The organism is Stenotrophomonas sp. NPDC047960, assembly GCF_043204395.1.
Lineage (GTDB): Bacteria > Pseudomonadota > Gammaproteobacteria > Xanthomonadales > Xanthomonadaceae > Stenotrophomonas.
Genome location: NZ_JBIDBX010000004.1, coordinates 1 through 114,096, shown reverse-complemented (window position 1 = coordinate 114,096; position 114,096 = coordinate 1). Strand labels below are relative to the sequence as shown.

The 114,096-nt window shown below is 66.2% G+C and carries 101 protein-coding genes and 4 tRNA genes (1 of these 105 only partly in view); 78 read left to right on the top strand and 27 right to left on the bottom strand.

Annotated features, from left to right (window positions below):
- From holA to ACGFZ3_RS10440, 5 genes are all read left to right on the top strand, one after another.
- Positions 1-905, top strand: partial view of a DNA polymerase III subunit delta gene (holA, locus tag ACGFZ3_RS10460; protein ID WP_392920217.1) — the 3' portion only. The gene continues 133 nt to the left of window position 1, outside the view; only the last 905 of its 1,038 coding nucleotides appear in the window; its start codon lies beyond the left edge, outside the window; its stop codon occupies positions 903-905.
- Between the two features lie 5 nt (positions 906-910).
- Positions 911-1,576, top strand: coding sequence for a nicotinate-nucleotide adenylyltransferase (gene nadD, locus ACGFZ3_RS10455; protein ID WP_392920966.1), 666 nt, complete (start codon positions 911-913; stop codon positions 1,574-1,576).
- Positions 1,577-1,634: 58 nt separating this feature from the next.
- Positions 1,635-2,069: a ribosome silencing factor gene (gene rsfS / locus ACGFZ3_RS10450; RefSeq protein ID WP_392920214.1), complete on the top strand. Its 435-nt coding sequence runs from the start codon at positions 1,635-1,637 to the stop codon at positions 2,067-2,069.
- A 65-nt stretch (positions 2,070-2,134) separates the two neighbouring features.
- The gene (rlmH, locus tag ACGFZ3_RS10445; protein WP_068853546.1) at positions 2,135-2,605 is read left to right on the top strand and encodes a 23S rRNA (pseudouridine(1915)-N(3))-methyltransferase RlmH; all 471 of its coding nucleotides are present in this window, start codon (positions 2,135-2,137) and stop codon (positions 2,603-2,605) included.
- A gap of 58 nt (positions 2,606-2,663) precedes the next feature.
- Positions 2,664-2,740 (top strand) — tRNA-Asn (locus ACGFZ3_RS10440).
- Between the two features lie 126 nt (positions 2,741-2,866).
- On the opposite strand, the gene ACGFZ3_RS10435 is transcribed toward ACGFZ3_RS10440, so the two are convergent.
- The 3 genes from ACGFZ3_RS10435 to ACGFZ3_RS10425 form a co-directional block, all read right to left on the bottom strand.
- Complete coding sequence (locus tag ACGFZ3_RS10435) at positions 2,867-5,680, bottom strand: TonB-dependent receptor (RefSeq protein WP_392920210.1); 2,814 nt, start codon at positions 5,678-5,680, stop codon at positions 2,867-2,869.
- Positions 5,681-5,861: 181 nt separating this feature from the next.
- Positions 5,862-6,518 carry an energy transducer TonB gene (locus ACGFZ3_RS10430; RefSeq protein ID WP_392920207.1) on the bottom strand — a complete coding sequence of 219 codons (657 nt, stop codon included), beginning with the start codon at positions 6,516-6,518 and terminating at the stop codon, positions 5,862-5,864.
- A 176-nt stretch (positions 6,519-6,694) separates the two neighbouring features.
- Positions 6,695-7,429, bottom strand: coding sequence for an SIMPL domain-containing protein (locus ACGFZ3_RS10425; protein WP_392920204.1), 735 nt, complete (start codon positions 7,427-7,429; stop codon positions 6,695-6,697).
- Between the two features lie 130 nt (positions 7,430-7,559).
- Here ACGFZ3_RS10425 and ACGFZ3_RS10420 point away from each other — a divergent pair, with 130 nt between their 5' ends.
- The 4 genes from ACGFZ3_RS10420 to tldD all read left to right on the top strand — a co-directional run bounded on the left by ACGFZ3_RS10420 (position 7,560) and on the right by tldD (position 15,022).
- Positions 7,560-8,141, top strand: a complete 582-nt coding sequence (locus ACGFZ3_RS10420) for a Maf-like protein (protein WP_392920201.1) — start codon at positions 7,560-7,562, stop codon at positions 8,139-8,141.
- On the top strand, positions 8,134-9,621 hold the full coding sequence (rng, locus tag ACGFZ3_RS10415; RefSeq protein ID WP_068853541.1) for a ribonuclease G: 1,488 nt from the start codon (positions 8,134-8,136) through the stop codon (positions 9,619-9,621). The genes ACGFZ3_RS10420 and rng overlap by 8 nt, the downstream gene beginning before the upstream one ends.
- A gap of 45 nt (positions 9,622-9,666) precedes the next feature.
- A complete protein-coding gene (locus ACGFZ3_RS10410) occupies positions 9,667-13,506 on the top strand; it encodes a YhdP family protein (protein WP_392920196.1) in 3,840 nt (1,279 codons plus the stop codon).
- Positions 13,507-13,576: 70 nt separating this feature from the next.
- On the top strand, positions 13,577-15,022 hold the full coding sequence (gene tldD / locus ACGFZ3_RS10405; RefSeq protein WP_392920963.1) for a metalloprotease TldD: 1,446 nt from the start codon (positions 13,577-13,579) through the stop codon (positions 15,020-15,022).
- 31 nt (positions 15,023-15,053) lie between these two features.
- Here the strand turns inward: tldD and yjgA are convergent, their stop codons facing one another.
- On the bottom strand, positions 15,054-15,647 hold the full coding sequence (gene yjgA / locus ACGFZ3_RS10400; RefSeq protein ID WP_392920193.1) for a ribosome biogenesis factor YjgA: 594 nt from the start codon (positions 15,645-15,647) through the stop codon (positions 15,054-15,056).
- A gap of 68 nt (positions 15,648-15,715) precedes the next feature.
- Here yjgA and pmbA point away from each other — a divergent pair, with 68 nt between their 5' ends.
- Both pmbA and ACGFZ3_RS10390 read left to right on the top strand, forming a co-directional pair.
- The gene (pmbA, locus tag ACGFZ3_RS10395) at positions 15,716-17,083 is read left to right on the top strand and encodes a metalloprotease PmbA (RefSeq protein WP_392920190.1); all 1,368 of its coding nucleotides are present in this window, start codon (positions 15,716-15,718) and stop codon (positions 17,081-17,083) included.
- Positions 17,084-17,158: 75 nt separating this feature from the next.
- On the top strand, positions 17,159-17,539 hold the full coding sequence (locus ACGFZ3_RS10390; RefSeq protein WP_392920187.1) for a DUF4870 domain-containing protein: 381 nt from the start codon (positions 17,159-17,161) through the stop codon (positions 17,537-17,539).
- 512 nt (positions 17,540-18,051) lie between these two features.
- Here the strand turns inward: ACGFZ3_RS10390 and ACGFZ3_RS10385 are convergent.
- The 5 genes from ACGFZ3_RS10385 to ACGFZ3_RS10365 are packed head-to-tail and all read right to left on the bottom strand — an operon-like array spanning position 18,052 to position 22,805.
- Positions 18,052-18,930 carry a polyprenyl synthetase family protein gene (locus tag ACGFZ3_RS10385; RefSeq protein WP_392920184.1) on the bottom strand — a complete coding sequence of 293 codons (879 nt, stop codon included), beginning with the start codon at positions 18,928-18,930 and terminating at the stop codon, positions 18,052-18,054.
- On the bottom strand, positions 18,920-19,180 hold the full coding sequence (locus ACGFZ3_RS10380) for an exodeoxyribonuclease VII small subunit (protein ID WP_392920181.1): 261 nt from the start codon (positions 19,178-19,180) through the stop codon (positions 18,920-18,922). The genes ACGFZ3_RS10385 and ACGFZ3_RS10380 overlap by 11 nt, the downstream gene beginning before the upstream one ends.
- A gap of 36 nt (positions 19,181-19,216) precedes the next feature.
- Positions 19,217-20,503 carry a tRNA lysidine(34) synthetase TilS gene (tilS, locus tag ACGFZ3_RS10375; protein WP_392920178.1) on the bottom strand — a complete coding sequence of 429 codons (1,287 nt, stop codon included), beginning with the start codon at positions 20,501-20,503 and terminating at the stop codon, positions 19,217-19,219.
- Positions 20,504-20,559: 56 nt separating this feature from the next.
- Positions 20,560-21,093: a WG repeat-containing protein gene (locus ACGFZ3_RS10370; RefSeq protein WP_392920175.1), complete on the bottom strand. Its 534-nt coding sequence runs from the start codon at positions 21,091-21,093 to the stop codon at positions 20,560-20,562.
- Positions 21,093-22,805 carry an alkaline phosphatase gene (locus ACGFZ3_RS10365; RefSeq protein ID WP_392920173.1) on the bottom strand — a complete coding sequence of 571 codons (1,713 nt, stop codon included), beginning with the start codon at positions 22,803-22,805 and terminating at the stop codon, positions 21,093-21,095. The genes ACGFZ3_RS10370 and ACGFZ3_RS10365 overlap by 1 nt, the downstream gene beginning before the upstream one ends.
- A gap of 150 nt (positions 22,806-22,955) precedes the next feature.
- Here ACGFZ3_RS10365 and ACGFZ3_RS10360 point away from each other — a divergent pair, with 150 nt between their 5' ends.
- From ACGFZ3_RS10360 to ACGFZ3_RS10330, 7 genes are all read left to right on the top strand, one after another.
- On the top strand, positions 22,956-24,284 hold the full coding sequence (locus ACGFZ3_RS10360; protein WP_392920170.1) for a dicarboxylate/amino acid:cation symporter: 1,329 nt from the start codon (positions 22,956-22,958) through the stop codon (positions 24,282-24,284).
- A 302-nt stretch (positions 24,285-24,586) separates the two neighbouring features.
- Positions 24,587-25,129, top strand: coding sequence for a hypothetical protein (locus tag ACGFZ3_RS10355; RefSeq protein ID WP_392920167.1), 543 nt, complete (start codon positions 24,587-24,589; stop codon positions 25,127-25,129).
- The gene (locus ACGFZ3_RS10350) at positions 25,126-25,764 is read left to right on the top strand and encodes a hypothetical protein (protein ID WP_392920164.1); all 639 of its coding nucleotides are present in this window, start codon (positions 25,126-25,128) and stop codon (positions 25,762-25,764) included. The genes ACGFZ3_RS10355 and ACGFZ3_RS10350 overlap by 4 nt, the downstream gene beginning before the upstream one ends.
- A 43-nt stretch (positions 25,765-25,807) precedes the next feature.
- Entirely contained in the window at positions 25,808-27,307 is a 1,500-nt protein-coding gene (locus tag ACGFZ3_RS10345) for an adhesin (RefSeq protein ID WP_392920161.1), read from the top strand.
- Between the two features lie 137 nt (positions 27,308-27,444).
- Positions 27,445-28,146 carry a C39 family peptidase gene (locus tag ACGFZ3_RS10340; RefSeq protein ID WP_392920158.1) on the top strand — a complete coding sequence of 234 codons (702 nt, stop codon included), beginning with the start codon at positions 27,445-27,447 and terminating at the stop codon, positions 28,144-28,146.
- A gap of 8 nt (positions 28,147-28,154) precedes the next feature.
- Positions 28,155-28,937, top strand: coding sequence for a hypothetical protein (locus ACGFZ3_RS10335; protein WP_392920155.1), 783 nt, complete (start codon positions 28,155-28,157; stop codon positions 28,935-28,937).
- A gap of 45 nt (positions 28,938-28,982) precedes the next feature.
- Positions 28,983-30,293, top strand: coding sequence for a transporter (locus ACGFZ3_RS10330; protein WP_392920152.1), 1,311 nt, complete (start codon positions 28,983-28,985; stop codon positions 30,291-30,293).
- A gap of 121 nt (positions 30,294-30,414) precedes the next feature.
- Here ACGFZ3_RS10330 and ACGFZ3_RS10325 read toward each other — a convergent pair whose 3' ends face one another.
- The 3 genes from ACGFZ3_RS10325 to ACGFZ3_RS10315 all read right to left on the bottom strand — a co-directional run bounded on the left by ACGFZ3_RS10325 (position 30,415) and on the right by ACGFZ3_RS10315 (position 33,440).
- A complete protein-coding gene (locus tag ACGFZ3_RS10325; RefSeq protein ID WP_392920149.1) occupies positions 30,415-31,752 on the bottom strand; it encodes a sigma-54 interaction domain-containing protein in 1,338 nt (445 codons plus the stop codon).
- A 243-nt stretch (positions 31,753-31,995) separates the two neighbouring features.
- Entirely contained in the window at positions 31,996-32,760 is a 765-nt protein-coding gene (locus ACGFZ3_RS10320; protein WP_392920961.1) for a C40 family peptidase, read from the bottom strand.
- A gap of 146 nt (positions 32,761-32,906) precedes the next feature.
- Positions 32,907-33,440 (bottom strand): C40 family peptidase, encoded by a 534-nt coding sequence (locus ACGFZ3_RS10315; RefSeq protein WP_392920146.1) that lies wholly within the window; start codon positions 33,438-33,440, stop codon positions 32,907-32,909.
- A gap of 116 nt (positions 33,441-33,556) precedes the next feature.
- Between ACGFZ3_RS10315 and ACGFZ3_RS10310 the strand changes: the two genes are divergently transcribed.
- The 7 genes from ACGFZ3_RS10310 to ACGFZ3_RS10280 all read left to right on the top strand — a co-directional run bounded on the left by ACGFZ3_RS10310 (position 33,557) and on the right by ACGFZ3_RS10280 (position 39,430).
- Complete coding sequence (locus ACGFZ3_RS10310; RefSeq protein ID WP_392920143.1) at positions 33,557-34,036, top strand: peptidylprolyl isomerase; 480 nt, start codon at positions 33,557-33,559, stop codon at positions 34,034-34,036.
- Positions 34,037-34,151: 115 nt separating this feature from the next.
- Positions 34,152-35,351, top strand: a complete 1,200-nt coding sequence (locus tag ACGFZ3_RS10305; protein WP_392920958.1) for a DUF418 domain-containing protein — start codon at positions 34,152-34,154, stop codon at positions 35,349-35,351.
- A 59-nt stretch (positions 35,352-35,410) separates the two neighbouring features.
- A complete protein-coding gene (gorA, locus tag ACGFZ3_RS10300) occupies positions 35,411-36,766 on the top strand; it encodes a glutathione-disulfide reductase (RefSeq protein WP_392920139.1) in 1,356 nt (451 codons plus the stop codon).
- A 63-nt stretch (positions 36,767-36,829) separates the two neighbouring features.
- A complete protein-coding gene (locus ACGFZ3_RS10295) occupies positions 36,830-37,750 on the top strand; it encodes a DMT family transporter (protein WP_392920136.1) in 921 nt (306 codons plus the stop codon).
- Between the two features lie 26 nt (positions 37,751-37,776).
- Positions 37,777-38,115 (top strand): MGMT family protein, encoded by a 339-nt coding sequence (locus ACGFZ3_RS10290; protein WP_392920955.1) that lies wholly within the window; start codon positions 37,777-37,779, stop codon positions 38,113-38,115.
- Positions 38,116-38,200: 85 nt separating this feature from the next.
- The gene (locus ACGFZ3_RS10285; RefSeq protein ID WP_392920133.1) at positions 38,201-38,872 is read left to right on the top strand and encodes a rhomboid family intramembrane serine protease; all 672 of its coding nucleotides are present in this window, start codon (positions 38,201-38,203) and stop codon (positions 38,870-38,872) included.
- 39 nt (positions 38,873-38,911) lie between these two features.
- Positions 38,912-39,430, top strand: a complete 519-nt coding sequence (locus tag ACGFZ3_RS10280; protein ID WP_392920130.1) for a DUF4166 domain-containing protein — start codon at positions 38,912-38,914, stop codon at positions 39,428-39,430.
- 49 nt (positions 39,431-39,479) lie between these two features.
- Here ACGFZ3_RS10280 and ACGFZ3_RS10275 read toward each other — a convergent pair whose 3' ends face one another.
- Together ACGFZ3_RS10275 and ACGFZ3_RS10270 are read right to left on the bottom strand one after the other, a co-directional pair.
- Positions 39,480-41,489 carry a M13 family metallopeptidase gene (locus tag ACGFZ3_RS10275; RefSeq protein ID WP_392920127.1) on the bottom strand — a complete coding sequence of 670 codons (2,010 nt, stop codon included), beginning with the start codon at positions 41,487-41,489 and terminating at the stop codon, positions 39,480-39,482.
- Positions 41,490-41,677: 188 nt separating this feature from the next.
- Positions 41,678-43,792, bottom strand: a complete 2,115-nt coding sequence (locus tag ACGFZ3_RS10270) for a M13 family metallopeptidase (protein ID WP_392920952.1) — start codon at positions 43,790-43,792, stop codon at positions 41,678-41,680.
- Positions 43,793-43,913: 121 nt separating this feature from the next.
- Here ACGFZ3_RS10270 and ACGFZ3_RS10265 point away from each other — a divergent pair, with 121 nt between their 5' ends.
- On the top strand, positions 43,914-45,509 hold the full coding sequence (locus ACGFZ3_RS10265) for a phytoene desaturase family protein (protein WP_392920124.1): 1,596 nt from the start codon (positions 43,914-43,916) through the stop codon (positions 45,507-45,509).
- Between the two features lie 72 nt (positions 45,510-45,581).
- On the opposite strand, the gene ACGFZ3_RS10260 is transcribed toward ACGFZ3_RS10265, so the two are convergent.
- Positions 45,582-47,612: an alpha/beta hydrolase family protein gene (locus ACGFZ3_RS10260; RefSeq protein WP_392920122.1), complete on the bottom strand. Its 2,031-nt coding sequence runs from the start codon at positions 47,610-47,612 to the stop codon at positions 45,582-45,584.
- Between the two features lie 94 nt (positions 47,613-47,706).
- Positions 47,707-50,682, bottom strand: coding sequence for a TonB-dependent receptor plug domain-containing protein (locus ACGFZ3_RS10255; RefSeq protein ID WP_392920119.1), 2,976 nt, complete (start codon positions 50,680-50,682; stop codon positions 47,707-47,709).
- Positions 50,683-51,152: 470 nt separating this feature from the next.
- Between ACGFZ3_RS10255 and apbC the strand changes: the two genes are divergently transcribed.
- Both apbC and dcd read left to right on the top strand, forming a co-directional pair.
- The gene (gene apbC, locus ACGFZ3_RS10250) at positions 51,153-52,010 is read left to right on the top strand and encodes an iron-sulfur cluster carrier protein ApbC (RefSeq protein WP_392920116.1); all 858 of its coding nucleotides are present in this window, start codon (positions 51,153-51,155) and stop codon (positions 52,008-52,010) included.
- Between the two features lie 39 nt (positions 52,011-52,049).
- Entirely contained in the window at positions 52,050-52,622 is a 573-nt protein-coding gene (gene dcd / locus ACGFZ3_RS10245; protein ID WP_070207643.1) for a dCTP deaminase, read from the top strand.
- A gap of 66 nt (positions 52,623-52,688) precedes the next feature.
- On the opposite strand, the gene ACGFZ3_RS10240 is transcribed toward dcd, so the two are convergent.
- Genes ACGFZ3_RS10240 through ACGFZ3_RS10230 form a run of 3 tightly spaced genes read right to left on the bottom strand, consistent with a single transcriptional unit; the run spans position 52,689 to position 53,963 of the window.
- Complete coding sequence (locus tag ACGFZ3_RS10240) at positions 52,689-52,856, bottom strand: LiaI-LiaF-like domain-containing protein (RefSeq protein ID WP_392920112.1); 168 nt, start codon at positions 52,854-52,856, stop codon at positions 52,689-52,691.
- Between the two features lie 16 nt (positions 52,857-52,872).
- Entirely contained in the window at positions 52,873-53,295 is a 423-nt protein-coding gene (locus ACGFZ3_RS10235) for an HIT domain-containing protein (protein WP_392920109.1), read from the bottom strand.
- Positions 53,292-53,963 (bottom strand): dienelactone hydrolase family protein, encoded by a 672-nt coding sequence (locus ACGFZ3_RS10230; protein ID WP_392920106.1) that lies wholly within the window; start codon positions 53,961-53,963, stop codon positions 53,292-53,294. The genes ACGFZ3_RS10235 and ACGFZ3_RS10230 overlap by 4 nt, the downstream gene beginning before the upstream one ends.
- A gap of 301 nt (positions 53,964-54,264) precedes the next feature.
- Between ACGFZ3_RS10230 and ACGFZ3_RS10225 the strand changes: the two genes are divergently transcribed.
- From ACGFZ3_RS10225 to ACGFZ3_RS10215, 3 genes are all read left to right on the top strand, one after another.
- Positions 54,265-55,026 carry a hypothetical protein gene (locus ACGFZ3_RS10225; protein ID WP_392920103.1) on the top strand — a complete coding sequence of 254 codons (762 nt, stop codon included), beginning with the start codon at positions 54,265-54,267 and terminating at the stop codon, positions 55,024-55,026.
- 628 nt (positions 55,027-55,654) lie between these two features.
- Positions 55,655-57,022: a 30S ribosomal protein S12 methylthiotransferase RimO gene (gene rimO / locus ACGFZ3_RS10220; RefSeq protein WP_392920100.1), complete on the top strand. Its 1,368-nt coding sequence runs from the start codon at positions 55,655-55,657 to the stop codon at positions 57,020-57,022.
- Entirely contained in the window at positions 57,019-57,846 is an 828-nt protein-coding gene (locus tag ACGFZ3_RS10215) for a DUF3025 domain-containing protein (protein WP_392920097.1), read from the top strand. Before rimO ends, ACGFZ3_RS10215 begins: the two co-directional genes overlap by 4 nt.
- Positions 57,847-58,068: 222 nt before the next feature.
- On the opposite strand, the gene greB is transcribed toward ACGFZ3_RS10215, so the two are convergent.
- Positions 58,069-58,575, bottom strand: coding sequence for a transcription elongation factor GreB (gene greB, locus ACGFZ3_RS10210; RefSeq protein WP_184126510.1), 507 nt, complete (start codon positions 58,573-58,575; stop codon positions 58,069-58,071).
- 2 nt (positions 58,576-58,577) lie between these two features.
- On the bottom strand, positions 58,578-60,083 hold the full coding sequence (locus ACGFZ3_RS10205) for a helicase HerA-like domain-containing protein (RefSeq protein ID WP_392920095.1): 1,506 nt from the start codon (positions 60,081-60,083) through the stop codon (positions 58,578-58,580).
- Between the two features lie 135 nt (positions 60,084-60,218).
- On the opposite strand from ACGFZ3_RS10205, the gene ACGFZ3_RS10200 reads away from it, so the two are divergent.
- Positions 60,219-61,829 (top strand): transglycosylase SLT domain-containing protein, encoded by a 1,611-nt coding sequence (locus ACGFZ3_RS10200; RefSeq protein ID WP_392920092.1) that lies wholly within the window; start codon positions 60,219-60,221, stop codon positions 61,827-61,829.
- Between the two features lie 15 nt (positions 61,830-61,844).
- Positions 61,845-62,207 (top strand): ribonuclease E inhibitor RraB, encoded by a 363-nt coding sequence (locus tag ACGFZ3_RS10195; RefSeq protein WP_392920089.1) that lies wholly within the window; start codon positions 61,845-61,847, stop codon positions 62,205-62,207.
- Positions 62,208-62,298: 91 nt separating this feature from the next.
- On the opposite strand, the gene asd is transcribed toward ACGFZ3_RS10195, so the two are convergent.
- Positions 62,299-63,141, bottom strand: a complete 843-nt coding sequence (gene asd / locus ACGFZ3_RS10190; protein WP_392920086.1) for an archaetidylserine decarboxylase — start codon at positions 63,139-63,141, stop codon at positions 62,299-62,301.
- Complete coding sequence (locus ACGFZ3_RS10185; protein WP_392920084.1) at positions 63,138-63,788, bottom strand: SCO family protein; 651 nt, start codon at positions 63,786-63,788, stop codon at positions 63,138-63,140. The genes asd and ACGFZ3_RS10185 overlap by 4 nt, the downstream gene beginning before the upstream one ends.
- Positions 63,789-63,917: 129 nt before the next feature.
- Between ACGFZ3_RS10185 and prmB the strand changes: the two genes are divergently transcribed.
- From prmB to ACGFZ3_RS10145, 8 genes are all read left to right on the top strand, one after another.
- Entirely contained in the window at positions 63,918-64,844 is a 927-nt protein-coding gene (gene prmB / locus ACGFZ3_RS10180; RefSeq protein ID WP_392920081.1) for a 50S ribosomal protein L3 N(5)-glutamine methyltransferase, read from the top strand.
- A complete protein-coding gene (locus ACGFZ3_RS10175; RefSeq protein WP_392920078.1) occupies positions 64,834-65,346 on the top strand; it encodes a hypothetical protein in 513 nt (170 codons plus the stop codon). Before prmB ends, ACGFZ3_RS10175 begins: the two co-directional genes overlap by 11 nt.
- Entirely contained in the window at positions 65,336-66,439 is a 1,104-nt protein-coding gene (aroC, locus tag ACGFZ3_RS10170) for a chorismate synthase (RefSeq protein ID WP_392920074.1), read from the top strand. The genes ACGFZ3_RS10175 and aroC overlap by 11 nt, the downstream gene beginning before the upstream one ends.
- Complete coding sequence (locus ACGFZ3_RS10165; RefSeq protein ID WP_392920071.1) at positions 66,432-67,457, top strand: 2-hydroxyacid dehydrogenase; 1,026 nt, start codon at positions 66,432-66,434, stop codon at positions 67,455-67,457. Before aroC ends, ACGFZ3_RS10165 begins: the two co-directional genes overlap by 8 nt.
- Before the next feature lie 126 nt (positions 67,458-67,583).
- Positions 67,584-68,609, top strand: coding sequence for an aspartate-semialdehyde dehydrogenase (locus tag ACGFZ3_RS10160; RefSeq protein ID WP_392920068.1), 1,026 nt, complete (start codon positions 67,584-67,586; stop codon positions 68,607-68,609).
- 51 nt (positions 68,610-68,660) lie between these two features.
- Entirely contained in the window at positions 68,661-70,559 is a 1,899-nt protein-coding gene (locus tag ACGFZ3_RS10155) for a FimV family protein (protein ID WP_392920065.1), read from the top strand.
- A gap of 43 nt (positions 70,560-70,602) precedes the next feature.
- On the top strand, positions 70,603-71,376 hold the full coding sequence (gene truA / locus ACGFZ3_RS10150) for a tRNA pseudouridine(38-40) synthase TruA (RefSeq protein ID WP_392920062.1): 774 nt from the start codon (positions 70,603-70,605) through the stop codon (positions 71,374-71,376).
- Entirely contained in the window at positions 71,373-72,029 is a 657-nt protein-coding gene (locus tag ACGFZ3_RS10145) for a phosphoribosylanthranilate isomerase (protein WP_145479878.1), read from the top strand. The genes truA and ACGFZ3_RS10145 overlap by 4 nt, the downstream gene beginning before the upstream one ends.
- Positions 72,030-72,212: 183 nt before the next feature.
- On the opposite strand, the gene ACGFZ3_RS10140 is transcribed toward ACGFZ3_RS10145, so the two are convergent.
- Complete coding sequence (locus ACGFZ3_RS10140) at positions 72,213-73,100, bottom strand: LysR family transcriptional regulator (RefSeq protein WP_392920058.1); 888 nt, start codon at positions 73,098-73,100, stop codon at positions 72,213-72,215.
- A gap of 104 nt (positions 73,101-73,204) precedes the next feature.
- On the opposite strand from ACGFZ3_RS10140, the gene trpB reads away from it, so the two are divergent.
- The 5 genes from trpB (at position 73,205) to glmM (ending at position 78,335) form a co-directional block, all read left to right on the top strand.
- Complete coding sequence (gene trpB, locus ACGFZ3_RS10135) at positions 73,205-74,422, top strand: tryptophan synthase subunit beta (RefSeq protein WP_392920949.1); 1,218 nt, start codon at positions 73,205-73,207, stop codon at positions 74,420-74,422.
- Positions 74,419-75,105 carry a hypothetical protein gene (locus ACGFZ3_RS10130; RefSeq protein WP_392920055.1) on the top strand — a complete coding sequence of 229 codons (687 nt, stop codon included), beginning with the start codon at positions 74,419-74,421 and terminating at the stop codon, positions 75,103-75,105. Before trpB ends, ACGFZ3_RS10130 begins: the two co-directional genes overlap by 4 nt.
- Position 75,106: 1 nt before the next feature.
- Positions 75,107-75,922 carry a tryptophan synthase subunit alpha gene (gene trpA, locus ACGFZ3_RS10125; RefSeq protein WP_392920052.1) on the top strand — a complete coding sequence of 272 codons (816 nt, stop codon included), beginning with the start codon at positions 75,107-75,109 and terminating at the stop codon, positions 75,920-75,922.
- A 167-nt stretch (positions 75,923-76,089) separates the two neighbouring features.
- Positions 76,090-76,968, top strand: coding sequence for an acetyl-CoA carboxylase, carboxyltransferase subunit beta (gene accD, locus ACGFZ3_RS10120; RefSeq protein WP_392920049.1), 879 nt, complete (start codon positions 76,090-76,092; stop codon positions 76,966-76,968).
- Positions 76,968-78,335, top strand: coding sequence for a phosphoglucosamine mutase (glmM, locus tag ACGFZ3_RS10115; RefSeq protein WP_392920046.1), 1,368 nt, complete (start codon positions 76,968-76,970; stop codon positions 78,333-78,335). Before accD ends, glmM begins: the two co-directional genes overlap by 1 nt.
- A gap of 59 nt (positions 78,336-78,394) precedes the next feature.
- On the opposite strand, the gene ACGFZ3_RS10110 is transcribed toward glmM, so the two are convergent.
- From ACGFZ3_RS10110 to ACGFZ3_RS10100, 3 genes are read right to left on the bottom strand one after another with little or no spacing between them, the layout of a single operon-like run.
- Positions 78,395-79,249: a polysaccharide deacetylase family protein gene (locus ACGFZ3_RS10110; RefSeq protein ID WP_392920043.1), complete on the bottom strand. Its 855-nt coding sequence runs from the start codon at positions 79,247-79,249 to the stop codon at positions 78,395-78,397.
- Positions 79,236-80,387, bottom strand: a complete 1,152-nt coding sequence (locus ACGFZ3_RS10105; protein ID WP_392920041.1) for a glycosyltransferase family 4 protein — start codon at positions 80,385-80,387, stop codon at positions 79,236-79,238. Before ACGFZ3_RS10105 ends, ACGFZ3_RS10110 begins: the two co-directional genes overlap by 14 nt.
- Positions 80,388-80,419: 32 nt before the next feature.
- Positions 80,420-82,285: a DUF3413 domain-containing protein gene (locus ACGFZ3_RS10100; RefSeq protein ID WP_392920037.1), complete on the bottom strand. Its 1,866-nt coding sequence runs from the start codon at positions 82,283-82,285 to the stop codon at positions 80,420-80,422.
- Between the two features lie 200 nt (positions 82,286-82,485).
- On the opposite strand from ACGFZ3_RS10100, the gene ACGFZ3_RS10095 reads away from it, so the two are divergent.
- The 32 genes from ACGFZ3_RS10095 to pnp form a co-directional block, all read left to right on the top strand.
- Complete coding sequence (locus tag ACGFZ3_RS10095; RefSeq protein WP_392920034.1) at positions 82,486-83,421, top strand: isopenicillin N synthase family dioxygenase; 936 nt, start codon at positions 82,486-82,488, stop codon at positions 83,419-83,421.
- Positions 83,422-83,961: 540 nt separating this feature from the next.
- Positions 83,962-84,717: a triose-phosphate isomerase gene (gene tpiA / locus ACGFZ3_RS10090; protein ID WP_392920031.1), complete on the top strand. Its 756-nt coding sequence runs from the start codon at positions 83,962-83,964 to the stop codon at positions 84,715-84,717.
- A 22-nt stretch (positions 84,718-84,739) separates the two neighbouring features.
- Positions 84,740-85,183, top strand: coding sequence for a preprotein translocase subunit SecG (secG, locus tag ACGFZ3_RS10085; protein WP_392920028.1), 444 nt, complete (start codon positions 84,740-84,742; stop codon positions 85,181-85,183).
- Between the two features lie 62 nt (positions 85,184-85,245).
- Positions 85,246-85,330: transfer RNA gene (locus ACGFZ3_RS10080), tRNA-Leu, on the top strand.
- A 112-nt stretch (positions 85,331-85,442) separates the two neighbouring features.
- Positions 85,443-85,799, top strand: coding sequence for an NADH-quinone oxidoreductase subunit A (locus ACGFZ3_RS10075; RefSeq protein WP_026069699.1), 357 nt, complete (start codon positions 85,443-85,445; stop codon positions 85,797-85,799).
- Positions 85,790-86,344: an NADH-quinone oxidoreductase subunit B family protein gene (locus tag ACGFZ3_RS10070; protein ID WP_017354657.1), complete on the top strand. Its 555-nt coding sequence runs from the start codon at positions 85,790-85,792 to the stop codon at positions 86,342-86,344. The genes ACGFZ3_RS10075 and ACGFZ3_RS10070 overlap by 10 nt, the downstream gene beginning before the upstream one ends.
- 32 nt (positions 86,345-86,376) lie before the next feature.
- Positions 86,377-87,126 (top strand): NADH-quinone oxidoreductase subunit C, encoded by a 750-nt coding sequence (locus tag ACGFZ3_RS10065; RefSeq protein WP_068853414.1) that lies wholly within the window; start codon positions 86,377-86,379, stop codon positions 87,124-87,126.
- Positions 87,123-88,430, top strand: a complete 1,308-nt coding sequence (locus ACGFZ3_RS10060; RefSeq protein ID WP_392920022.1) for an NADH-quinone oxidoreductase subunit D — start codon at positions 87,123-87,125, stop codon at positions 88,428-88,430. Before ACGFZ3_RS10065 ends, ACGFZ3_RS10060 begins: the two co-directional genes overlap by 4 nt.
- Before the next feature lie 94 nt (positions 88,431-88,524).
- Positions 88,525-89,052, top strand: a complete 528-nt coding sequence (gene nuoE, locus ACGFZ3_RS10055) for an NADH-quinone oxidoreductase subunit NuoE (protein WP_042614963.1) — start codon at positions 88,525-88,527, stop codon at positions 89,050-89,052.
- 3 nt (positions 89,053-89,055) lie between these two features.
- Positions 89,056-90,396 (top strand): NADH-quinone oxidoreductase subunit NuoF, encoded by a 1,341-nt coding sequence (nuoF, locus tag ACGFZ3_RS10050; RefSeq protein WP_392920017.1) that lies wholly within the window; start codon positions 89,056-89,058, stop codon positions 90,394-90,396.
- Positions 90,393-92,636: an NADH-quinone oxidoreductase subunit NuoG gene (nuoG, locus tag ACGFZ3_RS10045; RefSeq protein ID WP_392920014.1), complete on the top strand. Its 2,244-nt coding sequence runs from the start codon at positions 90,393-90,395 to the stop codon at positions 92,634-92,636. Before nuoF ends, nuoG begins: the two co-directional genes overlap by 4 nt.
- Positions 92,633-93,724, top strand: a complete 1,092-nt coding sequence (nuoH, locus tag ACGFZ3_RS10040; RefSeq protein ID WP_093532776.1) for an NADH-quinone oxidoreductase subunit NuoH — start codon at positions 92,633-92,635, stop codon at positions 93,722-93,724. Before nuoG ends, nuoH begins: the two co-directional genes overlap by 4 nt.
- 3 nt (positions 93,725-93,727) lie before the next feature.
- Positions 93,728-94,216, top strand: a complete 489-nt coding sequence (gene nuoI / locus ACGFZ3_RS10035) for an NADH-quinone oxidoreductase subunit NuoI (protein WP_068853404.1) — start codon at positions 93,728-93,730, stop codon at positions 94,214-94,216.
- Positions 94,217-94,222: 6 nt separating this feature from the next.
- Positions 94,223-94,882, top strand: coding sequence for an NADH-quinone oxidoreductase subunit J (locus ACGFZ3_RS10030; protein WP_176472628.1), 660 nt, complete (start codon positions 94,223-94,225; stop codon positions 94,880-94,882).
- Positions 94,879-95,184, top strand: coding sequence for an NADH-quinone oxidoreductase subunit NuoK (nuoK, locus tag ACGFZ3_RS10025; protein WP_068853402.1), 306 nt, complete (start codon positions 94,879-94,881; stop codon positions 95,182-95,184). Before ACGFZ3_RS10030 ends, nuoK begins: the two co-directional genes overlap by 4 nt.
- A 7-nt stretch (positions 95,185-95,191) precedes the next feature.
- A complete protein-coding gene (gene nuoL / locus ACGFZ3_RS10020) occupies positions 95,192-97,399 on the top strand; it encodes an NADH-quinone oxidoreductase subunit L (protein WP_392920007.1) in 2,208 nt (735 codons plus the stop codon).
- Positions 97,400-97,422: 23 nt separating this feature from the next.
- Positions 97,423-98,931: an NADH-quinone oxidoreductase subunit M gene (locus ACGFZ3_RS10015; RefSeq protein WP_068853397.1), complete on the top strand. Its 1,509-nt coding sequence runs from the start codon at positions 97,423-97,425 to the stop codon at positions 98,929-98,931.
- A gap of 15 nt (positions 98,932-98,946) precedes the next feature.
- Positions 98,947-100,407: an NADH-quinone oxidoreductase subunit NuoN gene (gene nuoN / locus ACGFZ3_RS10010; protein WP_068854715.1), complete on the top strand. Its 1,461-nt coding sequence runs from the start codon at positions 98,947-98,949 to the stop codon at positions 100,405-100,407.
- A gap of 109 nt (positions 100,408-100,516) precedes the next feature.
- Positions 100,517-100,593: transfer RNA gene (locus ACGFZ3_RS10005), tRNA-Met, on the top strand.
- 206 nt (positions 100,594-100,799) lie between these two features.
- Entirely contained in the window at positions 100,800-101,597 is a 798-nt protein-coding gene (locus ACGFZ3_RS10000) for an RHS repeat-associated core domain-containing protein (RefSeq protein WP_392920002.1), read from the top strand.
- Positions 101,594-102,502, top strand: coding sequence for an RHS repeat-associated core domain-containing protein (locus ACGFZ3_RS09995; RefSeq protein ID WP_392919999.1), 909 nt, complete (start codon positions 101,594-101,596; stop codon positions 102,500-102,502). Before ACGFZ3_RS10000 ends, ACGFZ3_RS09995 begins: the two co-directional genes overlap by 4 nt.
- Before the next feature lie 61 nt (positions 102,503-102,563).
- A complete protein-coding gene (locus ACGFZ3_RS09990) occupies positions 102,564-103,370 on the top strand; it encodes an RHS repeat-associated core domain-containing protein (protein ID WP_392919996.1) in 807 nt (268 codons plus the stop codon).
- 3 nt (positions 103,371-103,373) lie between these two features.
- Positions 103,374-104,186, top strand: coding sequence for an RHS repeat-associated core domain-containing protein (locus ACGFZ3_RS09985; protein ID WP_392919993.1), 813 nt, complete (start codon positions 103,374-103,376; stop codon positions 104,184-104,186).
- Positions 104,187-104,189: 3 nt separating this feature from the next.
- Positions 104,190-105,071, top strand: coding sequence for an RHS repeat-associated core domain-containing protein (locus tag ACGFZ3_RS09980; RefSeq protein WP_392919990.1), 882 nt, complete (start codon positions 104,190-104,192; stop codon positions 105,069-105,071).
- A gap of 103 nt (positions 105,072-105,174) precedes the next feature.
- Positions 105,175-105,251, top strand: a tRNA-Met gene (locus ACGFZ3_RS09975).
- A 394-nt stretch (positions 105,252-105,645) separates the two neighbouring features.
- On the top strand, positions 105,646-106,236 hold the full coding sequence (gene rimP / locus ACGFZ3_RS09970) for a ribosome maturation factor RimP (RefSeq protein ID WP_392919987.1): 591 nt from the start codon (positions 105,646-105,648) through the stop codon (positions 106,234-106,236).
- A 7-nt stretch (positions 106,237-106,243) separates the two neighbouring features.
- The gene (gene nusA / locus ACGFZ3_RS09965; RefSeq protein WP_339448850.1) at positions 106,244-107,755 is read left to right on the top strand and encodes a transcription termination factor NusA; all 1,512 of its coding nucleotides are present in this window, start codon (positions 106,244-106,246) and stop codon (positions 107,753-107,755) included.
- A 95-nt stretch (positions 107,756-107,850) separates the two neighbouring features.
- The gene (gene infB, locus ACGFZ3_RS09960) at positions 107,851-110,484 is read left to right on the top strand and encodes a translation initiation factor IF-2 (RefSeq protein WP_392919983.1); all 2,634 of its coding nucleotides are present in this window, start codon (positions 107,851-107,853) and stop codon (positions 110,482-110,484) included.
- A gap of 129 nt (positions 110,485-110,613) precedes the next feature.
- A complete protein-coding gene (rbfA, locus tag ACGFZ3_RS09955) occupies positions 110,614-111,012 on the top strand; it encodes a 30S ribosome-binding factor RbfA (RefSeq protein ID WP_392919980.1) in 399 nt (132 codons plus the stop codon).
- A 75-nt stretch (positions 111,013-111,087) separates the two neighbouring features.
- Positions 111,088-111,996: a tRNA pseudouridine(55) synthase TruB gene (truB, locus tag ACGFZ3_RS09950; protein WP_392919977.1), complete on the top strand. Its 909-nt coding sequence runs from the start codon at positions 111,088-111,090 to the stop codon at positions 111,994-111,996.
- A gap of 162 nt (positions 111,997-112,158) precedes the next feature.
- Positions 112,159-112,419, top strand: a complete 261-nt coding sequence (gene rpsO, locus ACGFZ3_RS09945) for a 30S ribosomal protein S15 (RefSeq protein WP_392919974.1) — start codon at positions 112,159-112,161, stop codon at positions 112,417-112,419.
- A gap of 150 nt (positions 112,420-112,569) precedes the next feature.
- Positions 112,570-114,096, top strand: a 1,527-nt coding sequence (pnp, locus tag ACGFZ3_RS09940; RefSeq protein ID WP_392919971.1) for a polyribonucleotide nucleotidyltransferase, incomplete at its 3' end; no start/stop codon positions are given.

The following is a 114,096-nucleotide window of genomic DNA, read 5'->3' as shown; positions in this document are numbered from 1 at the left end:
AGGGCATCAGCGAACGTGAAGTGTTCGACGCTGACGGGCGTGATTTCGACTGGAACCAGCTCGATGCCACCTTCAACGCGCCCAGTCTGTTCAGTGCGCGCCGGCTGGTGGAGCTGCGCCTGCCGACCGGCAAGCCGGGCAAGGAGGGCGGCGAGGTGATCAGCCAGTTCTGCGCCAACCCGGCGCCGGACGTGATCCTGCTGATCACCTGCAACGAATGGAGCAAGGCGCACCAGGGCAAGTGGGCCGAGGCGGTGAACCGTGTCGGCGTGCTGTCGGTGGCCTGGGCAATCAAGCCGCATGAACTGCCGGACTGGATCGAGCGTCGCCTGCGCCAGCAGGGCCTGCGCGCGGATCCGGCCGCCGTGCAGCGGCTGGCCGAGCGCGTGGAAGGCAATCTGCTGGCTGCCGCCCAGGAAATCGACAAGCTGGCGCTGCTGGCCAGCGGCCAGACCCTGGATGCAGACACGATGGAATCGCTGGTGGCCGACGCCGCCCGTTACGATGTATTCCGACTGCTGGAAGCCACTTTCTCCGGACAACCGGCGGCGGTGCTGCGCATGCTGGCCGGGCTGCGCGGCGAAGGCGAGGCCGTGGCTGCGCTGATGCCGATGGTGATCCGCGAGATGCTGTCCACCGCCGCGCTGGCCAGGGTGCAGGCGCGCGGTGGCAACCTGGCGGCAGAGATGAAGAGCCGTGGCATCTGGGAATCGCGCCAGGCGCCCTTCAAGCGGGCCCTGCAGCGCCACCCTGACGCCAAGCGCTGGGAGCGCTTCGTGGCCGAAGCCGGGCTGGTGGACCGCATGGCCAAGGGCCGCGCCGATGGCGATCCTTGGCTGGGCCTGGAACGCCTGCTGGTGGCAGTGGCAGAAGCACGCGCGGTACGCCTGCTGGCCCGCGCGTGAGCCCGATGGGCCTGCGCATCCATTACGGTGGGACCTTCGACCCGGTGCACCTGGGCCACCTGGCGATCGCGCGCGCGGCGCGCGACCAGCTGCAGGTGGCCGTGCGGCTGCTGCCGGCAGCCGATCCGCCACACCGGCCCGTGCCGGGCGCCAACGCTGCCCAACGCGCGGAGATGCTGGCGCTGGCGATCGGCGATGAGCCGGGCCTGTTGCTTGACCTGCGCGAGCTGGAGCGTGCCCGGCGACAGCCGGGAACCCCTTCCTACACCGTTGACACATTGCGCGAGCTGCGTGCCGAACTGGGTCCGCGCCAGCCGATCGCCTGGCTGGTGGGGGCCGACAGCCTACTGGGCCTGCCCGGCTGGCACCAGTGGGAGGACCTGTTCAGGCTGGCGCACTTCATCGTCGCCGACCGCCCGGGAAGCTCGCTGGAGCAGACGCTGCCGGCCCCGCTGCAGCGGGCGCTGGAGTCTCGGTGGGCTGAAAGCGACAAGGCGCTGTTCAGCGCCCCCGCGGGGCGCGTGCTGCGCCTGCACGCCCCGCTGCGCAGCGAATCGGCCACGGCCGTGCGTGAGCGGATCGCGGCGAAGGGGGACTGGCGGCAATTGCTGCCCGGTCCGGTGGCCGATTACGTCGCCGAGCACGGCCTGTACGGCCTCCGTACGGCGTGAATACGTTCAGCCCGTCCGCCCCGTATAATCGGAGCCACATTTATCGAGTTGCCCTGCTTTGAACAACCAAGCCCAGCCCCAGACCATCAAGGTCCAACTGCCGAACCCGGCCCCGTCCAATGAGCAGCTGCTTGATTGCGTGCGCAGGGCCACCGAAGAACTGAAGGCCAGGGATCTCGTCGAAATCGACGTGATCGGCAAGTCCAGCGTCGCCGATTACATGGTGATCGCGTCGGGCACTTCCAGCCGCCACGTGAAGTCGATCGCCGACGAAGTGGTGAAGTTCGCCAAGAACCTGGGGGTGATGCCGCTGGGGGTGGAAGGCGAGCGCGAAGCGGAATGGGTGCTGGTCGACCTGGGCGACGTCATCGTGCACGTGATGCTGCCGCGCGTGCGCGAGTTCTACGCGCTCGAGCGCCTGTGGACCGTCGGCGACCAGCCGCCGAGCCTGCTGGATGATGGCGACGACGAAGACGACTACGCCGCGCGCTGAAACCGGCGCGTGGGGTAACGACAACGGCGCCCGATGGCGCCGTTGTCATTTGAAGGAGCATGACGATGAAAGCCAGGCTGATCGCTACCGGTGAACGCGCGCCCAGCTGGGTGGCCCAGGGCTTTGCCGAATACCAGAAGCGGCTCTCGCACTGGTTGCCGTTCGAGCTGGTGGAAATCGAGCCGGGCCTGCGTGGCAAGGGGCGCGATGCGCGTCGCGCAACCGAGGACGAAGGCAAGCGGGTGATCGCCGCGCTGCCCAAGAACGCGTATGTGGTGGCGCTGGATGTACCGGGAAAGCAACTCAGCTCCGAGCAGCTGGCGCAGCGCCTGGAGCATTGGCGCGGCCAGGGCAGGGACCTGGCGTTCCTGATTGGCGGCCCGGAAGGGCATTCGCCCGAAGTATCGGCGCTGGCCGATGAGAAGTGGTCGATCGGCCCGCTCACCCTGCCGCACATGCTGGTGCGGCTGGTGGTGGCCGAGCAGCTGTACCGCGCAGCGGCAATGCTGGCCAACCACCCGTATCACCGCGCGTGAAGAAATTCCGCGCAGACGGGTTACAAGCCGCGAAAAACTGGTTACAATGCGCACCCCCGCCCGAATAGCTCAGCCGGTTAGAGCACTTGACTGTTAATCAGGGGGTCGTTGGTTCGAGTCCAACTTCGGGCGCCAAGTTTTGAGAAGCCTCGCAGCGATGCGAGGCTTTTTTTTGCGTGTCGCGCAGCCACGCAGGGCATGGCTCTACCGCAGAGAAAAGCCCGGGCGGTGCCCGGGCTTTTCGTTTCACAACGGCGTGGATCAGTTGAAGGTGTACTTTGCCCCCACCGTGAAGTAACGCCCGATCGCACCGCTGAAGTGCAGCGGGTTGTAGTTCACGCCACCGTAGGTGGTCGGGTCGAGCGGGGCGGTGCGGTCGAACACGTTCTGCACCGAAGCGTTCAGCTCGAACGCGTCGCTGATGTTCCAGCGGCCGGACAGGTCGAAGGTGGTGAACGAAGAGATCTTCTCCACCGGCGTGCCATCGGCATAGAACGCCAGGTAGTCGCCACCGCGGCGGTCCTTGTTCTCCAGGCTGCTGATGTAGTTGACCACGCCGCTGACGCTCCACACGTCCTGCTTCCAGGTGGTGCCGAAGTTGATGCGGTCTTCCGGCGTGCCGATGCAGTTGGTCACGTCGCAGTTGCCGTGCGTGCCCACGTAGTCGACCGTGTTGTCGCCTTCGGTGCGCTCGAACTTGAGCACGTGGCTCCACTGCAGGTCCATTTCCAGCTGGCCCGGGCCGAGGTCGAAGGTCTGGCGGATATCGGTATCGATACCGCGGACCCGCGACGAGTTGGCATTCACGTACGCGGTGTTGACCGCCAGGATGGTGCCGGTACCCGGGATGCCGTTGATCAGGTCGGTGTCGCGCAGCACGTCACCGGCCGCGATCGCATCGGCCGTGCTGCCCTGCGCGATTTCATTGGTGCGCTTGATTTCCCAGGCGTCCACGGTCAGCGAGGTGGTCGAGGTGGGCTGCAGCACGATACCGAACGAGTAGCTCTTGGACTCTTCCGGTTTCAGGGCCGGGTTCGGGCTGGTGATGATCGCCACCGAGCGCGCGCCGCAGTTGGTGGTCGCATCGTCCGGCGGGCTGACCGCGCAGCGCACCGGGTCGCGGGCGGTGGAGAACGCGGCCAGGCCACCGTCACCGTTTTCGGCCGGGTTCGGGGCACGGAAGCCTTCCGCATAGGAGCCACGCAAGGCGATCCAGTCGGCAGGGGTCCACTTGACGCCCAGCTTCGGCGTGGCCTTGCCCTCACCACTTTCGTACTTGTCGTAACGCAGCGCGCCGGACAGTTCCAGCTGTTCCAGCACCGGGGCCGAGAGTTCGACGTAACCGGCGTACACGTTCTGGGTACCGTCATAGGCCGAGTAACCCAGGCCGATGATGTCGCCGATGTCGGTGTAGGTCTGCGGGGTCAGGCTGTTGCTGGTCTTGCGCCACTCGGTGCCCATGGCCAGGCCGAGCGGGCCGCCCTTGAGGTCCATCAGGCTGCGCGACACGGTGAAGTCGAACATGTCCAGGCTGGACTTGGCGTTGGCCTGGATTTCCGGCGAGATGTAGTCGTACAGGGCCTGCGAGTTCTGCCCGGCGTTGTCACCGATGCGCCACACGCCACCGGCACAGTTCGGATCGCCCAGCGCGCACTGCACGGCGCTGTAGCGCAGGAAGCCGGTGCGCTTGTTGACCAGGTTGGTGCCCGAATGCAGGTAGGCGGTGTCGTAGCTCCAGTCGCCCCAGTTGCCCTTGGTGCCGACCAGGAAGCGGGTGAACTCATTGGTGTTGGTGGTCACGCGCGGACCGACGTCCCAGGCCGAGTAGCGCAGGCGCGCGGTCTCTCCGAGGATGTTGTCCGGATGGGCGGCGTTGAGTACCACGGCACCCGGACCGCTGCTGGCATTGACCGGGCCGCCGGGGTAGCCCCAGCTGCCGGACACGCCGGACGGGGTGTTGCTGAACACCGTTTCCTTCTTCGAGTAGCCGATCTCGGTGTAGATCTCGCCGCCGTCACCATAGGCGAAGCTGGCGCGACCGAACACGTTGACGTACTCCTCCTTCGGGCTCAGCGAACGGAACTGCTGGGCCGGATCCCACAGGCAGCCGTCCTGGGCGATCGATGCATCGGTCTGGCCAGGAATGGTGGTCAGGCCCTGGCAGCCGGGCAATGGCACCAGCAGTGCAGGGGTCGTGTTGGTGAACAGCGAACCGTTCGGGCCGGAGCCGCCGCCGGTGCGACCGTTGAGGTAGGCGCCGCCCAGGAATTGTGCGTCGGCCGGGTCGATGCCCCACTGGCGCAGGTCGCCGGTGCCGATCCAGTCGCGGTTCTTGCGGTCGCTGATCGCGATCGCGTCGGTCTTGCCCACGTCCAGGCTGAAGAACGCATTCCAGCCGTCTTCGGCGATGTCGCCGGTACCGGCGGTCAGGGTGGCCTTCTTCGCGTCGCCGTCGCTGTCGCCAGACAGGCCGTAGGAGCCGCGCAGGATCGCCCCTTCGAAGTCGCTGCGCAGGATGATGTTGACCACGCCGGCGATGGCATCGGAACCGTAAATGGCCGAGGCGCCGTCCTTGAGCACTTCCACGCGCTCGACCGCGTCCAGCGGAATGGTGCTGAGGTCGGTAAAGACCTTCTGGCCGTCATCGGCCAGGCCATAGGTGGCCATGCGGCGGCCGTTCAACAGCACCAGCGTGGACCCGGCGCCCAGGCCGCGCAGCGAGATGCCCGCGCCGCCGCCGGCAAAGCCGTTGCCGAAGGTCTTGGGAATGGAGCCTGCGCCATCGGAGGTGAGCGTCTGCAGGTACTCGGCCACGGTCGTCTTGCCGCTTCGGTCGATTTCCTGGCGCGTCACGACCTGCACGGGCGAGGGGGTTTCGGTGTTGGTGCGTGGGATGTTGGACCCGGTGACCGTGATGCGGTCCAGGTTGGTCGCCGCCTGGTCCTGTGCCATGGCCGAGGACGAGGCGAGGGCGCCCGCCAGCAGCAGCATGCTGCTGGCAAGGGCCGAAGAAATGGAGCGGGCAAGCGGGGTGCGACGGCTGCCGCGGTAACGTTGTTGGATCGGGTGTTTCACAGCTTCTCTCCTGACTGGAAAACCTGGGGTCTGGGCTGGGCGCCGTCAACGAATTGACGCGTCGGCGCCAATCTAGGTTTCCAACAGGTGACGTAACCGTGAAAAATTGCTTAATTCGCACGATAGGTGACGTCCGTCAAAAAGTGCGGGGCCCCGTCTCCGGGACCCCGCAGCGGTCACGTCATTGCGGAAGGGAGAAGCTCACCGGTATCAGGCCCACCGCAGGAACGGGCTGGCCGTTGACCTGGGCCGGCACAAAGCGCCAGTGGCGCAGCACCTGCTGCCGCGCAGCAGCGTCCAGCGCCCGCGAGCCGCTGCTGCGCTCGATGGAGACGTTGGCCGGCCTGCCTTCGGCGTCTACCTGCACCCGGAGCGTCACCGTGCCCTGCTCCCCGGCCCGGATGGCGGCAATGGGGTAGCCCGGCGGCGGCGCGCTGCGGTACTGCAGATGCACACCGTCGCCGGAGGCAGCCGGGGTCGGCTCGACCGGCGCCAGGGTCGGCAGCTGCGTGTCGCTGGCCGGCAGTGGCGGCACCGCCAGCACGTCGTCGGCGGTGGCGGTGGGCGGCGGCAACGGGGCCACGCGCGGGGCGCTGGTCGGCGCGCGTACCGGCACCGGTTCCTTTGGCTGGATCAGCGGCGGCGGCTCGGGTTGCGGCACCGGCGGGGCGATCAGCGTCACCACGGTCCGCTCGCGTGGCAGCGGGGCGGCCACATAGGCGGCGGGGATCAGCAGCAGCATCAGGGCGAGCAGGTGCAGGGCCAGCGCGGTGCTCCAGCCAAGCACGCGCGGGACGTCGATTTGCAGCGGGACCACCGGGGGATGCGTACGGACCATGCGCCACTCTCCTTGCCAGATGTGCGTGCGGGAACATCATCGTGCGGGGCCGGGGCCCCGGCAATGACAGCAATACCGGAGGCCGGCGCCGGCCGGAAGTCAGGGGTGCCGTGGGTGTTTGGCTTGCGGTCAGGAAAACAGCGGACCAACGGTCCGCTGCTACCCGGGGAGGCGATTTACCGGCCCAGGTCGAACACCACGTCCAGGTTGACCGACACGGTCGACTCGCCCGGCGAGACCGGGGTGGAAACATCGGCGGCCATCGGCGCTGCCGCCGCGCGCATCATCACCGGGCGGAAGTTGCCGCCGCCGCTTTCGGAGATGCTGATGATGCGGCGCACGCGCAGGCCCAGCGACTTGGCGTAGGTCTCGGCGCGGGACTGGGCCTTCTTCAGCGCGGCCAGGCGGGCTTCATCGTAGACCGGTTCGGGCTGGTCGATCTCGAACTGCGGGCCGTTGATCTGGTTGGCGCCCTGCGCTGCCAACGCATCGAGCACCTTGCCCAGCTTGGCGATGTCGCGGACCTTGAGGCTGACAGTGTTGCTGGCCTGGTAGCCGGTGATCTTCGGTGCCTCATTTTCGGCATACCGGTACTGCGGGCTGAGGTTGACCCCGCTGGTCTGCACGTCGCGCTCGCCAATGCCGGCGGCCTTGATCGCGGCCAGCACCTTGACCATCTGTTCGGCGTTCTGGCGCATGGCCGTGTTGCCGTCGGTGGCCTGGGTGACCACGCCGGCCGACAGCGTGGCCACGTCGGGCACGCGGCGGGCTTCGGCATTGGCCGAGATGTTGAGCAGGGTGCTGTCGGCGGGGACGGCGATGGCAGGCGGGGTCTGTGCGTGGGCGGTCATCGAGGTTCCCAGGGCAAGGGACAGGGCAAGCAGCAGCGGGGACAGGGTCGGGCGGCGCATATGCATCTCCATGTGAAGGCGTTGAGGTTGGTGTCGGAGCGATGAACGTCTGGTGAGGTTTATCGGGGTTGATGACGAATCGGAGGCGTTGCTCGCGATTCAGACAGGGCCCGCGGGTTATGCTTCCGCGATGCTTTATCTTGCCTCTCGTTCGCCCCGACGAACCCAACTGCTGGAGCGCCTGGACCGACCGTTCCGCGCGCTGGACCTGGACGTGCCCGAAGTACGGGCCGCCGGGGAAACCGCCCAGGACTACGTACAGCGCGTGGCCATCGACAAGGCCCGTGCCGGGCTGGCGTTGGTGGCCGACGACCCGGATGCGGTGGTGCTGGGCGCGGATACCGAGGTGGTGCTGGACGGAGAGGTGTTCGGCAAGCCGGTCGACGCCGCTGACGCCGCCACCATGCTCGGCCGGTTGTCCGGCCGCACCCACCAGGTGATGACCGCCGTGGCGCTGGTCGCCGACGGCGCCGAGCAGGTGGTGCTGGTGGTGTCGGAGGTGAGCTTCATCGTGCTGGACGAGGCGGTCATTGCCGCCTATGTCGCCAGCGGCGAGCCGATGGGCAAAGCCGGGGCCTACGCCATCCAGGGTGGGGCAGAGCGTTACATCCGCCACCTGGCGGGAAGCTATTCGGGTGTCATGGGCTTGCCCCTGCAACAGACCGAGCAGTTGCTGCAGGCGTTTGAATCGAAGGGAGTCGCCCGTGTCTGAAGAAATCCTGGTCAACGTAACGCCACGCGAGACCCGCGTGGCCGTCATCGAAAACGGCATGCTGCAGGAGCTGCACATCGAGCGCGGCTGGCGCCGCGGGGTGGTCGGCAACATCTACAAGGGCAAGGTGCAGCGCGTGATGCCCGGCATGCAGGCGGCGTTCGTCGAGGTCGGGCTGGAGCGCGCCGCGTTCCTGCACGCCAACGACGTGGTACGCCCGGCTCCGGTGGCCAGCCCCGATACGGAGGGCACCACGCTGCCGCCGCCGTCGTCGGTGCCGATCGTGGAGCTGCTGCGTGACGGCCAGGACATCGTGGTGCAGGTGGTCAAGGATCCGATCGGCACCAAGGGTGCGCGGTTGACCACCCAGATCAGCATTCCCTCGCGGTACATGGTGCTGCTGCCGCAGTCCAAGGTGGTCGGGGTGTCGGCGCGGATCGAGGACGAGGCCGAGCGCGCCCGGCTCAAGACGCTGGTTACCGAGCTCTCCGCCCAGCACGGCGGCTATGGTTACATCGTGCGTACCAACGCCGAAGGCCAGCCGGCCGAGGCCATTGCCGAAGATATCGCCTATCTGTCACGGGTCTGGAACGTGGTCGAGCGCCGTGGCCGCGAGGCCGCCCCGTGCAGCGTGATCTATGAAGACCTGAGCCTGCCGCTGCGGTCGGTGCGTGACCTGATCCGCAAGGACGTGGACAAGGTGAAGGTGGACTCCAAGGAGACCTTCACCCAGCTGCAGGCCTTCGTGGCCAAGTACATGCCGGTGCTGGCCGAGAAGCTGGAGCTGTACAGCGGCGACCGGCCCATCTTCGACATGTTCGGAGTGGAAGACGAGATCGGCCGCGCGCTGGACAAGCAGGTGCCGCTCAAGTCCGGCGGTTATCTGGTCATCGACCAGACCGAGGCGATGACCACCATTGACGTCAACACCGGCTCCTTCCTGGGTCAGCGCAACCTGGAGGAAACGGTGTTCCGCACCAACCTGGAGGCCGCGCAATCGGTGGCGCGCCAGCTGCGCCTGCGCAATCTGGGCGGGATCATCATCATCGACTTCATCGACATGGATGACGCCGAACACCGCCGGCAGGTGCTGCGTACGCTGGAAAAGGCACTGGCACGCGACCATGCCAAGACCACGGTCTACGAGTTCTCGCCGCTGGGTCTGGTTGAAATGACCCGCAAGCGCACCGTGGAAAGCCTGGAGCGCCAGCTGTCCGAGCCGTGCCCGGAATGCAGCGGGCGCGGTTCGATCAAGACCGCCGAAACGGTCACCTACGAAATCTTCCGTGAGATCACCCGGGCGGTGCGCCAGTTCGATGCCGCACGCCTGCTGGTGATCGCCTCGTCCAAGGTCGTGGCGCGCATCACCGATGAGGAATCCTCGGCGGTGGCCGAACTGGAGGAATTCCTCGGCAAGTCGATCCGGTTCCAGGCTGATGAGCAGTACCTGCAGGAGCAGTTCGATGTCGTGCTGCTGTGACCTGAGCCGGCCCGCGCAGTGGTGCGCCGGCGCCTGCGGGTACCGATGAGCGCGCCGCTGCGCCTGCGACTGCGAAGGATTCGCCGCCATGCTGTCTATGCCATGGCGATCGTATTGGTCTGTGTGGCGGTGCTGGTGGGCAGCGTCAGCCAGCTGCTGCCCCTGGCCGAACGGCACCCGGACAAGGTGGCCGGGTGGTTGAGTGCGCGTGCCGGGCAGCCGGTGCGTTTCGACCAGTTGCAGACGCGCTGGACCCGGCGTGGTCCGCTGCTGGCGCTGAAGGGGCTGCGCATCGGCGAGGGCGAGGGGCTGCGCATTGGCGAGGCTGAAGTGCAGGTCTCCATGTATTCGGGGCTGCTGCCGGGCCGTTCGCTGACCGAGCTGCGCCTGCGCGGCCTGTCGCTGGTGCTGCAGCGTGCGCCGGATGGCCGCTGGTCGGTACAGGGGCTACCGCAATCGAAGGCCGGCGGCGATCCGCTGGATACCTTGCGCCGGCTGGGTGAACTGCAGGTCGTCGGCGGCCGGCTGCGGGTGGATGCGCCGTCGCTGAACGTACAGACCGAGCTGCCGCGCATCGACCTGCGGCTGCGGGTGAATGGGCAGCGGCTGGCCGTGGGCGCGCGTGCCTGGGCCGATCTGGATGCCGCGCCGCTGACGGCCGTGGTGGATTTCGATCGCGCCGACGGCAACGGGCAGGCCTGGCTGGCGGCCGACCCGGCCGACTTCCGTGCGTGGGCGTCGCTGCTGCAGTTCGGCGGCGTAGCCCTGCAGCAGGGCACCGGCACGTTGAATGCCTGGGTGGACCTGCGTGACCGCCGCCCGGTGATGGTGACCGCCGATGCCGACCTGGCCGGCGTGCAGCTGCGCGGGGCGCGGCTGGCCGATGGTGGGCGCCCGCAGCTGCAGCTGGATTCCCTGCAGCTGCGGGCGCGCTGGCGCTGGGTCCAGGGCGGCTGGCGTGCCGATGCACCGCGCCTGCGGATCGGCATGGAAGGGCGCACCGAGAAGCTCGATGGGCTGTTGATTGCCGGCGGCCAGCACATGGCCCTGGCCGGCGACAACATCGATGCCACCGCGCTGCTGCGCGGGCTGGCGCTGACCGACCGGATCGATGCCGGGCTGCGCAACTGGCTGCACGACGCCGCGCCGCAGGTGCGCATGAGCCGCGTGCGGTTCGCCGGCGAGCGCGATGGCCCGCTGAGTTTTGAAGGTGAGCTGGAGGAGATCCAGTTCGCCGCCGCCGGGCGTGCCCCGGGCCTGAGTGGCGTGGGCGGCCATTTCGATGGTGATGCCAACGGCTTCCGGCTCGACCTGCAGCCGACCCGGATCATGCATTTCGATTGGCCTACCGGCTTCGGCGTGCGCCACGACGTGCGCCTGGCCGGCAGCATGGTGGGCTGGCGGGATGAAGGCGGCGGCTGGCGCATCGGCACCCCGGCGCTGCGTGTGCAGGGCACCGATTACGCGGCCGACGTGCGCGGCACGATGTGGTTCCAGGGCAACGGCACCCGTCCGTGGATGCAGCTGGCGGCCAAGCTCGATGATGTGCCGATGACCGCAGCCAAGCGCTTCTGGATCCATTCCAGAATGAGCAAAGCCGCTACCGACTGGCTGGACGCGGCGCTGGTGGGCGGTTACGTGCGCGGCGGCGTCGGGCTGGTCACCGGCGATCTCGAAGACTGGCCGTTCAGCAAAAACAACGGTCGCTTCGAGGCCACCGGCCGCATCGACAACGGCAACATCCGCTTCCAGCGTGATTGGCCGACCATGGACAAGGTCGAGGGCGATATCGCCTTTATCGGCCCGGGCTTCGAGCTGCACGGTCGGGGCGACCTGGCCGGGGTGGCGGTGGACCACTTCGACGCGGGCATCGCCGATTTCGGTGCCACCCAGCTGTACGTCAAGGCGGCCAGCCGCAGCGACGCCGGCGCGCTGCTGGCCATGCTCAAGCAGAGCCCGCTGCACAGGACCTACGCCGATTCGCTGGACAACCTCACGGCCAAGGGCCCGGCGTCGGTCACCTTCGACCTGCTGCAGCCCCTGCACCGCGGGGAGGGCGGCGGGCACCTGCAGGGCACGGTCGATCTGGACGGCGCCACGCTGTCGGACAAGCGCTTCGACCTGACCTTCGAGGCGATGCGCGGCCAGGCAAAATACAGCCAGGACGGGTTTGGTGCCGAGGCATTGGCGGTGCGCCACCTGGGCCAGGACGGCCAGCTCAGCCTGCGCGCCGGCGGTTACGCGCGCGATCCTCAGCATGCCTTCGAAGCCGAGCTGGGCGCTACGCTGGGTGCCGGGCAGCTGCTTGACCGGGCGCCGGAACTGGCCTGGCTCAAACCCTACATTGAAGGCACCTCGCGCTGGACCATCGGGGTGACCCTGCCGAAGGTGGTGCCCGGCGGCAGGACCGAAGCGCCGACCCTGCTCACGCTGCACTCGGACCTGGTCGGTACCCGGCTGGACCTGCCGGCGCCGCTGGACAAGCCGGCCGAGGTGCCGCTGGCCACCGCCGTGAAGGCGCAGCTGCCGATGGGCGCCGGGCGCGTGGACGTCGCCTTCGGCGAACGCCTGGCCCTGGCCGCACGCACCCACGACAACAAGACCGGCGTGCAGGTCACGCTGGGCAGCGCCAGCGTTGACCGCGACCCGCCCGCCAGCGGGCTGGTGGTCAATGGCCGCAGCGGCTCGCTGGACGCATTGGACTGGATCGCGCTGGCGCGTTCGCCCGGCGGCGCACCGGATGCCGACCCGATGCCGCTGCGCCAGGTGGACGTGCAGGTCGGGCAGCTGTTGCTGGCCGGCGGGGTGTTCCCGCAGACCCGCCTGCAGCTGCGCCCAAACCCGAGCGGAGTGGATGTGCGCTTGGACGGCCCCTCGCTGTCGGGCAACCTGAGCGTGCCCACCGCCGATGGTGCGGCCATCGTCGGCAAGCTGGAGCGGGTGCACTGGCAGTCGTTGCCGACCCCGGTGAAGGCGCCCGCCGACGGCGCACCGATCATCCTGCCGGCCGACGCCACGCTGCCGGCGCGGGTGCAGGCCAGTGCCAACGACACCAACCCGGCGAAGATCCCGCCGTTGTCACTGGACATCAACGACCTGCAGTTCGGCAAGGCCCGGCTCGGCCAGGCCATGCTGCGCACGCGTCCGTTTGGCAACGGGCTGAGCGTGGACCAGCTGCAGTTCCGTGCGCCCAAGCAGCAGATCGACATCCAGGGCCGCTGGCTGGGCATGGGCGAGGCCGCGCGCACCCGGTTCCAGGTCAAGGTCGACAGCGAGGACCTGGGCGGGCTGATGCAGAACCTGGACTACGGCGGCCAGCTGCGCGGCGGGCAGGGCCAGATCAGCCTGGATGCCGGCTGGCAGGGCGGGCCCTCCGACTTCCAGCTCGGTGCGCTGCAGGGCCAGATGCAGGTGCATGCACGCAACGGTCAGCTGCTGGAACTCGAGCCGGGCGCCGGCCGCGTGCTGGGCCTGCTCAGCGTGACCCAGCTGCCGCGCCGGTTGATGTTCGATTTCCGCGATTTCTTCTCCAAGGGCTTTGCCTTCAACCAGGTCGAGGGCACGCTGGCGTTCGCCGACGGCATGGCCACCACCGACAAGGTGCTGATCGAAGGCCCGGCCGCCAACATCAGCATCCGCGGCCGCACCGACCTGCGCCGCCAGCAGTTCGACCAGACCATCGACGTCAATCCGCGCGCCGGCAACCTGCTCACCGTGGTCGGCGCCGTCGCTGGCGGGCCGGTGGGCGCGGCGGTGGGCGCGGCCGCCAATGCGGTGCTGTCCAAGCCGCTGGGCGAGATTGGCGCCAAGACCTACCACGTGACCGGTCCCTGGGCCGAACCCAAGGTCGAAGTGATTGACCGCGACGACGTACCGCCACGTTGATCCCGGCTTTTACACCCACAATGTCCCGCGCATGGCTTGCGATATTGGCCCGCGCCCACAGATCAAGACCATGACCGACAACGCACTCACCCTTGCCCAAGACCGCCTGCTGCTGCCCGCCGGGCTGGACGCCGGCGGCCTGGAACGCACCTTCGGCACCCTGTTGGGGCCGGGTATCGATTTTGGCGACCTGTACTTCCAGCACGCCCGCCGCGAAAGCTGGAGCGTGGAAGACGGCATCGTGAAAGACGGCGCCCACTCCATCGAGCAGGGCGTGGGCGTACGCGCCATTGCCGGCGAGAAGACCGGCTTCGCCTATTCCGACGATATCCATGGCGATGCGCTGCTGGGCGCGGCGCGCTCGGCGCGCGCGATTTCCCGCGAGGGCGGCGCGCAGCCGGCGCGCTCTCTGGTGCGCGGTAATGCACGCGCGCTGTACCCCGCGCTGGATCCGATCGATGGCATGGGCAACGAGGCCAAGGTGGAGGTGCTCAAGCGCCTGGACCGCTTCCTGCGCGCCGCCGACCCGCGCGTGCAGCAGGTGATGGTGAGCCTGTCCGGCGGTGTGGATACTGTCCTGATCGCGCGCAGCGACGGCGTACTGGCCGGCGACATCCGCCCGCTGGTGCGGCTGAACGTGCAGGTGATCGTGGAGCAGGGCGGCCGTCGTGAATCCGGCTATTCCGGTGGCGGCGGTCGCTACAGCTACGCGGAACTGTTCGCCGAAGGACGTCCGGAAGCCTTCGCCCGTGAAGCGTTGCGTCAGGCCCTGGTCAACCTGGAAGCGATCCCGGCTCCGGCCGGCGTGATGACCGTAGTGCTCGGTCCGGGCTGGCCCGGCGTGCTGCTGCACGAGGCGGTCGGCCACGGTCTGGAAGGTGATTTCAACCGCAAGGGCACCAGCGTGTACGCCGGTCGCATCGGCGAGCGCGTGGCCGCTCCCGGTGTGACCATCGTCGACGATGGCACGCTGGACGGTCGCCGCGGCTCGCTCAACATCGATGACGAAGGCCACCCGACCCAGTGCACCACGCTGATCGAGGACGGCATCCTGGTCGGCTACATGCAGGATTCGCTCAATGCGCGCCTGATGGGCGTGGCACCGACCGGCAACGGCCGCCGGGAATCGTTCGCGCACATGACCATGCCGCGCATGACCAACACCTACATGCGTGCCGGCCAGCATGACCCGGAAGAAATGATCCGTTCGGTCAAGCGTGGCCTGTACGCGGTGAACTTCGGTGGCGGCCAGGTCGACATCACCAGCGGCAAGTACGTGTTCTCGGCCACCGAAGCCTACCTGATCGAAGACGGCAAGGTCACCGCGCCGGTGAAGGGCGCGACCCTGATCGGCAACGGACCGGAAACCATGCAGAAGGTGCGCATGATCGGCAACGACCTGGCCCTGGACGAGGGCGTGGGCGTGTGCGGCAAGGATGGCCAGAGCGTGCCGGTGGGCGTGGGCCAGCCGTCGCTGCTGATTGACGGCATCACCGTGGGCGGCACCCAGGCCTGATCGCCGGATGCGCCCGTTCTGCCCGCCTGGTTCAGTCCTCGGCGCTGTCGGCGTCGCCGATGTCGTCTTCGTCGGTGTCGGCCGCCGTGGCTTCCAGGCCCAGCGCGGCCGGCAGCAGCAGGTTGCGCAGCACCTGGTAGATTTCGCGGAAGGCGCGCGGCGGCTTGTTCTTCGCGCGCTCGGCCTGGGCATTGCGCACCAGCGTGCGCAGCTGCTGGCGGTCGGCCTGCGGATATTCGGCGAGCAGGGCGCTCAGCGCGGTGTCGCCGTCCTTGAGCAGGCGCTCGCGCCAGTCCTCGGCGCGGTGCAGCGCGGCCACTTCGCGGCGCGAGGTCTCGCTGTTGGCATCCAGCGCATCGCGGATCGCGTCCAGGGTGGCGTCTTCCTCGCGGCGCATGTGCTTGGCCAGGAAGGCCAGCTGGCGCTTGTGGGCGATATGGGCAGTGATCCGCTTGGCCTCGGCGATGTGCGGCAGCAGGTCTTCCGGCACCGGCACGCGGGCCAGCTGGGCCGGGGTCAGCGACACCAGTTTCTCGCCGAGGGCCAGGATGTCCAGCGCTTCGCGCCGGTTCTGGCTGCGGCTGATATCAAGGAATTCACCGGTTTCTTCGTCGCGTCCGCGCATCGTCTTCTTTCCACATCCAGAACTGTGCCCGGCGTTGCGCCAGGTACTCACCCGTACAGGATAAAGCATTGAACGTGATCTCCCCTGAAGCCCACGCCGCCGACGACAGCCTGCAGCGGCTGGAACAGCTGGCCGACATCTCCCAGCAGCTGCTGGCCCGGGCCCGAGCGCTGGGCGCCACCCAGGCCGAAGTCAGCTGCAGCGAGGAGCGGGGGCTGGATGTGAACGTGCGCCTGGGCGAGGTGGAAACGGTGGAATCCACCCGCGACCGTGGAATCGCGGTCACGGTCTACTTCGGCCAGCGAAAGGGCAGCGCCAGCACCGCCGACCTGCAGCCGGCCAGCCTGGAATCGACGGTGGCGCAGGCCTGCGCGATCGCCCGCCATACCGAGGACGACGAGGCGGCCGGCCTGGCCGACCCGGAACTGATGGCACGCGAGTTCCCGGACCTGGACAGCTGGCACCCGTGGGCGCTGCAGGCCGACCAGGCGGTGGATCTGGCGCTGGCGTGCGAAGCAGCCGGGCGCGAGGCCGACCCGCGCATCAGCAACTCCGATGGCGCCTCGGCGGCGACCGCCACCAGCCTGTCGGTCTATGCGAACTCGCACGGTTTCATCGGCCGTGACCGCAGCAGCCACCATTCGGTGGGCTGCGCATTGATTGCCGGTCAGGGCGATGGCATGCAGCGCGACGGCTGGTACAGCAGTGCGCTGGCCCGCGAAGACCTGGAAGACGCGGCGTCGATCGGTCGCCGCGCCGCCGAGCGCACCCTGGCACGCCTCAATCCGCGTTCGATGGCCACCGCGCAGATGCCGGTGCTGTATTCGCCGGAAGTGGCGCGTTCGCTGATCGGCCACTTGTTGGGGGCGGTCTCGGGCGGCGCGCTGTACCGCCGTGCGAGCTTCCTGCTCGACAGCGTGGGCACGCAGCTGTTCCCGGACTGGTTTGCGATCGAGGAGCGTCCGCTGCTGCGCCGCGGCCTGCGCTCGACCGCGTTCGATGGCGATGGCGTGGCCACCCGTGATTCGTCGCTGATCGAAGGCGGCGTGCTGCAGCGCTACGTGCTGGGCAGCTATTCGGCACGCAAGCTGGGCCTGGTGACCACGGGTAATGCCGGCGGCGTGCACAACCTGCGGGTACAGCCCAATGCGGGCGACCTGGCCTCGATGGCCCGGCAGATGGGCGAGGGCCTGCTGGTGACCGAGCTGATGGGGCAGGGCGTCAACGGGGTCACCGGCGATTATTCGCGCGGCGCCGGTGGCTTCCGGGTGGAGAACGGTGAAATCCAGTACCCGGTTGACGGAATCACCATCGCGGGCAACCTCAAGGAGATGTTCGCGGCGATCGAAGCGGTCGGCAGCGACATCGACCGTCGTTCGCACGTGCAGGTGGGTTCGATCCTGGTCGGGCGGATGACCGTTGCCGGTAACGATTGACGTATCCTATTCCAGCTGCCTGGGCAGGCGGGGAGCCTGCCATGCACCACCCATACACTGGACAAGGAGTTTCACGTGAGCGAATTCGAGAACGTCACCGCCCCGCCGCCGCCGACCAGCGCCGGCCCGGTTCCCAGCGACCAGCGCACCATGGCGCTTGCCGCGCACCTGCTGGGCATCTTCACCTGGTTCATCGGCCCGTTGATCATCTGGCTGATCAGCAAGGACGACGCCGGCAAGGGTTTCGTCACCGACCAGGCCAAGGAAGCGCTGAACTTCCAGATCACCATCACCCTGGCGATGATCATCTGCTTCATCCTGATGATCGTGATCATCGGCGGTCTGCTGGCGCCGCTGGTGGGCATCCTCAACATCGTGTTCTGCATCATTGCGGCGGTGAAGGCAAACAACGGTGAAGCCTACCGTTATCCGTTCGCCCTGCGCCTGATCAAGTAATTCCTGCGTTCGTGGGAATGCAGAAACGCCCGGCATTGCCGGGCGTTTTTTGTTTGGAGCAAAAGCAAAGGCAAAAGCCGTCGCCTGCGAACGTACATGTGCTGGGCAGGCGGGTGTGGGTTTGCGGGACACGCCGTGAACCCATCCATGGGGGCTCGTTCGCGCCATCCATGGCGCTCTACGGTCCCGCAAACCCACCCCCGCCTGCCCCCGACAGTGGGTCGGTTATTCAAGCAAAAGCGGAACGGCACCGTGCAGGCGCGCATCGCGCGTTGTCGTAGAGCCACGCCCTGCGTGGCTGCTTTTGATCGCCTGTGCGCACCAACCAACCGTCAGAGGGTCGGCGGGGGTGGGTTTGCGGGGGCTTTGCGAAACATGGATGTTTCGCAAGAGCCTCCACGGATGGATTCACGGCGCCCCCCGCAAACCCACACCCGCCGGCCCTGCGCAGTAACGTTCGCAGACCAAGGCTCTTGCCTGCAGCAGACGCGCACCGACCGAAGGCCGGTCCCTTAGTGATTGCGCTCTACAGCCAACCGCCCAAGCGCACGCAACGCATCAGCGCGTTCGTCATACCCGGCAAGGCTGTCGTGCATGCGCTCGCTGAGCGCCGCCAACTCGGCCTTTGCACCGTCCATCCCCAACAACGCCGGGAACGTGGACTTGGCCTGCGCCTGGTCCTTGCCCGCGGTCTTGCCGAGCTGTTCGGAGCTGGCTTCCACGTCCAGGATGTCATCGCGCACCTGGAACGCCAGGCCGAGGGCGTTGGCGAAATCGTCCAGCTGCAGCAGGTCAGCGTGCGGCGCATCACCACACAGTGCGCCCATGCGGACCGCCGCGCGGATCAGCGCGCCGGTCTTCAGGGCATGCATGTGCTGCAGGTCGGCCAGCGGCTGCGCGTGGCCCGTTGCATCGATGTCCAATGCCTGGCCGCCGCACATGCCGGCTGCCCCCGAGGCGTGGGTCAGTGCCTGCAGGCAGTGCACCCGCAGCAGCGCCGGCAACGCCGCATCGGCCAGCAGGCCGAACGCGCGCGTCTGCAGCGCATCGCCGGCCAGGATCGCCGTGGCTTCGTCGAAGGCGATGTGCGTGGTCGGGCGGCCGCGACGCAACGCGTCGTCGTCCATCGCCGGCAGGTCGTCGTGCACCAGCGAATAGGCGTGGATCAGTTCCACCGCCATCGCCGGTGCGTCCAGCGCGTGTTCGTCGGCGCCGAAGATCTGCCCGCTGGCGTACACCAGCAGCGGGCGCATGCGCTTGCCGCCGCCGAGCACGGCATGGCGCATCGCCTGGTGCAGGCGCTGGGGCGCCTGTTCGGGCGAGGGCAGGCTGGCGTCGAGCTGGCTTTCAATGCGGTCGCGCCAACGCGCGAACGTGGACTCAACCGTCATGGCTGGGCGGGTCGAACGGCTCGGCGGTTTCCGGGCGTGCCGGGTCGCTGAGCAGGCGCACGCGCAGCTCGGCCTGCTCCAGCGCCTGCTGGCACTGGCGGTACAGGCCGACGCCGCGCTCATAGGCGCTCAGCGACTGCTCCAGGCTCATGTCGCCGGTTTCCATCTTCTCCACCAGTTGCTCCAGTTCTTCCAGCGAATGCTCGAAGTGGGCGACCGGCGAGGTGTCAGTGGGGGACTTCTTGGCCATGCGGCAAGTGTGAGGCGCCAGCCCAAAGGGGTCAATTCATGCCGCGCCCGGCGTCCAGCGCAGGCGGGCGTGCTGTTCATCCAGCCACTGCTGCAACGGTGCGGCGATGACCTGGTCGCCGGCCGCCACCAGCGTATGCTCTGCATACAGCAACGGCACCTGGCGGCGCTGCCACGGTGGCAACCCGCTCTGCTGCAGCAGGTCTTTCAGGGCATGCGAGTGACTGCGGCCGCGCAGCTGGATGCGCTCGCCGCCCCGTCGTGCGCTGACCTGCACCGGTTCACCCAGCCGCTTGGCGCCGATCAGCGCCAGTTCGCCACCGTCGGGCAGCGCCAGCGGGCTGGATCCATCCCAATGCACGCTCCAGTCCAGCGGCAGCGCCAGCGCCATCGGCAGCAGGTACAGGTGCCCTCGCCAACGGCGGATGCGGACCCCCTGCCAGGCAAACTGCGCATCGGCATCGTGCGCGGCAGGAAGCAGTTCGCGTTCGATGGCCTGCACGCCGGCGGCTGGCAATGGCGGCTGCCCCGCGCTGCGTACCCACTGCCGCAACAGCCGCGCGCGGCGCTCGCGCGGCTGCCGTTGCAGCTTGGCGCAGTCGAGTACGCCGGGCGACACCGTGCAGCGCCGCAAGGCCTCGTGGTCGGAGGCCTCGAGCAGGCGCTGCGCCTGCGCGCTCAGCTCGGCGCTGCGCGCCAATGCCGCATCGGCCTGCGGCCAGCGTTGTTGCAGCAGCGGCAGCACGTGCAGGCGCAGGAAGTTGCGGTCGGCCGCATCGTTGGCATTGCTGGGATCTTCAATCCACTGCAGTGCGTGCGCCTGCGCATGGGCCAGCAGGTCGCGGCGCGGGATCTGCAGCAGTGGCCGCCAGATCGATCCGGCGGCAAACGGAGCATGCACGCGGATCGCCGCCAGGCCATCCACGCCGGAGCCACGCAGCGCCCGGAGCAGGAACGTTTCGGCCTGGTCATCGCGGTGGTGCGCCAACGCCAAGTGTTCACCTTCGCGCAGGACGCGGCCGAACGCTTCGCGCCGGACATGCCGTGCTGCAGCTTCCAGGCCCGCACCGCTGTCGCGCGGCACCGCTACCCGGACCACCTGCAGCGGAATCGACCAGGCCGCGCAGATCGCTTCGCAGTGCTCCGCCCACCGGTCGGCCTCGGGCTGCAGTCCGTGGTGCACGTGCACCGCATGCAGGCCGGCGGCACGCTGCGCGGGTGACTGCGCCAGCCAGTGCAGCAACACCGTTGAATCCAGTCCGCCACTGAAACCCACCAGCACGGGGGCGGGGAGGTCGGGGGCAGGGGGCAGCGCAGTAGGCATCGAATGGGAAATGTCAGGCAGAGGGCCAGTATCGGCCCTGGCAGCACCGGCCGCCATCATCCAGGCTCATCGCCCACGCGGCGGCCCTGGCGGTCGATGTGGAACCACTCGCCGCCTTCCATGGGAGTGTGTCCATCGCCATCCGGCGTGCCGCGCCGGCAGCCGTTGCAGACCTGGGCAGTTCCATCGGAAAACGGCCAGCCGAAATCGTAGGTGCCGGGTACTGCCTGGTCCAGCGTGGCATTGAAGTACGCGATGCGGTCGCCCACGCGGCCGCGCAGCAGGCCTTCTTCCACATGATCCGGGCCATTATCCCAGGTGATTACCGCCTGGGTGCGCCCCTGGCGGCTGACGTAGTGGAAGCTGTCCCCGGCGTACACCGCCACCAGCCCAAGGTTGTCGTACTCCAGCCGGGCACGCGCCGACGCGTCGAGCGTCAGCCGGCCCTGTTCCAGGCGGCAGCCGGCCAGCGGCTGCAACCCGTCTTCCTCGGTAAGCCGCTGGCAGGCCGGCGGCTCGGCAACCCCGACCGCCGGTCCCAGCAGCAGCGCGGCCAGCACGCCGGCCCGCGCAACGCGGCGCGCCCGCATCAGTTACCGGCGTCCTTGCGCTCGAATGCGGCCGGCACCGGCAGTTCCACCGGCACGCCCTTGGCGTCGCAGGTACCGGCTTCGCACAGGCGCTGGCGCAGGCGCGGAGTGGCCTGCACGATCATGTGGTAGATCGTGTTCTGTTCCATGGTGCCGCGTATCGCCCTGCTGCCAGGGCCACGGGCCCAGATGCCGACATCTTCGCCGCCGTGGCTTTCGCTCTTCATCGGCACCAGGGCTTCCTGCATGTAGTCAGGGTGCTCGGTATCCACGTGGGTCAGGTCCGGGCGGCCCTTGGCCGGATCGAAGCTGGTCGGGTTGTGCGGGTAGGCCTTGGGCCCCGCCGGCTGCTGGTTGGTGGCGCCGGCGTTGCCCGGGCCATTGGCGTAGCTGAGGGTGGTGTAGGGCAGGCCCAGGCCGTCACGGGCCAGGTCGAGCGCGCCGGCGCCGTCTTCGCCGCCCTTGTCCTTGACCTTGCCCAGGATCGGGTTGCCTCGCGCCGGGTAGCCCACGAAGTTGAGCGTGTGCGAGTGGTCGGCGGTGACGATGATCAGCGTGTCCTGGTCGGAGGTGGCCTCTGCCGCTGCACGGACCGCATCGGACAGCGCCACCGTGTCGCTGAGCGCCCGGTAGGCGTTGCCGCTGTGGTTGGCGTGGTCGATGCGCGCACCTTCCACCATCAGCACGTAACCTTCCTGGTGGCGCGACAGGTTGGCGATGGCGGCCTTGGTCAGTTCGGCCAGGCTGGGCTCGCCGGAGGGGTCGTCCTTGCGCTCGATCTCGTAGCGCATGTGGTCCGGCTCGAACAGGCCCAGCAGCGCCGGCGCGTTGGCGGCGGCCTGCAGCTGCTTCGCATTCCAGACATACGCGCCCTGCGGGTGGGCCTGCTTCCATTCGCCGACCAAGCTGCGGCCGTCCAGGCGCAGGCCGACCTTGTCGTCGTACTCCGGGTCGGTCTCTTCCACGGTGGTGAACTGGGCGCGGCCACCGCCGAGGGCGACCAGCGGGCCGCGCCCGTAGCGCGAGCTGCCCAGCAGCTGCTGGGCGATGTCCCTGCAGCCTGCCGCTTTCGCTGCTTCCGGGAGGTCGGCGTCGCTTTCCCAGTTGCGCTCGGGCGAATGGGCGTAGGTGGCGGCCGGGGTGGCATGGGTCAGGCGTGCGGTGGATACCACGCCGGTGGCCATGCCGGCGCTGTCGGCCAGCTGCAGCCAGGTCAGCAGACCCTTGCCCAGGCTGTCGGCGCAGTCGCTGCGGCTGCCCGCGCTGACCCCGATGGCGCCCATGTGGGTCTTCACGCCGGTGGTGATGGCGGTCATGGTGCCGGCCGAATCGGGGGTCTGCGAATCGGTGTTGTAGGTCTTGCTGAAGGCGGTGGCGGGGAAGCGCTCCCAGGAGAGCAGGTTCTCTTCGCCCGGGTTGCCGTTGCGCTGGCCCTCGTAGATGCGTGCGGCCGCCACGGTGGTCAGGCTCATGCCATCGCCCAGGAACAGGATCACGTTCTTTGCCCGGCCGTCCATCGCACCACTGCCGGCGGCCCGGGCGGCGCCGCTGCGGTACCACCACTGCGGGGTTTCACCGGCCGGGTGGGACACCGAAGGTACCTCGACCTGAACGGAGCCGGCATTGGCACGGGAGGTGGGGGTGGACGTGGCGCAGGCGCCAAGCATCAGGGTGGTGGCGACGGCCGCCACAAGAGGCGTGAAACGGGACATGGACGCGCGTATCTCAATGGTGAAACGGGCGTTCATTATGCAGAACGCCGCAAGGCACGCCGATGACACGCTGATTTGTTTCTGTGCGCCTCGTCCGCAGGCGCGGGTTGGGCTAAGGTGAGGGGCTGTCACTCTCTCCCTGGAATGCTCATGACGCTGGTGTCTGCCTGGCTGCGGATTCCGTTCTGGCAGCGCGTACTTGGCGGTTTCGTGCTGGGCGCGCTGGCTGGCTGGCTGCTTGGCCCCGCCGCCGAAACCTGGTTCGGCCCACTCGGCGACCTGTACGTCACGCTGATCAAGATGATCGCGGTGCCGCTGGTGTTCTTCGCGGTGATCAATGCCATTTCCTCGCTGCACGGGCAGAAATCCGTGGCCGCGCTGGGTGGGCGCACGTTCCTGTGGTTCATCATCACCGCCGCGCTGGCAGTGGGCATCGGCCTGGCCGTGGGCACCCTGATGCAGCCGGGGACCGGCAACCTCAGCCTGAGCATGGACCACGGCTACACGCCGCGCGAAGTGCCCAGCGTGGTCAAGGTGGTCATGGACGTGGTGCCGTCCAACGTTTTCTACGCGCTGACCGGCATCGGCACCAAGGTCAACGCGGCCGGTGAGACCGTGCTGGCGGCAGGCCGCGGTTCGATCCTGCCGGTGATCTTCTTCGCCGGCCTGCTCGGCTTTGCGATGGTCAAGCTGGGCGACAAGGTCGCCGAAGCGCGCAAGCTGACCGGGCAGATGAGCGACATCATGATCCAGGTCACCCGCTTCGTGCTGGAGATGACCCCGCTGGGTACGTTCGGCCTGATCGCCGGGCTGGTGGGCAGCTACGGCTTCGAAAAGCTGCTGCCGCTGGGCAGCTTCGTGCTGGCGCTCTACGTGGCCTGCGCGCTGCATATCGTGCTGGTGTACGGCAGCCTGCTGCTGGTGCATGGCCTGAACCCGTTGAAGTTCTTCCGGGGTGCCGCGCCGGGCATGCAGGTGGCCTTCGTCAGCTCCTCCAGCTTCGCAGCGATGCCGGCGGCAATGCGTTCGATCACCCATAACCTGGGGGTCAACAAGGACTACGCGTCCTTTGCCGTGCCGCTGGGCGCCAGCATCAAAATGGATGGCTGCGGTGCGATCTACCCGGCGTTGTGCGCGGTGTTCATCGCGCAGTACACCGGCGTACCCCTCTCCCCCGAGCAGTATGTGGTCGTGCTGATCGCCTCGGTGCTGGGCAGCTTCGGTACCGCTGGCGTGCCGGGCACGGCGGTGGTGATGGCCACGGTGGTGCTGAGCGCGGCCAACCTGCCACTTGAAACCATCGGCTACCTCTACGCGATCGACCGCATCCTGGACATGATGCGCACGATGACCAATGTCACCGGCCAGATGCTGGTGCCGGTGCTGGTGGCCAAGGAAACCGGCCTGCTCGACCGTGAGGTCTACGACAACCCGTCGACCAACGTGGGCGTGGACGAGGGCGAAGAGCGCAGCTCTTAGCACGATCGGCAAGGTCGTCATGCAGACGGGCCGGCTCCTGCCGGCCCGTCTGCATTTCATGACTGCGCGCTGTGACATCTGTATCGGAAGGTGTATCAACGCTGATACACCAAGGTGCGAGGCGAGCGTCATCCAGCGTCTTGGCGCATGCAGGCGCGCGTTCAGGATGGGTGAACCCCTGCAGGGGTGTAACACCCGCGTTGCAATGACAGCGGTCGGCGGCGGCGAAATGCCCGCAAACCGGGCGCTTCGAACTTGGCACGATTGCTGCTCCATCCCTCCGCAGGTAACGGGAGGTCGCAATGGACAGCGTTCGCGTACGAAGCAGGGCAACGGCGGTGACGGGTCTGCTGCTGGTGATGGTGCTGGCACCGGCGGCGACGCAGGCGTCAGGCGCACGGCAGGGAGTGAAGGCCCAGCCGGGTGAGATGGTGCTGCTGCGTGACGTATCCGCGCGGCCCGCGTACCGGCCAGCCCCTCCGGGCGTGGCGCTGATCGCTGATCCGTCCCCCAAGCGCGAGGTTGCTGGCGCCCTGGGCACGCCGGGCGGCATGGACGAACTGAGCGACGACGATTACGCCTCGCTGGGCTCCAATACCGGCATCGCTGCCGGCCACCAGCAGACTACCGTGGAGCGTGTCACCACGGGGACCATCAACAGCACCCTCGGCAAAGCCACCAGCAGCGGGGTGCTGTCGGGTAGTTCGCTTGGCCGCAGCATCGGTGGTCCGATGGGCGCGGTGGGCAACGCGACCCGCGGTATCGGCGACCAGGTGCGCGGTGCACTTGCGCAGTTCCCGCTCGGCCAGCCTGCAGGCGGCCCGTCCGGTGGGCCCGGCAAATGAAACGCGTCGCTGTCCTGCTCACATCGGGTCTGTTGTTCGCCCTGCCGCTGACGCTGTGCGCGCAGCAGGCTGACGACTACGCCGCCATGCTCGGCTACCTCAACCACACCCGTATCGATGGCAGTGCGCTGCGTGGCAGCGACGGTGCCATGGTGGTCAACATGGCCGCCGGCGACTTCAACCTGCAGGGCAACCTGCTGGGTATCGCCAGCGGCGAAACCGTAGAGATATCGGTCGACGCGCGCCAGCGCCACATCAACAACCGGGTGCGCGCCGACGGCGCACTGGACGCCAGCGCCAGCATCGGCGGCCTGGCATTCAACGGCGCCAGTGGCGTCGCCATGATCAATCAGGCCAGCGGTATCGGCAACGCGACGCTCAATGTCGTCACTGCCGCGCTGGCGCAACAGGGCATACGCGAGACGAACGATGAGGCCTTGGCCGCGTCGGGGGCACTCGCGTCAGCAGGGGGGCAGGGCACCGCACGCCGCGGTGGTTCCGCCGGACCCCGCAGCGTCGCCGTGGAGGACACCGCGCTGCAGGGATTCGACGGCGTTCTGCAACTCAACCAGATCGCGGGCTCCGGCAACACCACCGCCAACCAACTGGGCATCTCGGTGCAGTCCACCCCGTGAGTAGTTCCATCCACCCGATTGTCGTGAAGAGAGAGAGGGCACCATGAACACCATGAACAAGACGGTACTTGCACTGGCCATCGCAGTTGCGGCCACCGCATCTGCCTCCGCACAGGACAACCAGAACGCCAGCGCGTTCATCAACCACATCCACAATGTGTGGGAAACCCGCACCAATACCAACACGAACACCAACCTCAATACCGATGTTGATACCAACATCAATACCGATATCGACACCGATATCGATACCAATATCGATACCAACATCCGCAACGACTGGGACTCGCGTACCCGCGTACGCAACAACAGCACCACCAACACCAGCAGCGACACCAGCACCCGGACCACCACCAGGAGCTACAGTGACACCAGCGACGTGAACCACACGCGCAACGTCACCGTCAATGAAAACGTCCAGAAGAACAGCAACATCCAGGCCGACGAGCGCAAGGAAAAGAACAACCACGGCGTGGACGTGAACCTGGAATCGGACCTCCAGGTGGGTGCGGATGTGCAGTTCCGCGGCCGCCCGACCGTCTCGGGTGACCTGGAAGTGGACTCGGCTGCCATTGCGATCATCGACAACCGGCAGTCGATCACCGACAACGAGGGCGACAACCAGCTGCTGGAAAACAACGCGTCGATCAGCGAGAACGTGGCGCAGGACGCGTCGGGCAACCTCGGGTTCAACACCGCCGCAGGTGACAACAACGCCCAGGACAACGCCGCGTCGCTGTCTGCCGCTGATGCCTCGTTCACCTTCGGCATGTCCGACGCGCAGGTGTACGTGAACCAGTACGGCGCCGGCAACACCACCACCAACGAAGGCGTGGTCAACAACTCCAGCCTCAGTGGCAACGCGTTCCGTGGCGCCACCGGCAACATCGGCGTAAACAGCGCTGCTGGCAACAACAACGAGCAGAAGAACGCCCTGGCTGCGTCGGTGTCCACCGCCCGCATGGCGACGGCAAGCATCAGTTCGAACCAGGTCTCCACCGGCAACAGCGTGTCCAACGAGGGCTACGTGAAGGCCATGCGTGACACCACCGAGGTCACCCTGCGCGGCACGGTCCGTGGCGGTACGGCGGCCATCGGTGCGGGTGGCTACGCCGGTCGCGGCAACGCCTACCAGAAGGAGAACTTCTACCCGGATACCTGGTCCGGCGCGTCGCACACCGGTGGCAACCAGACCGGGCACATCGATCTGGATGCTGACGCCCAAGGCGCAACCGACAACCCGTACAACGAGGGTGCAGGTGGCATCGCGTTCGATACCGACGAGCGCGGCGTGCTCGCCTACGGCGAAGTCGGCTATGCCGATCTGCGTGCCAGCCTGAGCGGAACCGTCCAGAGCACCCGTTGGGTGGTGGAACGTGCCGAGAACAACGCCTCGCTGTCAGGTGATTCGTTCCGTAGTGCCAGCGGCAACATTGGCGTGAACGTTGCCGCCGGCACCGGCAACCTGCAGGCCAACAGCCTGGCCCTGGCCGTGGCCCAGCCGTCCACCGGCGGCAACCCGGGCGGTGGTGGCGGCGAGTAACCGTGTCCGTTTTCGCAGGCAACACGCGTTGAGCGCAACAAACCCGGCCATCCGCCAATGGCCGGGCTCCCCGGGAGCCCCTGTTCCATCCTCCCCCTTTGGGGCAGGGGCTCCTTCCTTCTTCCGGAGCCATGCCGATGTGGTCGAGCCGAGCCCTGTGCTGCGCGTTGTCGCTGTCGATCCTGCCGGCGGGCGCTCTGCGCGCCGGTGACGTGTCCTTCAGCGGGGTGCTGCCCAACGGCGCGGTGTACTCCCAGCGCGTGGAGAGCATGCAGGAGCGGCGCTTCCGCAACGTAGTGCGCCAACATACCGATTACAGCTGCGGCGCGGCCGCATTGGCCACGATCCTGCGTTATGCCTACCACCTGGACGCCGACGAAGGCACGGTGATCGAAGGAATGATGGGGGTCTCAGACCCGGAACTGGTCCACCAGCGCGGGTTTTCACTGTTGGACATCAAGCGATACGTGGAATCGATGGGCATGCGTGGACGTGGCTACCGCGTCAACGAAGAGCGCCTGCGCTCGCTGCGCGTGCCCGGGCTGGTGTTGATGGACGTGCGCGGCTTCCGCCACTTCGTGGTCCTCAAGCAGGTCCGCGGTGACGTGGTGGACGTGGCGGACCCGATCCTGGGCAACCGCAGCATCCCCGTCAACGAATTTCTCGAATCATGGCCGTCGCGCGCCGTGTTCGTCGTGATCGGTACCGATTTCGACAGGAACACCGTGTTGCTGCAGCCCGGCGAACAGCCCAGTGCGCGTTCGCTGTATGCACGGCAGGGCCCGATCACCGACGCGGAACTGGTGGATTTCGGGTTCACCCATGCCGATCTGTTCTAGGAGGCACCATGAACATCGCAAACTGGACGCACAGTGCATTGATCGTCGCAGCGCTCGGGATCGCCCCCGTACACGCCGCCGATGCACCCAAGGCGCAGGAGCAGGGACGCCCCGGCAAGGGATTGAGCGAAATACCCGACCCGGAACTGAAACTGATGCGTGGCCGCTACACCGTCAACGGCAATGCCGTGGCCTGGTTCGGCGTGACCATGGTTTCGCAATGGCAGGCTGGCAACCAGTCCGCACAGAGCGCGCTGACCCTGGGCATGGATTTCAGCCATGGCGGCAACACGCCCAAGGTGAGCTTCACGCCCAGCGTCACCGTCACCGCGGCCGACGCGCCGCTGCCGGAAACCCCGGGGCGCAGCGTGGATTCCAGCGGCCTGCAGAACGTGGCCGGGCTCACCCAGAGCATCCAGGTGGCCGGTGACAACAACGTGGCCAGCAACGCCACCCAGTTGAACGTGCGCGAAGGCACCGCACCCACCACCACCGAACAGAGCGCCCCCCAGGCCAGCGCGCAGCAGGGCGGCGTGAGCGCCGTGGCCCAGCAGGACGGCAACAGCGCCAGCGTGCAGCTGCAGATCCAGGGCGTGGGCCAGGTCCAGCAATGGATCCGCAACGGCAGTGTCGGCCAGAGCATCGCCGTGGCCAGCGATGGGCAATCGGCCAGCAACCGCATGCAGATCGACCTGGTGCGGCAGACGCTGGCCAATGGTGGATCGCTGAACCAGAACGTGGCCCAGGCGATGAACCTGGTACGCGGTGTAGGCATGGGGCCCGGCCAGTAACACCGGCCGGGTGGGGGGCACGACACCAGAACGCAGGGCAGGGAAATGCACACCTCGATCCGCATTACACCGCTGGCGCTGGCGGCGCTGGCACTGATCGCGCCAGCTGCAGCCAACGCGCAGGACGCACCGGCCACCTCGGCCGACGACGCCGACGTCAAGGCACTCATCCAACAGCTGGAAACGCTCAAGGCCAACTATGCCCAGGAAGTGCGCCGGTTGCGCGAACTGGACATGCAGGTACAGGCCATGCAGGCCCGCCTGAGCGGCAAGACCGCGCCGCTGGCCGGCGCCGCGCCACCCGAACCGCTGCCCGCGAGCACCCCCGCCGCACCGCCCACCGGTGACGGCTACGCCAGCACCGCCGCCGAAGCGCAGCAGGCCAAAGAGGCCTCGCGCCGCAGCGTCGACGACGTCAAACAACAGACTTCGACCCTGTTCACCCGGCGCTTCACCCTGGAAAACAGCCTGAGCTACGCCCGCTACGACCGCAAGCAACTCACCCTCAACGGCTTCCTCGCCCTCGACGCGATCTTCCTCGGCAACATCGCCATCGAAAACGTCGAGTCCGACACCCTCACCTACAACCTGGCCGCACGCTGGGGCCTCACCCCGCGCCTGGCCCTGAACCTGGACGTGCCCTACCTGGCCCGCAAGACCGTCTTCCAGAAGGGCGGCGCCGGCGGTTCGGCCGCTGCCATCGCCCAGGAAGAAACCACCGGCAACGGCCTCGGCGACATCAGCCTGAGCGCCAACTACAAACTGTTCGCCGAAAAAGGCCGCTGGCCCGAAACCGTGTTGACCGTGGGTGCCACCGCCCCCACCGGCCGCGAACCCTACGGCCTCAGCTGGAAAGTGCTCGAGCGCGACGACGACGACTTCATCCGCTTCGCCGTGCCCGAACAGCAGCCCACCGGCAACGGCGTCTGGCAGGCCAACGTCGGCCTCTCGGCGGTCAAGACCGCCGACCCGGCCATCCTGTTTGCCAACATCGGCTACATCCACTCGTTCGAAAACAGCTTCGACGACCTCGACGCCAACCCCGACACCGTCAACCCCGGTGACGTCAAACTCGGCGGGTCGTACTACTTCGGCGCCGGCGTGGCGTTCGCCTTCAACGAACGCACCAGCCTGAGCATCTCCTTCAGCGACAAGCTCAGCGCCCGCGCCTCCACCCGCTTCAAGGGCGGCCAGTGGGTCAAGATCGTCGGCAGCGATGCCAACGCGGCCACGCTCAACCTGGGCATCACCTACGCACTCAATCAGAACACCACGATCGTGAGTCTGCTGGGTATCGGCCTGACGCCGGATTCGCCGGACTTTACCTTGGCGTTCAAGGTGCCCTATATCCTGTAACGCGCGTATCGACCAACGGTCGATACCTACCGCGTTGCGCAATCGCGCGATGTCGGCTTCATGAGGGCCGGCCAACGGCCGGCCCCAAGCCCGTACGCTCGCAAACCAGGGCTTTTCGCTCTTAGCGCAACTCCGGCAGAGCGAGTTGATGCTTGCGGCACAAGCGGTACACGGTAACGCGAGACACCTGCATGGTGCGGGCACATGCGGTGATGTTGAACGCGTTATCGCGCAGGGCCTGCAGCAAGGCGTCGCGCTCGGCCGCCTGGCGTGCATCGTGCAGCAGCCGCTGCGGCATCTCCACCTGCGGTGGCAGCAGCTCCAGGTCGGCCACGTTGATCAGTTCGGCCTCGCTGACGATCGCCGCCCGCTGCACCCGGTTCAACAGCTCGCGCACGTTGCCCGGCCAGTTGAACCGCTGCATCGCCTGCGCCGCCTCCGTCGTGAAGCCGCGTGCACGCGTCACGTGCCGGCGGCGGAAACTGGCCAGGAAGTGCTCCGCCAGCAGCAGGATGTCGCTGCCCCGGTCACGCAGCGGCGGCATCGGCAAACGCAGCACATTGAGCCGGTAGAACAGATCGCGGCGGAACTGCCCGCGCTCTACCGCCTGCTCCAGGTCGATGTGCGTTGCCGCCACCACCCGTACATCCACTGCCAGCGGATGGTTGCTCCCCACCCGCTCGATCGTGCCTTCCTGCAGGACGCGCAACAGGTTCGTCTGCGCATCCAGCGGCAGGTCGCCGATCTCGTCAAGGAACACCGTACCCCCGCTGGCCGTTTCGAACAGGCCCAGCCGACGCGTCGCTGCACCGGTGAACGCCCCGCGCTCATGCCCGAACAGCTCCGATTGCACCAGCGCCGCCGGAATCGCCCCGCAGTTCACCGCCAGGAACGGCCGCGAATGGCGCGGCGACAGCGCATGCAGCGCCTGCGCCGCCAGTTCCTTGCCCGTTCCCGTTTCTCCCGTGATCAGCACCGGCAGTTCCACCGGCGCGAACTTGCGCAGGGCGGCCCGTGCAACCTGCAGCACCGCACTGTTGCCGACCAGCGCCTGCACGCCGGGCGACGAACGCGTCTCGTCGCCCTCTGCCAGACGCTGCAGCCGCTCGACCAGGCTGGACAGGTCCAGTGGCGCGGTAAACGTCTCCACGCAGCCGGCCAACAGCGACTGCAGCGGTGGCGGGGTGGGGTAGGGGCCAGGGGGCAGGATCGCCAGCACGCGCATGTGCCGGTGCTGTTCCAGCAGCGCCTGCAGGTGCTCAAGATGGCCAGGTACGGCCCCGCGCAGGTCCAGCACGCCGACCACCAGGTCGTTGCCGCGCATGCCGATGGCCACGCACGCATCGCTGGCCACCCCGCGCACCTGCCACCCTTCCGCCGCCAATGCGGCACGCTCGGCCGCGTGTGGTTGCCCAAACCAGATTACACACCGGGCTGGAAATTCAGGGACTGCCGCCATGCGTCACCTTTACTGGAAAGATCGCGGGCGGTGTCTGCGGGTCGGCGTGACCCCGGCGAGCCGCCCCACGCCGGAGTCAACAACCCCTGCCGAATCCGGCCGGGGCTGGTCGCACGCACTTGGATCTGCTCGAACGACAGTAGGAACAACGCGGGTTGCCTCCGTCAGCGGCCACCGGGTCCCCAAACGAAAAAGGCCGCTGCACGGGGCAGCGGCCTTCAGGCGGCGCGGTGGGAGGCCGGTTCAGAGTTCGACGCGGCGGGCCTGCATGAACTTGCCGCTCCAGTAGCCCGAAACCAGGCTGTCCACGCGGACGTCCTTGCCGGTGCTCGGGGCATGCAGGAAGCGGCCTTCCCCCACGTAGATGCCCACATGGTCGACCCGGCCCCTGCGGCCGAAGAACACCAGGTCACCGGCCGCCAGCGCGTTGCGGTCATTGATCAGCTCGGCTTCGCCGTCATGGGCCATTTCACGCGAAACGCGCGGCAGCTCGATGCCAAGCGCGGTCTTGAACACATAGCCGACCAGGCCGCTGCAGTCGAAACCGCTGTCCGGCGAGGTGCCGCCCCAACGGTACGGGGTGCCCAGCAGGGTCATGGCACGGCGCAGCAGCGACTGCACCTTGCCGTTGTCGGCGGCCCCACCCACCACGACGCCGTTGGCGCCGGAGCTGGCATCGTAGTTGGCCAGCAGGCGGCTGAGATCGCCGGCAAACATCGCCGAACGGTCCATGAGCGGAATGGTGTCGTTGGCCGCCAGGTGCGGAAGCAGAGCGGCGAGGGTGGCACTGGCAGCGGCATCGGCCTTGCTGCGGGCCGGCGCATCCGCCTTGGGCTTGGCGGCGGCGGGAATCTCGGGGGCGGCTGCGGTGGCAACCGGCGCGGCATCGACGGGGAGTGTCGGTGCCGTCTGCGCCCAGGCCGGAAGGCTGGCAACGCACAGGGCGAAAGCGAGAAGAGCGGGGCGGGCAGTGCGCCGGAAAGCGGCGGTCTGGCCTTGGCACGTCAGGTCGGCTGTCGTCACGCGGCGGTCACTGAATAAAAACGATGGGTGATGATGCCGTGTAAGACGTGTGATTTGGTACAAATTCCGTTAAATTTTCGTTCACATCATTGTGATGGGCGTCGCATTTTTAGACCTTCCCCCTGTTCATTTCAGTGAAGGACCCGTTTCGCCCCCGTGTAGTGCTGCTTCCAGTAGCTGCCGCCCAGCGAATCCAGCCGGACCGTTCCGCCCGTGCTGGGAGCATGCACGAAGCGCCCTTCACCCACATAGATGCCGACATGGAACACGTTGCCGCGGTCACCGAAGAACACCAGGTCGCCCGGTGCCAGCCGCTGCGGATCGATCTTCGGGCCCTGCACCGCCGCCAGGTCGCGCGAGGTCCGCGGCAGCTTCAGGTCGAGCATTTCCCGGTAGACGTAGGCTACAAGCCCACTGCAATCAAAGCCCGATTCGGGGGTGTTGCCGCCGTAGCGGTAGGGGGTGCCGACCAGCCCGATGGCGCGCATCAGCACCGCATTGGCCGCCTGGGGGTCCTTGGGCACCACCGTCGGCCAGACCTGGGTTGAGGCGGGCGGCGCACTGGGCCGGGGGGCCTTGCCACCGCCGCAGGCGGCCAGAAGGGCCAGCGTGAGCAGGGCGGCGACCCGGGCAACAGAGCGGTTCAAGCGCGGAACTGGCGTCATGTGCGTGATGTCCGGATAATGCGCGGCCTCAGAAGGCCGTCATGATGGCGGCGTACTTGGCGGGCGACAACCCGTCCCACCCGTCTGCCCTGGCAGCCTCAGCACAAGAGTTCCGCATGAAGATCGAAAAAGACCGCGTCGTCCGCTTCCATTACACCGTTGCCGAGCAGGGCCAGGAGCCGATCGAAAGCTCCAGGGACCGGGATCCGCTGGCGATCCTGATCGGCCACGGCAACATCATTCCGGGCCTGGAAGCGGCGATGCTCGACAAGGAAGCCGGCGCCACCTTCGACGTCGACGTCAAGGCAGCCGACGCCTACGGCGAGCGCAAGGAAGGCCTGACCCAGCGCGTGCCGAAGAAGCACTTCGGTGACACCCGCCTGGTGAAGGGGCAGCAGGTGGTGCTGCAGACCAACTTCGGCCCGCGCGCGGTGACCGTTGAGAAGGTCGGCATGAGCGTTGTCGATGTGGACCTCAACCACCCGATGGCCGGCAAGGATCTGCACTTCTCGGTGGAGATCGTCGACGTGCGTGAAGCCGCCGCCGAGGAACTCGAGCACGGCCACGTGCACGGTGACGGCGGCCACCAGCACTGAGTGCGGATGTCCCCGGCAGCCACGCAGGGCGTGGTGTTGCCGGGGTCATGCAGCCACGCAGGGCGTGGCTCTACCCGCCCTGCCAAGCGAGTCGCCCGTGAAGCCTGTTTCCCCCATGCTGCAGCCGGTGGCCGTCAGCGACCGCATCGAAGTCATCGACATCCTGCGCGGGGTCGCGCTGCTCGGCATCCTGCTGATGAACATGGAAGCGCTGAGCGGCCCGCTCGACCTGGCCTTCACCGGTATCGATCCGCATTGGCAGGGGCTGGACTACTGGGCCGACGCGGCCATCTACGTGCTGGTACAGGGCAAGTTCTTCACGTTGTTCTCGCTGCTGTTCGGCGCCGGCTTTGCGATCATGGCGCAGCGTGCCGAAGCGGCGCGCCGCGACTTCACCACCTTCTACCTTCGCCGCAGCGGTGGCCTGCTGCTGATCGGCCTGTGTCATGCGCTGCTGGTCTGGTCCGGCGACATCCTGGTGATCTACGCACTGGTGTCGCTGCCGCTGCTGGCCACGCGCGAAGCGCCGCAGCGCTGGCTGCCGGCGATGGGGGTGATCACCTACCTGTGTGCGGCGGCGATGATGTTGCTGCTGGGCGCGATGCTGGGCCTGGTCGGGCAGGTCGAGGGTGATGGCGGCAGCCTGGGCTCGGCCATCGCAGCGGGCCAGCAGACGGTTGAACTGCAACGCCAGGCCTACGGCCATGGCAGCTTCGGCCAGGCGGTGGCGCAACGGGCCAGTGATCTGGGCACGTCGCTGTCCGGGGCGCTGATCATCGGCCCGGAAGTGCTGGGCATGTTCCTGCTGGGCAGCTGGTTCGCGCGCAGTGGCGCGCTTGCCGAGCCGACGCGCTTCGAGCGCCTGTACCGCTGGCTGCGCCGCGGCGCGTTGCCGTCTGGACTGCTGTTGATGCTCATCAGCGCGAGCTGGGTGCCGTACCTGGCGCCAGGCACATTCACGCCCACCACCGGCGCGGCGTATGCATTGTCTTCGCTGGCCAGCCTGCTGATGTGCCTGGGTTACCTGGCCTGGGTCGTGCACTGGCGGCAACGCCTGCGCATGCTGGCGCCCATGGGGCGGATGGCGCTGACCCAGTACATCCTGCAGTCGCTGGTCTGTACCTGGTTGTTCTACGGCTACGGGTTGGGTGCGTTCGAGACGATGCCGCGCGTCTGGCAGATTCCGTTCGCGGTGGCGTTGTTCGCAGCACAGGTGCTGCTCAGCCATGCATGGCTGCGCCACTTCCGGTTCGGTCCGCTGGAATGGGTCTGGCGCGCAATGACCTATGGGCATTGGCCGGCGTTGCGCCGATGAAACGATTCAAGCCGCGTCGTCACGTCTGAATCGCGGCCTGGCGTGGCATGCTGACGCCCATGACAACGCAATACGACTACGATCTGATCGTGCTGGGCGGTGGCTCCGGCGGCTTGGCCGCAGCCTTCCGCGCGGCCCAGCATGGCAAGCGGGTGGCGATGCTGGAACCGGGCGAACTGGGCGGCACCTGCGTCAACGTGGGCTGCGTGCCGAAGAAGGCGATGTGGCTGGCAGCCGACCTTTCCGGGCGCATCGGGCTGGCCGCGGCGATGGGCTTCGATGTGCCGGCGCGAGCGGCGCTGGACTGGAAGGAGCTGGTGGTGCATCGCCAGGCCTACATCGCCAATATCCATGCCAGCTACCTCAAGCGCCTCAACGACAACAACGTGGTGCGCGTGCCGCGCAGGGGCCGGCTGCTGGATGCGCACACGGTGGAGTGCAGCGATGGCATCCGCATCAGCGCCGAACATGTGCTGCTGGCCACCGGTGCGTACCCACAACGGCCCGACATTCCCGGCGCGGAGCTTGGTTCGGTGTCGGACGACTTCTTCAACCTGTGCGGTGCCCCCGGTCGCGTAGCGATCGTGGGCGGCGGCTACATCGCCGTGGAACTGGCCGGCCTGCTGCAGGCGCTCGGCAGCCGGGTAACGCTGCTGGTGCGGGGCGAGCGGCTGCTGGAGCGCTTCGATGCCGAACTCACCGCGCAGCTGGCCGAGAACCTGCGCCATCAGGGCGTGCAGCTGTACTTCAACTACCGGCTACGGGAATTGCGGCGCGATGGCGATGACCTCGTCGCGTACGGTCACGACGGTCCGACCGAGCCGCGCTTCGACCAGGTGTTTTTCGCCACCGGCCGGCGCGGCAACAGCGCCGGGCTGGGCCTGGAGGCGCTCGGTATCGGGATTGGCGGGAAAGGGGAGGTCGAGGTCGATGATTGGCAGACCACCGCGGTGCCCAGCGTGCACGCGGTGGGCGACATCGCTGGCAAGGTCGGCCTGACCCCGGTGGCGATCGCCGCTGCGCGCAGATTGATGGACCGCCTGTTCGGCGGCCAGCCGCAGGCGAAGATGGATTACCGGAACATTGCCAGTGTGGTGTTCTCCCACCCTGCGTTGGGCGCGGTGGGCATGAGTGAGGAAGAAGCACGTGCCTGCCACGGCGATGTGCGCGTATACCGCAGCAACTTCCGGCCGATGCTGCAGGCGCTGGCCGACGGTACGCAGCGCAGCGTTTTCAAACTGGTGTGTGTGGGCGAAGATGAGCGCGTAGTGGGGGTGCACCTGCTGGGCGAGTCGGCCGACGAAATCCTGCAGGGTTTCGCGGTAGCGGTGAAGATGGGCGTCACCAAGGCCCAGCTCGACGAGACTGTCGCCATCCATCCCACATCGTCGGAAGAGGTGGTGTTGATGCGCTGAGGCGTATCACCCCCACCTTGGCAGCTGCCGGCCGTTGCTTGGTAGGCATCAGCGGATGCGACAATGCGTGGGATGTCGCACGCCCTTCCCACTTCCTCCCCGCGCCTTGCCACCTCCGGCATCCTGCTCGCCGCTGTCGGCGCGGTCGCCGCCTCGGGCAAGGCCGTGATCGTCAAGCTCGCGTATCGCCATGGCGTGGATGCCACCACGCTGCTGGCGCTGCGCATGCTGATGGCGTTGCCGCTGTTCGCCGTGCTTGCGGTGTGGTCGGCGCGCCGCGCCACCGCGCTGTCCTGGGCCGACCGTGGCCGGGTGGCGTGGCTGGGCTTCACCGGCTATTACCTTTCCAGCCTGCTCGACTTCCAGGGACTGCAATACATCAGTGTGACTCTGGAACGGCTGATCCTGTACCTCAATCCCACGCTGGTGCTGCTGATCAGCCTGGTGCTGCTGAAGAAGCGGCCCGGGCGCTGGCAGGTGGCGGCGCTCGTGCTGAGCTATCTCGGCGTGCTGCTCGCCTTCGGCCACGACCTGCAGCTGGAAGGCGGGCGCATCGTGCTGGGCAGCGCGCTGGTGTTCGCCAGTGCGCTCAGCTACGCGCTGTACCTGTTCGGCAGCGGCCAGGTGGTGGCGCGGATAGGCGCGATCCGGCTCACTGCCTATGCCAGCTGCGTGGCCTGCGTGCTGTGCGTGCTGCACTTCGCGGTGCTGCACCCGCTGCCGGTGCTGTTCCAGCAACCGGGGCCGGTGTACTGGCTGTCGCTGGTCAATGCGACGGTCTGCACCGTGCTGCCGGTGCTGGCGATCATGCTGGCAGTGAAGCGGATCGGCTCGTCGCTGGCCGCGCAGGTAGGTATGCTCGGGCCGGTATCCACCATCGTGATGAGTCTATGGCTGCTCGACGAACCCATGGGCCCCTGGCAGGTCCTGGGGACGGCGCTGGTACTGGTCGGCGTGCTGCTGGTCAGCCGCGTGCGCGCGTGAAGAAACCCGCGTCGCCGGCCGACGCGGTGGACGCTGCCGCCCAGGCGCGCGCGCGCATCCTGGCGGTGATCCGGGCCATCCCGCGCGGGCAGGTGATGGGGTACGGCCAGGTGGCCGCCCGGGCCGGGCTGCCGGGACGGGCGCGACTCACCGCCCGGGTGCTGGGCATGAACGATGATCCGGACCTGCCCTGGCACCGGGTGCTGCGCTCGGACGGGCGCATCGCGATGCCGGAAGGCTCGCGTGGCTGGCGCGAGCAGAACCAGCGGCTGCGCGCCGAAGGGGTGCTGATGGAGCGGGGACGGGTCAAGCACATGCCGCGCGGGGACGATGATCTGGACGCTGTCTTGTGGGGGCCCGTGTAGAGCATCGGAAGCCGGCCAACGGCCGGGGCTACCACGCCGTGCCGTAGGCGCGGCTATGATGGGCGCGGTTCCAAAGGATGCCCCCATGTTTCCGCGACTGCCCACTGTCACCAAAGCACTGTTGATTGCCAATATCGTGCTGTTCCTGCTGCAGCAGCCGTTCCTGCTCGGCAACGGCACGTTCGAGCCGTTCATGCTGCAACCGCTGCGCAGTGGCTTCGACCCGTTCTCGCCCGGCGGCAACTTCCAGCCGTGGCAGCTGCTGACCTATGGGTTCCTGCACGGCAGCTTCGGGCACCTGTTCTTCAACATGCTGGCGCTCTTCATGTTCGGTGCGCCGCTGGAGCAGACCTGGGGCGAGAAGCGCTTCCTGACCTATTACCTGGTGTGCGTGGCCGGTGCCGGCCTGTGCCAGCTGGCCGTAGGCGCGATGATCGCCGACCCGGCCACGGTGCTGGGCGCATCCGGTGGCGTGTTCGGCCTGTTGCTGGCCTACGGCATGCTGTTCCCCAACCAGCGCGTGATGCTGTTGTTCCCGCCCATTCCGATGAAGGCGCGCACCTTCGTGATCGTGTTCGGCGTAATGGAACTGGTGCTCGGCGCCACCGGCTGGCAACCGGGCGTGGCCCACTTCGCCCACCTGGGTGGCATGCTGTTCGGCTGGCTGCTGATCCGCTATTGGCGGGGGCAGCCCCCATTCAACCGGCGCCCGCCGGGTGGCCCGAAACGGCCCAACCACCTGCGCAGCGTGAAGTAACTGAGAGAGGATCGCGCCGCCGTCAGCCTGTACCGGCGAGTGCTGGGCAGCGCGTTCGATGCGCTGCCTGCGCAGGTGCAGGCGCTGCACGATACGTCCGGTCCGCACCGCTGGAGCGGCAGGGCGCAGGTCCGTCGTGGCACCGGGCGGTTGTCACGCCTGGTTGCGGCGGTGATCGGCTTTCCGAAGGCGCACACCGATGTGCCGGTCACCGTGACCTTCACGCCGGACCGCGGCATCGAGCGCTGGACGCGTGATTTTGGCGGACGCCGGTTTACCTCATGGCAAAGACGCGGGGCAGGGCGCAACGATGCGCTGCTGGTCGAGCGCTTTGGGTTGATCGAGGTCGCGTTGGCGCTGGTGGTGGCGGACGATCGGTTGATGCTGGTGCCACGCCGCTGGTCGTGCCTGGGCGTGCCGCTGCCGAACGCGTTGTTGCCCAGGGGCACCACCTTCGAGACCGAAGTGGATGGCCGGTTTGTGTTCAACGTGGAGATCGCCGCACCTGGGGTGGGGTTGATCGTTGCGTATCGCGGATCCCTGCAACCGGCGGGGTAAAAAAAGGGCGCCCATGGGGCGCCCTTCTTTCAATCCATCATCGCCCCGCTCAGCGCCAGACCTTGATCTGGTCGGCGTCCACGCGCTGCATCGGCTGGCCCGGCTTGCAGCTGAAGGTGGCACCGAAGGCAGGCAGGTTGGACAGCGGCACGTTGGTGCGCCACTTGCCCGGGGCCAGCGTGTCGGCGGTCAGCCTCTGCGCGGCTTCGCTTGGCGACAGCTGCTGTGGCCACAGCGCGGCCCAGGCACGGAAGAAGCCCTGCTGCGTCGCCGGCTTGGCGTCCGGTTCGGCCGACTTGTAAGCCGCCCACGCCAGTTCCACGCCTGCCAGGTCGGCCAGGTTCTCTTCGCGGGTCAGCTCGCCGTTGACCTTGGCACCCTTGACGCCGGGGAAGTCGAGGCTGCTGTATTGCGCGGCCACGCGGTTGCCCAGCAGGTTCCAGGCGGTCTTGTCGGCCGGGGTCCACCAGCTGCGCAGCTCGCCCTTGGAATCCACCAGCGACCCCTTGGCATCGATCGCACGGGTCAGTTCGTGGGCGACCAGCGCACCGTAGCTGCCGTACCGGTCTGCGGTATCGGCCTTGGCGTTGAACACCGGGCCCTGCAGCACGGCGGCGGTGACGATCAGGCGGTTCTGCGCGATGTCATAGGCCAGCGCCGGCTGCTGCGGCAGCACGTCCCAGCGCCGGTCGGCGTTGCCCTTGCCGATACGCTTCATTTCCTCGCGGTGGCGCCAGGTGGAGGCGATCAGCATGTTGCCGCCGAAGCTGCCACGGCCCATAGGCTGCACGCTGTAGTCCAGGTCGCGCAGGGGTGTGCCGATCTCGATCTTCAGCGCAGCCAGCTTGGCCTGGGCTTCGGTCTTGGCGTCCGGGCTCAACCAGCCGCTGGCCTTGACCGCCTCGATCTGGGTCTCGCGGATCTTGTCGACGATCACGGCGGCCTGGCGGCGGTCATCGGCCGAGAGGTAACGCGCGGCGTACTCGCGGCCGACCATCGGGCCGGCGGCCACGTTCATGGCATTGAGCACCTGTTCCCAGCGTGCCGGGGCGATGGTTTCACCACGGATCACGCGGCCACGGAACTCAAACTCCGCATCGCGGTAGGCCTTGGACAGGTAGGGGGCCATGGCATCGCCCACGCGCCAGCGCAGGTACGCCTTCCACTGGTCCGGTTTGATCCGGGTGACCATGCCGTCAAGGGCCTTGAACAGCTCCGGGTCGGACAGCGAGACCAGGTCGTCGTTGACGCCCTGTGCCTTCAGGAAGGCATCCAGCTGCAGATTGCGGTAACGGCTGTTGAGTTCCTTGGTGGAAATCGGCGCGTAGTTGTTGAAGGGATTGTTGATGCCTGCCAGCGACTGCGCATTGCGCGCCAGTTCGGTTTCCAGCGCGATCACCGCCTGCGACTCGGCGTCCAGTTTGTCGGCCGCAGTGCCGGTCAAGGTCAGGATCTGCTTGACGTAGGTGCGGTAGCGGCCCATCAGCGCCACGGTGTCGGCGTCGGTGCGGGTGTAGAAGGCCGGGTCGGGCAGGCCCATCCCACCCTGCATGAAGTAGCCGATGTGACGATCCAGCGCCTTCAGGTCCACGTCCGGGGCGAAGTTGAAGGCCACCGGGATGCCGACCTGGTGCAGCGCGGCAATCGAGGCCGGCACATCCTTGGCCTTCTTGATGGCGTTGATGCGGGTCAGCAGTGGCGCGATCGGGGCGCTGCCGTCTGCTTCCACGGCCGCTTCATCCAGGCCGCTGGCCCAGAAGTCGCCCAGCAGCTTCTGCACGTTGCCCTGCGGTGCCTTCATCGCGCCGTCCAGCAGCTCGCGCTGCTGCACGCGGGTGCGCTCGGCAAGCTGGCCGATGGCGGTGGTGGCACCGGTCTGCGGCACCGGGTTGGACTTCAGCCAGCTGGCGTTGGTGGCGTCGTAGAAGTCGCTGCACTGCGCGCTCACGGCGGGCGCACGGCCGGCGGCCTTTTTCTTCGGGGCGGCGGAGGCGTCGGTGACGACCAGGGTGGCCAGGCCCAGGCCGAGGGCGATGGCAAGCGGACGAAGGTTGGGCATGCGAAGCAAATCCAGAAGGATTGAAGACCGGCGCACTATAGCAAGACCGTATGGGAACACGGCATTCACCAGCGCCCCGGGTAGCACCGGCCGTTGGGAGGCAACCGGTAAAAAAGGCCGGCAGCCAATCAAACAAAAAGGCCCGGGACAATCCCGGGCCTTCGTGCGTCACGCCAAGGCGTGAACGATTACCAGATCACGACCTGCTTGTCGCCGGCGCGCACCATCGGCGACCCGGGCTTGCATTCGAACGCGGCCGCGAAGCTCGGCAGGTTCGACGGGGCACCCATGGCCCGGAACGCTGCCGGGGCGTGCGGGTCGGTGGCCAAGCGGACCTTGGCGTTTTCCGGGGTGTACTTGGTGCGCCACACGGTGGCCCAGTTGAAGAAGAAGCGCTGGTCGCGGCTGAAGCCATCCACCTTCGGGTCTTCCTTGCCGGCGCTGGCCTTCTGCAGGGCGTCGTAGGCGGTGGCCAGGCCGCCCAGGTCGGCGATGTTCTCGCCCAAGGTGAGCTTGCCGTTGACCGCCTGGTCGCCGACCTTGTAGCCGTCGAACTGGTTCACCAGCTTGCCGGTCAGCCCGCTGAAGTTCTTGGTGTCCGCATCGGTCCACCAGTTCTCGAAGTTGCCGGTCGGCCCGAAGCGGCTGCCCTGGTCGTCGTAACCGTGGGTCATTTCGTGGCCGATCACCGCACCGATGCCGCCGTAGTTCAGCGCGTCGTCGGCCTTCGGGTCGAAGAACGGCGGCTGCAGGATGGCCGCCGGGAACACGATCTCGTTCTGCAGCGGGTTGTAGTAGGCGTTGACCGTCTGCGGGGTCATGCCCCACTCGGTCTTGTCCACCGGCTTGCCGATCTTGCTCAGCGCGAACTTGTAGTTGAATTCGTTGGCCGCGCGCACGTTGCCGAAGTAGCTGTCACGGCCGGTGCTCAGGCCGCTCCAGTCGCGCCACTTGTCCGGGTAGCCGATCTTCGGGGTGAAGGTCTCCCACTTGGCGATCGCCTTGGCCTTGGTCTCATCGCTCATCCAGGTCAGGCCCTGGATACGCTCCTTGAGCGCCGCGGCCAGGTTCTTGACGAGTTCTTCCATCTTGGCCTTCGACTCGGGCGAGAAGGCGACCTTGACGTACAGCTGGCCGAAGGCTTCGCCGGCATCGTTTTCGATGGTGCCCAGCACGCGCTTCCAGCGCGGCTTCATTTCCTTCTGGCCGTTGAGGGTTTTGCCGTAGAACGCGTAGTTTTCCTGGGCGAAGGTGTCAGCCAGGAACGGCGATGCCGCATCCACGGTGTGGAAGCGCAGGTACGAACGCCACACCGACGGGTCGGTGTCGCCCAGCGCCTTGCTCACTTCCTGATGGAAGCTGGGGATGGCCAGCGAGAACTTCTCCGGTGCGGCAATGCCCTGCGCTTCGAAGAACCTGCTCCAGCTGAAGTTCGGGGTCAGCTTGTCGGCATCGGCCACGGTGACCGGGTTGTAGTACAGCGAGACATCGCGCGAGAGCTGTTCGCTGGACTTGGAGGCCTTGGCCAGGCGGGTTTCGAACTTGACCACGTCCGCCGCCTGCTTGGCGGCGTCGGCAGCGGCCACGCCGGACAGTTCCAGTACCTTGGCCACGTGCGCCTGGTAGGCCTTGAGCTTGTCGGCGTTCTTGGCGTCGGTGTAATAGGTGGTGTCCGGCAGGCCCAGGCCGCCCTGGCTGGCGTAGGCCATGTTCATGCTGGAGTTCTTGAAGTCCGCTTCCGGACCGAACCCGAACAGCACGTTCTGGCCCTTGGCGGCAGTGGTACGCAGGTAGTTGGCAATGGCGTCCTTGTCCTGCAGGCCGTCGATGGCGGCGAGATCGGCCTTGATCGGCTCGATGCCCTGCGCATTGATCTTGGCTTCGTCCATGCCGGTGGCCCAGAAGTCACCGACGATCTTCTCGATGCCGGTCGGGTTCTTCACCGCCGCGACCTGTTCGGCCAGCTGGTGCTGCACGGCGACCGAGCGCTCGTCCAGGATGGTGAAGGCACCCCAGCTGGTGCGGTCGCCCGGGATTTCATTGGCGGCCAGCCACTTGCTGTTCACGTAATCGCCGAAGGCGGTGCAGGCATCCAGGCTCTTGTCCAGGTCGGACGGGTGGAAGGCGTTGTAGGCCGGCAGCTTGGCTTCGTCGAGCTTGAACTCGGTGGCAGCCGGGGCGGCAGTGTTCGGGGTGGCGGTGGAGGCCGCGCTGTCCGTAGCCGGGGTTTCATTCTTGCCGCAGCCGACAAGCGCGGCAGTGACGGCCAGGGTCAGCAGAACAATCTTGGGAGTACGAGAGATCACTGGTAAGGCCTCCAGGCCGAAGAATCTTTCAGGAAGGCCCCCTTGGTGGGGCCGTGGGCCAGACGATACGCCGCTGGCCCGGCCTGCAAGGGTGTCGAAGGTCATGTATACAGGCTGCATGGGCACTTCAACGACGCGTACGTGGGATGCGGTCATCATCGGTGGCGGGCACAACGGCCTGGTCTGCGCGGCCTACCTGGCCCGAGCCGGGCAGCGGGTGCTGGTGCTGGAACGGCGGTCGGTGGTCGGCGGGGCGGCGGTGACCGAGGAGTTCCATCCCGGTTTCCGCAATTCGGTGGCTTCCTATACGGTGTCGCTGCTGCAGCCGCGCATCATCCAGGCGTTGGCGCTGGCCGAGCACGGGCTGCAGGTGGTGCCGCGGCGGATCAACAACTTCCTGCCGCTGGAAGGAGATTACCTGTTGGCCGGTGCCGGGCTGACCCGTTCGGAGGTGGCGCGCTTTTCCGCACGCGATGCCGAGCGCCTGCCGGCCTTCGAGCAGCGCCTGGAGGCTTTCGCCGATGTGCTGCGCGATCTCTCGCTGCAGGCGCCGCCGAACGTGGGCGAAGGGCATTGGCTGACCCAGCTGCCGGCACTCTGGCAGGCGGGCCAGCTGGGACGGCGGCTGCATGGGCTGGCGCCGGCGCTGCGCCAGGAACTGCTGGACCTGTTCACCATCTCGGCCTCGGAATACCTGGACCGCTGGTTCGAGAGCGAGCCGATCAAGGCCCTGTACGGGTTCGACGGCATCGTGGGCAACTACGCCAGCCCGGAAGCGCCAGGTTCGGCCTACGTTCTGCTTCACCACGCCTTTGGCGAGAGCAATGGAGTGAAGGGTGCCTGGGGCCACGCCATCGGTGGCATGGGCGCCATCACCCAGGCGATGGCGCGCTCGGCCATCGCCGCAGGGGCTGACATCCGTACCGACAGCGGTGTGCGCAGGGTCGTCGTCGAGCAGGGGCGCGCGGTAGGGGTGGAAACGCTGCAGGGCGATGTCATCCGCGCCCGCAGGGTGGTGGCCAACGTCAATCCCAAGCTGTTGTACGAACAGCTGCTGGCGCCTGATGAAGTGCCATTGGCCACCCGCGAGCGCATGACGAACTGGCGCTGTGGCTCCGGCACGTTCCGCATGAACGTCGCGCTGTCCGGCCTGCCCTCGTTTTCCGTGCTGCCTGGGGCAGGGGACCACCTCACGGCCGGCATCATCATGGCGCCCACGCTGGCCTACATGGAACGCGCTTACAACGATGCGCGCCAGCACGGCTGGTCACGCGAACCGATCGTGGAAATGCTGATCCCCAGCACGCTGGACGACTCGCTGGCGCCGCCCGGCCGGCATGTGGCCAGCCTGTTCTGCCAGCACGTGGCGCCGGTGCTGTCCGGTGGGCGCAGCTGGGACGACCACCGCGATGAAGTGGCCGATCTGATGATCGCAACGGTCGAGAAGCACGCGCCGGGATTCAGCGCACTGGTGCTGGGCCGGCAGGTGCTGAGTCCGTTGGACCTGGAGCGTACCTTCGGGCTGATCGGTGGCGACATCTTCCACGGCGCGCTCAGCCTCAACCAGCTGTTCAGCGCCCGGCCGATGCTGGGCCAGGCCGACTATCGGGGTGCATTGCCGGGCCTGTACCTGTGCGGTTCGGGTACGCACCCTGGCGGTGGCGTCACCGGCGCGCCCGGGCACAATGCGGCGCAGGTCATCCTGCACGGGTAAAAAAAGGCCACCCGAAGGTGGCCGATAATCATGGGAGCAGCCCACCGGAGGTGGGGTGCCCTCCAGCGGCGGTTACAGGCCGCCGCCACCACACCCCTTGCCCAGGTAATCATCGATCAGCCGCAGCTGGTCGCCCATGATCGCGCGCGTCCAGGCCGGGCCGTGCGCGTAGTCGGCGATGGCGTGGTATTCCACCGGCTGGCCGGAGTTCTTTGCCTTGGCCACGAACCATTCGGACTGTTCGATCGGCACGGTGCGGTCGCGGTCGCCGTGGTAGACCATCAGCGGGATTTTCATCTCGCCGGCCTTGTCCAGCGGGTTCAGGCCGTCCACCGTCTTGGCCTGGGCCTGGCGGAAGAACGGGTTGGTGTAGAACCGCGACCAGATCTTCTTGATGTCCGACACGCCGGCACCGGCAATGGCGCACTTGTACAGCCCGTTGGGGCGTACCGAGGCGGCGAATGCCGAATAGCCGCCGTAGGAGAAGCCGAACATGGCGATGTGGCCGGGCTGGGCGATCTTCTGGTCGATCATCCACTTGGCGCCATCATCCTTGTCATCCTGCATCTTCTGGCCCCACTCGGCATCGCCGGCCATCCACAGCTTGCGGCTCCAGTCGGCCGAGCCGCGGAACTGCGGGCGCAGCACCGCCATGCAGCGCGATGCCATCAGTGGCACCCACATGGAACCGTCGAAGTCCATGCCATCGCGCGCCCACGGGCCGCCGTGCGGGTGGACGACAGCCTTCCACGGACCGGCGCCGCACAGTTCGGTGTTCGGCGTGGTCAGGAAAGCGGGGATGTCCAGGCCGTCACGGGCCTTGTAATAGACCAGCCTGGTCGTGCCCAGCGCGGCCGGGTCGATCTGCGGGTACGACTTGGCCAACTCGGTCAGCTGGCCGTTGTTGAACAGGTAGTAGGTGGGCGGGTCGGACGGGCCCGACACCACCACCAGGAACGTCTTGAGGTTGGCGCTGTAGTCCAGCAGGCGGATGGATCTGCCGCCATCAAGCTGGGTGGTGGCGCGCTGGCCGGTAGCCGGATCGACCAGGGTGACCTCGCTGGCCTGGATGCCCAGGGCCTGGCGCAGCCCCTGTTCGAGTGCCTTGAAGGTCGGGTCCGTCCACTGGATCTCGTTTTCGCGCGGCCCGCTGTAGCCCACGCCGAGCAGCGCGCCGAACGGGACGCCCTCGACGTTCCTGTAGCGGTTCATTACCACGTTGCCGGCATTGAAGAACTTGTGCTCGAACAGCACTTCCTTCTGCTTGCGCGCGGCGATGTCGTATTCGTAGATGACCGTCTTGTCGCGGCCCACGTTGCTCTGGATGAAGGCAATGTTCGGGTCGTCGGCGAAACCCACCACCTGGGTGATGTCCCGATCCTTCACGTGCGAGCGGAAGTGTTCCTCCCATGAATTGGTGGCCGGGTTGCGGAATTCGGTAGCAATGTATGCGCCGGTGCCATCCACGTCCTGGCGCAGGCGCGCGCGCAGTTCGCTGTTGAGGTCGGTGACATAACCGGCCACGCGCTCTTCGGTTTTCTGTATGCGCTGGGAGGTGAAGCTGCGCAGGTTGACCTTGTACACGTCACCGGAATTGCTGCCCGAGCCGTTGACCACCAGGATGTGGTCCGGGTCGCTGGGCAGGGTATCGAGCACGGTGGAGTTGGACAGGGCCTGCTCCAGTTCTTCATTGCGGCTGGTGGCGCGCGCCGGGCTGATCGGCTCCTTCCACTGCTTGCCTTCGATGTCGGTGATGAAGAACTTGCTGATGAAGGTCTTGTTGACCCGGTCGGTACGCAGGTCGTACGGCTGCCACAGGGTGACGGCCAGCAGGCCGTTCTTGATGAAACTCACGCTCTGGAACTTCATGCGGCCGGCACCGATGACGGTGGGCGCCTTGTCCAGGGCGTTGGTTTCCCAGACCACGATGACGCGCTCTTCGCCGTTGGCGCGCAGGCCGGCGATGTGCTTGCCATCGGGCGAGAGCGAAAGGCTGGAAATGGCCGGGAAGGCGGCCATCTGCTCGATGGTCGGTGCCACCGGCTTGGCGTGCAGCAGCGAGGAAGCACTGGCCAGGGCGGCCAGCAGAAGAATCCGTTTCATTGATGACCTCTGTTCATGGAGCGGGCCGACCAGCGGTTTAGCTGGGCCGGAAACGAGACCGCCGCCCCGAAGGGCGGCGGCTCGCGAAGCGGAATCAGAACGAGTAGGTGACGTTTGCGAAGTACTGGCGGCCCCAGTAATCGAAGCCGCTGTACAGCAACGCGTTGCCGACGGTGTTGTACACACCCTGGGAAATGGTCGGCGGTTCCTTGTCCGCCAGGTTGCGCACGCCGACGGTGGCCGACCACTTGTCTGCTTCGTACTGCACCGAGAACGACTGCAGGAAGTAGTTCGGGGTGTAGATCTTGTACGGCGAGGTGTCCGGCTCGAACAGACCCGGGTTGCGTTCTTCGTAGTAGGCGTAGCTGTCCATCTTGTCGGTCCAGTCGATACCGTAGCGGACCTGCCATTCCTTCCACTTGTACGCCAGGTCCATCGTGGCGGTGTTCTTCGGGCTGCGCAGCATGCCCGCGTAGTTCACCAGCGGATCGTCCGGGAAGATCTTGCTGGACTGTTCGATGTAGTGGGTGAACTGGGTGGTGGTGCGGAATTCACCCGGGCCGATGTCGCGGACATAGCGCAGAGTGAAGTCCAGGCCGCGCACCTTGTCGGTGGAGACGTTGATGAAGCCGTTGGTGACCGTCAGCGCGTTGGTCAGCGGGTTGCGGTCGACCAGGCGGCACAGGCCGTTGCCGGCGCTGAAGTCGGCGGTGGAGCTGCCGTAGCACGCTGCCAGGATGCCGGCGCCGCCTGCGTCCTGCACGCCGTTTTCGACCTTGATGTCGAAGTAATCGACAGCGAAGGACAGATCACCGAAGCCATTGCCGAACTCGGGCTGCAGCACCATGCCCAGAGTCTTGGCCGTGGAGGTTTCCGCCTTCAGGCCGGTGTCCGCACCCCCCTGGGTGATCACGGTGACGCCAGAGGTGGCGGTGAAGTCCGGCGGCAGCCCGAGCGAGGCGCAGTTCTGGTAACGCAGCGACGACGGGTCGCGGTCACCATACTCGTTGCAGGGATCGGAGGTGCTGCCCAGGAAGCCGGTGGTGCCACCCAGGAACTGTTCGTACAGCGCCGGGGCGCGGTAGGACGTGCCGTAGGACGCGCGGAACGAGAGCCACTTCACCGGGGTCCAGAGGCCACCGATCTTATAGGTCTCATCCGAGCCGTAGGACTTGTAATCGGTGTAACGGCCGGACAGGTTGACCGTCAGTTCTTCGGCAGCGGTGACGCCCGACAGCAGCGGCAGTTCCAGTTCGCCGTAGGCTTCGAACACCGAGTCGCTGCCGCGGGTCGGGGCGGCCGAGGTCAGGTTGAACAGGTCGCCGTCGATCGAGTACTGCGACGGACTGTCGTCGATCTTCGCCTTGCGGTATTCCACGCCGAATGCACCGGCTGCGGTGCCCTGCGGCATGTCGAACAACGGGCCGTTGACGTTGAAGTTGACCGTGTCTTCCTTGTACTTGGTGTTACCGGTGACCGGCACGAACACCCAGTTTTTCCAGTCGGAGGGCAGGTTGCCACCAATGGTGTTGGTGTTCAGCGGCGGGGCCGCAATGCAGCCGTTGGACGGGTCAACGCACGAGTAGCCACCGGCGCCGTTGGACACCACGTTCAGGCTCTGTGCCAGGCGGCTGGTCAGGAAGCTCTGGAAGGTGTAATCGGCATCGTTGTCCGAGTGCATGACGTTGAAGTCGTACTTCCACTCCGAGCCCAGGTTGCCACGCAGGCCGGCATTGAAGCGGTAGTAGTCGACGTTCTGCTTGCTCTGGTCATTGCCGAAGCCGATGAAGGCGCGCACGCCCATCGGCTGGCCGTTGGTCAGGTTGGTCGCCGGGCCGGCCACGCTGTCGCGGAGGTTGGCCGGGATCAGCGGGTTGCCCACCGCGTAGTCCAGTGACAGCTGGCGGTAGCCGGTCTGGGTGGACTTGCGCTTGTTGCCGAGGAACTCGTAATACAGCTCGGCATCACCCAGCACGCCGATGTCCACGCCGCCCTGGAAGAACAGGGTGTGGGTCTTGGCCGGCGAGATCAGCGACTGGTTCAGCATCGCATCGTCGAAGGTATCGCGGGTATAAGTGTCCACGCCTTCATAGCCGACCAGGCCGGTGGTGATGGCCGCATTCGGGCGCCAGCGGTTGAAGCGCGTGCCGGCACCGCCCGGGGCGGCAACGCCGGTACGGGTGTTGGTGGCGATGGTGTTGATGGTGACGCCACCGGCATCGAGCGTGTAGCACTTGGACTTGCCGGTCAGCGGGTCGATGAAGTCGCCGCTGCCCCAGTAGTCGCCTGCGTCGATGTCGCGGTACTTGTCGGTGGCGCAACGGGTCCAGTCGCGGTCGCGCAGGTTCAGGTCGTTGCGGGTGTAGTACTCATACGAACCGGAGAAGTGCGAACGCTCGCCGGTGGTGCCGAACATGATCGAATAACGGCGCTGGTCACCGCCGCCGCCGTCGGTGGCGTTGTGCTGGGCTTCGAACGAAACGCCGTCGACCTTGGTCTTGGTGATGATATTGATGACGCCGGCCACCGCGTCGGAGCCGTAAATCGACGACGCGCCGTCCTTCAGGATTTCGATCCGGTCCACGATCGAGTTCGGCAGCACGTTGAGGTCGGCCGAGCCGACTGCACCACGCGAGCCGGCCGGCGCCACGCGGCGGCCGTTCAGCAGGATCAGGGTACGGGTCGGACCGAGGCCGCGCAGGCCGAGGGTGTTGGCACCCGGGCCGCCGTCGGTGACGTAGCCGCCATACGCGTTGTTGATCTGCGACGAGCCGGCAGTGACCGCGTTGCTCTGCAGGACGTCCGTAGTCGAGTTGAAGCCGGCCAGCACCGATTCCTGGCGGGTGACGACCTGTACCGGCGACACCGAGTTGAACGTGTCCTTGCTGATGCGCGAACCGGTGACGGTCACGGTGTCGAAGTTCGTGGTGGTCTTGGCTTTGGCGGCTTCTTCGGCCGTCTGGGTCGACGAGTTGTCCTGTGCGAACACCGGTGCCGACGCCGCGAACACCATCGCGGTGGCCAGGGCGAAGCTCAGCGGATTCCGGCTGAGCGACTTGCGATTCATCATCTTTGGATCCCCTTGGAACGATCGATTGCGTCAAACACCGGTGACATGGACCAGCAGGCGTCTCCGTGTGCCCTCGGATCAGGTCTTGGCAGTGACTGCCCCCCTGTTCACCAGCTTCGCGAGCTGATGATTCGAGGTTAACACGGCCTTAACGCGCCCTGTCAACTGTTCATCAAGAGGTCATAAAGACAAGATAGGCACAGGGGAACTTTCGTTCTCATTGTCCTTTCAAGTTATTGAAAAGTAACAACATTACAATGGTTTATGATGAAACCATTGCATCCGTACTGTGACGGATGCACGGTTCATTTTTTGGCCGCACCGCACCATGGAATCCGTTCCTGGCTTCGGGGTGACGTCAAAGTCGGTTCCGGGACAGCGCCAGGACAGGGCAGGACAACGGCCTGGCAGTACAGGGACGCCCTGTATAGTGGCGGGCTGTCCCATTCGGCTTTTCCGGAGTTCCTGCAGTGAGTGCCAGCCCCTCTCGACGTCCCCACGCCAGCCAGGTGCAGAAGGGCCTGACCCTTCATCCGCGCGTCCGCAACGTCATTGCGGTCGGGTCAGGCAAGGGCGGGGTGGGCAAATCCACCACGGCGGTGAACCTGGCCGTGGCGCTGGCCCGCCTGGGCGCGCGGGTGGGGCTGCTGGATGCCGACATCTACGGCCCCAGCGTGCCGATGATGCTGGGCCTGAGCGGCCGCCCGGAAAGCCCGGACAACAAGTCGATCGAGCCGCTGCGCGCGTTCGGCGTGGAAACCATGTCGATCGGCTACCTGATCGAGGACGAGACGCCGATGATCTGGCGCGGTCCGATGGCGACCTCGGCCATGACCCAGTTCTTCAACGACACCCTCTGGGACGACCTGGACTACCTGCTGATCGACCTGCCGCCGGGCACCGGCGACATCCAGCTGACCCTGACCCAGAAGATTCCGCTGGCCGGCGCGGTCATCGTGACCACCCCGCAGGACATCGCCACGCTGGATGCGAAGAAGGCACTGAAGATGTTCGAAAAGGTCGAGGTGCCGGTGCTGGGCATCGTCGAGAACATGGCGGTGCATACCTGCAGCAACTGCGGTCACATCGAACACCTGTTCGGTGATGGCGGAGGCGAACGCATGGCCGCGCAGTACGGCGTGCCCCTGCTGGGCTCGCTGCCGCTGGATATCGGCATCCGCGAACAGGGCGATGCCGGCACTCCAATCACTGCCGCCGCGCCGGACTCGCCGGCCGCCCAGGCTTACCTGCGTGCCGCCGAACGGCTGGTGGAGGAAGTGGCCAAGCGCCCGCGCGCCAGCATTCCGATCCTGTCTTCGCTGCTTTGATCGTTTTAGAATCGTCCATTCCCGCTTCCAGGACCCCCCATGAGCATCAAGAGTGACCGCTGGATCCGCCGCATGTCCGAGCAGCACGGCATGATCGAGCCGTTCGAAGCCGGCCAGGTCAAGCAGGCCAACGGCCAGCGCATCGTCAGCTATGGCACGTCCAGCTACGGCTACGACGTGCGATGCTCGCGCGAGTTCAAGGTGTTCACCAACATCAACTCCACCATCGTCGATCCCAAGCACTTCGACCCGGGCAGCTTCGTGGACATCGTGGGCGACGAGTGCATCATCCCGCCCAACAGCTTCGCGCTGGCGCGCACCGTGGAGTACTTCCGCATTCCGCGCGACACCCTGGTGGTGTGCCTGGGCAAGAGCACCTACGCGCGCTGCGGCATCATCGTCAACGTGACCCCGCTGGAGCCGGAATGGGAAGGCCACGTGACCCTGGAATTCAGCAATACCACGCCGCTGCCGGCGCGCATCTACGCCAACGAAGGCGTGGCCCAGATGCTGTTCTTCCAGGCTGACAGTGACGACGTCTGCGAGACCTCGTACAAGGACCGCGGCGGCAAGTACCAGGGCCAGACCGGCGTCACCCTGCCGCGGACCTGAAGCGGTCGGCTGCTCTTGGCGGGCAATAAAAAAGCGCGGATCGCTCCGCGCTTTTTTTTGGGGGGCCTATTTCCCGCGTCCGAACAACAACCCGATTCCCACTGCCACCAGGATCACCGGCCACCAGGTAAGGATCAGGCGACCCATGTTCATGTTGGTCCAGCCCAGGTTGCTGGCGAGCAGGAACAGGCCGACGAGGATCAGGACGATGGCGGCGACGAGGTTGGAGCGCATCAGGGGCAGGGTCCGCTTAGGGCTGGGGCGAATATCCTAGCCGTTCCTTCCACATCGCGACACGCTCCTGCAGCACGGCCTCATCGAACGGATGGGCCTGGCCGTGGCCCCACACCGGTGCCGGCCACGCCGGATCGCCGACATGCCGGCCAACGACATGGAAGTGCAGCTGCGGCACGATGTTGCCCAGCGTGGCGAAGTTGATCTTCTGGACCCCGTCTGTGCCCTTGAGCGCCTTGCAGCATCGATTCAATTCGGTGCGCAGCTGGTCCTGCTGGTGGCCGTCAAGCTCCAGCCATTCAGTGATGCCGGTCACGCGCGGCACCAGCACCAGCCAGGGGAAACGTTCGTCGTTCATCAACCGCACTTGCGACAGCGGGCCTTGGTCCACCAGCACACTGTTGGCGGCCAGGCGTGAATCCAGTTCAAAATCGCTCATCCAAGATGCTCCGAAAAGAAGTCCAGGGTGCGTGTCAGCGCCAATGCGGCGCTGTCCGGATCATACGCATGTCCGACGCTCCGGTTAAAGGCATGGTCGGCCGGATACACGAAGGTCTGCATCTTGGGCAGCTTCTCGCGGTGGGCCGCGATGGCTTCCGGCGGGATGCTCTTGTCCTGCGCCCCGAAGTGGAACATGACCGGTGCCTTGGGCGTCTCATCCAGGAACTGCACGTTGCGCGCGCCGTAGTAGCTCACCGAGGGCAGGCCCAGGCGCAATGCCGAGAGCAGGGCGATGCTGCCACCCCAGCAGTAGCCCACCGTGCCGACCTTGCCGGCCGGCGCCAGCCGGGAGGCGGCCGCGCGGACCACTTCCAGCGCCTTCTCCACCCCCAGTGCATTGACGTGTTCCAACCCCTGCTTCACCCCGTCCGGATCGTAGGGCAGGGCATCGGTTTCGGCCCCGGTGCCGTCGATCAGGTCGAAGAAGGAGGGCGCCAGCACGTCGTAACCCTCTGCGGCGAAGCCTTCGGCCACCTCGCGGATGTGCGCGTTGGTACCGAAGATCTCCTGGATGACCACCAGGCCCCCGCGCGGCTTGGCGTCCGGCCTGGCCTGCCAGGCACGGACAGGACCGTAATGCGTATCAAGCGTGACCCACTCACCCATTGCCAGACTCCTGTTGGTTCAGGGCAGCATTATCCTCGCGGCGGGGGTTATCGGGGTGTCAGTAATTGGCGGGGCTTCAAGGCGCAGTTGCCCGACATGGGACCAAGGCCAATGCCGATGACCTCAAGTCGCTGCGTGCCGAAATATGAAGTTCTTCGGCGCGGGTTCGCGCAACACGTGGATTTTCGCTTTGTCTCCCAGGATTTTTGCATGTGCGGTCTTGCTGTTGGCGATCCCCACCGTGGTCATGCGTATACGGTCCGCTCCTTCTCCCGATGGCCACGTTCGCGAGAGGAGCTCTGTGGAAGGCCCGCCCGTCACCCTTGGCCTATCCGATTCAGTTGTCTTGCAGGCCGCCCGCCAACATTGGGTCCTCGACGAAACGGTCAAAACTGAACTGGGTGGAAGGGCGTTCCGTGTGAACCGTACAAGCCCGCTGAGGCCAGCAGGAGACGCGCTGGAGTTCGTCCAGTCACTTTTACCTGCATCGGATGCGGGAGACGCAGTGGCAACGTTCAGCATCTTTCTCGCTGTTCTCGATTGCCGCCGGGCGCTCGGCGGACCACCTCGTGCATCTTCGGACAATGGCGACGTCCTGCGACGGATGACCGAGTGCACCGCCCTGTTTGAAACGCCGTCGTGGATGACACGCGACTGGCTGACGCTTGCTGCAGACCAGGGAAGCATTGAGGCAATGCTCAACTATCCAAACGATCCTGCCTACGTTCTTGGCGACAACGACGCTGTCGCGTACCAGGCGCCGGAGCGGGTCGCTGAGTGGCGGCAACGCGCCCGGGGGTATCTCGAGACTGCGTCCCGTGCTGGAAGCCAGGACGCAATGCTGGAGCTGTCGAGTGCGTACGGCGCTGGTGTGTACGTCGACAAGGATGCCTGCCTTCAGCATGCCTACGCTCTTGTCGCGCAGAGGATGTATCCGATACCCGGGTTGGATCATCTGATTGGCTCCTACGAACGCGAGCTCACACCGGCACAAAAGGTGCGTTCCAGGGAGATTGCTCGCGACCTTTATCGAACCTGTTGTGAGGGAGGAAAACTGAAATGAAGTGGAAGATTGTGACGGCAGGAGTCGTGGTCGTGGCCGGGCTTGGATGGGGGCTATGCGTCGCCACTGCAGATGGCTCACGACTTCTCGGTACCGTGGAATGTAACAACTGCGGTTTGGGCAGGCCTGCGCCGGACGTAGGGACGAAAGCATTCCTCCTGCACTATGAGTCTCAATTGCGTCTCAGTATTGGCCCGCTTACCGACTATGTGCCGCGCACGGGGGACGTTCTGGTCGTCTGTAATGCGCAAGGGTGTGTGGACTATCGCAGGACTGTCTCAGGCTACGTTGGTGAGAATTTCAGGCCGCAAGAGACCACGCCCTCGACAGGTGGAGGAGGCATCGGCAGCGGAAATGGAAATCCCGGGGCCGGCCGGGGCGACGGCGGTGGACCGGTTGCAGGTGGCGGAGGCGGGTCCGGTTCCGGCTCCGTGACGGTGGGGAAGCCCGATCAGGTGAGGCCGCCGACCAACGAGGACTGAAATAGAACCTGATAACGCATTCAGGTTGTCATCCCGTCGCAGGAATTCTGTCCCTCAGCCCAACGCCGGTATACTTGCCGCCGTTTCCGGCCCCAGGTCCCCGCGCCATTCCGGCGTGGGCCCAGGCCATCAGAGTCCCGCGATCCATGTCCCAGCTGAACCCCAAAGTCGGCTTCGTCAGCCTTGGCTGCCCGAAGGCCCTCGTCGATTCCGAGCGCATCCTCACCCAGCTGCGGGCAGAGGGTTACGACATCGTTCCTTCCTACGATTCGGCCGACGTGGTGGTGGTCAACACCTGCGGTTTCATCGATTCTGCGGTGACCGAGTCGCTGGACGCGATCGGCGAGGCGATGAACGCCAACGGCAAGGTGATCGTCACCGGCTGCCTGGGCAAGCGCCCGGAAGAGATCCGCAAGGCGTATCCGGACGTGCTGGCGGTGTCCGGCCCGCAGGACTACACCAGCGTGATGGAGGCGGTGCACGCCGCGCTGCCGCCCAAGCATGACCCGTTCGTGGACCTGGTCCCGGACTACGGGATCAAGCTGACCCCGCGCCACTACGCCTACCTGAAGATTTCCGAAGGCTGCAACCACCATTGCAGCTTCTGCATCATTCCCTCGATGCGCGGCAAGCTGGTCTCGCGCCCGGTCGATGAGGTGCTGCGTGAAGCCGAGCGGCTGGTGCGTGGCGGCGTGAAGGAACTGCTGGTGGTGTCGCAGGACACCTCGGCCTATGGCGTGGACGTCAAGTACGCCGAGCGCATGTGGCGCGACAAGGCCTACCAGACCCGCATGAAATCGCTGTGCGAAGGCTTGTCCGAGCTCGATGCCTGGACCCGCATGCACTACGTGTACCCGTACCCGCATGTGGACGACGTGGTCCCGCTGATGGCCGAGAACCGGATCCTGCCGTACCTGGACATTCCGTTCCAGCACGCCAGCCCGCGCATCCTCAAGCTGATGAAGCGGCCCGGGGCGGTCGACAAGACCCTGGAGCGCGTGCAGCGCTGGCGGCAGCTGTGCCCGGACATCACCGTGCGCTCGACCTTCATCGTCGGCTTCCCGGGCGAGACCGAGGCCGAGTTCGAGGAGCTGCTGTCGTTCCTGGATGAGGCGCAGCTGGATCGCGTGGGCGCGTTCGCCTACTCGCCGGTGACCGGCGCCACCGCCAACGACCTGCCCGGCGCGGTGCCCGAAGAAGTGAAGCAGGAGCGCCTGGCCCGCTTCATGGCCCGCCAGGCCGAAATTTCCGCTGCACGCCTGGAAGCCAAGATCGGCACGGTGCAGCAGTGCCTGGTCGATGCGATCGAAGACGGCATCGCCGTGGCCCGTTCCAAGGCCGATGCGCCGGAGATCGACGGCCTGGTGCATATCCAGAACGCCGATGAAGCCAGGCTGCGCGTGGGCCAGTTCGTGGACGTGGAAATCACCGAGAGCGACGACCACGACCTCTACGGCGACGCGTTGATCGACGAGAGCGCGGCAAAGAAGCTGCTCGACCTCAAGGTGCTGTGACCGGCGCGGCCGCCCCCGGGGCGGTCGGCCGCCGGCGTTTCATCGCGCCGGCGCGCGCGGGCGTGGATCGTGCGTGCTTCGCCCATCCGCTGTTTGCTGCGTTCGGCGCCTACCAGGACCTGATGGGTGCTGCAGAGTGGCCGGATATCGGTGCGCTGGACCAACGCCTGCGCGTGCCGGGCAAACAGCTGGTCGAACAGAACGATGCCCTGCTGGCCGATGGCCTGCACTACGAGCAGCGCATCGCACGCGGGCAGATCGCCACGCGCCCGTGCAACTGGCATGACCTGTTCAATGCGCTGGTGTGGGCGCGTTACCCGGCATTGAAGAGCGTGCTCAATGCACGCCAGTGCCAGGACATCAAGCGCAACCCGCGCGGGCAGCGCACGCGCGCGCAGGCCGCGTTGACCCAGTTCGACGAAACCGGTGTGATCGTGCGGGTGCGCGATGCGTCGTTGTTGCAGGCATGGGATCGGCACGACTGGAGTGCGCTGTTTGTCGAAGGCGCAACGCACTGGCGCAACGGCAGCATCGCCGTGTCTGCCGTGTTCGGTCACGCGTTGATGGAGCAGGCGTTGCTGCCGTCGCGATTGCTGGTGGGGAAGTGTTTGGTGGTGCAGGGCGCGGATGACACGCAGGCGCTGGAGCAGGTAGCGCAGGCGATCGCGCGTGCCGACGTGCTCAATGATCCTTTGGAGCTGCGCCCGCTGCCCTTGATGGGCATTCCAGGCTGGCAGGGCGATCAGGGAGAGGCGTTTTACCAGCAGGTGGAGTATTTCCGCCCAGCAAGGGCGGGCAGGGAGTATCCGGCCCCCGCCCGGTAACCCATTGCAATCAACGTCAAATGCCCTCTACGCCGACGTTCATGCCATCACCGAACGCGGCGCGGTTCACTGCAGTCGATTGGGATGCGACCCTACCGCGCATGCCCGGTCGGCGCGTGCGATGCGATGCACGCTGCGCACGCTCTGGTAGGGTTGGTTCCCAAAAAACCGCCGATAGTGGTTCAACGCCCGGTAACGCGTTGCAACGAACGGCGTAATGTCTCACCCGACCGGATACTCCACTGCCAGGATCGCAAACCCCGTCCGCCCGCTCGGCAACTCCACCTCGAACTCATCATCCACGCGCTTCTTCAGCAACGCGCGCGCCAACGGCGAATCGATGCTGATCCACCCGGCGCCCGCATCGGTCTCGTCCGGCCCCACGATGCGATACCGGCTGACATCGCCGCTGTCGACGTTCTCCAGCTCCACCCACGCGCCAAAAAACACCGCCTGCGGGTCGGTCGGCACGGTATCCACCACCCGCAGCGACTCCAGCCGTTTGGTCAGGTAACGCACGCGCCGGTCAATCTCGCCCAGCTGCTTCTTTCGGTAGGTGTACTCGGCATTCTCCGAGCGATCGCCTTCCGCCGCGGCCGCGGCCAACGCCTTGACCACTTCCGGCCGGCGCACGCGCCACAGCTCATCCAGCTCGCTCTTCAAGCGCTGGTGGCCCTGTGCGGTGATCAGGGCCGTGCTCTTTTCCGCAGGCGGACGCCAACGCGACATCGTCAGCGCTTGCCGCCGAAAATGCCGCCCAGGATGCCGCGCACGATCTGGTTGCCCAGCTTGGTGCCCACGGTGCGGGTGGTCTGCTTGGCCATCGTTTCGATCATGCCCTGGCGGCGCCGGGTGCCGAAGATCGCATCCTTGATCGACTGGCCGAAGCCGCCTTCCTGCTGCTCATCCTGCTCGCGGGTACGCGCCTTGGGCGCGTCGGGCTGTTCCACCGCCTTGGCCGCGCGCTGGGCCAGCAGCTCCGCTGCCGATTCGCGGTTCACTGCGGTGTCGTAGCGGCTGCCGACCGGGCTGCCGGCACGCACCTGCGCGCGTTCGGCCTCCGTGATCGCGCCCATCCGGCAACGCGGCGGGGCGATCTGGGTCTGCTGCACGGGCGAGGGAATGCCCTTGTCCTGCAGCGTGGACACCAGCGCGTCGCCGGTGCCCAGCTGGGAGAGGGCTGCCGCCACGTCCAGTTTCGGGTTGGGTACGAAGGTTTCGGCGGCGATCCTCACCGCCTTCTGGTCGCGCGGGGTGAACGCACGCAGCGCGTGCTGCACCCGGTTGCCGAGCTGGCCCAGGATGTTGGCTGGTACGTCGTCGGGGAACTGCGAGCAGAAGTACACGCCCACGCCCTTGGAGCGGATCAGCCGCACCACCTGCTCGATGCGCTGCACCAGCGCGGCCGGCGCGTCGTCGAACAGCAGGTGCGCCTCGTCGAAGATGAAGACCAGCTTGGGCTTGTCCAGGTCACCCACCTCGGGCAGCGTTTCGAACAGCTCCGACAGCAGCCACAACAGGAAGGTCGAGTACAGGCGCGGCTTGAGCACCAGCTGGTCGGCTGCCAGGATGCCGATCACGCCACGGCCGTCGTGATTGACCCGCATCAGGTCCGCCAGCTCCAGCGCCGGCTCGCCAAAGAAGGATTCGCCGCCGTCCTGCGACAGCCGCAGCAGCGAGCGCTGGATGGCCGCCACGGTCTGCGCGCTGACCAGCCCGTACTCGGTGGAGATGTCCTTGCGTTCGTCGGCCACCAGGCCGAGCAGGGCGCGCAGGTCGTCCAGGTCGAGCAGCAGCAGGCCGCGGTCGTCGGCCAGCTTGAACACGATATCCAGCACCCCGGACTGGGTGTCGTTGAGCTCCAGGATGCGCGCCAGCAGGGTCGGGCCCATTTCGCTCACGGTGGTGCGCACCGGGTGACCCAGCTTGCCGTACAGGTCCCAGAAGATCGCAGGGCTGCCGGCCGGCGCGTAGTCGGCAATACCGATGTCCTTCGCGCGCTGCAAGAGGGCCTCCACACCGGTGCCGGGCACGGCGAGGCCGGAGACGTCGCCCTTCACGTCGGCGAGAAACACCGGCACGCCGATGCGCGAGAAGCCTTCGGCCAGGGTCATCAGGGTCACGGTCTTGCCCGTGCCGGTCGCGCCGGCCACGAGGCCATGGCGGTTGCCCAGTTTCGGTTGCAGGGTGACGGGGACATCGTCGGTGATGCCTTTGCCGAGCAGGATCGGATCCATGGTCAACTCGCTCTGTGGACGGGCTATGTGAATGGGCAGGATTCTAAACGTCGCCGGGTATCGGCCACCTGACCGGGTTGCTCCGATACGAGTGGCGCGGCTACTCTGCCCTGTCTTTCGCCCACAGTGCCAAAAATGCCCGTTCCTGTCCTGCTTTCCCGTGGTTGGCCGTTGTTGGCACTCGCTTCCCTCCTGTCGTTCGTGCCCGAGGCCCATGCCCAGCGGGTCTCTGCCCGCGACAAGGTCAAGATCGAGGCCCTGGAGCAGCGCATGGCTGCGGCCGAGAAGCGCTATGCCGATGCGCTGGTGCTGGTCAACAACGCCGACCCCAAGGGCAAGAATGAAGGCGATGCCGCGCTGGAGGACATGGAGGACGTGATCAGCGCCTGCGTGGCCCAGAAGGGCTGCCAGGTCAGCAACCTGCTGGTGACCTACAAGCGCCTGCTCAAGAACAACGCTGACGCGCGCGATGGCGATGACAGCGACGCGATCGTCGTCGACGGCGGCCTGCTCGAAGCCGACCCGGACCACGTGGGCCCGCTGACCGCCGACGTGCCCGAAGCCGCGCGCGCGGCCGCGCTGCTCAACGACAAGCGCCATGCCTTCGACAACATGGTCGAATACAACCCGGCCGTGCAGGCCGGCATCCGCCGTTGGCTGACCGACATGCGCCCGGCGTTGATGAACACCTACGAGAACTACCAGACCCTGCGCGCGGTGATGTGGCCGGAGTGGGAGAAGCGCGGCCTGCCCGAGGCGCTGCTGTTCGGGATCATGGCCAAGGAATCCAACGGCCGCGTGCACGCCTCTTCGCGCGCCGGCGCCGCCGGGCTGATGCAGTTCATGCCGGCCACCGGCCGTCGCTTCGGGCTGGGCCCGGACGGTACCGGCTTCGACACCCGCTTCGACGCGCGCAGCGCCGCTGAGGCCAGTGCCAGCTACCTCAACGAGCGCATGCGCGAGCTCAACAACAACGTGGAACTGTCGCTGGCCGGCTACAACGGTGGCGAAGGCCGTGCCGGGCGGGTGTATCGACAGAACGTGGGGCAGAGCTTCTGGGTGGACAACGTCTACAACCAGTTCCCGGCCGAAACCAAGGATTACGTGCCGATGGTGATCGCCGCGGCGTGGATCTTCCTGCACCCCCAGCAGTACGGCGTGGACTTCCCCAAGGTCAGTGCGCAGCCGGCCACGATCCGCCTGGCCAAGTCCACCACCATCTATGAGCTGACCATCTGCCTGGGCAGCACCGGCACCCGCGACGGCTACATGCGCGCGCTGCGCAACCTCAACCCGCGTTATGAAGCCGACGGCTGGATTCCGGCCGGCACGCTCATCAACGCCACCACCCGCATTGCCGGGCTGTACAACCGTTACTGCGTCAGCGGCCCGCGCGCGGACCTGGCGCGTACGTTGATCACCGCCGATCTCAATGCGGCCATCGTGCGCCCGACCGTGGCCAGCTACACCGGCAACGTCGCAGTGGGCAGCGTAGTGCCGGTGGCCGGCCTGCAGGCCAGTACGCCGGTGGCGACGGCGCCGGCTGCACCGGTGGCAGTGCCGGCGCCCAAGCCGAAGGCCAAGCCGGTGCGCAGCCACAAGGTGGGCAAGGGCGAGACCCTGGGCCGGATCGCCGACAAATTCGATTGCGATGTGCGTGAGCTGGCGAAGGCCAATGGGCTCAAGGCGCCTGCGTATGCACTGCGCCAGGGCCAGTCGATCAGGCTGCAGGGCTGCGGTAAATAACTACGGGAAACACTGATGGATATCACCGCAATCAACGAGATGTTCGCCAACATCCGGGAAAACACCGACTGGGACCTCAACGGTCCGCTGGTGTGGGGGTACTTCTTCGTCAACACCACGCCGGAGCCGCTGCACGGGCTGGCCAGGGTGCTGGAAGGGGAAGGCTACACCGTGGTCGAAGTGTTCGAGCCGGAGCTGGAAGAAGGCGAAGCGGCGTACCACGTCCTGCACGTGGAGCGGGTGGAGACCCACAGCGAAGCGTCGCTGGACAAGCGCAACCACGAGCTCCAGGCGCTGGCCGAAGCCAACGGGGTCGAGGATTACGACGGGATGGATGTAGGGCCCGTCGAGTTCGCGCACGATCCGGGCAACGCCTGACGACAGAACGCCCCGTGGATGCGGGGCGTTTCTTTATTGCGCCTTTACGTGCGCAGGCTCATGGCTTTGACACGCCATGCGTGTCCGCTCTTCAACGAAGGGTGGCCAATGCCTGGCCGAGCTGGACGGCATGTTCGGCCTCCAGGTGCGGGGCGAAATCGGCCACGCCCGGCGGCAGCAGCACGATCACCGTCGAGCCGTAATTGAAGCGTGCCATTTCGGCGAAACGCTCCAGGGTGATGCCCTTGCCGCGGTAATCCTTGCGGGTGATGGTGTCGCCATAGGCCGGAATCTCTTCGCCGCCCCACACGGTTTCCACGCCCGACACCAGCAGCGCGCCTACCATCACCTGCACCATCGGGCCGAAGTCGGTATCGAAGTGGCAGACCAGCCGCTCGTTGCGGGCGAACAGACCCGGGACCTTGTTCACTGCCGCCGGACCCACGCTGAACAGACGGCCGGGCACGTGCACGGTTTCGCGCAGGGTGCCGGTCCACGGCATGTGCACGCGGTGGTAGTCCTTCGGCGACAGGTACACGGTAGCGAACAGGCCGTGGTGGAACACCTCGGCATCGGACGCATCGCCCAACAGCTCGGCGGCAGTGAACGACTGGCCCTTGGCCTGGAAGATGCGGCCGTCCTCAATGGCGCCCAGCTGGCTGATCCGGCCGTCGGCCGGCATTACCAGGGTGCGGGCACCAGCGTCGGGCACGCGCGCGCCGGGCTTCAACGCGCGGGTGAAGAACTGGTTGAAGGTGGGGTAGCTGCGCGGGTCCGGGTTGGCGGCCTCGGCCAGGTTCACCCCGAATTTCTCGGTCACCGTGTCGATCAGCCAGCGCGAGATCCGCGGGTTGCTGGAATACGCCAGGCGCCGCGCCATCGACGACAGCAGGCGGTGGGGCAGGGCGTAGCTCAGCGTGGTCGTCAGGCTCATGGGGCGGATTTCTCGGTCAACAGGTTCAGGTCGCGGGCAATGGCCTGCGGGTTGAAAGGGGGGCGGATCAGGCCGGCCAGCTTGCCGTCCGGGTCCAGCACGGCCAGGCTGGCCGAGTGTTCCAGGGTGTAATCCTGGGGGTTCTCATCGAAGTCCTTGCCCGGCACCTTCTGGAACACGAAGCCCAGCGCGGTGGCGAAGCGCTCCAGCGAGGGCACGTCGGCGGTGGCGGCCAGGGTGTCCTTGTGGAAGGCATGCACGTATTCGCCCAGCCGCGCCGGCGTGTCGCGCTCGGGGTCCACCGAGACGAACACCAGCCGCGGGCGCAGGCTCTCGGGCAGGGTTTCCCACTGTTTCTGGGCCTGGGCCAGGTCGGCCAGCGTGGTCGGGCAGATGTCGGGGCAGGACAGGAAGCCCAGGAACACCAGGGTCCAGTGGCCCTTGAGCTCGCCGGGAATCAGCCGGGTGCCGTCGGACTGGCCAAGGTTGAAGTCCGGCAGCGCGCGCGGCTGCGGATAGAACGTGATCGATTCGGTGGCCGGGCGGTTGCCGGCCGGCGAGGGCGCGAACACCTTCTGGGCAACGACCAGGCCGAGCCCGGCGGCCAGCGCGATGAGCAGGATGATGCCGACATTGCGATTGAACATGAAAGGCCCGTACCCGAAGGGGACTCCATGATAGGGGATGGGGGGCGGCGGTTTCCGTTTCGGGTGCAACGGATGCCGTGCTGCGCCGCAGCGCCTATAATCTGGGGCCACTTTGTCTGTTGCCTTGCCATGACTGCCGAAACGGCCGCCGAACTCCACACGATCATCGACCTGATCCGCTACGGCACCAGCCGTTTCAACGCCGCCGGGCTGACCTTCGGGCACAGCTACGACAACGCCCTGGACGAGGCCACCCAGCTGGTCCTGCACGCGCTGCACCTGCCGCACGACCTGGGCCCGGCCTATGGCGCGGCCCGGGTGACCACCCCGGAGAAGGCCGAGGTGCTGGCCCTGTTCGAGCGCCGCATCGACGAGCAGCTGCCTGCCGCCTACCTCACCGGCGAAGCGTGGTTTGCCGGGCTGAGCTTCAAGAGCGACCGCCGTGCCCTGGTGCCGCGTTCGCCGATCGCCGAACTGATCGAAACCGGCTTCGAGCCGTGGCTGGCCGGCCGTGACGTGCACCGCGCGCTCGACCTGTGCACCGGCTCGGGCTGCATCGCCATTGCGATGGGTCACTACTACCCGAACTGGGAAGTGGACGGCGTTGACCTCAGCGATGAGGCCCTGTCGTTGGCCGTAGAGAACAAGGAGCGCCTGCAGGCGCACAATGTCACCCTGCTCAAGTCGGACCTGTTCAACGGCCTCACCGGCCGCCACTACGACCTGATCGTGACCAACCCGCCGTACGTCACCAACGACGAAACCGACGCACTGCCGAAGGAATACTCGTACGAGCCGGAAATGGGCCTGCGTGCCGGCGATGACGGCCTGGACCTGGTGCTGAAGATCCTGCGCGACGCCCCGCTGCACCTGAGCGAAGACGGCCTGCTGATCTGCGAAGTGGGCGAATCCGAACAGCACCTGGTCAAGCTGCTGCCGGAAGTCGATTTTGCGTGGGTTGAATTCAAGGTCGGCCAGATGGGCATCTTCGCGGTCGAGTGCCGCGAGCTGATCGCCCACAGCGCCCGCATCACCGAGCTGGCCAATGCCCGATAGTCCGGCCCGCGCCGTACGTACCCGCTGGGCCGAACTGGCCCTGCTGGGGCCGTTGGCCGTGCTGCTGCCGTTTGCCGCCGTCATTGTGGTGATGTCCCTGCAGAGCGGTATTGCCTGCCACGTGGGTGACAGCCTGCATTGCCGCTACGCCGCCGAACCCGCCGAGCAGCTCTGGTACCACCTCAAGGGTTTCGCCTACGGTGCGGCCGGCCTGCTCGGCGGCCTGGGCGTGGTCGCTGCCGTGCTGGTGGATGGCGCGCTTCTGCAGCGCCGCCGCCTGTTGTCGCGCGGCCTGTTCGCGGCGCTGGCGCTGGGCCTGGTGGTGGCGGTGGCCACCGTTGCATCGAGCATCGCCAGCGACCCTGCCGCCTGGCGTGACGGCTGGGGCCGCCCGGTCTTCATCCTCAGCTTCACCCTGCTGCCGGCCATCGTTGCCGTCCGCCACCTGCCGCGCGTGCTGCGTGCCGCCTTCCCACGTCCTGCGGTATCCCATGTCCAGTAATACCTTCGGCAAGCTGCTTTCGGTCACCACCTTCGGCGAATCGCACGGCCCGGCAATCGGCTGCGTGATCGACGGCTGCCCGCCGGGGCTGGAGATCAGTGCCGACGAATTTGCCCACGACCTGCAGCGTCGCGCCACCGGCAAGAGCCGGCACACCTCGGCGCGGCGCGAAGCCGATGAGGTCGAGATCCTTTCGGGCGTGTACGAAGGCCGCACCACCGGTACGCCCATTGCGCTGCTGATCCGCAACACCGACCAGCGCAGCAAGGATTACAGCACCATCGCCCTGCAGTTCCGCCCGGGGCATGCCGACTACAGCTACTGGCAGAAGTACGGCATCCGCGACCCGCGCGGTGGCGGCCGCTCGTCCGCGCGCGAAACCACCATGCGCGTGGCCGCCGGCGTAATCGCGAAGAAGTGGCTGCTGCAGCGCTTCGGGGTGACCGTGCGCGGTTACCTGTCGCAGCTGGGCGAGATCACCCCGACCGGCCATGACTGGTCGGCGGTGGAAGACAACCCGTTCTTCTGGCCGGTGGCCGAACAGGTCCCCGCGCTGGAAAGCTACATGGACGCGCTGCGCAAGTCCGGCGATTCGGTCGGCGCGCGGGTCAACGTGGTGGCCGATGGCGTGCCGCCGGGCTGGGGCGAGCCGATCTACGGCAAGCTCGATGGCGAACTCGCTTCGGCGCTGATGAGCATCAACGCGGTCAAGGGCGTGGAGATCGGCGACGGCTTCGCCAGCGCCGCGCAGAAGGGCACCGAACACCGTGACCTGATCACCCCCGAAGGCTTCGCTAGCAACCATGCAGGCGGCATCCTCGGCGGTATTTCCACCGGCCAGCAGGTCACCGCCTCGATCGTGCTCAAGCCCACCTCCAGCCTGCGCCTGCCCGGTGCCACGGTGGATGCCAGTGGTGCGGCCGTCGATGTGATCACCACCGGCCGCCACGATCCGTGCGTCGGCATCCGTGCCACCCCCATCGCCGAGGCGATGATGGCGCTGGTGCTGATGGACCAGGCGCTGCGCCACCGCGCCCAGTGCGGTGACGTGGGCGAGATCACGCCACGCATTCCCGGGTCCATCGATGGCTGAGACGCGCCCCCGGGTCTGGGTCAGCCAACCGCTGTTCGATGACGTCATCGAACAGCTCGGGCAGCATGTCGAGCTCGCGATGACCCACGAGGTCACCCGTTACACGCCCGCGATGCTGGCTGAACAGTTGGCCCAGGTCGACGGCGCGCTGATCACCCTCAACGAACGCGTCGGTCCGGCCGAGATCGCCAACGCGCCGGAGCTGCGCGCGATCGCCAACGTCGGCGTGGGGTACAACAACCTGGATGTGGATGCGCTCAGCGCGGCCGGCATCCTGGCCAGCAACACCCCGGATGTGCTGACCGAAACCACAGCAGACCTCGGGTTTGCGTTGCTGATGGCCACCGCGCGCCGCATCACCGAATCCGAACGCTGGCTGCGCGACGGCCAGTGGGGCCAGTGGTCGTTCCAGACCATGCTGGGTGCCGACATCCATGGCAGCACGCTGGGCATCCTCGGCATGGGCCGGATCGGGCAGGGCATCGCCCGCCGTGGCGCGCTCGGCTTCGGCATGCGCGTGCTGTACCACAACCGCTCGCGACTGCCCGAAGCGACCGAAGCCGAGGTGGCCGCGCAGTACGTCGAGCTGGACACGCTGCTGGCCCAGGCCGACCACCTGGTGCTGGTACTGCCTTACAGCGCGTCCTCGCACCACATCATCGACGCCGCCGCACTGGCGAAGATGAAGCCCACCGCCACCCTGGTAAACATCGCCCGGGGCGGGATCGTTGACGAACTGGCCCTGGCCGATGCGCTGGCCCATGGCCGGCTGGCCGCCGCCGGGCTGGACGTGTTCGAAGGCGAACCGACCGTGCGCCCCGAATTGCTGGCCCTGCACAACATCGTGCTTACCCCGCATATCGGCAGCGCCAGCCAGGCCACGCGCCGCGCGATGGTGCAGCTGGCCGTGGACAACCTGCTGGCCGCGCTCGGCCTGGGCGCGAACGCCGGCCACCCGCCGAGCGCGATCAACGCCGACGCCGTGGCCGCCAAAAAGATCGACGACGCAAAACGATAGGGAATCTCCGCGCCTGTTGCGCGAGGTTCCCCGAGCCCAAAAGTCTCCGGTAGGTACCGACCGTTGGTCGGTACCCCCACATCACGGTAGGTACCGACCGTTGGTCAGTACACAAATGAGGTTCCCATGAGCAATCAAGATCGTCGCTTCCACGTCGCAGTCGTCGGTGCCACCGGCGCCGTCGGCGAAACCATGCTGGCCATCCTGGCCGAACGCAACTTCCCGATCGCCACCCTGAGCCTGCTCGCGTCCTCCCGTTCGGCCGGTGGCGAAATCGAGTTCGACGGCAAGAAGATCAAGGTCCAGGACCTGGCCACGTTCGACCCGGCTGGCGTGGATATCGCGCTGTTCTCCGCAGGTGGCAGCGTCTCCAAGGAGTTCGGCCCGAAGTTCGCCGCCGCCGGTGCGGTGGTGATCGACAATTCCTCGGCCTTCCGTTACGACGATGACGTGCCGCTGGTGGTGTCCGAAGTGAACCCCGAGGCGCTGAAGAACCGCCCGCGCGGCATCATCGCCAACCCGAACTGCTCGACCATGCAGATGCTGGTCGCGCTGGCGCCGCTGCACCGCCAGTACGGCATCCAGCGCATCAACGTGGCCACCTACCAGTCGGTGTCCGGCGGTGGTCGCTCGGCGCTGGAAGAACTGGGCAAGCAGACCGGCCAGCTGCTCAGCTTCCAGGAGATCGACCCGCAGCGCTTCCCGGTGCAGATCGCGTTCAACCTGATCCCGCACATCGACGACTTCCAGGACAATGGCTTCACCAAGGAAGAGATGAAGCTGGTCTGGGAAACCCGCAAGATCCTCGGCGATGACAGCATCCTGGTGAACCCGACGGCGGTGCGCGTGCCGGTGTTCTACGGGCATTCCGAAGCGGTCACCATCGAAACCCGCGACAAGGTGACCCCGGATGCGGCGCGCGAGCTGCTGTCGCGTTCGCCGGGCGTGGAAGTGGTCGACAAGCACGAAGCCGGCGGTTACCCGACCCCGGTTACCCACGCATCGGGCACCGATGCAGTGTATGTCGGCCGGATCCGTGAAGACCTGTCGCACCCGCGCGGTCTGAACCTGTGGATCGTGTCGGACAACATCCGCAAGGGTGCAGCACTCAATGCAGTGCAGCTGGCCGAGCTGGTTGCGGCTGAGGGCTGACCGCTACATTCCTGCGTGGCTGGATTGGCCGGGAATCGCTATATTGCCCGCATGAAGAACCGGGTTCCGGGCGCATCGCGCCCGCTCAAGTATGTCTCGACCCTGCTGCTGGCCCTGGCCAGCAGCTCCGCCATGGCCCTCGGGCTGGGCGACATCCGGGTGCTGTCCAAGCCCGGGCAGCCCCTGCTGGCGGAAATCCCGGTCATTTCCGCCGACCCGGCCGAGCTTGAAAACCTGCGCGTGGCGCTGGCCTCGCCGGTGACCTTTGCGCGCGTCGGGCTGGAACGGCCGACCGGGCTGGTCAGCGAGCTGCAGTTCGAGCTGACCCGCGATGCCAATGGCCGTGCCGTGGTGCGGGTGAGCTCGCAGGCGCCGGTGACCACGCCGTCGCTGAACTTTCTGATTGAAGCCGACTGGGGGCAGGGCCGCCTGGTCCGTGAGTATTCGGCGCTGGTCGATGCGCCGGACAGTGCGCTGGCCGTGGCCGAGCCGGAGATCGTCGCGCCGGCCGGTGCAATGTCCAACGCCATCGTGCGCGAACCCGAGGCCGCACCCGTGCAGGCACCGGTGGCCGCTGCCGAGCCCGCGCCGTCGCGGACCAGTCCGGTGCCGGCACGCAGTGCCGCGCCGTCCTCGCGGGCCGCCAGCGCGCCCGCGCCGACCGTCAGTGCTGACGGCAGCATCACCGTGCAGCGTGGCCAGACCCTGTCGCAGATTGCCGGTGCCGTTGCCCGCGAGCAGGGCATCAATCGCGACCAGGCGATGATCGCGTTGTTGCGTGCCAATCCCGAAGCCTTCATCCGTGGCAACGTGAACCTGCTCAAGCAGGGCGCGGTGCTGCGCAGTCCAGGTACCGAAGCGCCGGTCGATGCCGCCCAGGCGGCCGCGATGGTCCGCGAGCACGCGACGCAGTGGCGGCAGTCGCGCTCGGCCATTCCGCAGCCGGCCGCCAGTGGCGTTGCGGCCACGCCTGCAGCCCCGGCTGCGTCTGCTTCGGTCGCCCCCGCAGCCGCTGCGGGTGGACGTCTGGAAATCGCTCCGGCGGTCGCCGCAACCGACAACAATGCAGGTACAACCACCGGCACGGCTGCCGGCAGCGAGGGTGACATGCTGGGCAACGAACAACTGCGGCAGGCCAAGGAAGACGTGGCCACCCGCGATGCGGAGATCCAGGAACTGCGCAACCGCGTGGCTGAGCTGGAAAAGCTCAAGCAGCAGCAGGCATCGCTGATTGCCATGAAAGACACCGACCTTGCCGCTGCGCAGCAGCGCCTGAGCGAGGCCCCGGCCACGCGCGAAGCGGGCAGTGGTGGCTGGGCCTGGCTGGGCCTGGCTGTACTGCTGCTGGTGGTGGCCGGCTGGGCGGTGGCGCGCCGGCGCAAACCGTCGCCGTTGCCGCCGTTGCGCCGCGAGGGACTGGACGCGGCCAGCCTGGCCGCTGCCGTTCCCGCCGCCGATTACGTGGACGAACTGGCGGCCCAGCAGGACGCGTCGGCCGACGAGCCGGACCTGCGCGACGCGCCGGATTACGTCCTGGCCGAGCCGGCGGTGCTGGACGGGGGCCGCCGCGAGCCGGCATTCACCCTGGAACCGGAACCGGGCCACGTGGTGCATGACGCCGTGCCGGTGGTTGCCAACCCGGTGCCGGTACCCGCCGCGCCTGCCGATGACGTGGTTCCGCCGCATGCGCGTGACGCCGCGGCCCAGCCAAGCTATCGCGGCGTGTTCGAATTCCCGGAGGAGACGGGGGCAGCAGCTGAGCAAGTCGCCGCGCCGATCCACGACACCGCCCCGCTCGGTGCCCCCGGGCGCGACCGCCTTGAACTGGCGATCGCCTATCTCGACCTGGGCGATGCCGAAACCGCCCGCATCCTGCTGCTGGAGGTTGCCCAGGCAGGCGACCCGCACAGCCAGCAGCAGGCGCACGAGCTGCTGTCGCGGCTCGGATGATCGGCGTCGGCCGCCCTTCTGCAATCGAGGCGAAGTTCTGAACATGCGTTACGCATTGGGCGTGGAATACGACGGCAGCGAGTACAAAGGCTGGCAGCAGCTCGGCGAGAGCGGCTGCCCCAGCGTGCAGGCCAGCCTGCAGGACGCGCTGTCGTCGGTGGCCGATGCGCCGATCCAGGTGGTCTGCGCCGGGCGCACCGATGCTGGCGTGCATGGCGAATGCCAGGTGGTGCACTTCGACACCGACGTGGTGCGCGACCCGCGCGGCTGGACCCTGGGCACCACCACCCGGCTGCCACGCTCCATCGCGGTGCGCTGGTGCGTGCCGGTGGCGGATGATTTCCACGCGCGGTTTTCGGCGCGGGCCCGGCGTTACCGGTATCGGCTGCTCAACCGGCAGATCCGCCCGGCGCTGTACCGCCAGACCCTGAGCTGGGAGCGGCGGCCGCTCGATGCCGGCCTGATGCACGAGGCGGGGCAGGCCCTGCTCGGCGAGAACGACTTCAGCGCGTTCCGCAGTGTCCAGTGCGAGGCCCTGCATGCCCGGCGCGACCTGCAGGCAATCAGCGTGACCCGACAGGGTGAGATCGTGGAGGTCTGCGTTCAGGCCAATGCATTCCTTCATCACATGGTGCGCAATATCGTCGGCTCATTGATCCTGATTGGCTGTGGGGAAAAGCCGGTGTCGTGGATGGCCGAGCTGCTCGCCGGCCAGGACCGCACTGTGGCCGGCCCGACCGCACCGCCCCAGGGCCTTGTATTCATTGGCCCGTTGTACCCCGACAACTGGCACCTGCCCGCCGAGGTCACCCTATGAGCCGCTCCTTTTACCGCACCCGCATCAAGTTCTGCGGCATGACACGGGCCGGCGACGTGCGCCTGGCCGGCGAACTGGGCGTGGATGCGGTCGGGTTCATCTTCGCCCGTGAAAGCCGGCGCCGGGTGGCGCCGGCCGAAGCCCGTGCCATGCGCCAGGCAATCGCGCCGATGGTCGACGTGGTCGCGCTGTTCCGCGACAACAGCAAGGAGGAGGTGCGTGAGGTGTTGCGCACGGTGCGACCGACCCTGCTGCAGTTCCATGGCGACGAAGACGAATCCTTCTGCCGCAGCTTCAACATGCCCTATCTGAAGGCGGTGGCCATGGGCGGCCGCGAAGAGGTCAATGCGCGCCAGCTGCAGCTGCGCTACCCGAGCGCGGCCGGCTTCCTGTTCGACAGCCACGCCCCGGGCGGCGGTGGTGGCACCGGCGTGGCGTTCGACTGGACCCGTCTGCCGACCGGCCTGCACCGGCCGTTCCTGCTGGCCGGGGGCATTACCCCGGACAACGTGTTCGATGCCATCGTGGCGACCCTGCCGTGGGGCGTTGACGTCTCCAGCGGCATCGAAACCGAGCCGGGCATCAAGGACGGCTACAAGATGCGCAAGTTCGTCGAAGAAGTCCGCCGCGCGGACTGTCACGAAGCCGATTAGCGCCGAACACGGTCGCGAACACGCCGGTGTTGCGAACACGCCGGTAGGGTCGCACCCCAGTCGACTGCCGATGCACCGTCATCGCCCGGGAAGGCATTGCAACTGAGCGAAGGCGCGTGCCGGGCCGACGTCCATGCCCCAAAGCACTGATCACCGCTATCGGCGGTCGACTGGGGTGCGACCCTACCGCAGCTGTTCGGTCAGCCATTCCGAAAGGGATTCTATCCGCGCATCCTGCGCGCCCTCTGGCGTGGCCAGCACCCAGAACCCGCCGGTCGCAGCAAATCCCCACGGCGCCAGCAGGCGCCCCGCCGCCAGCTCATCGGCCACCAGCTGCTCCGGCGCGATCGCCACGCCCAGTCCGGCCACGGCCGCTTCCAGCAGATAGTAGAGGTGGTCGAATGCGGTGCCCAGCCGCAGCTGCGCCGGATCCAGATGATGCGACAACGCCCAGTCCGGCCACGCCTGCGGGCGCGAGGTGGTGTGCAGCAGCGGTTCGCGCAGCAGCGCCTGCGGGGGCTGCTGGCGCAGGCGCGCCGCAGCCGGATGCTGCGGGCTGACCACCACGCCAACCCGTTCCGGGGCCAGTTCGCGCACCTGCCAGCCACGCGGCCACGGCGGCTGCGCCAGCAGCAGCACCGCATCCAGCGCCTGCTGCTGTTCGGTGAAGCTGCCGTCCTGCGCCGACCAGTGCAGCGGCACCTGCGGCAGGTCGGCCTGCAGGGCGGGCAGGCGTGGAATCATCCAACGCGCCAGGATGCTGCCGCTGCAACCGAGCACCAGCGCCTCCGGCCGCTGCCGGCGCTGCAGGGTGTCCACCGCCTCGCGGATCTGGGTGAACGCCCCGGCGCAGGCAACCTGCAGCGCCTGGCCGGTGGCGGTCAGGCGCAACCCACGCCCGGCGCGTTCGAACAGCGCCAGCCCCAGGTGCTCCTCGAGCAGCCGCAGCTGGCGGCTGATCGCCCCGTGGGTGACATGCAGCGCTTCTGCGGCGCGTGCCACGCCGCCCAGCCGGGCGGTGGCTTCAAAGCTGCGCAGCGCGTTGAGGGGCGGCAGTGGCGTCTGGCTCATGTGAGTTTTCCTGACGTGTTCGTGCAGATAATATCGATATTCCGGTCATCACATGTGCGCTAAATTGTCAGCCTGTCTCCAACGGCTGTCGCGTCATGTCCGTATTGCCCGTTCCGCCCATCTCCGATTTCCACGCCTATCCCGACGCCAACGGCCATTTCGGCCGCTATGGCGGCAGTTTCGTTGCCGAAACGCTCATCGGGCCACTGCAGGAGCTGGCGGCGGCCTATGACGAAGCGCGCCGTGACCCCGCATTCATCGCCGCCTACGACAAGGACCTCACCCACTACGTGGGCCGGCCCAGCCCGATCTACCACGCCGAGCGGCTGAGCCGGCAGGTCGGCGGCGCGCAGATCCTGCTCAAGCGCGAAGACCTGAACCACACCGGCGCGCACAAGATCAACAACACCATCGGCCAGGCCCTGCTGGCGGCGCGGATGGGCAAGAAGCGCATCATCGCCGAGACCGGGGCCGGCCAGCACGGCGTGGCCAGCGCCACCGTGGCGGCACGGCTGGGGTTGGAATGCGTGGTGTACATGGGCGCCACCGACATCGAGCGGCAGAAGATCAACGTGTACCGCATGAAACTGCTCGGCGCGACCGTGGTCCCGGTCACCTCCGGCTCGGCCACGCTCAAGGACGCGCTCAACGAAGCCATGCGCGACTGGGTCACCAACGTACGCGACACCTTCTACATCATCGGCACCGTGGCCGGCCCGGACCCGTACCCGCGCATGGTGCGCGACTTCAACGCCATCGTCGGCCGTGAAGCCCGCGCACAGATGCTCACCGATTACGGCCGCCTGCCCGATGCGATCACTGCCTGCGTCGGCGGCGGCAGCAATGCCATCGGCCTGTTCCATGCCTTCCTCAACGATCGTGACGTGCGCATCGTCGGCGCCGAAGCGGCCGGTGACGGCATCGAGACCGGGCGCCACGCGGCCTCGATCGCTGCGGGGCGCCCCGGCGTGCTGCACGGCAACCGGACCTATGTGATCTGCGATGACGACGGCCAGATCATCGAAACCCACTCGGTCTCGGCCGGGCTGGATTACCCGGGCGTGGGCCCGGAACACGCCTTCCTGGCCGATGCCGGTCGGGCCGAATACGTGGGCATCACCGACGACGAAGCGCTGGCCGCGTTCCACCAGCTGGCACACAGCGAAGGCATCCTGGCCGCGCTGGAGTCCAGCCATGCGGTGGCCCAGGCGATCAAGATCGCGCGCGAGCTGCCCAGCGACAAGCTGGTGCTGTGCAACCTGTCCGGCCGGGGCGACAAGGACGTGCACACCATCGCCGCGCGTGAGGGCCTGGTCCTGTGAATCCGGTGCTGCGCCAGGGAAGTGCGCTGCTGATCGTAGTCGGCCTGGGCGGCTGCAAGCCGCCGGAACCGCCGGTACTGGCCCCGGCCGCGACGCCGATGGCCATTGCGCCCGTTCGGCTGCCGGCAAGTAATGACGATGCGGCGGATCGCCCCATCGAGGATGCGCCGCAGGGCGCAGTGCCCGCCGACGGTGGCACTGCGCCCGCGATTGTCTCGGTCGCGCTGGACCATGCGGGTGATGTACTCGTAGGCCAGCGTTTCAGCGAGGTCGAAGCGGACGGTACATGGCATTCGGCTGGCCTGAGCGACGGCGGGGGCAAGGGCCCGGGCGAATGCGAGTACTACGAGCGCGGCAGCCTGCCCGAAGGCGTGTCGATGATGGTCCAGGATGGCCACGTACAGCGCTTTGACCTGGACACCATCGACGGCTCCTACGAGGCGATTGTCCAGCCGGGGCCGTTCGGCGTGCGCCTGGGCATGTCGCTGGACGAAGCGCTCAAGCGCCTGCCCCCGGGCATCAGCCGCTCGCCGCATGCCGATGACCCGGAGGTGGGTGCGTACCTGACCTGGCAGGACCCCGGTTCGGATCTGGCCATCCGGCTGGAGATCTTCGACGGAGCGATATCGAAGCTGTACTGGGGCGCCAGTGGCGCCGTTGAATTGAAAGAAGGATGTGCTTGAGATGCCTGTTGCCCGTATCGATACCTGTTTCGCCCGCCTGCGTGCCAGCCACCGCAAGGCGCTGATTCCGTTCATCACCGCCGGCGATCCGGGCCTGGATGCAACCGTGCCGGTGATGCACGCGCTGGCGGCCGCCGGTGCCGACGTGATCGAGCTCGGGGTGCCGTTTTCCGACCCGATGGCCGATGGCCCGACCATCCAGCGCAGCTCCGAACGCGCGCTGGCGCGCGGGGCCGGCCTGCGCTACGTACTGGAAACAGTCCAGGCCTTCCGCCGTGACGACACCACCACCCCGGTGGTGCTGATGGGGTACCTGAACCCGGTGGAGATCCATGGTACGGCGCGGTTTGCCGAGGCCGCGATCGCTGCGGGGGTGGATGGCGTACTGCTGGTGGACCTGCCGCCGGAAGAGGCTGCCGAAACCCTGGAGATCTTCAACGCGGCCGGGCTGGCGCTGATCCTGCTCGCGTCGCCGACCACCGCTGACGATCGGTTGGACCTGCTTGCGTCGATGGCCAGGGGCTACCTCTATTACGTGAGCTTTGCCGGTGTCACCGGCGCGTCCGAGCGGCTCGACAGCAGCGCTGCCGGCGCACGCCTGCGCGACCTGCGCAGCCGCTCGACCGCGCCGGTAGTGGCCGGGTTCGGCATAAAGGACGCGCAGAGCGCCGCCGCCATGGCAGCGGAAGCCGATGGGGTGGTGGTCGGCAGTGCGCTGGTCGCGGCGTTGGCCGAGGCGGCCGATGCCACCACGGCCGCGCGCGTGGCGCGCAGTTTTCTGCAGCCGCTGCGCGAAGCGCTGGATGGAATTGGCTGACCCGGCCGCCGCACGACCAACCCCGCCATCGCCCGGAACGTACGGCCCAGCATGGTTTTCACGCCGGATTTACGCGGCGGGGTGGGGGGTCCCGGCCGTGGAACGGGTGAGCTAGACTGTCGGCCTTTGCGGCCCACGGGCCGCCCTGAACGGAAGTGTCATCCCGCATGAGTTGGCTCAGCAAGTTGATGCCGTCGGGCATCCGCACCGACAACGTCCCCAGCAAGAAGCGCAGTGTCCCCGAGGGCCTGTGGGAAAAGTGCAGCAGCTGCGGCAGCGCGCTTTACGGTCCTGAGCTGGAAGAAAACCTGGAAGTCTGCCCCAAGTGTGGCCACCACATGGCCATCCGCGCGCGGGCGCGCCTGGCGTCGTTGTTCGACGCCGACAGCACCACGGAAATCGCCGCGCGCCTGGGGCCGACCGACCTGCTCAAGTTCAAGGACCAGAAAAAGTACGGCGAGCGCATCAAGGCCTCGCAGAAGAACACCGGCGAGTACGACGCGCTGATTGCCATGCAGGGCCTGCTCAAGGGCCGCCCGCTGGTGGCCTCGGCCTTCGACTTCGCCTTCATGGGCGGCTCGATGGGCTCGGTGGTCGGCGAGCGCTTCTCGCTGGCCGCGGAAAAGGCGCTTGAAATCGGCGCGCCCTACGTGTGCTTCTCCGCCAGCGGCGGCGCGCGCATGCAGGAGGGCCTGTTCTCGCTGATGCAGATGGCCAAGACTTCGGCCGCGCTGGGGCGCCTGCGTGCCGCGGGGCTGCCTTACATTTCGGTATTGACCCATCCCACCACCGGCGGCGTGTCGGCGTCGTTCGCGATGCTGGGCGACATCAACATCGCCGAGCCGCAGGCGCTGATCGGCTTCGCCGGCCCGCGCGTGATCGAGCAGACCGTACGCGAGAAGCTGCCGGAAGGCTTCCAGCGCTCGGAGTTCCTGCTCGAGCACGGCGCCATCGACCAGATCTGCGACCGCCGGGAAATGCGGGACCGTCTATCCGAGCTGCTGGCCATGCTGGGCCGCCAGCCCGCCCCGGGCGCTGCTGCCTGATGGGCGCGCGGAAGTATTTCGGCACCGACGGCATCCGTGGCCGGGTCGGGCAGGGTGTCATCTCGGCGGACTTCGTGCTGCGCCTGGGCAATGCGCTGGGCCGGGTGCTGATCGAGCGCAACGGGCATGGCCCGGGCCGCCGGCCGGTGGTGGTGATCGGCAAGGACACGCGCATTTCGGGCTACATGTTCGAAGCGGCGCTGGAAGCCGGGCTGGTGGCCGCCGGGGCGGATGTGCAGCTGCTTGGGCCGATGCCCACGCCAGCGGTCGCATTCCTGACCCGCACGCTGGGCGCCGACGCCGGCATCGTGATCAGTGCGTCGCACAACCCGCATTACGACAATGGCATCAAGTTCTTCTCTGCCGATGGCGAGAAGCTCGACGATGCCACGGAGCTGGCGCTGGAAGCGGCGCTGGATACCGACTTCACCACGGCCGATTCGGATCGGTTGGGCAAGGCGGCGCGCGGCCGCGATGCGGTGGGCCGTTACATCGAGTTCTGCAAGGCCAGCGTGCCGCGCGGGTTCGACCTGCGCGGATTGAAGATCGTGCTGGACTGCGCGCACGGCGCCACGTACCACATCGCCCCGCTGCTGTTCCGCGAGATGGGGGCGGAGGTGGTGGCCATCGGTGCCGAGCCGAACGGGGTCAACATCAACGATGGCGTCGGGTCCATGCACATCGACAACCTGGCGGCCAAGGTGCGCGAGGTGGGTGCGGACCTGGGCATCGCGTTCGATGGCGATGGTGACCGCGTGCTGATGGCCGATGACCAAGGCAACCCGGTCGATGGCGATGACCTTCTTTATGTGCTGGCCCCGTCGTGGCAGCGCAGTGGGCGCCTGCGCGGTCCGGTGGTCGGCACGCTGATGACCAACTTCGGCCTGGAGCAGGCGCTGGAGCGCCTGGGGCTGCCGTTCCAGCGCAGCAACGTGGGCGACCGCTACGTGCACCAGGCGCTGGTGGAAGGTGGCGGGGTGCTCGGTGGTGAAGCGTCGGGGCACCTGTTGTGCCTGGATCGCGCCACCACGGGCGACGCCATCATCAGTGCGCTGCAGGTGCTGGAAGTGCTGCGTCGCGAAGGCAAGAGCCTGCGCGAATCGCTGGTCGGGCTGACCCGGGTGCCGCAGAAGACGGTCAACGTGCGCCTGGGGGATGTTTCAGCCAAAGCGATCGTGCAGTCCGAAGGCGTGCAGACGGCGCTGGCCGCTGCGCAGCAGGCAGTCAAAGGTCGCGGTCGCGCGTTCCTGCGCCCGTCCGGCACCGAGCCGGTGGTGCGCGTCACCGTCGAGGCCGATACGGCCGAGCTGATGCAGGCGACGCTGGACAGTCTGTCCAGCGCAGTCAAGGCAGCCGCCGCAGCGTAATTAAAAACCCGGCTTCGGCCGGTTTTTTTTGTGCGGGAAGCCAGCCACGCAGGGTTGCCCTACGGCCCCGGCACCATCTTCTTCTGCTTCGCCTTGAACCGGTTGAACACCGGCGCGATCAACGGGTGGTAACTCCACGCGATGCGCTTGCGCAACCAGCTGGCGGGCCGGTTGCGGATGGCGAACCGGTAGATGTGTTCCGGATCGCCGCCGACCACGTTGCGGCCGAACGGATGGGTGGTGTGCAGGTAACGGAAGCCCTGAGCGCGTGCGATCGGCAGGTAATCCTCGTCGAAATCGCCGTAGGGCCAGCACAGCGTGTCGGACACTTCGCCCAGCTGTTCCTGCAGCACGCTGCGCGCCATTTCCAGGTCGCGGGCGATGCCGTCGCGCTTCTGTTCGCGGCTGATGTCCTGCTTCATCCAGCGGGTGTGGGTGTGGGTGTGGCAGTGCACTTCGAAGGTGCCGGCCTCGATCATGGCGCGCGCTTCGCTCCAGCGCATCATCACATCGTCGTGGCGGTTCTCGCGCAGGATCGCGGCCTCGCACGCGCGGTGATCGGGCGTGGCCGGGAGCACGGCATCTGGCTGTCCGGCGTGCGGGCGCAGCGGGCCTTCGCCCATCCAGCCGGTGACCACGAACACCACCGCATGCATGCCGTACTTCTGCAGGATGGGGTGGGCGTACACCCAGTTGTCCAGGTAGCCGTCGTCGAAGGTAATCACGATCGATCTGCGTGGCACGGGTTTGCCGGCGAGGAAGCCGGCGTACTGCTCCAGTGTCAGCGAGGTCCAGCCGTTGCGCGCCAGCCAGGCAATCTGGCTTTCGAAGTTCTCCGGCGACACGGTGATCATGCCCGGGGAGGGCGACACGTGGTGGTGCATCAGCACCGGCACTGCTCTAGCGTTGGCCATGGCCCAGTTCCTTCAACCACTGGTGGTAATAGTGTTCGGTAGCTTCGGTATGCCCGGTCGGAGTGAAGCGATGCGCGCTGCGCATCCATTTCCAACCGGCCCTGCCCATCTGCCGACGGCGCTCCGGCTGTTCCACGAGGGCCTGCAGCGCATGGGTGAGCGCAGCCTGGTCGCCGAGTGGGGCGAGCAGGGCATTGCTGCCTTCCACCAGCATCTCCGGCACGCCGCCCACCCGGGTCGCTACGATCGGCACGCCGACATGCGCAGCTTCGAGGAACACCGTACCGGCGGCCTCCTTGTGGGTCGCCAGGGCAAAGATGTCGAAGCCGGTCATCAGCCGGCACGCGCCGTGCCGGTAGCCGAGCAGATGGACCTGGGCGGCGATCCCGAGTTCCTCGCGCAGCGCCTGCAATTGGCGGAGCACGGGCTGGCCGTCGCCGACGATCACCAGCTGCAGGTTCGGCTGCTTGCGGCACAGCGGGGCCATGGCGTGCAGCAGGTCGGCATGGCCCTTGGCCTCGCGCAGCACCGCGACGCAGCCCACGACGATCTGGTCATCGGTGAAGCCGAGTTCGCGCCGGACCTCGGCGCGGGTTTCCTGGAGGCACTGCCAGGCATCATCACCCTCCACCTGCGACCACTGCGGTGGCACGGCGATCGGCGGAACGATCCCGATCCGGGCGTCGGCAACGCCGCGATGGACCAGCAGCTGCTTCACGAAGCTGCTCACGGTCAGTACCCGGTGCGGCAGGCCCGTATAGGTGAGCAGTGAATTGACCGGACTCATGAGATGGCGTGAGCGCACCACCAGCGGCGCGCCCGCCAGGCGTGCACCTGCGGCGGCAATGAGTGCGTCACGGCGGCTGGTGGTGTTGACCACATCGTAACGATGCCGCCGCACCAGCCGTTTCACCGACCAGATACCGCGCAGCATCCGCAGCAGCCCGCCCATCTTCAGGGTATGCACGGCAAAGCCGGCCTCGCGCGCCAGTTCGCCCAGGCGCGCGTCAGGTTGGCACAGCAGCGACACGTCGTGGCCGCGTTCGCGCATGGCCAGCATGTGGCGGTAGATGTAGATCTCCTGGCCACCGAATCCCTTGGCGGCTTCCGTGTGCAGGATTTTGAGGGGCTTGTTCATCATGAACGTTCCAGGGGGCCGGACAGACAACGTCATTGCCTGCGGAAGTGGGTCAATGCGTGCCAGGCGGCGCGCACTGCGGCCGGGTCTGGCGACTGGTCGGGTACCGGCAGGTACCGCGCGTCGAGGGTGGTGGCGTTGCCGAATTTGTCGAACACATAAGTCCGGTCGCCTTCACGGATGCCGCGCTGCGACCAGCTTTCCACCAGTAGTGGGCGCGGCGGGCGCGTGGCGTCGAACAGGTCCTGGCCGGTGCTGAAATCCGCCAGTGGGTTCTCGCAGCCCAGCCCATGGCGCATCAGCGTGGGCACCCAGTCCTCGTGGCTGCTGGTCGCCTCATGCCGTGCGGGGGCGCGTCCGGGCCAGTGCAGCACGAACGGCACCTGCATCTGGTAGTCGGAAAAGTTGCCGTTGTGGCCCCAGTAGTTCAGGCCCAGGTCGTTGAATTCCTCGGCGTGGTCGCCGGTGACCAGCACGATGGTGCGGTCGGCCTGGCCACTCTCACGCAGGGTCGCCAGCAGCTGGCCGATCAACGCATCGGTGTAATGCACGGCGGTGCGATAGCGATTGCGCTCGGGGGTGGCGTCATGCTCGTTGTCGAAGGCCAGGAAGTTCACCTCCGTGGCCATCGGCGTGGCCAGTGCCGGATAGCCCTCCGGCAGGTGGTAGGGCGCATGCGTGCTGTCCAGGAACACCATGCCGAACCAGTGCTTGTCACCTGGCTGGCGGATGTCCGCATCGAATGCATCCACAATGTGCCGGTCGCGCGCGGCCACCGGCAGCGACGACGGCGCGGTGCGCAGCTGGTCGCGCACCTGGGCAAACACCGTGCGGTCGAACTCGGGGCTGTACAGCGGCGCACTGCCGTACAGGTGCAGGTCGTAGCCCTGCTGCTGCAGCACATCGAACAGGATCGAGCCGCGCTGTTCGCCGAGCATGCTGGGCCAGTAGCCGCCGGGCAGCCCGTAGAGCAGGCCGAACAGCCCATAGCGGGTGGCATTGCCGCTGCTGTAGTGGCGCGCAAACACGTCCGACTGCTGCGCCAGCGCCCAGGTGTTGGGCATGGTGGTGGCATCCAGCGCGTCATGCCGGAGCGATTCCAGCACCACCACCAGGACATTGGGTCGGGTGTGGCTCTGGCAGCGCAGCGGCTGCAGTGGGTACTGCAGCTGGCTGTGGCGTGGGTCGGGCAGGTTGGCCTGGGGCAGGCTGCGCACACCCAGCCGGTGCATCTGGCGCTTGGCGGTGATCGGCTGGGCCCATGGCAGGTAGGCCCATTGGCCGGTTACGGCGCGTTCGCCCAGGGCGTCGTAATAGGCCGTGGCGATCTGGCCGGTGCCCATCAGCGCCACTCCGGCAGCCCACGCCAACAGGAGGGGGCGGCGCCTCGCGTGGTCGGGCAGCAGTTTCCAGCAGGCCCACGCCAGCAGTACTTCGGCCGCAGCCACTGCCGCCAGCACGCCCAGCGACTGCAGCCAGGTCTGCCAGGACAGCGCCACCTGGTCCTGCAGCGCGCCCCCGAACACCATGTTCATCACCATGGCATTGAGGTGGAAGCGGTACAGCGCGAAAACCTTGGCATCCACCAACAGCAGGCACAGCCACACGCCCTGCAGCAGCACGGCACTGACCACGAGTGGGCGCGGCGAGCGCGGCCACAGGCCGACGGCCAGGGGCAGCAGCGACACCAGACCGCCGAAGGCGAGGAAGTGACCCGGCAGGGCAAGGGCCAGGTAACCCAGCCCCAACGCGCCACCGGGGTTATCGGCCAGTGGCGTATTGCCCAGCGCGATGGCGATGGCCACGCAGGCATTGATGGCAGTGAACAGGCTCAGCCACGCCAGGCGCGTCCAGCGTGGCGGTGCAGGCAAAAGGGCAGGGGTGCGCGGGTCGTCCATGCAGGGTCGGGCGGTAGGGGTGAGTCGGAAGACGTGGCGGCGGCGTCCATGGCCGCGCGGCCGGGTCGAGGCGGCGCGCGGCCGCATTGTATCGGTTTGTATCAACGTATCGGCAGTGTCTATTGTCCGATCTGGCACAATGTTCAGCCGGGCCACAGTCGTGGCCGCGCTTACCCACCTCGAACAAGCCAGGAACCGCAGTGAGCCAGATCCCCACCCTCGACATCACCCGTTTCGACAGTGACCGCGATGCCTTCGTCGCCGAGCTCGGCGCGGCCTACCGTGAATGGGGTTTCGCGGGCATCCGCAACCACGGCATCCCGCAGCAGGACATCGATGCGGCGTATGACGTATTCAAAGCGTTCTTCGCGCTGCCGGAAGCGACCAAGCTGAAGTACCACGTGCCGGGCACCGGCGGTGCGCGCGGCTACACGCCGTTCGGCGTCGAAACGGCCAAGGGCTCCAAGCACTTCGATCTGAAGGAGTTCTGGCACATCGGCCGTGAGATTCCGGACGATTCGAAGTACCGCGAGGTGATGGCGCCGAACCTGTGGCCGAGCGAAGTGCCGGACTTCAAGGAAAAGGGCTATGGGCTGTACCAGGAACTGGACAAGCTGGGCTCGCGCGTGTTGTCGGCATTGGCGCTGCACATCGGCCTGCCGATCGATTTCTTCGCGGACAAGACCAACAACGGCAATTCGATCCTGCGCCCGATCCACTACCCGCCGATCACCGCCGACGACATCCCGAACGTGCGCGCGGGCGCGCATGGCGACATCAACTTCATCACGCTGCTGGTGGGCGCCAGCGCGGCCGGCCTGGAAGTGCAGTCGCACGAGGGCAAGTGGGTGCCGTTCACGTCGGACGCGGACACCATCGTGGTCAACATCGGCGACATGCTGCAACGCCTGACCAACCACGTGTACCCGTCCACGATCCATCGCGTGGTCAACCCCCCGGGCGAGCAGGCCCGCCAGCCGCGCTACTCGGTGCCGTTCTTCCTGCACCCGAACCCGGACTTCCTGATCGACGTGCTGCCGACCTGCATCACCCCGGAAAACCCGAGCCGCTACCCGGAGCCGATCACCGCCCATGGGTTCCTCGAAGAGCGACTGCGTGAGATCAAGCTGAAGTGATTCTTGAAGGCCACCGCTAGGTGGCCTTTTTCTTTGGCGCGTTGTTGTTCGCGCGAACAGCTTGGCTTTTCGTTCCCATCGGCTGGGGCGAGGGCCGGAATGCCCCTCCGCGACACGCCGTGAATCCGTCCTTGGAGGCTTGTCAAAAACATCCATGTTTTTGACAGTCGCTGCGGGGCATGCCGGCCCTCGCCCCCGACGGTGGATCGATGCCGGACGGGAACGGCGCCACGACCAACGGTCGTGGCCTACCGCCTTTTTTCTTGGGTACCGACCATCTGTGGGCGGGGTCGGGGCGGGTGGGGTGTAGGGACTGTCAAAAACATGGATGTTTTTGCCAAGCCCCCAGGGATGGGTTTACGGCGTGTCCCGTAACCCCACCCGTCCCGGCCCCGCAACCCATACGAGCGGGCAACCCTGATCTGCTCTGGCTCTGGCTCTGGCTCTTGCAATATCCATTTGAAATGTAAGCGTTTTCGGAAAACGCGCATTCGTTACATCCGGTATCATTGGCGGCTGATACCCCAAAGGAGCCCCGCCATGCGCCGCAAGATCGTCGCCGGTAACTGGAAGCTGCATGGCAGCCGTCAATTCGCGACCGAGCTGGTCAGCGATATCGTCGCCAGCCTGCCGAAGGGTGGGGTAGAGGTCGTCATCCTGCCGCCGTTGCCGTACCTGGGCGAGCTGGTCGAGGCGTTCGAGGGCCGTGCCGTCGCTTTTGGCTCGCAGGACGTCAGCTCCAACGAAAAGGGCGCCTACACCGGCGAAGTCTGCGCCGCCATGCTGGCCGACGTTGGTGCCCGCTATGGCCTGGTCGGCCATTCCGAGCGTCGCCAGTACCACAATGAAAGCAGCGAGTTGGTGGCCCGCAAGTTCGCCGCCGCCGTGCATGCCGGGCTGGTGCCGGTGCTGTGCGTGGGTGAAACCCTGGAGCAGCGTGAGGCCGGCCAGACCGAAGATGTCATCGCCCGCCAGCTGGCGCCCGTGCTGGAACTGGTCGGCCCGGCCGGCTTCCAGCATGCCGTGGTCGCCTATGAGCCGGTCTGGGCCATCGGTACCGGGCGGACCGCCACCAAGGAGCAGGCCCAGCAGGTCCACGCGTTCATCCGTGGCGAAGTGGCCAGGCTCGATGCTAGAATTGCCGATTCGTTGCCCATCCTGTACGGCGGCAGCGTGAAGCCCGACAACGCAGCGGAACTGTTCGCGCAGCCCGATGTCGATGGTGGGCTGGTGGGCGGCGCCTCGCTGGTGGCCGCGGATTTCCTGGCCATCGCCCATGCGGCGGCCGCTATTTGACATGCCCGAGGGCGGATTCGAAATGCTGATGTTGATCCTCAATGTGGTCTACGTGCTGGTCGCGGTGTCCATGATCGCGCTCATCCTGATGCAGCGTGGTTCCGGCGCGGCCGCAGGCTCGGGTTTCGGTGCCGGCGCCTCGGGTACGGTGTTCGGCGCGCGTGGCGCGTCCAACTTCCTGTCCAAGTCGACCAAGTGGCTGGCCGTTGTGTTCTTCGGCATCAGTCTGTTCATGGCCTGGTACGCCAGCCACGGCGCGCGCCCGGCGGTCCAGCAGGATCTGGGCGTGATGTCCGCCCCGGTGGCGCCTGCCGCGCCGGCGGTCCCTGCCGGCGAGCTGCCGGCCGTGCCGAAGGCCCCGGAAGCCGCTGCCCAGCAGCCGGTTCCGCAGGCAACTGTGCCGGCTCAGGCGGAAACGCCGAAATCGGGTGAAGAAAAGCCTTCGGAAGGCTCCCAGACTCCCTGAAGACGGTTACAATATGCGGCGCGTCGGGGGAATCCGGTTGGAACTTCCGGCGCGATACGTAAGCCCAGGTGGCGGAATTGGTAGACGCACTACCTTGAGGTGGTAGCGACTTAGGTCGTAGGGGTTCGAGTCCCCTCTTGGGCACCATTTTGTTTGTAAGCGGATACGTCTGGCGCGCAAAGCGCCAGGTGCGTTTTCCGTCCACTCCCCCATGCCAAGACGCCTGCAGGCGTGGCGGCAGAGGCAAGAGAGAATCGCTGTGCTGGCCGAATATTTGCCGTCTCTGCTGTTTCTGATTGTTGCCACCGGTATCGGCGTTGCGCTGATGCTGGTCGGCCGGTTCCTCGGTCCCCGGCGTCCTGATCTGAAAAAGCTCTCGCCGTACGAATGCGGCTTCGAAGCTTTCGAGGACGCGCGCATGAAGTTCGATGTGCGCTACTACCTGATCGCCATCCAGTTCATCGTCTTTGACTTGGAAATCATCTTCATCGTGCCGTGGACCCAGGTCTTCATGGAGCTGGGCGCGCGTTCGCTGGTCACGATGGGCCTGTTCGTGGGCATGCTTTTCCTCGGTTTCATTTACGTCTGGAAGAAGGGAGCGCTGGAATGGGAGTGATTCAGACTCTCGATGGCCTGATGAACAATCCGGTCCCGGAAGGGCGGGTCGATGACATCCTGCGCCCCGAAGGCGACAACCCGCTGCTCGAAAAGGGCTACGTGACCACCAGCGTCGACGCGCTGTTGAACTGGGCGCGTACCGGCTCGATGTGGCCCATGACCTTCGGTCTGGCCTGCTGCGCGGTTGAAATGATGCATGCCGGTGCCGCGCGCCTGGATCTCGACCGTTATGGCGTGGTGTTCCGCCCGTCACCGCGCCAGTCCGACGTGATGATCGTGGCCGGCACCCTGGTCAACAAGATGGCCCCGGCGCTGCGCAAGGTCTACGACCAGATGCCGGATCCGAAGTGGGTCATCTCCATGGGCAGCTGCGCCAACGGTGGCGGCTACTACCACTACTCGTATGCAGTGGTGCGTGGTTGCGACCGCGTGGTGCCGGTGGACGTATACGTCCCCGGTTGTCCGCCTACCGCCGAAGCGCTGGTGTACGGGATCCTGCAGCTGCAGAAGAAGATCTGGCGTACGCAGACCATCGCCCGCTGACATTCCTCCTGACAAGAGCACGCCAAGCCCCCATGGCAGAGCAAGCATCCTTCATCGACCGACTTTCCGCACGTTTCGCTGGTGCGCAGGTCTTCGTGGTCGAACCCCGCGGCGAAGTGACGCTGGAAGTGCCCGCCGCTGACTGGCATGCCACCGCTCTGGCGCTGCGCGACGAGTTTGGTTTCGAACAGGCCGTTGACCTGTGCGGCCTGGACTACCTCGGCTACGGCAGCGACGAGTGGGACACCTCCGATGTCTCCTCGCAGGGCTTCAGCCGTGGCGTCGAGGGCAAGTCTGTCGGTCGTTTCGCCTGGGGCGAGTTCCCCACCCGCGAAACCAGCGACGGCGCCCAGCCGCAGCCGGTGCCGCTGCAGCGCTATGCCGTGGTCGCCCAGCTGCGTTCCTACCAGCACAACCTCACCATGCGCATCCGCTGCTTCGCGCCGAACGAGGAACTGCCGGTGGTCGCCTCTCTGACCAGCGTGTGGCCGGGCCTGAACTGGTTCGAGCGCGAAGCGTTCGACCTGTTCGGCGTGATCTTCGAAGGCCACCCGGACCTGCGCCGCATCCTGACCGACTACGGTTTCGTGGGGCACCCGTTCCGCAAGGACTTCCCGCTGATCGGCAATGTCGAAGTCCGCTACGACGAAGAAAAGAAGCGCGTGGTGTACGAGCCGGTGACCTCGGTGGAGCCGCGTGTCGGCGTGCCGCGCGTGATCCGGGATGACGCCCGTTTCCAGACCGCTGCCGGCGAAAGCGCGCAGACGGAGGCAAGCAAGTGAGCCAGATCCACCAAGCCCAGCAGGCGTTTGCGAGCAACCCGGCCGAACTGCGCCAGGAAATCCGCAACTACACCATGAACTTCGGTCCCCAGCATCCGGCTGCACACGGGGTGCTGCGCCTGATCCTGGAAATGGACGGTGAAACCATCATGCGCGCCGATCCCCATGTCGGCCTGCTGCACCGTGGTACCGAAAAGCTGGCCGAATCCAAGCCGTTCAATCAGTCCATCGGTTACATGGACCGCCTGGATTACGTGTCCATGATGTGCAACGAGCACGCCTACGTGCGCGCCATCGAAACCCTGATGGGGATCGAAGCGCCCGAGCGTGCCCAGTACATCCGCACGATGTTCGATGAAATCACCCGCATCCTGAACCACCTGATGTGGCTGGGTTCCAACGCGCTCGATCTGGGCGCGATGGCGGTGATGCTGTACGCCTTCCGCGAACGCGAAGAGCTGATGGACTGCTACGAAGCGGTCAGCGGCGCGCGCATGCACGCCGCGTACTACCGTCCGGGCGGCGTCTACCGCGACCTGCCGGACCAGATGCCGAAGTACAAGGAATCGCGCTGGCACAAGGGCAAAGCCCTTAAGAACCTCAACGCCGCGCGCGAAGGTTCGTTGCTGGACTTCCTGGAGAACTTCACCGTCGAGTTCCCCAAGCGCGTGGACGAATACGAAACCCTGCTCACCGACAACCGTATCTGGAAGCAGCGTACGGTCGGCATCGGCGTGGTCAGCCCGGAACTGGCGCATGCCTGGGGCATGACCGGTGTGATGCTGCGCGGCTCGGGCGTTGCCTGGGACCTGCGCAAGAAGCAGCCGTACGCCAGGTACGATGCCGTCGATTTCGACATTCCGCTGGGCAAGGAAGGCGACTGCTACGACCGTTACCTGGTCCGCGTGGCCGAGATGCGCGAATCCAACCGCATCATCAAGCAGTGCGTGCAGTGGCTGCGCGCCAATCCCGGCCCGGTCATGGTCAAGAACTTCAAGGTCGCTCCGCCCAGCCGCGAGGACATGAAGGACGACATGGAAGCGCTGATCCATCACTTCAAGCTGTTCAGTGAAGGCTACTGCGTCCCGGTCGGCGAAACCTATGCTGCGGTTGAGGCGCCAAAGGGCGAGTTCGGCTGCTACCTGATGTCCGACGGTGCCAACAAGCCGTTCCGCGTGCACCTGCGCGCGCCGGGCTTCGCCCATCTGTCCTCGATCGACTCGGTCGTGCGCGGGCACATGCTCGCCGACGTGGTGGCCATGATCGGCACCTACGACCTGGTGTTCGGCGAGGTGGACCGGTAATGGCCACCGCATGCACGATGCCTGACACCCGCCGGCTGCTGCCGGCGCTGCAGGTTCTGGTTCTTAACGATTTGGTATTTGCTGAGGTCGGCCGATGAAGGCGACGGGTAATTTCGAGGCGGCGCGCGACGTCGACCCGATGGTGGTGCTGAGCGACAAGACGCGCGCGCACATCGATCACTGGTTGTCCAAGTTCCCGCCGGACCGCAAGCGTTCGGCGGTGCTGCAGGGCCTGCACGCCGCCCAGGAGCAGAATGCCGGTTGGTTGACCGACGAGCTGATCGCCGGCGTGGCCAAGTACCTGGACCTGCCGCCGGTGTGGGCCTACGAGGTTGCCAGCTTCTACTCGATGTTCGAGCTGGAGAAGGTCGGCCGCCACAACGTCGCCTTCTGCACCAACATCAGCTGCTGGTTGAATGGCGCCGAGGACCTGGTCGCGCATGCCGAGAAGAAGCTCGGCTGCAGGACCGGCCAGTCCACCGCCGATGGCCGCATCTACCTCAAGCGTGAAGAAGAATGCCTGGCCGGTTGCGCCGGTGCGCCGATGATGGTCATCAACGGCCATTACCACGAGCGCCTGACCGTCGAGAAAGTCGACGAGCTGCTGGACGGGTTGGAGTAAGACATGGCACATCATCACGCATCCCAGGGTCCGGTCGGTCCCGCACCGCTGCCGCACCAGGTGGTCTACACCACCTTGCACTACGACACCCCTTGGTCGTACGAGAACTATCTCAAGACCGGTGGCTACGCCGCGCTGCGCAAGATCATCGAAGAGAAGATCTCGCCGGAGCAGGTCATCGAGATGGTCAAGCAGTCCAACCTGCGCGGCCGTGGTGGCGCGGGCTTCCCGACCGGCCTGAAGTGGTCCTTCATGCCCAAGGGCAACATGCAGAAGTACATCCTGTGCAACTCGGATGAATCCGAGCCGGGAACCTGCAAGGACCGCGACATCCTGCGTTACAACCCGCATTCGGTGGTGGAAGGCATGGCGATCGCCTGCTATGCCACCGGCAGCACCGTGGGCTACAACTACCTGCGGGGTGAGTTCCACCACGAGCCGTTCGAGAACTTCGAGCAGGCCCTGGCCGATGCGTACGCCAACGGCTGGCTGGGCAAGAACATCCTCGGCAGCGGCGTGGACATCGACATCTACGGCGCCCTCGGCGCTGGCGCCTACATCTGCGGCGAAGAGACCGCGCTGATGGAATCGCTGGAAGGCAAGAAGGGCCAGCCGCGCTACAAGCCGCCGTTCCCGGCCAACTTCGGCCTGTACGGCAAGCCGTCGACGATCAACAACACCGAGACCTATGCCTCGGTGCCGGCGATCATCCGCAACGGCCCGGAATGGTTCCAGGGCCTGAGCCTGACCAAGAACGGCGGCCCGAAGATCTTCTCGGTTTCCGGTTGCGTGCAGAAGGGCGGCAACTTCGAGGTGCCGTTGGGCACCACGTTCGACGAACTGCTGGAAATGGCCGGCGGCCTCAAGCCGGGTCGCACCCTGAAGGGCGCGGTGCCCGGCGGCGTGTCGATGCCGGTACTGAAGGCCGAGGAGCTCAAAGGCCTGCAGATGGACTACGACACCCTGCGTGCCCTGGGCACCGGCCTGGGTTCGGGTGCCATCGTGGTGCTGGACGACAGCGTGTGCTGCGTCAAGTTCGCCTGCCGCATCAGCCAGTTCTTCCACAAGGAATCCTGTGGCCAGTGCACCCCGTGCCGGGAAGGCACCGGCTGGATGCACCGCGTGCTCGAGCGCATCGTCGCCGGCAAGGCCACCATGGAAGACCTGCATCAGTTGAAGGCAGTGGCCGGCCAGATCGAAGGCCACACCATCTGCGCGTTCGGTGAAGCGGCGGCATGGCCCATCCAGGGCTTCCTGCGCCAGTTCTGGGACGAATTCGAGTACTACATCGTCAACGGTCATTCGATGGTCGACGGCAAGAAGGTGGAGGCAGCCGCCGCATGAGCGCGCAACCCAACAATCCTGGTGGCACCCCGGCGATCGTGCCGGAAGGGCATGTGACCGTCGAGATCGACGGCCAGTCCCTGGTCGTGCCCAAGGGCTCGATGATCATCCAGGCCGCCGACAAGGCCGGCATTTCGATCCCGCGCTTCTGCTACCACGAGAAGCTGCCGATCGCGGCCAACTGCCGCATGTGCCTGGTCGACGTGGAAAAGTCGCCCAAGCCGGCGCCGGCCTGCGCCACCCCGGTGATGGATGGCATGAAGGTCGCCACCCGCAGCGAGAAGGCGCTGAAGTACCAGCGTTCGGTGATGGAGTTCCTGCTCATCAACCACCCGCTGGACTGCCCGATCTGCGATCAGGGCGGTGAGTGCGAGCTGCAGGACGTCTCGCTCGGCTACGGCCGTTCGGTGAGCCGCTTCAACGAGCGCAAGCGCGTGGTGCCCGACGAGGACATCGGTCCGCTGGTCGCCACCGAGATGACCCGCTGCATCCAGTGCACCCGCTGCGTCCGCTTCACCGCCGACGTTGCCGGTACCTATGAACTGGGCGGCATGTATCGCGGTGAAAACCTGCAGATCGGCACCTACGACGGCAAGCCGCTGACCACCGAGCTGTCGGGCAATGTCGTGGACGTGTGCCCGGTCGGCGCGCTGACCAACAAGGTGTTCCAGTTCCGCGCCCGTCCGTGGGAACTGACCGCGCGCGAGTCGCTGGGCTACCACGACGCCATGGGCTCGAACCTGTTCCTGCACGTGCGCCGTGGCGAAGTGCTGCGTTCGGTGCCGCGCGACAACGAACTGGTCAACGAATGCTGGCTGTCCGACCGTGACCGTTACTCGCACCAGGGCCTGTACAGCGCCGACCGCGCGGTCAAGCCGCTGCGCAAGGTCAATGGCGAATGGCAGGAAGTGAGCTGGGCCGAAGGCCTGGCCGCGGCCAAGGACATCCTCACCGCCAACCGCGGTGACGACCTCGGTGTACTGGTGCACCCGTCCGCCTCGAACGAGGAGGGCGCCCTGCTGGCCCGTCTCGCCAGCGGCTTGGGCACCGGCAACATCGACCACCGCATCAACAACCGCGACTTCTCCGACGCCGCCACGGCCGAGGTATTCGGCCTGTCGCTGGCCGAGATCGAAGGCGCCGACAGCATCGTCGTGCTCGGCAGCAACATCCGCCATGAGCTGCCGCTGCTGCACGCCCGCCTGCGCAAGGCGCAGACCACGCGCAACGCGAAGATCCACGCGATCAACCCGGTGGATTTCGACTTCGCCTTCAAGCTGGCCGGCAAGCAGATCGTGGCCCCGTCGAAGTTCGTCGAGGCCCTGGGCACCGCCGAGCTGCGCCAGGCCGTGACCGGCACCGCCGTGCTGATCGTCGGTGGCATCGCCGAGAACCACCCGCAGGCTGCCGCGATCCGCGCTGCCGCGCGTGACTTCGCCGCCGCCACCGGTGCCAGGCTGTGCCGCATTCCGCAGGGCGCCAACGCCGTGGGCCTGTCCCGCGCCGGCGTGCTGCCGGCCGGCAAGGACGTCAACGCCATGCTGGCCCAGCCGCGCAAGGCCTATGCGCTGTACGGCATCGAGCCGGGCCTGGATTTCGCCGATACCGCCGCCGCCCGCAAGGCGCTGGCCGGTGCCCAGGTAGTGGCCTTCAGCCAGTTCGCCTGCGCCTCGACCCGCGACGTGGCGGACGTGATCCTGCCGATCGGCGCGCTGCCGGAAATCGACGCCACCCTGACCAACCTCGATGGTCGCGAGCAGTCGGCCCGTGCCGGCGGCAAGCTGCCGGGCGAGGCCCGTGAAGGCTGGCGCGTGCTGCGCGCACTGGGCGGCGAGCTGGCCCTGGCCGGTTTCGAGTTCACCGACCTGGCCGGCCTGCGTGCCAGCCTGGCTCCGGTCACGGTCACCGTGTCCTCCTCGGCGGCAACGCCGGTATCTGGGGACGGGCTGGAAGTGGCGTCCACCGCGGCGATCTACCGTACCGACGCAGTGGTCCGTCGCGCCCAGGCGCTGCAGTCGCACCCGCTCAACGTCGCGCCGCGCATCGTGCTCAGTGCCGACGATGCCGCCCGCCTGCAGCTGGTCGAAGGGCAGATGGCCAAGGTCGGCACCGATGCCGGAAAGGCAACGCTGCCGGTGGTGGTCGACGCCCGCGTCGCCGCGGGGTCGGTCTGGATTGAATCGGGCCACGGTGCAACCGCACCGCTGGGTGCCGCACGCGTAACGGTGGTGGCTGCATGAACGAATTGCTGTTGAACGCGGTCGACCCGCTCCACCAATGGCTGCTGGGCCTGGGTGAAATCGGCGCGCTGCTGTGGATCGTGCTGAAGATCCTGGTGATCGCCATGCCGGTGATCATCGCGGTGGCGTTCTTCGTGGTCTGGGAACGCAAGCTGATCGGCTGGATGCACGTCCGCCACGGCCCGATGTACGTGGGCATGGGCATCTTCCAGGCCTTCGCCGACGTCTTCAAGCTGCTGTTCAAGGAGATCATCCAGCCGGCGAGCTCGCACAAGGCGATGTTCGTACTGGCGCCGCTGATCACCCTGGCACCGGCCTTCGCGGCCTGGTCGGTGGTGCCGTTCGATGCGCAGGTGGTGCTGTCCAACGCCAATGCCGGCCTGCTGTACCTGCTGGCGATGACCTCTTTGGGCGTGTACGGCATCATCCTGGCCGGTTGGGCCTCCAACTCCAAGTACGCCTTCCTGGGCGCCATGCGCGCCTCGGCCCAGATGATCAGCTACGAAATCGCCATGGGCTTTGCCCTGGTCGGCGTGATGATCGCTGCCGGCAGCCTGAACCTGAGCAACATCGTGATGGCGCAGGCCGGCAATTCCGGCTTCTTCGACTGGTTCCTGATTCCGCTGTTCCCGCTGTTCATCGTGTACTGGGTGTCCGGCGTTGCCGAAACCAACCGCGCGCCGTTCGACGTGGTGGAAGGCGAATCGGAAATCGTTGCCGGCCACATGGTCGAATACTCCGGTGGTGCGTTCGCGCTGTTCTTCCTGGCCGAATACGCCAACATGATCCTGATCAGCTTCCTGATCTCGATCTTCTTCCTCGGCGGTTGGCTGAGCCCGTTCCAGGGTTGGATCACCGCGGACATTTCGCCGTGGATCGACTGGATCTGGAAGGGCGGTGCCCCGTGGCTGCTGTTGAAGGTGTTCTTCTTCGCCAGCGCCTACATCTGGTTCCGTGCCAGCTTCCCGCGTTTCCGTTACGACCAGATCATGCGTCTGGGCTGGAAGGTCTTCATCCCGCTCACCATCGCGTGGATTGCGGTGACGGCTGTGATGGTGTTCTACGGCGTGATCCAGAAGGGCGTCTAAGTGATGAATCGAATTACCCATTACTTCAAAAGCCTGCTCCTGCTCGAGCTGCTCGGCGGTCTGTGGCTGACCCTGAAGTACACGTTCAAGCCGAAGTACACGCTGATGTACCCGATGGAGAAGTTCCCGCAGTCGCCGCGGTTCCGTGGCCTGCATGCGCTGCGCCGCTACCCCAACGGGGAAGAGCGCTGCATCGCCTGCAAGCTGTGCGAAGCGGTCTGCCCGGCGCTGGCCATCACCATCGATTCGGCCAAGCGCGAAGACGGCACCCGCCGTACCACCCGCTACGACATCGATCTGTTCAAGTGCATCTTCTGCGGCTTCTGTGAAGAAAGCTGCCCGGTGGACTCGATCGTCGAGACCCACATTCTCGAGTACCACTTCGAGAATCGTGGCGAGAACATCGTTACCAAGCCGCAGCTGCTGGCCATCGGTGATCGGCTTGAAGCCGAAATCGCCGAGCGTCGCGCCGCCGATGCCGCTTTCCGCTGAGGTTGAATGATGGATTGGGTAAATATCTTCTTCTGGGTCTTCTCCATCGTGGCGGGCATTTCCGCTGCGGCGGTGATCAGCGTGCGCAATCCGGTCTACGCCGTGCTGTGCCTGATCCTGACCTTCTTCTCCGTGGCCTGCATCTGGATCCTGGTCGGGGCTGAATTCCTCGGCGTGGCGCTGGTGCTGGTCTACGTCGGCGCGGTGATGGTGCTGTTCCTGTTCGTGGTGATGATGCTCGACATCGACGCCTCCAACCTGCGCGAAGGCTGGGTCCGCTACCTGCCGCTTGGCCTGGTGGTCGCGGTCACCATGCTGGTGCAGATGCTGATCCTGATCGGGGTGAAGGGCAGGGCGGTCAACCCGCTGCCGGCCGACAACGCCGCCGCGCTGGCTGCCGACAGCTCCAACATCACCTGGCTCGCCCGCAGCCTGTTCACCGAATACCTGCTGCCGTTCGAGTTCGCCGCCGTCATCCTGACCGTGGCCGTGGTGGCCGCCGTGATGCTGACCCTGCGTCGCCGCACCGGCCTGAAGACCCAGAACCCGACCGAACAGACCATGGTCAAGGGTCGCGACCGCCTGCGCGTGGTCAAGATGGCGTCGGAAACCCCGGTGGTCCACACCAACACCAAGCCGTCCAGCAACGAGGAGGCTGCCCCGTGATCACCCTCGGTCATATCCTGGCACTCGGCGCGCTGCTGTTCTGCATCAGCCTTGCCGGCATCTTCCTCAACCGCAAGAACATCATCGTGCTGTTGATGTCCATCGAACTGATGCTGCTGTCGGTGAACATCAACTTCGTCGGGTTCTCGCGCGAAATGGGTGACACGGCCGGCCAGCTGTTCGTGTTCTTCATCCTCACCGTGGCCGCGGCCGAGGCCGCGATCGGCCTCGCGATCCTGGTAACCCTGTTCCGTACCCGCCGCACCATCAATGTCGGCGAAGTCGATTCGCTGAAGGGCTGATCCGTAGATGGAAATTACTCTCTCCAAGAGTCTGTTGATCGCCGTGGTGCTTGCACCGCTGGTCGGCAGCATCATCGCTGGCCTGTTCGGTCGTCAGGTAGGGCGCATCGGCGCGCAGACCGTCACCATCCTGGGTGTCGCGGTCAGCTGCGTGCTGTCCAGCTACGTGTTCTACCAGCTGCTGTGGGGCGGCGCGCAGCCGTTCAACCAGAACGTCTACACCTTCTTCGAAGTCGGCCAGTACTCGGCGCATGTCGGTTTCATGATCGACAAGCTGACCGCGATGATGATGGTCGTGGTGACCTTCGTGTCCTTCCTGGTCCACGTGTACACCATCGGGTACATGCAGGATGACCCGGGCTACCAGCGGTTCTTCAGCTACATCTCGCTGTTCACCTTCTCGATGCTCACCCTGGTGATGAGCAACAACTTCCTGCAGCTGTTCTTCGGCTGGGAAGCGGTGGGCTTGGTGTCGTACCTGCTGATCGGATTCTGGTTCAAGCGCCCGACCGCCATCTTCGCCAACATGAAGGCGTTCCTGGTCAACCGCGTGGGCGACTTCGGCTTCATCCTGGGTATCGCCGGCGTGCTGTGGGTGTTCGGATCGCTGGACTACGCCACCGTGTTCGCCAATGCATCGGACATGCTGGTCAACGGCCAGAACTCGCACCTGCAGGTGTGGTCCGGTGCGATCAGCCTGTTCGGCAGCTCCATCCAGGTCACCGATGCGCCGGTCATCTGGGCGACCGCCACCATCATCTGCATCTGCCTGTTCATCGGTGCCATGGGCAAGTCGGCCCAGGTCCCGCTGCACGTCTGGCTGCCGGACTCGATGGAAGGCCCGACCCCGATTTCGGCGCTGATCCATGCTGCGACGATGGTCACCGCGGGCATCTTCATGGTCACCCGCATGTCGCCGCTGTTCGAGCTGTCGCAGACCGCGCTGAACTTCGTGCTGTTCATCGGTGCCACCACCGCGTTCTTCACCGGCCTGATCGGCATCGTGCAGAACGACATCAAGCGCGTCGTCGCGTACTCCACGCTGTCCCAGCTGGGCTACATGACCGTGGCGCTGGGCGTGTCGGCCTACTCGGCCGCCGTGTTCCACCTGATGACCCACGCCTTCTTCAAGGCGCTGCTGTTCCTCGGCGCGGGTTCGGTAATCATCGCCATGCACCACGAGCAGGACATGCGCAAGATGGGCGGCCTGCGCAAGTACATGCCGATCACCTTCATCACCATGTGGATCGGTACGCTGGCCCTGGTCGGCACGCCGTTCTTCTCTGGCTTCTACTCCAAGGACACCATCATCGAGGCGGCCAAGCATCACGCCGAGTTCTCCTCGAGCTGGGTGGCAACCTATGGCTACTGGGCCGTGCTGGGTGGCGTGATCGTCACCAGCTTCTACAGTTTCCGCCTGCTGTTCCTGACCTTCCATGGCAAGGAACGCTTCCGGGATGCGCATGATGATCACAGCCATGGCCACGGCCATGACGAACAACACGGCGCAGACGCACATGCCGATGCCCACCATGGCGACGCGCACCATGACGACCACGACCACGGCCACGGCCACGGTCCGCATGAGCCGCACGAAACCCCGTGGGTGGTGACGCTGCCGCTGATCCTGCTGGCGATCCCGTCGATCTTCATCGGTTACTTCAGCATCGGTCCGATGCTGTACGGCACCGACTGGGCCGGCCACCATGCCGAGCACGGCATCCCCGGCCAGGTGCATTCGTTCTTCACCGGCGTGGTCGATTTCTACGACCCGGCACGCAACACCATTGGTGCCCTGGCTGAAGAGTTCCATGGCCCGCTTGGTTTCGTTGGCCATGCCATGAAGGGTCCGGCCGTGTGGCTGACCCTGGCAGGCTTCCTGCTGGCAGTCCTGTTCTACCTGTGGAAGCCGGAACTGGCGACCCGCGCACGCAAGACCTTTGCGCCGCTGGTGTCGGTGCTGGAGAACAAGTACGGGTTCGACAAGCTCTGGATCGGCGGTTTCGCCGGTGGCGGCATCAAGCTGGGCAAGGTTTCGCGCGCGATCGACACCAACATCGTCGATGGTGTGGTGGTCAACGGTTCGGCGCGCCTGATCGATCTGGCGGCCAACCTGCTGCGTCGCACCCAATCCGGTTTCCTCTATCACTACGCCTTCGCGATGATCATCGGCCTGATTGCCCTCCTGGGCGTCCTGATGCATTACCTGCGTTGATGACCTGTACGGAATAAGAAGACGTGTCGAACTGGCCTCTACTCAGTGTTCTCATCTGGCTGCCGATCCTCGGCGGTGCCTTGATCCTTGCCATCCGTGATGCACAGACCGCCCGTTGGGCGTCGCTGGGCGTGGCGGTACTGACCTTCGTGATCAGCCTGTCGCTGCTCAGCGGCTACGACGTGGCCAACGACGCACTGCAGTTCGTCGAGACCCGCGCCTGGATCCCCGCCTACGACATCGGCTACAACCTGGGCGTGGATGGCATCGCCATCGCGCTGATCCTGCTGACCACCCTGGTTTCGGTGCTGGCGCTGATCGGCGCCTGGAGCGCCATCGACAAGCGGGTCAACCAGTACGTGGCCGCCTTCCTGATCCTGGAAGGCGTCACCGTGGGAATCTTTGCTGCGACCGACGCGATGCTGTTCTACGTGTTCTTCGAAGCGATGCTGATCCCGATGTTCCTCATCATCGGTGTCTGGGGCGGCCCGCGCCGCATCTACGCCGCGCTGAAGTTCTTCCTGTACACCTTCCTCGGCTCGGTGCTGATGCTGGTGGCGCTGATCTACCTGTACCTGAAGGGCGGCAGCTTCCAGCTGGCCGACCTGTACCAGCTGCAGCTCTCGGCCCAGGAGCAGACCTGGATCTTCTTCGCGTTCCTGATCGCCTTCGCGGTCAAGGTGCCGATGTTCCCGGTCCACACCTGGCTGCCTGACGCCCACGTGGAAGCGCCGACCGCCGGTTCGGTGATCCTGGCCGCCATCGCGTTGAAGATCGGTGGCTACGGCTTCCTGCGCTTCAACCTGCCGATCGTCCCCGATGCCTCGCAGGAATGGGCCTGGCTGGTGATCGCGCTGTCGCTGATCGCGGTGATCTACGTCGGCCTGGTCGCCCTGGTCCAGGACGACATGAAGAAGCTGATCGCCTATTCGTCGATCGCGCACATGGGCTTTGTCACCCTGGGCACCTTCATTGCCCTGTGGCTGGTGCGTGATGCCGGCAACGCCGATGCAGCCCGCCTGGGCCTGCAGGGTGCGATGGTGCAGATGGTCTCGCACGGCTTCGTCTCCGGTGCGATGTTCTCCTGCGTGGGCGTGCTGTACGACCGCATGCACAGCCGCCGCATTGCCGATTACGGCGGCGTGGTCAACGTGATGCCGTGGTTCGCCACCTTCGCCATGTTGTTCTTCATGGCCAATGCCGGCCTGCCGGGCACCAGCGGCTTCGTTGGTGAGTTCATGATCATCATGGCCAGCTTCCAGCGTAATCCGTGGCTGGCACTGGCTGCTGCAACCACGCTGGTCATCACCGCTGCCTACACGCTGTGGCTGTACAAGCGCGTGTTCTTCGGTGAAGTGGCCAACGCCCACGTTGCCGAACTGAAAGACATCAACGGCCGTGAATGGCTGGTGTTGGGTGTGTTCGCCGTGGGTACGCTGGCGCTGGGTCTGTATCCCAAGCCGCTGACCGACCTGATGGAACCCTCGATCGCGAAGCTGGCGATGCAGATCGCATCCAGCAAGTTGCTGTAATTCCAGGATTTGATGATGACCACCTCGCCGCTGTTGCCCTTGACCGCCGCTGACCTGCCGCCACTCGCGCCCGAGCTGGTGCTGATCGGCAGCGCGTTCACCCTGTTGATCCTCGATCTGTTCATCAGCAAGCAGAACAAGATCTGGACCCACCTGTTCTCGGTTGCCGCACTGGCGGTCGTGCTGTTCATGCTCGCCACCGGCGTGGGCGGGCAGGGCGAGGTCTTCCACGGCATGTTCGTCCGCGACACCGCGGCGGATGTGATGAAAGCCGTGATCGTGCTCTGCAGCGGCCTGACCCTGGTGTACGGCTGGAGCTACCTGCGCGAACGCGATCTGTTCCAGGGCGAAATCCCGGTCCTGATCCTGTTTGCCACCTCCGGCATGATGATCCTGGTTTCCGCCGGCAGCCTGCTGATGGTGTACCTGGGCCTGGAACTGCTGGCACTGTGCTCGTACGCACTGGTGGCCAGCAACCGTGACAACGGCCTGGCCACGGAAGCGGCGATGAAGTACATCGTGCTGGGTTCACTGGCCTCGGGCCTGCTGCTGTACGGCATGTCGCTGGTCTACGGCGCCACCGGCTCGCTGCACCTGGACGCCATCAACGCGGCCATTCCGAACTCCGACGAAAAGATGCTGCTGCTCACCGGCGCGGTGTTCATGATCGCCGGCGTGGCCTTCAAGCTCGGCGCGGCCCCGTTCCACATGTGGCTGCCCGACGTGTACCAGGGCGCCCCGGCACCGGTGGCGCTGTTCATCAGCTCGGCCCCGAAGCTGGCCGCGTTCGGCATGGCCTACCGTCTGCTGGAAGTGGGCGTGGGCCCGCTGTCGGACGAATGGAAGTACCTGATTGGTGGCCTGGCCGCACTGTCCTTGGTGGTCGGCAACCTGATGGCGATCGCGCAGAGCAACCTCAAGCGCATGCTGGCGTACTCCACCGTCTCGCACATCGGCTTCCTGCTGCTCGGCATCGCCGGTGGCGGCGAGCGTGGCTATGCCGCCGCGCTGTTCTACGCCCTGAGCTACGCGATCATGTCCACCGCCGGCTTCGGCGCGATCATCGCGCTGTCGCGGAATGGGTTCGAGGCCGAGAAGATCGACGACCTGAAGGGCCTGAACGCCCGCAATCCGTGGATGGCAGGCCTGGTCCTGTGCATCATGGCATCCATGGCCGGCATCCCGCCGTTCCTGGGCTTCTGGACCAAGCTGGCGGTGCTGGGCGCGGCCATCAACGGCGGCATGCTGTGGCTGGCCATCCTGGGTGTGATCTGTGCGGTGATCGGTTGCTTCTACTACCTGCGCGTCATCAAGGTCATGTACTTCGATGAGCCGGTGGGCGAGCCGCTGCCGGCCAACAACGACCGCGTGCTGGGCGTGGTGCTGGGCGTGAATGCCCTGGCGCTGCTGGCGCTGGGCCTGGCCTGGAACCCGATCATGGTGTGGTGCCAGCAGGCTTTTGCGCATCTCGCCTGAAAAGCGATACAAAACTGCGCAATTGGTGTAATATTCGTTTCCTGAGTTGTTGATGCAGCGATTTCGCCAGAACATCGTTGCGGTAGCAGATCAACTCAACCACTTCTGCTGCGGGGTGGAGCAGTCTGGCAGCTCGTCGGGCTCATAACCCGAAGGTCGCAGGTTCAAATCCTGCCCCCGCTACCAAATAGCCCCGGTGCAAACCGGCGGCAGGAACGAAAAGGCGATCCCGGCAACGGGGTCGCTTTTTTCGTTGAGGCGTCCGGTCGGCCGGGCAGGGGTCCGGTTCTACACGTGGGTTTCATCGCGGCGGGCGTATCTCATGACCTGTCGGGGGACACACGCAAGAGACGGCCGTCAGGCCAGGGGTGACCGTGTCCTCCTCATCCTCGATGCTTGGCTACAACGGTGTGCTGCATGAAGTGCATGCGCCCTGGCAGATCCTGGGCAACGGCTACCGTGTGTACAACCCGGTGCTGATGCGCTTCCACAGCCCTGACAGTCTGAGTCCGTTCGGCAAGGGAGGGCTCAACCCCTATGCCTATTGCCATTGCAATCCGGTCAACCTGACCGACCCCAGTGGCCACTGGTCGATCACGGCATTCGCCGCGAACCTGTTTGGCTTCAAGCTGAAGACGCCGCACGTGACGGGGGTCATGGTTGCACTGGGGGGCACTTTTGCGGCCGTGGGCCTGGCGGTGGCCGCCACCAACGATACGCAACGGGGGTTTGCCATCGGCGGCGCTATGGTGATGGGGGCCGCCACCATTCTGGGAAGCCGCTATGCCTGGACGCACCGCAAGATTCTGCCCCGGAGCACGCAATCGGTGGGGACGCCGAGCGCAGCGCCCAGCCTGGCCCCGACCCCGCCGCCTTCCCCAAGTCCCGCTCGAACGCCGACGCCGACGTCCGCAACGGGGGCGGCTCCCGGCACCGTCTCCACGCCGCCGACGGGTGGATCGCCTGCGCCCTCCGCACCGCCGATGTCGCCGCAACCGCGACCGGAAGCACTGCGCGTCAGCGCGCGCCCGCAGCAGCTTTCCCCCCGTCCGAATGTGCCGCCCCCGCCGCCGCCCACGGCGGCCCAGATGGGGCGCGACCGGATGCGCATATCGCAGCGGGTGCGCGTGGCGGACATCCGGAGAGGGTCCGCAGACTGGGAGATCGCCACCGGGTTTTCCTTGGCATGAACGCGTCGTCTTCCAGTTCCCGTCCTGGCGCAATGCGCCGGGACGCCTCCCCTTCATCGTCCATCGCTCGGGGCGGGCTCGGGTATAACGGCGGGCTGCATGAGTCGGGAGCGAGCTGGCAGTACCTGGGCAATGGGTACCGGGTCTACAGCGCGGTACTGAGGCGCTTTCACAGCCTCGACAGCATGAGTCCCTTCGGCGAAGGAGGGATCAACCCATACGCGTACTGTGGGTGTGACCCCATCAACAACGTTGATCCCAGCGGTCACTTTCTCCTCCCGGTGGCCGCACTGCTTGGACTTGGATCACTGGGCGTGCTCGGTGCAGCAGGTGCCACTGCCTTGTCCGGGAAAAAGGAAGCGGCAACCATTCTTTTGGCGGTGGGTGGCGCTCTGCTCATGGGGGCGTTGGTTGCTGCTGGCGAATATGCAGTTCGCCCCTCCCGCCGGGGAGTACGGATCAGCAACAGTCTTGGACGAGGTGGGGTGAATATCTGGCGCGGCGCTGAGTTGGACGTAGTGCGTGTGCACGGGAACAAGTTTGTCAGCGGCTGGGGGAAGACGCCGATGAATGGCGTAGAACTCGCCAACGCGATCAAGTCGGCCGGAAGCGGCGGGCTCAAGCCTAAGCCGGTCGTCCTGCAGTCCTGCTACGGTGGGTTCGGCGGTAATGCGTCACAGGGCCAGGTGGTAGCCGATACATTGGGCGTTGAGGTGACCTCATACCTCGGAACAACAGCTGGCAGACCGGGGTTGCGGGAGTTGACCGCACAATCCACAGCAGTCGTGTTCACACCGCAGACCGGCGCTGCAAAAGAAGCCTCCCGCATTCGCAACGAGAAGATGAATCGGCGCCTGCACCCGCGTAGACACTCCAGGCGTCAGCGGCTTCAAGTAGACCCATGAGATCACTCCGCGCTGAACCCGCAGGATCAACAACCGGAACCCGATGGAAGGGGACGCGACCATGTGGACGTCTATGGGGTACAACGGTGAGCTTCATGAAGTCGGTGGATCCGTACAGTTGCTCGGAAACGGGTACCGAAGCTACAGCGCGATCCTGATGCGCTTCCACAGCCCTGACAGCATGAGCCCGTTTGGCGAAGGGGGAATCAACCCTTATACGTACTGCAAGGGTGATCCGGCCAACCATATCGACCCCAGTGGACACTTTCTGCTGCCGATGGCGGCCCTGTTCGGCGCTGGAGCAGTGGCATCGTTCGGCGCCTCCGCCGTTACGGGGCTGCTGGGGGAAAGGAAGAGCGCGGAATTCCTGGCCCTGCTTGGCGGCGTCCTCAGCGCGGTGGCGATACTTGCTGGTGGCATTCATGGTTTTACCGTAAGGCATTCGCGACTCAGGATGGGCGAGGTACGCATCCATCGGGGACGCAGGAAAAACATCCTGGACGTGCATGGCCGATCAGACGGATCTCTCGTCGGAAACCAGCCCATGGATGGTACGGAAATGACCGCGCTGCTCCGTTGGGAAGGGCTGGATGACAAGCCGCTGGTGTACCTGTCGTGCAATTCAGGAAGTGGACCCGCCTCACAGGCGCAAGTGGTGGCCAACGGAATCGAGCAACCTGTGATCGGGTTTCTGGGGCCTGTCAGAGTCAACAAATTCACGAACAGGCCCATGGGCGCTTATCGCGCCATCGTCTTTCATCCCCAGGCAGGTCTTGCCAGGGCAGCCACGGCAATACGGAACACGGCCCTGCATCGGAGATCACATTGGCGTAGCGCGCAGCGCCAGCCAAGGTCGGCCGAAAGGTGAACCATGGCGCGCCTGAATGGGTTTGGTTACAACGGAGAACTCCATGAAGCGCACGCCCCCTGGCAGATGCTGGGCAACGGGTACCGTGTCTACAGCGCGCACTTGAGGCGCTTCTATGGTCCCGACAACATGAGCCCGTTTGGCGCCGGTGGCATCAACGCCTACACGTACTGCGGAGGCGACCCTGTAAACAACGCAGATCCGAATGGACACTTCTACACGGCCATTTCGGGGCTGTTGGGGATGGGGGCAGTGGCAATGCTTGCCACTGCGGCTGCAAGCGGAATAGCCGGGGACAGAAAGGCTGCGGGTCTTTTCGCGGCCATTGGTGGAGCACTTGTTCTGGCCGCGTTCGCGGGTGCGGGTGTTCACCGCTTCGATATGCGGCACTCGCCTCTGAAACCGGGCGCGGTGCGGATAATCAAGGGGCGCCGCAGGGATATCGTTGACGTACACGGGGCGGCGAACAGATCCGATGTGAGCGGAAACGCCCTGGACGGAACGCAGATGGCTGAACTCCTCCAGGCCAAGGGAATAGGGAAAAAGCCTGTCACATTCCTGTCCTGCGGATCGGCAGATGGCCCGGCCCCCCAAGCGCAGGTGCTTGCAGACTTCTTCGACCGGCCATTCACCGGCTTTCGGGGCGACGTCGTGGTCAACGACTTCCGACGAAAGCCGATAGGGATCTATGAAGCGGTGGTGTTCCATCCTCAGCCCGGTCCCGCACGCTTATCCACGGCGATTCGCAACACCGCGCTGAATCGGCAATCGCAGACACATCGCGCGCAGCGCAGGCCAAGAGCAGGAAGAAGGTGAGCCATGGAGCGTTTGAATCGGCTGGGCTACAACGGAGAACTGCACGAGCCGCATGCGCCCTGGCAGATCCTGGGCAACGGGTATCGCGTCTACAACCCGGCGTTGAGGCGCTTCCACAGCCCGGACAGCATGAGTCCGTTTGGGCGGGGAGGCATCAACGCGTATGCGTACTGCAGCGGCGACCCGATCAACCATGCGGATCCAGACGGACATTTCCTGGCTCCGGTCGCGGCGCTCGCGGGCTTGGGCGTACTGGCCATGGGGGGCGTGGCGCTGTCGAAAGGACTGTCTGGCGACCGCAAGGGCGCAATCCTTTTTGGTGCGGTAGCGGGTGGACTGGTGCTGGCAGCGGGATTGGCCATCGGTGCGCGCGCGTATGCGGCGCGACAGGTGGCGGCATCGCCAGTGAAGTCCAGGCTGCCGGTAAAGATTGCAATGGGGTGGGGCATGCGAGGCGAGGTGATCATCCGGCGACGCACTGCCCACGGTGGCGTCAGCATGTCGATCATGGGCCACGGCAGTCCTTATGAAGTGCGTTGGGGCGCGAACTCACTGGACGGGTGGCAGCTGGTCCAACACTTGAAGGCGGCGGGGAGCGGAAAAGCGCCGGTGGACTACATCGAACTGAACGTTTGTTTTGGCGCGGCCGGGGACAGGGCATCCGTTGCGCAGGTGGTGGCCGATGATTTCGGAGTCCGGACATTCGCCTACCCTGAACAGACCTTCCGTGGCTGGGATGCCGGTGCAAAGTTGACCACGCCGAGACTGGCGCAGGTTTTCCTGCCCCAGACGGGAATCCGGCGGGCGGCGTCTGCCATTCGAAATACAGAGATGCATCGCAGGGCTGGGGGGCTCGATACGCGGCGGCAGCTGCAGCTTATTTGACGATGCGCTCGATGCAGTTTGCGGATAGCCCTGCATCGCCAGGCTCTACCGATGGCGGAGGGGTTGCGCAGGTTGTATGTTGCCTCTATAATTCCGCTTCTGCTGCGGGGTGGAGCAGTCTGGCAGCTCGTCGGGCTCATAACCCGAAGGTCGCAGGTTCAAATCCTGCCCCCGCTACCACAGAAAATCTGCAGTGCAGATGCAGTAGACGAAAAAGCGATTCCGGCAACGGGGTCGCTTTTTTCGTTGCGGGCGACCGCAGGTGTTTAAAAAGCTGAATGGAGCGGTCGATCACGTCGTTTGACGTCCCGCCCGTTGCACCAGCGCGGTGCAACCGCTATCATCCACGGCTTAGCGGACTACCTGACTGGACCCATTCCCCGGAATGTGGACCGTCCCGCGACCGGCTTCCGGGCCGTGCGACTCCCCATCAGGTAGTCGTGACCCCCCGGAAGGCTGGCCATCCAGCACGACCGGAGTTGTACCGGACATGGGGCCCAGCGGGCCCTTTGTTGTTTCCGGGCCCCAGGCCGCACGCCGGGGCAGCACCTCTTTCAAGGAATCAAGGCCGACTGTGAGCGACAAGGCAACCGAAATCGCGAATCTGCTCGCCCCCACCGTTCAGTCGCTGGGTCTCGAGCTGCTGGGTGTGGAATATCTGACCGCCCCGGGTGGCGCCACGCTGCGCCTGTATATCGACGTGCCGCTGGCGGAACAGCCGGAGCGCGTGGTGAACATCGACGACTGCGAACGCGTGAGCCGCGAAGTGTCGGCCCAGCTGGACGTGGAAGACCCGATCAGCGCCAACTACACGCTGGAAGTGTCCTCGCCCGGCGTGGATCGTCCGCTGTTCACCTTCGACCATTTCGAACGTGCGGTGGGCGAGTCGGCCAAGGTCACCCTCAAGCTGCCGCAGGACGGTCGCCGCCGTCTGCAGGGCGAAATCCTCGGCGTTGATGCCGAGCAGAATACGGTCACCTTCAAGGTCGACAATTCACCGTTTACCGCCGACGTCGAGAATATCGAGAAGGCACGCATCATGCCGGACTGGGCCGCCCTTGGCCTGGCTCCGACCAAACCGACTGGCCCGGCACCCAAGCAGGGTGGCAAGGCGAACAAGAAACCATCCAACGAGCCGGCGGCCAAGAAGCCGCGCGCGGAGTGAGCCAACAATGAGCAAGGAACTTTTGCTGGTAGTGGACGCGGTCGCCAATGAAAAAGGCGTTCCGCGTGAAGTGATCTTCGACGCGATCGAAGCAGCACTGGCGTCGGCCGCGAAGAAGCGCTATCCCGACGAGGAAGTGCTGGCGCGCGTGTCGATCGACCACAAGGACGGCACCTATGAAACCTTCCGCCGCTGGGAAGTGGTGGCCGATGACGTGGTAATGGAATCGCCGGACCGCCAGATTCGCCTGATGGACGCCATCGACGAAGCCGAAGGCGTGGAAGTGGGCGATTACATCGAAGAGCAGATCGAAAATCCGGATTTCGGCCGCATCGCGGCCCAGGCCGCCAAGCAGGTGATCGTCCAGCGCGTGCGCGAAGCCGAACGCCAGCAGGTGGTCGATGCGTGGAAGGACCGCGTGGGCGAACTGGTCACCGGTGTGGTCAAGCGTGCCGAGCGCGGCAACATCTACGTGGACCTGGGCGGCAACGCCGAGGCCTTCATCCCGAAGGACAAGGGCATTCCGCGCGACGTGCTGCGCGCTGGCGACCGCGTGCGCGGTTACCTGGCCGAAGTCCGCTCGGAACCGCGTGGCCCGCAGCTGTTCATCAGCCGCGCGGCGCCGGAATTCATGATCGAGCTGTTCAAGCTTGAAGTACCGGAAGTGGGCCAGGGCCTGGTCGAGATCAAGGCCTGTGCACGCGACCCGGGCGACCGCGCCAAGATCGCCGTGCTCGCCCACGACGCGCGCACCGATCCGATCGGCGCCTGCATCGGCATGCGCGGTTCGCGCGTGCAGGCGGTGTCCAACGAGCTCAATGGCGAGCGCGTGGATATCGTGCTGTGGAATGACAACCCCGCCAACTTCGTCATCAATGCGATGGCGCCGGCGGAAGTGCAGTCCATCATCGTCGATGAGGACAAGCACTCCATGGACCTGGCCGTCGCTGAAGAGCGCCTGGCCCAGGCGATCGGCAAGGGCGGCCAGAACGTGCGCCTGGCCAGCCGCCTGACCGGTTGGCAGCTCAATGTGATGACCCAGGACCAGGTGACCGCCAAGTCCGAGGCAGAGCAGGGCGTTGCCCGCCAGCTGTTCATGGACAAGCTGGAAGTGGATGAGGAAATCGCCGCCATCCTGGTGACCGAAGGCTTCAACACCGTGGAAGAAATCGCCTACGTCCCGGTCGGCGAACTGCTGGCCGTGGAAGGCTTCGACGAAGACATCGTCGAAGAGCTGCGTGCCCGTGCCCGCGATGCGCTGCTCAATGAAGCGCTCGCGGTGGAAGAGGGTCTGGAAGACGGTTCGCCGTCCGAAGACCTGCTCGCTCTGGAAGGCATGGACGAGGCTACCGCCTACGCCCTGGCCGGCCATGGCGTGCGTACGAGTGAGGACCTGTCGGACCTGGCCGCCGATGAGATCCTCGAGTTCGGTATCGAGGACATGGACCAGGAGCGCGCCGCCGCCCTGATCCTTGCCGCCCGAGCCGAGGAGATCGCCCGCCTGGAGCGCGGCGAATGAGCCAGCGATGAACAGTGCCCTGACCCGATCAGGGCTTAGACTCCGCGCTGCCTTCGCCCGTTTCGGAGGAGCGCCAACCAGATCATAGGATCCGAATGTCGCAGCAAACCACCATCCGCAAGCTTGCCGAACTGGTCAATACGCCGGTCGAAAAACTGCTTGAACAGCTTGCCGAAGCCGGCATGAAGTTCAGTGGTCCCGACCAGGTCGTGACCAGCACCGAGAAGGTGAAGCTCCTGGGCTTCCTTCGCCGTTCGCATGGCAAGACCGAGCAGCCCGTCGAAAGTGCCGACGAAGCTGCGAAGAAGATCACCCTCAACCGTCGCAAGTTGCAGGAAGTGACCGTCAGCGCCGGCCGCAGCAAGACCACCGTCAATGTTGAAGTGCGCCAGAAGCGCACCTACACCAAGGACGCCAGTGGCAAGGCGATGACGCCGGATGAGGAGCGCGCCGACATCCTGCGCAAGCTGGAGGAATCCCGCCAGCGCAATCTGGACGAGCAGCGCGCACTGGCCGAGAAGGACCGCGCGCGCGATGAGGAAATCGCACGCAAGCGCCAGGAAGAGATCGATGCCAAGGAGCGCGCCGAAGCCGAGCGCAAGGCGGCCGAAGCCGCTGCTGAAGCGGCAAGGAACGCCCCGCCGGCACCGGTAGCGCCGCCGCGACAGGCTGCCAGCGAAGCGCCGGCCCGGGCCGCGCGCCCGTCCGCGCCGGCACCGGCGCGTCCGGCTGCGCGTGCGGACGACCGCAACTCGAACAACAACCGTCCGGGCGCCAAGCGCGACGACGATGGTGGCAACCGTTTCGCCGGTCAGCTGCATCTGTCGGCCGCCGATCGCGCGCGCCGTGGCAACAACAGCAATTCGCGTGGTCGCCCCACCGGCCGCGCGCAGCACGGCGGTCGCCGCGACAGCAACCAGTCGCGCAGCGGCGGTGGCGCCCATGGTTTCGAACGGCCGGTCGCACCGATCGTGCGTGATGTCACCATCGGCGACACCATCACCGTGGCCGACCTGGCGCAGAAGCTGGCCCTGAAGGGCGGCGATGTGGTCAAGGCATTGTTCAAGATGGGCGTGATGGCCACCATCACCCAGACCATCGACCACGATACCGCTGCGCTTGTCACCGAAGAGCTCGGTCACAACGTGACCCGTGCCAACACCAACGACGCCGAAGACGCGCTGCTGGCGTTGAACGATACCGAACAGGGCGAAGCGGTTGCGCGTCCGCCGGTGGTCACCATCATGGGCCACGTCGACCACGGCAAGACCTCGCTGCTGGATTACATCCGCCGCACCAAGGTCGCCACCGGTGAAGCCGGCGGCATCACCCAGCACATCGGTGCGTACCACGTTGAAACGCCGAAGGGCGTCATCAGCTTCCTGGACACCCCGGGCCACGCCGCGTTCACCTCGATGCGCGCGCGCGGTGCCAAGCTGACCGACATCGTGGTGTTGGTCGTGGCGGCCGACGATGGCGTCATGCCGCAGACCAAGGAAGCAATCCAGCACGCCCGCTCCGCCGGTGTGCCGCTGATCGTGGCGATCAACAAGATCGACAAGTCCGGTGCCGACCCGATGCGCGTCAAGAACGAACTGCTCACCGAGCAGGTCGTGTCCGAAGACTTCGGCGGCGACGTGCAGATGGTGGAGATCTCGGCCAAGGCCGGTCTCGGTATCGACGACCTGCTCGATGCGATCTCGATCCAGGCCGAACTGCTGGAACTGAAGGCCGTGGCCGATGGCCGCGCCAGCGGCGTGGTCATCGAGTCCTCGCTGGACAAGGGCCGTGGCCCGATCGCTACCGTGCTGGTGCAGCAGGGTTCGCTGAAGAAGGGCGACTACCTGGTCTGCGGTATCCAGTACGGCCGTGTGCGTGCGCTGTTCGATGAGACCGGCAAGCAGCCCGACCAGGCTGGCCCGTCCATCCCGGTGCAGGTGCTGGGTCTGTCCGGCGTGCCGGATGCAGGCGATGACTTCGTCGTGGTCGAGGACGAGCGCCTGGCCAAGGACGTCGCGCAGCAGCGCGAAACCAAGCGCCGTGAATCGCGCCTGGTGCAGTCTGCCGGCAGCCGCATGGAGGACATCATGGCAACCCTGGGCAAGGGCGATGGCCAGCAGGTGCTGAACCTGGTGATCAAGGCCGACGTGCAGGGTTCGGTGCAGGCGCTGAGCCAGGCACTGGTCGCGCTGTCCAACGATGACATCCGCATCAACGTGATCCACTCCGGCGTGGGCGGCATCACCGAATCGGATGCCAACTCGGCCGTTGCCTCCAAGGCCACTGTGATCGGCTTCAACGTACGTGCGGATGCTTCGGCCCGCCGCATCATTGAATCCAACGGCGTGGACCTGCGTTACTTCTCGATCATCTATGACGTGATCGATCAGGTGAAGCAGGTGGCATCCGGCTTGCTCGGCGTGGAAATCCGCGAAGAGATCATCGGTATCGCCCAGGTCCGCGATGTGTTCCGCAGCTCCAAGTTCGGTGCCGTGGCCGGCTGTATGGTCATCGAGGGCACGGTCAAGCGCAGCAAGCCGATCCGCGTCCTGCGCGACAGCGTGGTGGTGTTCGAAGGCGAGCTGGAGTCGCTGCGCCGCTTCAAGGAAAATGTCGACGAAGTCCGCAACGGTACCGAATGCGGTATCGGCGTGAAGGCTTACAACGATGTGAAGCCGGGCGACCAGATCGAGTGCTTCGAGCGTATCGAAGTGCCGCGCACCCTGTAATGTAAAAGAGGGCCCGGCCAGCGGTTGGGCCCTGCCAGGATTCCGGAGCCCTGCCTGCGGGTCCGGAACCCCCCGGTAGGTCACGACCGTTGGTCGTGACCCGTCCACCCGAACACTGAAGAGCTCCTCGTGCCGAAAACCTTCCATCGAACCGACCGTGTTTCCGCCCAGATCCGCCGTGAGCTGGGTACGCTCGTGCATAACCTCGTGCGTGTACACGGCTTGCCCTCGGTGAGCGTTTCCGACGTCGAAATCACCCGTGACATGGCCCACGCCAAGATCTTCGTCACCGCGTTGATGCCGGAGCGTGCGGCCGAAGCGATGAAGGGACTCAAAGAGCTTGCCTGGGAGCTGCGCATGGACCTGGCCAAGGCCATGAAGTTGCGCCACGTGCCGGAGCTGCACTTCCACTACGACGATTCGGTCGATCGTGGTGAGCACATCGACAATCTCCTGCGCGACCTGCCGGACACGCTCGCGGCTGAAAAGAGCCGCAACGCCAAAGACGGCGAAGACAAACCCGAATAGACCAACAGCCCGAAAGGGCTGTTGTCCTGTATGGCACGGCACCCGTGCCTGCACGACCAATCCCGGCGAAACACCATGACCCGAATCACCTTCCGTCGCCTGGACGGCATTCTCCTGCTCGACAAGCCCACCGGCATGAGCTCCAACGCCGCGCTGCAGGTGGCCCGCCGACTGTACCGCGCCGAGAAGGGTGGCCACACCGGCAGCCTGGACCCGTTGGCCACCGGCCTGCTGCCGCTGTGCTTCGGCGAAGCCACCAAGATCGCCGGCCTGCTGCTGGGTTCGGCCAAGGCCTACGACGCCGACGTCGTCCTCGGCCAGACCACCGATAGCGACGATTCCGACGGCAGCGTGCTGCTGGAACGCCCCGTGCCCGCGATCAGCCGCAACCAGCTCGAGGCGGCGCTGAGGCCGCTGAACGGCCACATACGACAGCGCGCCCCGATTTTTTCCGCGCTCAAGCAGGGCGGGGAACCGCTGTACCTGAAGGCGCGCCGCGGAGAGACCATCGACGCGCCCGAACGCGATGTCGAGGTTCATTCCATCGAGGTTCTGGATCAGCAGCCGACCCGGCTGTCGCTGCGCGTGACCTGCGGTTCAGGCACCTACATCCGCAGCCTGGCCCGCGACCTGGGCGAAGCCCTGGGCTGCGGCGCGCACATCGCTGGCCTGCGCCGGCTGTGGGTGGACCCGTTCCGCGCCGCCCCCATGGTCACCCTGGATACCCTGCGCGCCCTGGCGGAGCAGGGCGACGAGCCGGCCATGGAGGCGCTGCTGCTGCCGCTGGCGGCCGGGTTGGTCGACTACCCGCGTGTCGATCTGGATGCTGAACAGGCGCCTCGGTTCTGCGTGGGCCAGCGCCTGCGCGACCCGGCCTGGCCGCCCGGCACCGTGGCTGTGTACGGCCCCGACGCCCGTATCCAGGGGCTTGGCGAGGTCGACCAGACTGGTCGGCTGTCCCCGCAGCGCCGCTTCAACCTCTGACCCGTACCCACCCGGCGCTTGTTCCGGGAGGCTGCGGCCGTTACAATTTCGCGGCCTTTTCAGGCTTTCCCGCGTCTGCGGGTTCATCCTTTCGTTAACGGCGAGTCGCGCGGTACGCCAATGGGGCGTTTCTGCGGGCCACGCATCCAAGAGAAAACAGACATGTCGATCGACACCCAGAAGGTCATTGAAGACAACAAGCGCAGCGCTGCCGATACCGGCTCCCCGGAAGTGCAGGTCGCCCTGCTGACCGCGCGTATCGAGTTGCTGACCGGTCACTTCAAGACCCACAAGAAGGATCACCACAGCCGCCGCGGCCTGCTGCAGATGGTCAACCGCCGCCGCAGCCTGCTGGACTACCTGAAGAAGAAAGACGCCGTACGTTACAAGGCCCTGATCGAAAAGCTCGGCCTGCGTCGCTAAGCAGGAATCCCGACCGCGGCGCAGGAATGCGCCGCGGTTTTGTTTTGGTAGTACCGCATCAATCGCCAGGACCGGACTTCCGGTCACCCGTCGGCGGCAAGGGTCGCCCGCGGTCCATTCGAAGACAGCATTTCCCCAAGGACATCCCCCGTGGCAAAAATCACCAAAACCTTCCAGTACGGCAAGCACACCGTCACGCTTGAAACCGGCGAAATCGCCCGTCAGGCCGGTGGCGCCGTCATCGTCAAGTTCGACGACACCGTGCTGCTGGTCTCCGCCGTCGCCGCCAAGAGCGCACGTGAGGGCCAGGACTTCTTCCCGCTGACCTGTGATTACCAGGAGAAGTTCTACGCCGGTGGCCGTATCCCGGGTGGCTTCTTCAAGCGCGAAGGCCGCGCGACCGAGAAGGAAACGCTGATCTCGCGCCTGATCGATCGTCCGATCCGTCCGCTGTTCCCGGAAGACTACAAGAACGAAGTGCAGATCATCGCCACGGTCATGTCGTTGAACCCGGACATCGACGGCGACATTCCCGCGCTGATCGGTGCCTCGGCGGCGCTGTCGCTGGCCGGTACCCCGTTCAAGGGCCCGATCGCCGCTGCCAAGGTCGGTTACAGGAACGGCGAGTACATCCTCAACCCGACCGTGACCGAGCTGAAGGATTCGGAGCTGGAACTGGTTGTGGCCGGTACCGCCAACGCCGTGCTGATGGTCGAATCCGAAGCCGCGCTGCTCTCCGAAGACGTGATGCTGGGCGCTGTGACCTTCGGTCACCGCGAGATGCAGAAGGTCATCAACGCCATCAACGAGCTGACCGTGGAAGCCGGCACCAAGCCGTCGACCTGGGTCGCCCCGGCCAAGAACGACGTGCTGATCAGCGCCCTGCAGGAAGCCATCGGCCCGCGTCTGGGCGAAGCCTTCCAGGTGCGCGACAAGCTGCAGCGCCGCGACGCCATCGCGGCGATCAAGAAGGACGTGATCGAATCACTGGCGGGCCGTGTTTCTGCTGAAGGCTGGAACCCGGCTGAACTGTCCAAGGAATTCGGCGAGCTGGAATACAGCACGATGCGCAACTCGGTGCTGGACACCAAGGTCCGCATCGACGGCCGCGCACTGGACACCGTCCGCCCGATCGCGGTCAAGACCGGCATCCTGCCGCGCGTGCACGGCTCGTCGCTGTTCACCCGTGGTGAGACCCAGGCCATCGTGACCATCACGCTGGGTACCGCCCGCGACGGCCAGGTGATCGACGCCGTGTCCGGCGAGTACAAGGACAACTTCCTGTTCCATTACAACTTCCCCCCCTACTCGGTGGGTGAGACCGGCCGCATGATGGGCCCGAAGCGTCGCGAAATCGGCCACGGCCGCCTCGCCAAGCGCGGCGTGCTGGCAGTGATGCCGTCCCTGGAAGCCTTCCCGTACACCATCCGCGTCGTGTCGGAGATCACCGAGTCGAACGGTTCCTCGTCGATGGCGTCGGTCTGCGGTTCCTCGCTGGCCCTGATGGACGCCGGCGTGCCGGTGAAGTCGCCGGTCGCGGGTATCGCGATGGGCCTGGTCAAGGAAGGCGAGCGCTTCGTGGTCCTGTCCGACATCCTGGGTGACGAAGACCACCTGGGCGACATGGACTTCAAGGTGGCCGGTACCGCTGAGGGCATCTCCGCCCTGCAGATGGAC

Excerpts from the sequence above, each read along its gene's own strand:
- nadD (WP_392920966.1), top strand. The coding sequence starts at position 911 with ATGGGCCTGCGCATCCATTACGGTGGGACCTTCGACCCGGTGCACCTG.
- rlmH (WP_068853546.1), top strand. The coding sequence starts at position 2,135 with ATGAAAGCCAGGCTGATCGCTACCGGTGAACGCGCGCCCAGCTGGGTG.
- ACGFZ3_RS10430 (WP_392920207.1), bottom strand. The coding sequence starts at position 6,518 with ATGGTCCGTACGCATCCCCCGGTGGTCCCGCTGCAAATCGACGTCCCG.
- ACGFZ3_RS10425 (WP_392920204.1), bottom strand. The coding sequence starts at position 7,429 with ATGCGCCGCCCGACCCTGTCCCCGCTGCTGCTTGCCCTGTCCCTTGCC.
- ACGFZ3_RS10420 (WP_392920201.1), top strand. The coding sequence starts at position 7,560 with ATGCTTTATCTTGCCTCTCGTTCGCCCCGACGAACCCAACTGCTGGAG.
- ACGFZ3_RS10410 (WP_392920196.1), top strand. The coding sequence starts at position 9,667 with ATGAGCGCGCCGCTGCGCCTGCGACTGCGAAGGATTCGCCGCCATGCT.
- tldD (WP_392920963.1), top strand. The coding sequence starts at position 13,577 with ATGACCGACAACGCACTCACCCTTGCCCAAGACCGCCTGCTGCTGCCC.
- yjgA (WP_392920193.1), bottom strand. The coding sequence starts at position 15,647 with ATGCGCGGACGCGACGAAGAAACCGGTGAATTCCTTGATATCAGCCGC.
- ACGFZ3_RS10385 (WP_392920184.1), bottom strand. The coding sequence starts at position 18,930 with ATGACGGTTGAGTCCACGTTCGCGCGTTGGCGCGACCGCATTGAAAGC.
- ACGFZ3_RS10380 (WP_392920181.1), bottom strand. The coding sequence starts at position 19,180 with ATGGCCAAGAAGTCCCCCACTGACACCTCGCCGGTCGCCCACTTCGAG.
- tilS (WP_392920178.1), bottom strand. The coding sequence starts at position 20,503 with ATGCCTACTGCGCTGCCCCCTGCCCCCGACCTCCCCGCCCCCGTGCTG.
- ACGFZ3_RS10370 (WP_392920175.1), bottom strand. The coding sequence starts at position 21,093 with ATGCGGGCGCGCCGCGTTGCGCGGGCCGGCGTGCTGGCCGCGCTGCTG.
- ACGFZ3_RS10365 (WP_392920173.1), bottom strand. The coding sequence starts at position 22,805 with ATGTCCCGTTTCACGCCTCTTGTGGCGGCCGTCGCCACCACCCTGATG.
- ACGFZ3_RS10360 (WP_392920170.1), top strand. The coding sequence starts at position 22,956 with ATGACGCTGGTGTCTGCCTGGCTGCGGATTCCGTTCTGGCAGCGCGTA.
- ACGFZ3_RS10355 (WP_392920167.1), top strand. The coding sequence starts at position 24,587 with ATGGACAGCGTTCGCGTACGAAGCAGGGCAACGGCGGTGACGGGTCTG.
- ACGFZ3_RS10350 (WP_392920164.1), top strand. The coding sequence starts at position 25,126 with ATGAAACGCGTCGCTGTCCTGCTCACATCGGGTCTGTTGTTCGCCCTG.
- ACGFZ3_RS10345 (WP_392920161.1), top strand. The coding sequence starts at position 25,808 with ATGAACACCATGAACAAGACGGTACTTGCACTGGCCATCGCAGTTGCG.
- ACGFZ3_RS10340 (WP_392920158.1), top strand. The coding sequence starts at position 27,445 with ATGTGGTCGAGCCGAGCCCTGTGCTGCGCGTTGTCGCTGTCGATCCTG.
- ACGFZ3_RS10335 (WP_392920155.1), top strand. The coding sequence starts at position 28,155 with ATGAACATCGCAAACTGGACGCACAGTGCATTGATCGTCGCAGCGCTC.
- ACGFZ3_RS10330 (WP_392920152.1), top strand. The coding sequence starts at position 28,983 with ATGCACACCTCGATCCGCATTACACCGCTGGCGCTGGCGGCGCTGGCA.
- ACGFZ3_RS10325 (WP_392920149.1), bottom strand. The coding sequence starts at position 31,752 with ATGGCGGCAGTCCCTGAATTTCCAGCCCGGTGTGTAATCTGGTTTGGG.
- ACGFZ3_RS10315 (WP_392920146.1), bottom strand. The coding sequence starts at position 33,440 with ATGACGCCAGTTCCGCGCTTGAACCGCTCTGTTGCCCGGGTCGCCGCC.
- ACGFZ3_RS10310 (WP_392920143.1), top strand. The coding sequence starts at position 33,557 with ATGAAGATCGAAAAAGACCGCGTCGTCCGCTTCCATTACACCGTTGCC.
- ACGFZ3_RS10305 (WP_392920958.1), top strand. The coding sequence starts at position 34,152 with ATGCTGCAGCCGGTGGCCGTCAGCGACCGCATCGAAGTCATCGACATC.
- gorA (WP_392920139.1), top strand. The coding sequence starts at position 35,411 with ATGACAACGCAATACGACTACGATCTGATCGTGCTGGGCGGTGGCTCC.
- ACGFZ3_RS10295 (WP_392920136.1), top strand. The coding sequence starts at position 36,830 with ATGCGTGGGATGTCGCACGCCCTTCCCACTTCCTCCCCGCGCCTTGCC.
- ACGFZ3_RS10285 (WP_392920133.1), top strand. The coding sequence starts at position 38,201 with ATGTTTCCGCGACTGCCCACTGTCACCAAAGCACTGTTGATTGCCAAT.
- ACGFZ3_RS10275 (WP_392920127.1), bottom strand. The coding sequence starts at position 41,489 with ATGCCCAACCTTCGTCCGCTTGCCATCGCCCTCGGCCTGGGCCTGGCC.
- ACGFZ3_RS10265 (WP_392920124.1), top strand. The coding sequence starts at position 43,914 with ATGGGCACTTCAACGACGCGTACGTGGGATGCGGTCATCATCGGTGGC.
- ACGFZ3_RS10260 (WP_392920122.1), bottom strand. The coding sequence starts at position 47,612 with ATGAAACGGATTCTTCTGCTGGCCGCCCTGGCCAGTGCTTCCTCGCTG.
- ACGFZ3_RS10255 (WP_392920119.1), bottom strand. The coding sequence starts at position 50,682 with ATGATGAATCGCAAGTCGCTCAGCCGGAATCCGCTGAGCTTCGCCCTG.
- dcd (WP_070207643.1), top strand. The coding sequence starts at position 52,050 with ATGAGCATCAAGAGTGACCGCTGGATCCGCCGCATGTCCGAGCAGCAC.
- ACGFZ3_RS10240 (WP_392920112.1), bottom strand. The coding sequence starts at position 52,856 with ATGCGCTCCAACCTCGTCGCCGCCATCGTCCTGATCCTCGTCGGCCTG.
- ACGFZ3_RS10235 (WP_392920109.1), bottom strand. The coding sequence starts at position 53,295 with ATGAGCGATTTTGAACTGGATTCACGCCTGGCCGCCAACAGTGTGCTG.
- ACGFZ3_RS10230 (WP_392920106.1), bottom strand. The coding sequence starts at position 53,963 with ATGGGTGAGTGGGTCACGCTTGATACGCATTACGGTCCTGTCCGTGCC.
- rimO (WP_392920100.1), top strand. The coding sequence starts at position 55,655 with ATGTCCCAGCTGAACCCCAAAGTCGGCTTCGTCAGCCTTGGCTGCCCG.
- greB (WP_184126510.1), bottom strand. The coding sequence starts at position 58,575 with ATGTCGCGTTGGCGTCCGCCTGCGGAAAAGAGCACGGCCCTGATCACC.
- ACGFZ3_RS10205 (WP_392920095.1), bottom strand. The coding sequence starts at position 60,083 with ATGGATCCGATCCTGCTCGGCAAAGGCATCACCGACGATGTCCCCGTC.
- ACGFZ3_RS10200 (WP_392920092.1), top strand. The coding sequence starts at position 60,219 with ATGCCCGTTCCTGTCCTGCTTTCCCGTGGTTGGCCGTTGTTGGCACTC.
- ACGFZ3_RS10195 (WP_392920089.1), top strand. The coding sequence starts at position 61,845 with ATGGATATCACCGCAATCAACGAGATGTTCGCCAACATCCGGGAAAAC.
- asd (WP_392920086.1), bottom strand. The coding sequence starts at position 63,141 with ATGAGCCTGACGACCACGCTGAGCTACGCCCTGCCCCACCGCCTGCTG.
- ACGFZ3_RS10185 (WP_392920084.1), bottom strand. The coding sequence starts at position 63,788 with ATGTTCAATCGCAATGTCGGCATCATCCTGCTCATCGCGCTGGCCGCC.
- prmB (WP_392920081.1), top strand. The coding sequence starts at position 63,918 with ATGACTGCCGAAACGGCCGCCGAACTCCACACGATCATCGACCTGATC.
- ACGFZ3_RS10175 (WP_392920078.1), top strand. The coding sequence starts at position 64,834 with ATGCCCGATAGTCCGGCCCGCGCCGTACGTACCCGCTGGGCCGAACTG.
- aroC (WP_392920074.1), top strand. The coding sequence starts at position 65,336 with ATGTCCAGTAATACCTTCGGCAAGCTGCTTTCGGTCACCACCTTCGGC.
- ACGFZ3_RS10165 (WP_392920071.1), top strand. The coding sequence starts at position 66,432 with ATGGCTGAGACGCGCCCCCGGGTCTGGGTCAGCCAACCGCTGTTCGAT.
- ACGFZ3_RS10160 (WP_392920068.1), top strand. The coding sequence starts at position 67,584 with ATGAGCAATCAAGATCGTCGCTTCCACGTCGCAGTCGTCGGTGCCACC.
- ACGFZ3_RS10155 (WP_392920065.1), top strand. The coding sequence starts at position 68,661 with ATGAAGAACCGGGTTCCGGGCGCATCGCGCCCGCTCAAGTATGTCTCG.
- truA (WP_392920062.1), top strand. The coding sequence starts at position 70,603 with ATGCGTTACGCATTGGGCGTGGAATACGACGGCAGCGAGTACAAAGGC.
- ACGFZ3_RS10145 (WP_145479878.1), top strand. The coding sequence starts at position 71,373 with ATGAGCCGCTCCTTTTACCGCACCCGCATCAAGTTCTGCGGCATGACA.
- ACGFZ3_RS10140 (WP_392920058.1), bottom strand. The coding sequence starts at position 73,100 with ATGAGCCAGACGCCACTGCCGCCCCTCAACGCGCTGCGCAGCTTTGAA.
- trpA (WP_392920052.1), top strand. The coding sequence starts at position 75,107 with ATGCCTGTTGCCCGTATCGATACCTGTTTCGCCCGCCTGCGTGCCAGC.
- accD (WP_392920049.1), top strand. The coding sequence starts at position 76,090 with ATGAGTTGGCTCAGCAAGTTGATGCCGTCGGGCATCCGCACCGACAAC.
- glmM (WP_392920046.1), top strand. The coding sequence starts at position 76,968 with ATGGGCGCGCGGAAGTATTTCGGCACCGACGGCATCCGTGGCCGGGTC.
- ACGFZ3_RS10110 (WP_392920043.1), bottom strand. The coding sequence starts at position 79,249 with ATGGCCAACGCTAGAGCAGTGCCGGTGCTGATGCACCACCACGTGTCG.
- ACGFZ3_RS10105 (WP_392920041.1), bottom strand. The coding sequence starts at position 80,387 with ATGAACAAGCCCCTCAAAATCCTGCACACGGAAGCCGCCAAGGGATTC.
- ACGFZ3_RS10100 (WP_392920037.1), bottom strand. The coding sequence starts at position 82,285 with ATGGACGACCCGCGCACCCCTGCCCTTTTGCCTGCACCGCCACGCTGG.
- tpiA (WP_392920031.1), top strand. The coding sequence starts at position 83,962 with ATGCGCCGCAAGATCGTCGCCGGTAACTGGAAGCTGCATGGCAGCCGT.
- secG (WP_392920028.1), top strand. The coding sequence starts at position 84,740 with ATGCTGATGTTGATCCTCAATGTGGTCTACGTGCTGGTCGCGGTGTCC.
- ACGFZ3_RS10070 (WP_017354657.1), top strand. The coding sequence starts at position 85,790 with ATGGGAGTGATTCAGACTCTCGATGGCCTGATGAACAATCCGGTCCCG.
- ACGFZ3_RS10065 (WP_068853414.1), top strand. The coding sequence starts at position 86,377 with ATGGCAGAGCAAGCATCCTTCATCGACCGACTTTCCGCACGTTTCGCT.
- nuoE (WP_042614963.1), top strand. The coding sequence starts at position 88,525 with ATGAAGGCGACGGGTAATTTCGAGGCGGCGCGCGACGTCGACCCGATG.
- nuoF (WP_392920017.1), top strand. The coding sequence starts at position 89,056 with ATGGCACATCATCACGCATCCCAGGGTCCGGTCGGTCCCGCACCGCTG.
- nuoG (WP_392920014.1), top strand. The coding sequence starts at position 90,393 with ATGAGCGCGCAACCCAACAATCCTGGTGGCACCCCGGCGATCGTGCCG.
- nuoH (WP_093532776.1), top strand. The coding sequence starts at position 92,633 with ATGAACGAATTGCTGTTGAACGCGGTCGACCCGCTCCACCAATGGCTG.
- nuoI (WP_068853404.1), top strand. The coding sequence starts at position 93,728 with ATGAATCGAATTACCCATTACTTCAAAAGCCTGCTCCTGCTCGAGCTG.
- ACGFZ3_RS10030 (WP_176472628.1), top strand. The coding sequence starts at position 94,223 with ATGATGGATTGGGTAAATATCTTCTTCTGGGTCTTCTCCATCGTGGCG.
- nuoL (WP_392920007.1), top strand. The coding sequence starts at position 95,192 with ATGGAAATTACTCTCTCCAAGAGTCTGTTGATCGCCGTGGTGCTTGCA.
- nuoN (WP_068854715.1), top strand. The coding sequence starts at position 98,947 with ATGACCACCTCGCCGCTGTTGCCCTTGACCGCCGCTGACCTGCCGCCA.
- ACGFZ3_RS10000 (WP_392920002.1), top strand. The coding sequence starts at position 100,800 with ATGCTTGGCTACAACGGTGTGCTGCATGAAGTGCATGCGCCCTGGCAG.
- ACGFZ3_RS09995 (WP_392919999.1), top strand. The coding sequence starts at position 101,594 with ATGAACGCGTCGTCTTCCAGTTCCCGTCCTGGCGCAATGCGCCGGGAC.
- ACGFZ3_RS09990 (WP_392919996.1), top strand. The coding sequence starts at position 102,564 with ATGTGGACGTCTATGGGGTACAACGGTGAGCTTCATGAAGTCGGTGGA.
- ACGFZ3_RS09985 (WP_392919993.1), top strand. The coding sequence starts at position 103,374 with ATGGCGCGCCTGAATGGGTTTGGTTACAACGGAGAACTCCATGAAGCG.
- ACGFZ3_RS09980 (WP_392919990.1), top strand. The coding sequence starts at position 104,190 with ATGGAGCGTTTGAATCGGCTGGGCTACAACGGAGAACTGCACGAGCCG.
- nusA (WP_339448850.1), top strand. The coding sequence starts at position 106,244 with ATGAGCAAGGAACTTTTGCTGGTAGTGGACGCGGTCGCCAATGAAAAA.
- infB (WP_392919983.1), top strand. The coding sequence starts at position 107,851 with ATGTCGCAGCAAACCACCATCCGCAAGCTTGCCGAACTGGTCAATACG.
- truB (WP_392919977.1), top strand. The coding sequence starts at position 111,088 with ATGACCCGAATCACCTTCCGTCGCCTGGACGGCATTCTCCTGCTCGAC.
- rpsO (WP_392919974.1), top strand. The coding sequence starts at position 112,159 with ATGTCGATCGACACCCAGAAGGTCATTGAAGACAACAAGCGCAGCGCT.